The following is a 115343-nucleotide window of genomic DNA, read 5'->3' as shown; positions in this document are numbered from 1 at the left end:
GTGACGACGGACATCGCGACCTCATCGATGACGATATCGTACAACGATACTTTTATCGATCGGCGGTCGCAAGGGAGTCGCGATTAGTGCCGCACCGGCGCCGACACGAGCTCGAAGCTCAGCTCATACACGTCGTCCTGCGGTTCGGTGAGCCAGATCTCCGCGTGCGCGCCGGTCGTCGACACGAACTCCGAGCTCGGCAGCGACCCGCCGAACGGATTCGGGGGACCGGCACTCCAGCCGGCGGGAAGTGCCGCGGCGACATCCTCCACCAGCAGGTCGTAGTACCCTCGTTCCAGTTCCTTCTCGATCGGCATGGTGCACGACAATGTCGTGGTCGAATCGCCCTGCACCACCCAGCATCCGCGCGCCAGCGCCGGCTTCTCGCTCGACGTCCACATGCGAAGTCCCTGCTGCAGGATGACATCGCCGCTCTTGTAGCCGTTGAAACCGGTCTTCGATGCGGCGAGGTAGGTCGCAACGTCCGCCTGTATCCAGTTGAAGAGCGCCGCACGTCCTCTCGGCGTCAGCGTCTCGACATCGCCGCGGGTCACGTCGGCGTTGCTGGTGTCGGTTTCATCCGTGGTGACGTAGTTCCAGCTCGTCTCGACAGCCTTCTTCCCGGCAGCGATCACCATCGCCTTCAGCTTCTGCTTCCCCGCGACCATACCTCCCGCCGTGCTGGCGGTGGTCGGTATGTGGACACATTCCACCAGGCCTTCCTTGTCCGGAAAGCCGTAGTGCTCCGTGAGATAGGCCTCGAATCTCAAGATGTCGCGTTCGTAGGTGAGGAAGTTGTCGGCATCCGAGCCGGCATCTGGCTGATCGAAGATGTCGCTGAAATAGACCACCGGCCGCTTGTCGGTCGACGAACAGAAGTAGGAGATCGACCCGGGTGCGGACTTGTCGTCGCCGGCGATGACGGTCGATACCGCTCCGGCCTCCCAGTTGATGCCATAGCTGTACTGGCCGGGGTCGTCCGGGAAGAAATCCCAGGTGGCTGGCACAGCCATGACGCCGCAATTGGCCGCCGGATCGCCCTGCGGCTCGTCATAGGTGAATCCCTGCGACTTGAGATCGATGCAGATCTTGCCGCGGCCGGGCTTCATCCAGCCCAGCGTATCGCCGTTGTTGGGCAGCAGCGTGCGCCACTTGTTCTCGGTGAACGCGATGAGTGCGATGCGCGCACCGCTCTGCGGCGTGATCGGGCCGGCGGCGTCGTACGGTTCGTCGTACACCGTCTTGCAGGTGCCGGCGTCGACGGGATACCAGCCTTCCGTTGACCACCGGTAGCCGGTGATGAGCAGCTGAATCCGCTGGGCGTAGGCGACGTCGACCGTGAACTTGCCGTGATTGCAGATCTCGAGGGAGGCGCGCTGCGCGGCGAGCGTGGCGGGAAGGGCGAGGACGGTGCCAGTGGCGAGGAGGAGGCGGAATCGGTTCATGCGACTTCTCCAGACATCGAGTTCTCGCGTGCTGGCCACTCCACCTTTTCCCTCACTCAAGGTACCGATCGTAGATCGCTCGATATCCGAGGAGTTCAGCGAGCCGTCCGAAGGTAGCGCTGACGGCCAGCTGGAGCGGAATCGGCAACGTGGCATCGAACCCGCCGTGCTTCGTCAGCAACCGTATCGTCGCCGCGACCTGCAGCGGGTTCTTCGGCACGCCGTTCGTGCCGACCCGCCCCTCACCGGCGAGTCCGTTGATCGTGGCAAACGCACCGAGCACGTCATGCACCGCCTCGGGAGTCGTCGCGCCGAAATCGTTGGTGTGCCGAAAGACCATGATGCCCGACCCGGTATTCCATGGATGCAGGTGTGGCACGCCCGGCGGCATCACGATCGTCTCGCCCGGCTGGAGCGTCCGCACTTCCTTACCCAGGCGGTAGCTCGCGGTTCCCTGGACCACCTCAAATGTTTCTGTCCAGACCCGATGCACGTGCGCCGGGCCCCACGGTCCTGCGCCCTCGGGACAATGGACCTCGGTCACCCAGCCCCGGCCACCTGTTTCCCGGGCTCCCTTCAACACGACAAGCCGTGTCCCGGTGATTGGATCCGTGGTTTCGAAACCCTGGCAGATCATCCGTCAGAAAATAGAACATACGGCTCGCAAACGGTGACTACTACCAGTTGAACCAGTGGGAGACGTTGATCAGGAAGGTATTCTGAGCGGGCACGTCGAGGATGCTTCGCAAGTTGTCGAACGCGCTCCCAGTGCCCGGCGTGCTGGTGAAGTCCTGGCGCCCCTGGGTCCACACCGCGAAGAGGGTGGATCCGGGGTGGTATTCCCACCGCAGTACGACATTGGCATTGAGCTGTTTTGCGTTGACACCGCCGGGGTCGGTCGCCGGGGCGTACGGCTTGAACCGATCCGCGTACGCCGCCGCGCGCGGGTCGGCGAGTTCGCGCACGTCGGTATAGGCCCCCCAGCTCGCGAAGGGCTGCAGATACCCCTGGAGCGACAGCGTGGTTGAGAGGGTGTAATTGAGGCGCGCGGTGATCGCCACGGTCCGTTGATCGAGATGGGCGAAGGTAAAATGGGTGACGCCGGCCGAATCGACCGGGTTCGCCAGCCACTGCCGATCGTTCTGCGCGGTGGTGATTGCGCCACCAAGGCTCGCCGACAACCGGCTCGACGCATTGATCGTGAAGGTGGGCGTCACGCTGAATGAGTGGGATCGCCCCTCGTCGGCGCGCGACGTCGTGACCGTGACCTCGGGCACGACCGCGTTACGGCTGTCGCCGGTCACGTCCCACCAGGTCCCCAGCGAGCGGTCCTGTCGGAGCGCTGGTCCGCCGCGAGCGCAACGATCGCAGAAGGTGGTGCCCAGCCCATCGACCACGCCCCACGCACCCAGCGTCCACAGGTTGTGGAGCGTGAGATGCACGTTGGTATTCACGGCGCGGTCCGTGACGAGGCCCGCAGTGGTCGCCTGCCACCATGCGTTCCCGTTCCACACGACACTGCGATACCAGCTAGTGGGCCGGTTGAGCGTGAGGTTGAGCCACCCATATGCCTGCTGCTGATCGGCCTGGCGCAGGAATCCGACGTCGTTCACCTCGAATCCGGGCGAGCTGCGCATATAGATCATCTGGAAGCGGACCACGCCTCCAGTCTTGTCGAACGCGACCTGCTCGTCGTCACCGCTCAAGCTGGTTGCGGCGCTGTCCACCACGAGCGCGCCATCGGGGCGCTGGTAGTTGTGAATCGGGTCGCGTTCCGTTGCGGTAATCGCGGCCGGTGTCCCCTCGACCCGGCTCCAATGCACCGAGCCGTGCAACTGGTACTCCTTTCCCCAACGACTTCGCGCGTCGAGTCCGCCCGCGTACGCCGACCGATGGAGGTACGCGGCGGATGACGTGTCGAGGTCGCGATCGACCGCGGTGAACGTGAGGCCGATGCCGGTCTCGCCATTGCGGAAGTCCTGCGTGGCACGGAGCACCCCGTAACGGGCCGAAGGCTCAATGGCGAGTCCCGAGGAGCCGTCCACACGCTCGGTCGCTGATCCCAAAGCGCCGATCGCGAGGTGGCCCAGGCGCGCGACCAGCTTGCCGGCGCCCAGGATTCTGGTGGCGCCCGGCGACGTCGAGTCTCCGTTGATCTCCGCCAGCTGCGGTGCACGGCCGATGCGCCGCGAGTAGAACAATCCCTCGTGGAAACAGGAATAGAGCGCGCAGTTGATGTCGTACGAGAAGAGGCTCGCTCCCTCGACAAAGAACGGCCGCCGCTCGGCGAAAAACGTCTCGAATTGCGTGAGGTTCAACTCCGCCGGGTCGGCTTCCACCTGCCCGAAGTCCGGGTTCACCGTCGCGCTGAGCGTCACGTTGGATGCGAGTGCATAGTGGAGATCGGCACCCAGCGACGCCCCGGTCTCATGCCTCGACCCGGTGGCAGACGGCACCGTCACGTTCCTGGTCACCAGGTAAGGGACGAACTCGCCATGACGAGGCGGCGCCAGGCTATCGAGTCCCGTCACATCGCCGAACTGCGACGCGAGCCCCGGAATCTGAAGATTGCGGAACGGCCAGGTCATCCCCTCGCCCAATCGCTTGACCGACCGCCACAGGTAGATGCCGAACGTGTCGCTCGGCGCGTTGGGGTAGCGGATTTGCGACAGCGGGATCCGCACCTCGGCGGTCCACCCCAGCGAGTCAATGCGGGTCGCGACATCCCACACGCCGTCCCAGGCGTCATCGAACGACCCGCCGTCGTCGCGAAAGGTGAAGTCGAGCTTGACGCCCTTCGGATTGAAGTCGAACTCGTAGCCAGTGCGCCGGTCGCGGTACCCGTCCACCAGCACGCCCATGAGGTCCGATCGCGAGTCCTGGTCGCGCCGCGCCAGGGCGGCCTCAATGCTGTCCGGGTGCGGATCGTACGCGCGGAGGAACACGTACAGGTTGTTCGCGTCGTAGGCGACGCGCCCGGTGGTGCGAAACGTGGGGTCGGCGTTCGCCCTCGGCACCTCCTGGCGGAAACCCTCGATCAGCGGCGCCGCTCGCCACACCTCGTCGTCATCGCGGCCGTCAATGACGGGTGCCGTCAGGGCGCGCGTGGCCACGATGGTGGGCCGCGTTGCCCGACCCGACGTTGGCAGTGGGGACGGCGCGGCCGAGGTGGTGGCTTGGACCAGGAGCAGACCCAGGATCAGCATGCGTCATGATTCGTCGCTGAGCCGGAGGGGACAAGCCATCAAGGGATGACCCGGCCGTCTGCGGGGATCAACCCACGTGCACCAACGCCGCCCGCGCGTAGCTTTCCCCGCATGACGGCCACCACACCGATCTGGCGACGCTGGCTCATCCTCTGGGCATGGGGCTTTGCGGCGTTCACGGCGCTGGGCCTCATGTCTGCGATCCAGAACGGCGTGAACCTGCTGCGCGCGGGGCAGGGCGTGGATTGGGTCACGCTCACCGGCGATCGCCTGCTCGACAATTACGGCTACGCGGGCTTCGTGCCCGCCATCGTCCTCCTGGTGCGCCGCTTCCCCCTCGACCGGATACACTGGAAGAGCAGCGCGGTCATCCTGCTCGCCGCCACGTTCGTGTTCGTCATGCTCAAGTGCGAAGTCGTCGAACGAGTCGAAGCGCTGGTCTGGCCGCTGGGCGCGGGGTTCGCGTCGCACATTTTCGGCACGATGTACGACATGTGGGGCATTGTCGTCGTGGCCCAGGCGATCGAGTTCTACCGCCGGGCAATGGAGCGCGAGCGCCAGGCGGTGGAGCTGCGTGAGCGGCTGACCCACGCGCAACTCGAGGCGCTGCGCTCGCAGCTGCACCCGCATTTCCTCTTCAATACTCTGAACGGCGCCGCGACGCTCATGCACACCGATGTCCCGGCCGCCGACCGGATGCTCACCCAATTGTCGGACTTGCTCCGCGCCACACTCACGCCGGGCGGTCCGCAGGAGATCCCGCTCACCGACGAGCTGGACCTGCTGGAGCGCTACCTCGCGATCATGCGCATGCGCTTTCGCGACCGCCTCACCGCCGTGGTCGTGGTGGATCCTGCCGCGCGTCCCGGACTGGTGCCGCAATTCCTGTTGCAACCGCTGGTCGAAAATGCCCTGGAGCACGGCATCGAAGCGAAGCCGGGACCGGGCCGCGTCGAGGTGCGGGTCACTCGCGAGGACGACCGCCTGCGCATCACCATCACCGACGACGGCCCCGGACCCGACGGTGCAGCGCCGACCGCTGGCGGCATCGGCATGGCCAACACCCGCGCTCGGCTCGCTCAACTCTACGGCGACGAGGGGGAACTCACGCTCGCCGCCGCCGGCCCGGGCGGCGGTGCCCGCGTGACCGTGTCGCTGCCGGTGCGCGTCAGCGGGCCTGCCGCGTGACGCGCCGGGTGCTGGTCGCCGACGACGAACCACTGTCGCGCGACCGCATCCGCATCATGTTGGGCGCCGACGCCGGCTACCTCATTGTCGCCGAATGCGGCGACGGTCCCTCAGCGGTGGAAGGGATCCTCGCGCACCGGCCCGAGATCGTGTTCCTCGATATCCGGATGCCGGGACTCGACGGGCTGGAGGTGCTCGCGGCACTCGACGAGGTGGCGACTCCGCCCGCGGTGATCTTCGTGACCGCGCACGACGCGTATGCCGTGAAGGCGTTCAACGTGGGGGCGGTGGATTATCTCCTCAAGCCGTTCGACGCCGAGCGTTTTGCCGCCGCGCTGGCGCGCGCAGAGGTCAGGCTGCAGGGCGGAGGAGGTGCGGCACTCGAGCCCGCGCTCAAGGTGCTCCTGCAACAGGTCAAGGCCCGGCATCTTTATCCTGAACGGTTCCTGGTCCGCGCCGCCAAGCACCTCTACTTCGTCAAGGCCGCGGAGATCGAATGGCTTGACGGCGCCTCCAACTACGTGCGCCTCCACATCGGCGGGCGCGCCCATCTGGTGCGGGACACGCTGAAAGCGATCGCGTCGAAACTCCCGCCCGACCGATTCGTGCGCGTGCATCGCTCGGTCATCGTGAACGTGGACCGCATCCGGCGGCTCGAGCCGAGCGGCCACGGCGAGTACCTCATCATGCTGGAGGACGGAACCCGGCTGACCTCGAGCCGCGGTCACAGCAAGGAACTGCAGGCGCTGCTGCGGGAGTAGTGCCGGCTGTCGTGCGGGAACGGTGCGGGAGCGGTGCGGGAGATGTGCGGGAGGTAGGCAGATCTGCCGTTCGGGCTTGAAGCGTTGCCCGACTCTCCGTACCCTGCATCCATCACTCCAAAGGGGCTTTCAGTTGACGGTCGCGACGATGCTGGATCGGCAGTACGCGCCGGCGACGCCTGAGCCGACGGCGTGGCGAATCGGCATCGCGCTGCTTCGGGTGCACGTCGGCGCGACCTGGCTCTGGTACGCGTGGCCGAAGTTCGCGCGCAGCGAACGCTACCTCCCTCCATCGGGCTACATGATAAGCTTCGCCCAGGCGAGTGCCAGGAATGCCACGGGCGCAACGCGGGCCATTCTCGAGCACGTCATCCTGCCGCATGCGGCGGTGTGGGCGGAGCTTGCCCGGTTCGGCGAACTCTCCGCGGGCTTGCTCCTGCTGCTCGGTTTCCGGAGCCGCCTCGGCGGCGCGATCGGCCTGGCGGTCGCGCTCTGTTACGCACCGTTCAACTATGCGTTCCACGAATACCATGGCGGCCTGCTGACGCTTCCCGACAGCATGATGGCGGCGCTCTCCGCGGTGCACATTCTCGTGCCGAGCGGCAGAATGTTCGGCCTGGACGCAGTGCTCGCGCGACGCGGCGGGATGGCGAAGACGGCGCGGCCAATGGCCGGTCACGAAGCAGCGCAATGATCAAGTCGGGAACGACACCGTTCGCTTCACGATTCCACCACGACGATGTGCGCCTGAATCTTTCCATCGACCGCGCCTGAACCGAACTGCCGGGCAAGCGCTTGCTCGACGTAGTCGGTAGCCTCTCCAAGCCGCCCTCCCTGTCCTTCGATCTCGTTGCGAAGCGGGGTCCCCTGGCAGTAGCCGACCGCAGGGATGCGTGGGCTCTCAGCCAGGCTCCGAGCTGACACGGTATCAATCGCGACGCCACGATCGAAGCCGCCCTGCACCAGGTCGCGCTCAATCTCGGCCTTGTCGTGGTAGCCATGCGGTATCCGGGCCATGAATCGCGGGGGAGCATCCGGGAACAACGTCGCCAGAGCCTCCGTCGTGACGGCCGCGAAGTCATTCTCCTCGATTCGGTCCCACACGCTGAAGATGAGGCAGCCCCGCGGTCGAAGGACTCGGCGTGCCTCGCGAAACCCTGCAACGCGATCCGGGAAAAACATCACGCCGAACTGACAGAGGACGGTGTCAAAGGACGCTTCGGGGAAGGGGAGATGAAGTGCGTCTGCCTGGCGCCACTCGACCGGACGCGCTGTGCCGCGCTGCCGGGCTCGGTCGATCATTTCCGGGTTGAGATCGGTGGCGACGAGCGTGGTACTGGTCGGGAGCGTTGCTGCGAGAGCTCGGGTTAGAACGCCAGTGCCGGCGGCCAATTCGAGGATGGAGTTGTCTGATGTTCGAACAGCCCGGGTCGCCAGGTCATTGGCGTAGGATTGAAAGATGAGAGGGACGAGGTATTCGTCGTAAATTTCAGGAATGGACCCGGCGAATCTGGAGTCGTCGCGAGGACTTGTCATTGTGCCGTGATTCATTTGTGCTGACCCCGCTCCCATGAAATCGACTCGGGATCGCGACCGAGGACATCTACGGTGTCTCCGAGTGTCACGATGCGCAGGTGCGCGATACCCTCCATGGGGTGGCCGCTCTCTTCGGCGATCCGCATCCAGGTCGAACCCGTTACTGCCAGCAGAGGATAGCAATAACTCGCCCACTGGCCAGTCAGCAAGGGCACGTCGCTTCCAGTTTCAAGTTGCCACGGATGCTGGAATTCATTGAACGAGGTTACCGCGATTGGCTGGTTGAACACCAGCAGCAGGTCGTGCTTCATGCCGCCGGCCATGTGTGAGAAGAGCAATCGGAGGGACAAGCGCCCGTCAGTCAGCTGCAAATCGACGCCCGCACAGGGGGTCTCAACGTCCCGAACGACCGGCCAACGTGAATATGTCTCCATAGATACTTGCTCCGCGTGCCGCGTGGTTTAGTCGGCAGGTGCGCGTGTCAGGGCGTGCCCGGTGACTTCCCGGCGCACTCCAGCAGCTTGGCCGCGACCAGCTGTGGCTCGGGGACGAGCAACCGCACCGTCTGCCCTCCGCTGCTCAACTCCAGAGTCTGGATCATCGCACTGGTCAGAAATCGCACCACTCCGCTCGGGACGCTTGCGCGCGGTGTGAGCGTGAGATCCGTCGAGACGGGAAGGACCGTCGGCGCTCGATGCCGCGAAAGATTTCGCTTATGCGGCACGAACGCCCAGTCGCCTGGCCCGGCATAGAGGTGCCCGCCAACGGCGAATCGGCCCGATAGCATGAGGCTGCAGGCGACCCGACAACGGAACGGGCCGGGAGGGGGAGCGGGCACCAGAGCCGGATCTGCGTCGTACAAGCGGCGCATGAGTCGCCGCATCCGGCGCCTGGACGAGTGGGTCAAGAGGAATCCAAAGGCCAGCCCGCCCAAAGCCCCGGCAACGAGCGGCACGGCCACTCCGACGGTGCGGTAGGTCATGAAGACAAACAGTGCCGTCATCGGCACGCCCCAGAGAGCGGCCATCATGAGCACCGGCCGCCAGGCCGGACCCACAAATGGGCGTTCATAGACTTCGAAAGGCAGAAGTTCGTTCATTCCCTCATCCCGAAAGCGCGATCGCGGATGGCGCCGCGCCGAGATTATTTCCTGCGCGGCACTTTCGAGCGTCCTGATTTCTTCGCCGTCGCCTTCGGCTTCATGCCAGCGACGTACTCATAGCTCGCGGCGAAGTAGGGCTGCAGCTTCTTCGTATTGGCCAACAATGTGTCGGGAATGACCACGTACTCTGGCTGAACGACGCCGTAATGTGCAGCCAGCGACGTCTTGTACTTCTTGAGGAACGCTGCCCGCTCCTTTTCGGGTAGACGCAGCGCCACCGTGTTGTCCTTGTGCAATGCGCTGAACATATGTCCGTTGAGCGAGGTATAGGGAACGGTGTCGCCCTTTCGTTCGACGGCGGGATTCGTAGCGATGAGTCTGTCGTAACACGCTATCGCGCTGGATCGATCCATATACACCCTCGCCTGGTGAAGAGTTGCAGTGGGGAGGAACGGGCCGCTCAGGCTCGATACACCAGACTGATCACGACGCCGACCACGAGCCACTCGACAGTGTAGGCAACGGCTTGAGCTGTCGTCAACCGCCAGCCAATGTTGAGATTGACATGGTTGTGCAAGACAAACGAGCCCAGGGCATATACCGCGATGAGGAGACCGAACTGCAGCCCTGCGACAACGCCCGCGCCGACCGGATGAATCATGGCGAACAGTATCGCGAGTGCGATCATCGAGAGCAACATGCCCAGCATGCCGAGCGGCATGACCGACTTCATCGATTCCTGGGTGCGATACACAATACCGTATCGCGCGAACTCGGCCCGCATCGCCGGACTGGTGAAGATCGCGCCGCCCAGAATGAAGTACGCGACAAAGGCGGCGACGGCGGCTACAAGTACACGCGTGAGATTCATGGGCTACGACCTCCTGGTGAGAGCAGGCGCGGTGAGCGGACGGGGATGGCTACCGGCATCGAGCGCGGGACGGCACGAAGGCTCCGGTTCCCTTTGCATGAGATTAGAGACGAGCGGCGATCAGGACGAGCCAGGCCGTATTGTGTACAGTCCCGGATCCCGTGTATCTGCTGTAGATGTCGGTTAGTCCTCGATCGTAGCGTACCGATGCCGACAAACGGTGGAAGGTGACGCCCGCGCCGACGATCACGCCGAAGTCCAAAGGGTCCGGCTGGTCCTCGGATATACCCGCTTCACCGGTGGTGCAGGGAACGACGAAGACGGTACTGCCGTTCGCCGGACTGTTGATTGCCTTTGCTGAGCAGGTGGCGGTGATTCCGAATTCCGGGCCCGCGATGATGTAGGGACGTACCTCTCCGCTCGTCCGCGCCACATATCGCAGGAGAAGCGGCACTTCCACGTAGCCGACCCGATACTCGATCCTGACATCGGCTGGATAATCGAGACCCGAGCCCTTCCGCACGTACAGCAGCTCAGGCGCGAAGCTGAGCCTCCTGCCCATTGGGAAGTTGAATGCACCTCCAGCGGCGAGACCGCCCAGGGCGTGCTGGCAATCCTGGCAGCCGGTGCTGAACGACCAGTTCAACGACACCAATCCGGCGACGGCACTGACCGATATCTGACCGTTGAGGCGCGCGGCCGTCATGACGCAGAGTCCGATCAACCCGGCAATTCGTCGGATCATTGATTCCTCTTGGGAAGTGTGCGAGGCGCTACTCCCGCGCCTGGGTTGGTCGCTCGAACGTAGTCTGGCCCCCCAGCACATGTCCGGCCAACTGCCGCCACGCTTCATGGTCCCACGAGCCATTCGCCGCGCCGCTCGTCGAAGGAGCGACGAACACTCTCGTCCGGCCGATCAAAGCCGGCTGCATACCGAACGACACTTCGTCTACCCCGTAGAATTCCTTTGCTGCGCGCTTGCCATTGAAACAGAAGACACGTGGTTGATGGCGTTCGATCTTCGCGTGCAGAATCTCGCGACCGCTCAGGGCAAACGTGATCTCGTGGTCCCCGCCGAATTGGGCCTTGACCAGGTCGGTGAGACCGATGCCATAGTCGGGAAGGAGTCTGTATTCTGAAGGCTCAAGGCGGCGTGGTGTGAGGCCCACTTCAGCCAAGGTGCGCCAGAACTTGTTGCCGGGGCCGGCGTAGTAGTGCCCCACCAACGCTGATGCGCGCCCCGCAGCTGTCCCACACACAACGAGCCGAAGCCCATCCATGAAGAGATCGTCAAGCATCCCCACCTCAGTTGCAACGATTCGTTCGGCGGCGGTCCCAACGGCGGCTATTCCGGCTCGTGGGCGAAGGATTCGAGCGCGCCGCACCGCGTGCAGCGGTAAGTGACGACGCGATACCGCTCGCGGTCGCCGCCGCTGCCCTCAGTGAAGAAGTGCCCCGCCATGCCGCTGCGGGGGGTGCCCGAGACCCAGCGCACCTGATGCGGAGGATCGTGCTCGACCAGCATCCCGAGAGTGGAGGTGCCCTGACAGCGGTAGCAGGAGTGCGACTCAGCGATCATGTGTACACCCTCGATTCAGTGGAACAGGCGTAAGCCGCCGAACCCTCTGCGTTTCTGCGGCGGCGCGCCGTGGCCACCACCCGATTGCATCGAATCTATGCCTGCGGTGGCCGAGTGCCGCCCTCCGCAGCAAGCGCGTGTTAGGCCTCGGGTCCGCGTCCACGCCGTCGGGAGCGGGGACCTTCTCTTCGAATCACTCGACGAGATATCGCTTGCACGCGAGCGCGACGATCGTCATACAATTGCTCTAGAACGAGCAGAACCAATTCATAAGCGTCGAGTGCATCGTCGTGAGTAATCGATCGCGAATGACTGCCAGCGTTTCCGATCCACTTTGCCGCCAGCAAAAGGTCGCCGTTGATCCTGTCGGTGGCGCTGAATAGCTCCACGCGTCTATGCAGTGACATGGACCGACGCGGCGCGCCGGGCTTCAGTCGGTGGGTCTGAGGAACACGCCGAGCCGTAAGCAGAACTTCGACAGCAGCCCGAATGGCATTGACGCAGGCCTCAGGATCCGACCAATACAAGCTAAAGGATCTCTTCAGTCGCTCGACAATCGCGCTTGGTGTTCTGGCAGGCAACTGGACGATCTGTGGCACATCGGCGAAGAAGAGTGGGGTGTAGTATTCCTCGTAGTCGCCTTCTTCGCCGTGCGGCCCATAGCGGCGGTTGTCCTGAACGCGGTATTTCCCAGCGAGCGCGACGCGGCCATCACAATGTGCGCACTGGAGCAAGCATGAGAAGCGACCATCGATCCATTCTGGTTCGGACGCTTCATGATTCATTGAGGCAGCCGATTCACTCGTCTGGCCTGTGCAGAGTGATCCGCCGACAAGGCTGAGTCGAGCGCCGTTGCAGGCAGGGCAAAGCCACGGAAGCTTGCTCTCTCGCGTGAATTCGGTTTTCCAGTCACTCCGTTCCACGCCGTCTCTCCGTCGCTAGTGTCTAGATCGAGAACGGATGCCTAACGACCGGCGCTTCTGCGGCGGAGGCACCGAGGCACCGCACGATCGGATCGAATCTATGCCTGCGTTGGCCGAGCGCGACCCATCCGCAGCAACCGCGGGTTAGGCAGCCCTGGCCGACCGCACATTGCACTGCGCCATTTAGTTGTCAGTCCGGACATCACCGATTAGGGCTTGGATTGCCCGTTCGTCGTCTGCCAGCGTTGGCGGTGGGTTTGCGGCAAGCCATGCCTGTAACTCGGCCTCCGCCAACTCCACCTCGTCGCGCCTAAGGGCGTCGATCTCGTCACCGCTCATAACTGGCGAAGAGCGCGCGATAATCCGTGCCTCGGCGCGCTTGAGAATGCGTGCCCCTTCCAACTCCAGTTGCGCTAAGTGCAAGCGTGCTGCTTCCGCTCTTGTGAGGCCGCGCTTCCTGGCTGCAAGTTCGGCCTGGGCCTCATCCGCGTCTTGGGCGGCAACCCGCGCGCGTTCTTCGGGCGGTAGTGCCGCAAGCTTTCGCTCCCACGCTCGCTGCGCTGCTATAAACTCGGCCGTGACGCGTTCGCAGTCCTCAGCGGTCGGCTTCGTGTCCCAGCCGTCCATTGCTCGTTTGATCCGCGCCGCCAACTCCTCGTCTGTTGACAATCGGAATGAGTCGTCGTGCATCGGTTTCCAATCCACGGATGAAATGGTAAGGCGACGAGTTCTTCGACACCGACCCGGGCGGACGCCGTCCCTTGCGACTGCCTAACAGCGCGCTTCTGCGGCGAGGACAGGTGAGGCCGGCACATTCCCTAGATAAAGCATACATCGCGGCGGCCGACCTGTGTTAGCCTCGCCCGCAGCAAGCGCGTATTAGGTAGCCGACCCAACTCATGCTGACCCGAACTTCCTTTCGGGAACATCTCAACCAGCCTCATACTGAGTTTGTCGAGATCCGCTGTTCGGACAAACAGCTCGTACCCCGTCAAAGTACCGGCAGAGGACTCGTCCCAAGCTTCCCATGCGCGAAGGCGATCCTCCGATTCACGTGCGTCGACGAAATGGAAACGCACTCCGAGTGAAGAAAGTAGCTCCACAACTCGAAGGCGCTGGTTGGCCGACCACAATCCAAAATAGGTCGTGTCTTCAGATTCAGTATGCATCGTGAGGCTAACTAACGCCCTGCTCTTCCGCTGCGAGGGCAGGTGAGGCCGCCGCAGTCCGTAGGCAAAGCATGTATTGCGGCGGCCGAGCCGTCTTGGCCTCGCCAGCAGCAAGCGCGCGTTAGGTGGCAGCAGGGCTCCGAATATGTGAAAGCGAAATTATCGCGAGCGCGAGCGGCCGGCTGCTGCCTGTCTTCGATAAATGAATGAGTTCGTTTAGTCCGGACTGGCTTGTCAGGCGGAGGGCTTCATATTGACGAATCGGAAGCTCGCGATTGTTGTTGAAACGTCGGTCTGGACTTCCGTCCTTATTCACAAATCTCCACGTGCGCCCGACGACCTGTGAGTCCGACGGCGCACCCTCCGATTCGATAAAGCGCGTTGTTGACACTTCGGCCAGTATGTCTTGGTAGGCGATCGCACCAACCTGCCCGTCGTCGAAAACCAAGACCCGTTCTGGCATGAAGGCCAAGAGCTGCTGTCCCACCTTCAGCATGGGAATATCGACGTTCACACGAATCCCGGGAGGCAGACCGATCGTTGGCCGAATCACTGTCCGACGTATCGAGTCGGAAGCACCTGCGTGGTACCGCTTGTCATATACTGCCGCATGGCTCTCCACATGCCATGCGCGTTGGGCTTCCGCCAACGTCCCAAATGCATCGTGGATTCCCTGAAACCGAGATTCGGCGCCGTCGGCGAAGTCGTAGAAAAGCACGGTTGACTTCCGCAGCACGTCGCGTTGGTGCACGTACCACACTAGCCCAATGCAGACGGCGCTAGCAACGATGGTCTGCACTGGACGATCGCCAGCGCTTACCGACGAAGCGAGAATGACCAAGGAGGCTGCGGCAACCCATCCCGCGAATCGCGCGCGATGCTTCTTAGCGTTCATCTCGGCGAGGAGATCCGCAGCACTGGAATCGACCATGTGGGAAACGGGACCACTCTCGATGTCAATCATCGGCCCAAGTGTTGGATCCACAGAGTACGCGTGTCCGGTTTCTCGGACTGGCGAAGGCGTATTCGGTGACCTAGAATTGCCAAGACTCTGCCTGTAGTACAGTCCGCCCCGACCCATGTGCACATAGTTGCCGCGAGGGCCGGTTCCGAAGCGCAATCCTTTGATCCCAGCGGATACACCGACACCGGACTTCGAGAGATTGAAACGAAGAGGTCCCACTTTAATAGCTTTTCGAATATAGAAACCCACCGGGCCTCCTTCTCTGCCAGCTAAAGCCGTGCGCTTCTGCGGCGGAGGCGCTGAGGCCGCCGCTCCGTCGAATCGAATCTATGCCTGCGGTGGCCGAGCGCGACCCGTCCGCAGCAAGGGCGGATTAGACCGCCGTTCGCAGCCGATCCTCGTTCGCCGGAGACGACGATATCCAGCCGATGTACAACGGTATCACGGTCCGCACCGTGGTCGCCACAATCTGGTTCTCGCATACCTTGGCACCGAGCACTTCGCCGAAACGGCAGCAGTCATTCCAACTGCCCTCATCAGCCTGTCTGTTGAACGACTGAACGAGAAGGACCGCGAACTTGGCACGGAACCTATCGGCTTCGATGAGCGCTGATGCGGCCCGGTGCAGTAGCTGGTACCGCAGCTCAGATACGTCGTGACCGTCGATGTCCAGGTGACCCTGCAGCGCCGCGAGACGTTCCGGCTTTCGGGTACGCGGATTGGGGGTCCGCAACCAATCCTTGACGAGGGCGTCGAGCGACTCGCCAGCCTTGGCCTCAATCGCGACCGAGACCAAGTCGTCACCGCGACGCAAAAGCGCCCAAAGGTCGTTCTGAGATGAATGGCCGCCACCCGGAATTGCTACCTGATGCTCAGGAAGGCCCAAGACCAAATACGCTCCCGCCAAGTCGGAGTTGCCATCAATTGCGGCGGCGACCTCGGGCGGCAATCCGCGAGCGCTGCTACATGCTGCCTCCCAACACACGGCCATCTCGAGGGCCGACTTCTTCGGCTCCCATTGCGTTTCGGGATCTGCGAGCAAGCGCCGCCAGTCCGTCGGCCCGAAAGTCGGAACGTAGAGCCGCCGCACGAATCCCTCCGAGTGGAAAGCTAGCGATCTAACGGTTTGCGCTTCTGCGGCGAGGCCGAACCGCTTGGCATCGTCAGCAGCAAGCGCGGGTTAGCCAGCACAGCGTCGGAGGGAATCAGCGATCTCCTGGCCCGTTGACAGACCATAGTGCTGCTTCCGCAGTTCGTCCCGTTCCTGAGCCGTAGGGCTCAAGTCCTGCGTAGCGACCGCTTCCCTAACGATCCACTCCCACACGGGCGACTCTGTCGCGTTCCCTGCCCAGTAGGAGTGCGCACATTCGTCGATTATCACCGGAGACTGTCGTGCCTTATTGAGCCACGTCCAATCGCCTCGATGTCGAGGTGGATCACCGACGTCGACCTCGTAAAGGAAGTGATTCCCTTTGGAAGCAACGAAGCGCTTCGCCTCATCGACGGACTCGAACACGAACACTGCTGATTGTCGGGTGGGCCTATTAGCTGGCCGAAGCTCTTCGAATCGCTTCTCGATCGGCCCGCGGTCATCTTTCAGTGCCGCGGCGCTAAACACCGTGCTGGGTGGTACTGTGCCACCGATCTGCAACTGCTCGCCGTGAACTCTGTAGGCACGGGTCATTGGCGGCCTCCACGATGTGCTGGCTAATGACCTGCGCTTCTGCTCCCGGGCGAGTGGTGGCGCGGCGCAGTCCTTAGCCAAGAATCATATCCCATGCCGCGCCGACACGCTCTCGCCCGGCCAGCAGCAAGCGCGTGTTAGATGGCACCCTGCTTCGGCATCCCTTCGAGATACCGTCTTGTCAGTACATGATTCCGAATCCAGTTGGTCGTGAGCTCGATCAGTGTTTTCAAATCAGAAATGTCTTTGTCGACCCACCGGCGCTCGTAATGTGTTTCGTCATTGCCTAACCACGCCGCCATTCGCGCGCAATCCTTGATGTTCTGGTCGTCCACATAGGTCTGGATACACGGCCCAAGGAGGGTAGCCATGATCGTGTCGCGCTTGTCGGGATGTACGCTGATGCAGTAGTCCTTGACGAGAAACTCAAGCGACTTTCTGCATCCTGGGCCTGCGACCTGAGCGAGCTGATATTGCTCGGCTGCACTTGCCTGAACGAACACCTCCACGAATGTGGGAGAGACTTCCGCGATTTCCTTCGGAAATGTTGGGGATTGGATCGCCCGCGGCGCGAGGTAACGTAGCTGGAACTGGGGTTCAGTTCCCCGGTAGGACGGGACGTCTTCCCATTCATACGTAGCGATGAACAGCCTCTTGCAATCGATTGCTGGACACTGATAGATGATTGCTAGCTTCGGGCGGAGAGCTGAGAGTGGCTTAACTAATCTCCAATCGACCTCGTCCGGTGTAATCGCGTGATGACACTGCGGACACTTCGTCGGGTCACGATCTTTGCTCAATCGCCGCCCACTTACGTCTACGAATGTGAAAGCCACGTACCCTCCAAAGGTCGTGCCATCTAACGGCCTGCGCTTCTGCTGCGGTGCCTGCCGAGGCTGTCGCCATCCTTAGCAATGTTACCACATCGGCGCCAGCCGAGGCGCTTAGGAGGCGTCAGAAGCAAGCGCGGGTTAGGCTGTGGTTTCGCCTTCGATATCGGGTGCCACTTCGAAAGAAGCTTCGCTGCTTCTCTGTCAACGTACGCCCGACTTAAGCCATGCGTACTGACATAAGACTCAACCTCTTTGCCAGTCGCCTTCTGAAGAGCCAGCGCTTCGGCAGCTAAAGCGTCGATTCTCTCGATGACCTCGGTGTACACAGCGTCTTTATGCAGGACGCCTCGGTGTTGCCTCGAGATTCTATGCACCATCCAGTTTCGCTCTTCAAGAGCGGCGTTGAGCCTGACTGCACGAGCGTGCGGCACTACTCCAGCCTTATTGAGCTCCTTCAAGAGTACGCCCATCGGCTTACTCTCGGCGTTAGCGGTGAGGGCAGATCCCTTCGTCATTCCAATTCCCGGTTTCGGCTGGACACAAACTACGAGATATGTGGACAACGCCGTTTCGAGTTCCTGGCAATGCCAAACTGCCATTCCGATTCGGACAGCCATATCCTGCAGGCGTAACGCCTGCTCAAACACGTCCAAGGGTTCCTCCGCCAAATCGGCCTAACGATCTGCGCTTCTGCTGCGAGGCCAGATGAGGCCACCGCATTCCTCAGATAAAGCATACATCGCGGCGGCCGAGCCGTCTTGGCCTCGGCAGCAGCAAGCGCGGCTGCTTCTACCGCTCACCCCGAACGAGGGAACAGTCTCATGTACTGAAGTGCCGGCTCTCCCGAGAACTCGTCGGTGATACTGACAGGGGCATCTGAAATGAAGCGGCTGGCTATCCGCTTTGAGGCCTCGTTGGAGGTAGAAACAACGGCCTCAACGTAATACCTCTTCAATGACGTGCCGCGAAGCCCATTCTCCAATTCAGCAAGAGCGTCTGCAACAATGCGTGTGGCCAACCCTTGCTTGCGAAGTGACTCATGGACAGCGTATCCGATACTGAAGCAGGGCAAGTTGTTGAAAGGGTCTGCCTTTACGAACTGGACGATCCCAGCGGCCTGCCCGCCAGACATTGATACATACGTTAGGCGCAATTCCCCCATAGGGTGGTCTACGATGACCTTGAGGTGGTCAAAGATCTCACACGGCTCCAACTGGACGTCACCGCTGTCGATTGCCGGTTGGAGGGTGCGAAATGCATCCATCGGATCTGTCATCTGTGGCACGACGACTCCCAATGATAGAGAGGTGGACAGGCCCGGCCCCGCGCTTCTCCAGCGAGGCACATGGGGGGCACACCGCAGCAAACGCTGGTTAGGCGGCATCCTCCGGCCGAGCCCACGTTCCGGGCCCTGCACTGGTGTAGGCTGAGCACTCATCCTCCGGCACGACAAAGGTGACGCTGTAGCGCGCCCGTGTCACCGCAACGTAAAGATGCTCCGGTGAGCGAAGGGGCCCGGGGTCTCGGCTCAGGAGAAAGTCTCTCATGGGTTTGGTCGGAAAGACGAGAACGCGGTTGAAGGTATCCCCCTTTGCAACCCCGATGTTCATTGCAGGAAGGTCATGGGTTTCTGTCGCCTTCGTCTGCCGCAATGCGATATCTGGTGGATACGTGGCAAGATACCATTCGAGGTCCTTGTTGGAGACGAAGAATACCCCGTCGTGCCCTGAAGAAGTGGCGAGTCCAGAAGTGGCGGCTGGCAAGACCGGGAACACGCTATTGGCAAGCGTGCAAATCTCCGCGTGGCAACGATAGTTCGTGTTGCGCTCCTCAAGAGCGATGAGGCTGGAGCGCTCTTTGACCCAGTCCCAGAGTCCATGCCCACGGTACTTCTTGTTGAGTGGGCCGTGATTGGTAGTGATGATGGCTTGTCGCGGGTCGCCAACAACCACGACATTGATGGACGTACCAAAGAGTAGGTCCAGCACTTCCATGTCGTAGCCTGCGCAGTCCTGCACTTCGTCCAGGAAGACATGAGAATGGCAGCGTTCAAGCCGCCGTGCGACCAAACCATTCGTAAGGGTATTCAGATGTACTGCGCATTGTGCGACACGGTCTCGGTAGACATCGAGATTCCCATCTAGATAGCGCTCAACACTCTCGTTCCTTGCATAGCGCGGTGCCTCACCTGTGAAGTTCAGCCCCCGCACGGCAAAGGGGACTCCGGTAAGAGCGGCTTGATATGGCTTGATACATTCGTTGATCAAGAAGGAAAACCAGCCCATGACACGAATCTGCGGTGGAAGCGCACCAGCAGCAGCACGGAGATGAGTGTCGAGCCGGCGCTGGTTCTCGGCCGTAAAGGTCAGGAGAACGACGCGCCCGCCAGTCGCACCAAGTGCGCGCTGGATGACTTCCGTAGTCTTGCCAGCTCCCGCTGTGGCGAGAATTGCCTTGCGTTCAGGCAATCGCAGATGCGATGTAGGCGGGCATGACGAGCGATGCCTCGGCTGCGAAGATCGCCAGGGCGCCTTCAGTCTTGTTCTCGCTCATGTACTCCAATGCTTCCTCCTTGGTGCTGAAGTCGCACGAGAGTACCGCGTTGAGGTCACCCAAGCTGTTTGCGGCCACAATTGCAGGCTCGAGTGTCCTGAGCGCCGGATCGTCACAAGTGTGAAGCGTGATGTGCGTGTTCAGGTAGCCTTCAAATCGCCTTCCGACTTCACTGAGTGTCTTTCCATCGTTGTCAGTGATGACCCACACTCGTCGCTGGAGCGGGATTGCAAGCTCGAGGAAGCGCTTGTGGGACAACCCGACGCTAATGACGTCAATCCCATTCTCTAGGGGAAGCTTGCCGTGCTTGTCCAGATACGCCCGCTGCACGACCAGCTCGTCTGATGGGCCCTCTACGAGGAGTGCACCTGAAGCAAGGACGAGCCTAAGGGTGTCATAGCCCGGCAGTCTCCGGAAGAATTGCACCGTGCCATCCTCAAGGGCGTGCAAGCGGGTTGGGTGTGAGCCACCGAGACACACTAGGTGTTCTAGTCCGAGCTTGTTTGCGATGAAAGTACTGTGGGTTGAAGCGATCAGTTGCTTCGCACCCGCATTGTCTCCAATGCGACGCATCAACACGTTGAGCAATGCAAAGGAGAGATGCGCTTCAGGCTCCTCAATCAGCACCACGTTCGAGGTCGCTGCCCGTTGAACAAGTGCGAAGAGAATCTTGAGGACATTCTGCTCGCCCTTCCCGATGAGTGCAAACGGTATTTCATCGAGGTGGGCGACGATGCTCGTCTCCCACGTACTACGTTGGGAGAGATCAAGGGCCATCGTAAGTGCGCGGTCACTAACCCCTGAGCTGGTCGCTTGAAGCTTTTCGTTGATGGCTCGGACCGGCGCCTTTTCGCTGAACTGCTCCCTGAGACTTCGATATTCTCGCGACAGCTCCACGCGCTCGGCCGGGTCGAGGAATGCCTGCACTGCTTGTTGCAGGTGCTGATCGATGCCGGATTGGGCTCGAATGGCAGAAGCGTCAATTAGCGACACTCGCACAGGCACACTTCGCGAACCAATGGCATTGCCATTGAAGCCAAGCCAATCGACCGTATAGTACTCAGTCGGAGCCAGTCTGACTTCGCCTGGGCTTGCGACCAGCCGTGAGTACTCATCGATAAATGCAACCGACATCGAGGCACAAATGCGGATACCGCAGGCATCGGCGCCTCTCAGGTTGTTCATGCCGCGAAGGAATGCCGTGCTGTCGTCATCGGCAAACTCGACTTCGATGATCACCTCTGGTGGGGTCGCCTTCGGGTTTGTCTTGAGGGCGGCGACATAATCGGCGACCGCGCCGGAGTTGACGAGGTACGGCGAGAGCTCCTGGGCGAACGGGCGCCCATTTAGCCGACCGGTAAGCGCTAGGTTGACGGCTTCCAGTATGGTTGACTTCCCAGAGTCGTTCTTGCCTACCAAGATGTTCAAAGTGCTATCGAGCTCCAAGTCGAACTCGCGCAGCATCTTGAAGTTTCGGACCGACAGTCGCGTTATGGTGGCCATCGGCAACAATCCAAGGGTTGAGGTTGGGAAGGCCCTCGTCGGTCTAACGCCTTGCGCTTCTGCGGCCGAGGTGGCCCGTCCGCAGCAAGCGCGGGTTAGACCGCGTCATCCTCTGCTAAGCATCGGCACCGTATGCGACAAGATAGCGCTCACACCACTGGCGGCAGCCACGAGATTCCGTAGGACAAGCCGATTGCAGGCGCGACGACATCAAGCTGTGCAGTCAAGTCACGATAAGTGAAGCAGGACGAATCAGCGTCAAGGCGTCGCGTCGCGATTTCGTGCACGGTTTCAGTATGTGCGTAGAATACCACAGGCTTCGGTTTCGAGGTCATCGCCGCAAAACTCGGAGGGAACGTAACCGTTAGCCGCAATCGGCCCAATGGGCAATGAACTGCAATGCGACCGTAGTCTTCCTGCCACGCGTCGTTGACGAACGCAGCTTCAGCTTCGGGCAGAGTAAGAAAGAAGATGCCGTCAAAGGGAATGCGTACCAAGAAGCTTTCGGCCTTCGACTCGGGTGTTAACAGGCCATGTATAACCACGTGACCATGCACCGTATGGTCACTAAAGCCGAGATGCGCTTCATCGAGAGATATCAGTCGAGATGTCCCACCAAGCGCGGCAACCTCAGGATACCGGTGCCCTCGGCCTTCTCGGCTAACATCATCATAGAACGGGATTCGAAGATCTTGGACGACTTGAAGCGGCCGGACTCCAAGGAATTTGAGAATTTTGAGTCCCCTGCCTGCGTCGTCGAACGACCATTCAACTTCGTGTGCATCGACCTTAAGCGCGGCAAGCAGCTGGTATTCAGGGCTGTGCCCCGCATCGAGGGCGGCACCCTCGGCCTTTACAAGGGCATCCTGAGATTCGATGACTCGTAGCTCAGCTCTGGCGAGTCGTGGCTTCGTCAAACGGTACGAAAACCAGGAGCCCAACACCGCGCCGACCACGCTCCCACCCACGCCGATCAGGGCAGCAACTATGCTGATGTCCATTTCTTTCGTCCCGGAGACGGATTGGCGATTCTGTCTAGCGGTCTAACGACGCTGCGCTTCTGCTGCCGGGCGAGTGGCGGCGGCGCAATCCTTAGATAAATCATACATCGCGCCGCGCCGACACGCCTTCGCTCGGGCAGCAGCAAGCGCGTGTTAGGTAGCCCCGCGCGCAACGAGACTTGCTGCTTCAACCGCGTGCCTCAACCCTGCGAACGGAATGGCCTGTACCAATCCTTCCAAAGACGCGAGCGTGATCGAGGATTGACTGCGCTCGCGTTCGTCGAGCGTCCGGGTCGGCAGCACGAAGAACTGCCACTGATCCAGGTTTAGCGGATCGAGCGTTGCTTTGGACTTATGGAAGAGAAGTGCGAAGACATAGACGTGCGCGGTCCTAACGGGTTCAGTTCCAACGACGTTCGTCTCGGAGCTCCACTCTCTTGCCTTGCGGACGCTGAACTGGATCGTCGAATAGTCCTTTTGATGCCAACTCTGCAAGTACGCCGCGGACTTGACTTCGACCTGAACTCCTGCGGAAGTGCAGAGGTCGCAAGCGGCCCACTCGTCACGCACGCCAGCGGTAGAAACTCCGATGCCCTTGGCCACGATGTACTCAGCGAGGCGCCCGCGCGTAGCGTTGCTAACCAAGTCGGAGACCGACCATTGCCAGAAATCCAAAAGAATCGCGCCAATGTCGGCGCCTCCGGCGCGAAACGGTTCGCTTCCGTCACGTCGAACGGCCGGCAAACGATCCAAGTCACCCATCATCAACCTCCGCTGGGACCGCCTAACGTGCTGCGTTTCAGTTGCGGGGCCTCGGCTGGGGCGGCCCATCCATGTCGGGCCATCGTGGGCCGCCCCAGCATCGCTTGGCCCCGTCAACTGCAACGCTTGTTATGCCGCACTTTCGAAAAGCATCAAGTCAGGATCCTCAACTGCGAGATCTCCGACGCGAATGGTTCGGACAAAGTATTCCCGGATTGTATCTCGCTTCCGCTGCGCCCAAGAATCGAAGTAGTGTGGGGCGATGACGAAGTTCGAGCAGTGGTTGATGATTCGGCGCGATAACTCATACATCTGGTGGGCACCCCTCGTTGTGATGATCCGGTCTAGGTGAACGCGCGCCAGTGGAGCATCCTCTGGGAGATATGACAACACAGCAGCGATTCGCGTCTGGTCAACTGGAAGAACAGTCAGGCAGATTCTGACCACATCGCCTTCGTCGTTCGCGACGCCGTCGAGACTAATGAGGGCCGAAGCTGCGACAGTTGGACGCGATACCTCGAGGAGGCTGACATCATGGAGGAGGAAGGCCGTGTCCCCGGATGTGAGGGCCTGGTCAAACCTCAACTTGTAGAGGTTGGTTTCGAACGCGATCGCCATTCTCTCGGTAGCGTATTGCCCGGCGGGTGACAGCTTGCCTTTAGGGTCGATGCCGAGTTCTACTCGCTTCGCATACGCCGCGTGGAGAAGGGCGCCTGCCGCACACGTGGCATGAAGCTCAAACAACACTGCCCGATACGCGAGCAGAAAGAGTTGCGAAGAATCGTCCAGCGCAAGTGGCTGAGTCTCGATGGGAGCAAATAGTTCCCGATCATGGCTCTCGCAGAGGCCGGCGAATGTTGTTGCCTTGTTGCGACCAACTTTGGCGAAATCGATCAAAACGCCTTCGTCCATATTAAGTCGATGTGTCAGGGCAATGACGTGGCCAGAGTCCACCAGCAGGTCGAGGCACCGCGCATTCTGAACAGAATGCGCGCGGATTGCAGGGCGCTTGCACATTGGGCCTGGTGCGAAACACCTGGCGTAGCGAACGCCCCTTAACTTGAACAGGGGCTGGCGAAGGCTCCGCAAATGGTCATCGTCAACCGACATCCTGATCCACCTCTGTGCGGCCTAACGCCGTGCGCTTCTGCTGCCGGGCCTGGCCGCAGCGGTTCTCGTTCGATCTATGCGCTGCGGCCCAGGCGCTTGGCCAGGGCAGCAGCAAGCGCGGGTTAGGCAGCGGCATTACGACGTGTACATCTCCGACGGGAAACCGTGGTCTAAAGCGTTCGCCTGCGTGAGCAGTACGCGGCGGGCGCTATCCATCTTCGCCACCGCCATATCGGTGAACATAAACGTGTGACAGTCTTCCTTACCGCACCCACATGGTGTGATCTCGCCCGATTTCAGCAGCTCGTCAAAGAACGCACGGATGGCGACCAACTGCTGCACGATTTGATCAAGTGCGTTCCGTACCTTCGGATCGGCTATGCTGAACTTTGACGGTAACTGCTTGCCATCAGACGTCGTTCCCGCATTGATCGTTCTGATCGACTCTGCAATCGCGGTACGAAACTGTGGCAACGAACTCTCCATATGGAACGGCGTCCTAAAGGCCGGGCGATCAAGGCAGGCAAGCAGCAGATGGACAATCTCTGACGCAGACAATGGCAAGGACTCGGTGACGAAACGCCTGAGTTGTGACTGGTGGCGGCGAACCTCTTCCAACGAAAGGCCCTTTGATTGGCTTGTTGTGCTATCGTACTGATCGTGATGGGCAAGGCAAAGGAATACCAGGTTCTCGACGGCGTTGTTTGATGGATCATGATCCAGATGGGCGATCTGACCAGCCTTTTGCCCTTCATCGTGCTCAAGACCGTAGCACACACAGCACCGGCGTCTGGAGGTGACAAGAACGTCAGCCTGAATCTGTTTCGGAATTGCCGGCCGCTGCGACACAAAAAACTCCGGGTTGTCTGCTAACGACTCTGCGCTTCTGCTGCCGGGCGAGTGGCGGCGCGGCGCAGTCCTTCGCAAATCATCATGCCTCGCGCCGCGCCGACGCGCCCTCGCCCGGCCAGCAGCAAGCGCTTGTTAGCGAGCGCCGTTCCTGAGGTCATTCGGGCCCACGGCCGAGAACTCTTTCGAGGCCAGAAGAATCAAAATAATAAGCCGGAACAATCTTCTCCTTGGTGGGCGGTAGTGGGTTCCCCGGCGCAGCTAATGCTGCGTCGAGATCTGGGTTCTGTGTGTGGGGCTCGTCTAGGAACGCCCATAGAATGAAGAACCCGTCTCCGTCATCGGAGACCGCTAGTCCCACCTGCCTCCGAGTACCAAAGGTGTACTTAGATAGTCGTGTCAGCGTCTCGAGGTATTTCTCCTGTGGGATGTTGAGCTCGCGATCCCACGGAGCGAAGAGAAACCCGCAGTCTGTGTTGGGGACAGCGAAGTGGCTAGGATTCCGGAACTCCCCGGCCTTCACTGTCTCAACACAAAGCTTGAGTCGCTCCTTGAACGCGGCCAATGCGATCCTCGGAAGCAGCGCCAGTTCTTCGAGGATGTGATAGTGGGAGGTGTCACCTTCACCGCCTTTCCTGTAGGTTACTCTATCACCGAGGTTCTGCAGAATACCTGAGATGTCATAGTCCAAGTGTGACGGCAAGTACGACTCGAACGTTGCAGCATACCGCTCGTGCGGTGGGCCAGAAACGTCCGCTAGGAACTGCCCAACCAGCGCTTTCTCACCAACGTGCGACCCACGCACGACGTGCTTCAACGTGTTCTCACGAAACCTCCAATACTGAGACAAATCGTGCGGCGTGCGAAGCACTTGGCAAAGGCTGAGATAGTCACCAGCCTCAACGAAGTGTACGAATCCAGCGCGGCTGCTTCTGGCTCCTGCAGCCCCACGGAAATCGGGGGTACCCGGTGCCCGATAGATCACGACCGAGCTCGCCGCGCCCGCATCTGGGTTGCTGAGAATAGTGTCGTGGCCTCGATCATTCTGGACCACACGGCCCTCATGTTCCTGAAGGTACCGGTAGGTGTCAGCGATCTGACCAACGGCCTGACCCCGCACCTTCTTGCGAAACCATATTGCAAGAGCGTCGCTGCTCGCATCTGCAGAGACATGCCGGTCTTTGACTTGGAGGATCAGGGCCATGCCTCGAAGCAAGACCAGTACATCGGCAACCTCGATCTCACCGGCGGGGACACGTAGTTTACCCGAGGTCACCGAGAACTCACGCAGGAAGATATTCCCGGTCACTCCCCCAACTACCTCTTCCAGCAGTGTGCTAGACAACGTGTTCAATCATCTACTCCATAGTGTTGACGCTCGCTAACGACCCTGCGCTTCTGCTGCCGACCCCTGTCGTCCGGCCAGCAGCAAGAGCGTGTTATGCTCCCGCTGTACCAGCAATCTGCGTCAAGACCTCTGGCCGCCACACCCTCCCCACTTCGGAGTCGGCGAGCAATCGCCCGGAATAGATACCGAGAAAGGAAGTGACGCTTCCGCCGAGAACACGTGACCCGTCCCGCTTCGGAAAGCCGCCCCAAAACCTGAGGATGACCGGCGAACCAGACATCCCCTCACGCGTTGTGGCGTCCACCAAGAAGCAGGGCACGTTATCAACGTCGATCTCTGGCTCAGACGCGATGTGCCCGGTTTTCCATATTGGCCAAGCGTCGTGAGCCGTGAGCCCGAGCGGAAATCCGATAATGGAGACAGGCATCGCCACCCCGACGAGCACGTCAGCGCGCGCGAGCGCAAGATCCATTGGGTAATACGTCGCGACCGGATCCAGAGGAATCGGGACCATGACCACATCCACTTTCCGACCCTTCGGATGTTCAACCCAAAGGTGGTTCCCGGTCTCATCGAACAGCGGCACCTCGCGTACAACCCAACTTCCGATTCCTGCCTTGCTGTGGAAGACGACCTGAAGGTGATCCGGAACTGCCGCAGATTTTGCGAGCACCTTACCGGTGTCCGCGTGACGTCCGGTCACTACATGCGAGTTTGTCGCGAGATAATGCTGCGGCCCTATCGCGACGATAAACCCAGTCGCCTGACTCAACCTCGTGTCGCCGAACATCGGCCGTACGAGGAGGCTAATGCCGCTCAGCGGATCAAGATGGACCTCCCGTTCACCGGTCACGGACCCGCCCTAGTTGGTGAGCATAACGACGCTACGCTTCTGCTGCGGGGCGAGTGGCGGCGCGGTGCAGTCCTTAGCAAAGAATCATACTCCGCGCCGCGCCGACACGCTTTCGCTCGGCCAGCAGCAAGCGGGTGTTAGACAGCATCCCCAATCGACTGCGCAGCCAACTCTCTCACCTTGAACAGCTTGACCTCGGGGAACATCGCTACGGCGACGGCCTCCACTGCGCGGTAGTCGCTATCAATCTCCTCGATCGCCGCCGTCACGCTCTCGTAGATCGAGTCAGTCAAGTCCTTGAGCTGTGCCCATCGATGTGGGCCGACGAGCATCCGGAATTGCTCTGCGGTACCCTCCGTTTCCCCGGTTGCGCTCGCCAGCTGCGCCGCGATTTCCTGACCTTCAAGATGGACGCGGTTTCGGAATTCGATAGCCCATAGAATTGTCCGGTAGCGGCGACTATGGACTTGAAGTCGGTTAAGAAGGTTCGCTTCAGCCGAGTCGAAGATGAAGAGCAAGGCGTCCAGCTCCAAGGGCAGCTCGTCGCCGGCAACAAAGAACGGCTGCAGAGTAATATGCCGCAGCGGATGATCGGCGAAGTGCGAAAGGTGCTGGCGTGAAATGTTCATGAGTACAGTCCTCCGCGCGAGGAGGACGAACATGCAGCGTCGCAGCGCTTCGCCTCGGGCAACATGTTCTCGGGCTCGCTTGTCGGCCCGCTCAATGCGGAACGCGGCCCACGCCCCGAACGCTGTCCCGCTGCCGGCGCCGATCGCCCCGAGCCCTAGCTGCACCCACTCGTTCATCGCGTTGACCCGGAAAAAAAGGATCTGCTGTCTAACTAGTATCGGACCTCAGCAACCCACCCGGTCCGTCCGCCCACCGCGCCAGCAAGTCTACCTAATCCGTGAATGATGCGTCGATCCGCAGAAAATCCGCGGCGTCGGGCGGGCTCCGCACGCCCAACCCGCCCCGGTTGAGGACATGGGTATAGATCGTCGTGGTGCTGACGTCTCGATGACCCAGTAACTCCTGCACCGTACCGATGTCCGCCCCGCCTTCCAGCAGGTGCGTCGCGAACGAGTGCCGGAAGGTATGACACGTTGCGAACTTGTTGACGCCGCTGGCGCGTGCCGCGGCGGTGACGGCGCGCTGCACCGCCGACTCGTGCAGGTGATGACGATACCAGTCGCCGCCCCGGCGCTCGCGATGATGCGACCGCGCCGACAAACCCATTGCCAGGGCCAGCTCCGCCCGGCTGTCGGATATTTGCGCGTCAGCGCTCCAGGAAGTTCGACGTTGCCGCGCCCTGCGGCGAGATCGGTGTGATTTATCGCACGAATCCGGTCCAGATGCACTCGCAACGGCTCGACCGCCAGCACCGGCAAGACGGTAACCGGTCGTCTCGGCCGGTCCAGCGTCCGGATTCACACCACGCGCGGTGAAGGGTATACACCCTGCGGCGAGAATACATCGGTCGCAACCGGACTGCGAGTCGCCTTCCAATCCCCATCGCCATGGGGCATTGACACATTACACCAAAGGGTGTAACATATCCCCATGGATCAACTCTCGTCCGTCCTCACCGCCATCGCCCACCCCACTCGGCGCGCCATCATGGGGCGCCTGGCCCAGGGCCCCGCCGGCTTTCTCGATATCGCCGAGCCGTTCGACACCGCGCTCAACTCCGTGACCAAGCACCTCAAGCTCCTCGAGCGTGCCGGACTGATCGAGCGAAAGCGCCTCGGCCGCACCGTGAGCATTTCGCTTCGCGCCGAGCCGCTGCGCGAGGTCGCTGGATGGGTGCACGGCTATGAGAAGTTCTGGAACGAGCGTCTCGATCTTTTCGAAAAACATTTCACGCCACGCAAATCAACCAGGAGAAGGAAGTCATGAGCGAGCCCGCAAAGACAATCGAGGTCAAGGTCGAGCGCACCATTCCCGCCCCACCAAAGGAAGTGTTCGACGCGTGGCTCGATCCAGCGGTCGCCGGCACGCCATGGAGCATGTCGGAGAAGCTGATCCTCAATCCCGTCGTCGATGGACTCTTCTACTGGAAGACCTCCGCGACTCCGCACTTCGGCCGCTTCACTGAAGTCACCCGCGGCGAGCGCCTGCAACACACCTGGATGTCACCGAACACGGCGGGATTGGAATCGATGGTGACCGTGACCTTTGCCAAGGAAGGGAACGGGACGCGGATGACGCTGGTGCACACCGGCCTCCCGGCAACCGATCCGGGGCGCAGCCATGAGAAGGGATGGGGTTTCTTCGTTGGCGGTTTCGCCGATGCGTACGGGAAAGGAAAATGAAAGCGATTGCCTGTAGAGTGTCCTGAAAGCAGCCTCGCTCCGGCATGCGGCGCGGTGACTCGATTCACCTCGCCGCATCTGCTTCGCTGATCTGTTCCAGCAACCACGCATGCATCGCCGGATTCCCCGCAACCACCCCGCCGTGCTCTACTCGCGCAGGTGAACCATCAACACCTGTCACCACGCCACCTGCCTCGCGGATCAGCACCATCCCCGCCGCCTTGTCCCACGGCGCCAGCGTCAGCTCCCAGAATCCATCGAACTCTCCCGCCGCCACCGCGACGAGATCGAGCGCCGCAGAGCCCGCGCGCCTTACGCCACTCGTCGCAGCAACGATCCGCTCGAATTGCGGCAGATACGGGCCGAGATCGCCCGGCGTCTTGAACGGGAAGCCAGTGCCGATCAGGGCGAGCGACGGATCGGTGAGCTGCGACACCTTGAGCCTCGTCCCGCCGCTCCACGCGCCGCCGCCGCGCCACGCGGTGTAACGGCGATGGATCGGGACGTGCCACACCGTCCCCGCCACCGGTTCGCCGTCGATCACCGCGGCAATCGACACCGACCACCACGGATAGCCGTGCAGGAAGTTGGTCGTGCCGTCGAGCGGATCGACAACCCAGACGAGCCCCTGCATCTCGTTCGCGTCCGCCGATAGTTCCTCGCCGAGCACGCGGGAATCGGGCTCGGCCGCCAGCAGATCGTCGCGGATCAGCGCCTCTGCCGTGCGGTCGACGTTGGTGACGAAGTCGCGATGTCCCTTCACGACCCATGCGCCGGGATCTGGTCGAGGGACATTGAGGAGATATGAAGTGGCTGCGGCTGCAGCACGTTCGGCGAGTCGTGCAAGGCGGGCGGCGTCGGTCATATCTCTAAACTAGGGCGGGAATCGCTTCCGGACGCGGAGTACTCGCCACCGGCCACTCAGTATTCGTTCCCGGCCCGGGATGATCGGTCGCCGTCTCCGCTGTATTGGCCTCAAGGCTCGTTGTACCGGCCTGCTGGCTCGTTGTACCGGCAGTCATCCGCTGTCCGATCGTCAGCGTGCCGGTTGGTCTCGCGGGGAGGCGGACCGTATCGGTGGGCGTGCGCAGTGGTTTGATCGCCGTGTCGTGCGTATCTGTATTCATTACGCCAGGACCTGGCGGCGGACTCGGAGGATCGGATCGCGTGCACGGATGATTGGACGTCGTGCGCGGATGATTGGACGTCGTGCGCCGATGATTGACCGTCGTGCGCGGATGATCGGCCGTCGTACTTTCGGTCCCCACGAGCAGTCCATCTCCGTCGGTTCGCGGGCGATCAGTACCGACGAGCACTTCGACAGTACCCGAACGCGGGCCACGAGTATCGGGAGTCGGACGAACCGCATCGGCAGGCATCCGAACCCCGTCCCAAGCCGTCATATTTGTATCAGCCCGCAGGCGATCGGTACCGACCGCAAGGAGGGGAGATGCCACGTCCGGAATGGTTCGCTCGAACGATCCTCCCAGTCCGCGACGTCGCGGCCTCGCTCCGCTTCTTCGTCGACCGCCTCGGTTTCACGTCGCCCTGGTCGTTCGACGAAGACGGCAAGCCGTTCGTCGCTCAAGTCGACCGCGATGGCTGTTCGCTGATCCTGTCGAAGAGCTGGCCCGGCAAGGTCGGTCAGACCGTCGTCTTCATCTCGCTCAATACCGACCCACCGACCGCCGCCGCCGGGACCGCCGCACTCAACGCATTGCGCGCTGACCTGGAGGCGAACGGCGTCACCGTAAAGGATGGCGAATGGGGGTACCGTTTGCTCGTGGTGGACGACCCCGATGGCAACCAGCTCCTGTTCAATTACCCCAACGAAGAGCCGGCCGGACCGTAGGCTCCGCGGGCGCTCACCAGGCCTCGTAATCTGATTGCCCAGCCTCGCAGGGCCGGGTAACTTGCGCCCAATGCTCCGCGTGTTTTCTGGTATCCAGCCTTCCGGCGAAATCCACATTGGCAACTGGCTCGGCGCAATCCGGAACTGGGTAGCGCTGCAGGGCGAGTACGACTGCATCTATTGCATCGTCGACCAGCACGCCATCACGCAGACATACGCCGCCGCCACCCTCGCCGAGCGGACCCGGCAGATGGCGACCGGACTGATCGCCGCCGGCGTCGACCCGGAACGGTCGCCGATCTTCGTCCAGAGCCACGTCCCCGAGCACGCCACGCTGGCGTGGCTCCTGACCACGATCGCGCACGTCGGCGAGCTGGAACGGATGACCCAGTACAAGGACAAGGCGCAGCGGTTCGAGGCGATCCCCGCCGGCATCCTGACCTATCCAGTTCTCATGGCGGCCGACATCCTTCTCTACCGCGCCGAACGAGTCCCGGTGGGCGAAGACCAGGTGCAGCATCTCGAATTGACCCGCGAGATCGCCCGCCGGTGGAACCACATGTTTTCGCCCGGCGAGCCGTTCTTTCCCGAACCGGAACCGATCCTCTCGCCGGCACGACGGATCATCGGGCTCGACGGCCAGGCGAAGATGTCGAAGTCGCTGGGGAACACCATCGGGATTCTTGAATCACCGGAAGAGATCTGGCAGAAGCTCCGTCCCGCCATGACCGATCCGGCGCGGAAGACGAAGCAGGATCCCGGTACGCCCGAGATCTGCAACCTCTACGCGCTGCACAAGCATTTCTCGCCCGACACGACGGTGCAGGAAGTCGCGGTGAAGTGCCGCACCGCGGCGTGGGGATGCATCGATTGCAAGCGCGTTCTTGCCGATAACATGAGCAATACCCTCGCGCCGATTCGCGAGCGGGCGCGCGAATTGACCGCCGCACCCGGCGCGGTCGATCGCGTCCTGGCGTCGGGTCGTGACCAGGTGCGGGCGCGGGCGAAGGCAACCCTGACCGAAGTAAAGCGCCGCATGGGCTTTCTTCCGGAGGCCGGATGAACAACAGCTCGCCGATGCTGGCGCGCGTGCTCAAGGCGGCAGTCCTGCGCGGTGCATCGGATGTGCACGCCAAGGCTGGCGATGTCTTTCGCGCGAGGGTCGAGGGGGAACTGGTTCCGCTCACCAAGCAGCGGCTCACGCCGCAGCAGACGCGCGCACTCGCCGCGATGTTCGCCGGACTCGATCCAGAGGATGCGCGGCTCGAATCGATCCGCGACTTCGACTGCTCGTGGGGCGTCCCCGGTGTCGGACGGTTCCGGATCAACGTGCTGCGCCAGCGGTCGTCGTTCATGATGGTGCTCCGGGTGATTCCGTTCTCGGTTCCCACACCCGAGGGGCTTGGCCTTCCCGACGTCGTCACGCACCTCGCCGAAACCGAATCGGGAATGGTGCTGGTGACCGGTGCCGGCGGATCGGGGAAGACGTCGACGATCGCCGCGATGGTGCATCACATCAACCGCGGCCAGAAGCGGCACATCGTGACGCTCGAGGATCCGATCGAGTATCTCCATCGCGACCTGTCGAGTTCGATCTCGCAGCGCGAGATCGGCACCGACACCGACGATGTGGCGACCGGGCTGCAAGCCGCCCGCCGTCAGGATTCCGACGTGATCGTCCTGAGCGACCTGCGCGAGCCGATGGCGATCGATCGCGCCATTCGCGCCGCCGAATCGAGCGCCTTGGTGCTCGCTTCGATCACCGCATTCGACTCCGTCGCCGCCATTCAGCAGATGATCGCGACGCTCCTTCCCGAGGAGCGCGAAGTGGGGCGGACCCGTCTCGCCGAAGTGCTGCGCGGCGTGCTGGCGCAGCGGATGGTGACGAAGGGGAAGGGGGGCGGCCGCAAGGTAGTGATCGAGTGGTTCGAGATGACGCCGTCGATTCACGACGCCATCGCGGGCGGCGCCGATGCGCCGACATTGCGCCGGGCCGTCGAGAAGGCGGCGAAGGACGGCAAGGCGGAACTCTTCCCGCGCAGTGACGGCGCGCGAGAGCCGAGCTGATGTTCGACCGCAAGCACAACTGCATCGTCGTCGTCGGTGCCCAGTGGGGCGACGAGGGGAAGGGGAAGCTCGTCGACGTGCTCGCCGAGCAGGCCGATCTCGTCGTGCGCTATCAGGGGGGCGCCAACGCCGGACACACCGTCGTGGTCGGCGAACAGCAGGTGGTGCTCCACCAGATCCCGTCGGGGATCCTCCATCCGCAGGCGCGATGCGTCGTCGGGAACGGCGTCGTCCTCGACCCCGAGACGTTCTTCAACGAACTCGACCAGCTGGGATCGAAGGGGATCGACGTCACCGGTCGCCTCTTCATCTCCGATCGCGCGCACGTGGTGCTGCCGTACCACAAGCTCCTCGATCAGGCGAGCGAGAAGCAGCAGCAGATCGGCACCACCGGCCGCGGGATCGGGCCGGCGTACGAAGACAAGATCGGCCGCCGCGGCGTCCGCGTCACCGATCTCTGCCGCGACGCCGATGCGCGCGACTTTCTCACGCCGCGCGTCGAACGCGCCAACGCCCTGCTGCGCCTGATGGGCGCCGCCGCCGGCGCCGATCTCGATGCGCACGTCGAGCTCTTCAAGCGGCTCGGCAACAAGCTTCGCCCGCTCGCCACCGACACCGGCCTGCTGGTCCACAATGCGCTGCGCTCGTCGCAACGGGTCCTGCTCGAAGGGGCGCAGGGCGCGCTCCTCGACGTCGATCACGGGACCTATCCGTTCGTGACGTCGTCGAACACCACCGCCGGCGGTGCCGCCATCGGCGCGGGGATCGGCCCGACCGACATCGACGGCGTCCTCGGCGTGGTGAAGGCGTACACGACGCGGGTGGGGAACGGCCCGCTGCCCACAGAGGCGAGCGGCGACCTCGAATCGCGGCTCCGCGAACTCGGCGGAGAATTCGGCGCCACGACCGGCCGTCCGCGGCGTTGCGGGTGGTTCGACGCCACCGTGGTCCGCTATTCGGCGCGAGTCAACGGACTCACCGGCCTCGCGGTGACGAAGCTCGACGTGCTCGACACCTTCGCCGAGATTCCGGTGGGCGTGTCGTACCGGCTGGACGGATCGGAGTGCGCGGAAGTGCCGAGCGACGTGGAAGCGCTCGAGCGGGTGGAGCCGGTGTATGAGGTGCTTCCCGGATGGGAGCGACCGACGACGTCCGCGCGGCGGCTCGCCGACCTGCCTCCAGCCGCGCGCGCCTATCTCGATCGCCTCGAGGATCTCGCCGGGCAACCGATCCGCTACGTGAGCGTCGGCACCCGGCGCGATCAGATCATCGAAGTCTGAGCGTTACTGCGCCTGCAGGCGGGTGAAGTACGTCCCGATCCCGATGCTGTTGAGCCACACCGGATCGATCTCGTAATAGCGGCTCGGGATGAAGCGCCCCGTGGTCGGAAAGTACGGCGGCGGATTCACGCCACCGCAGGCATCGTACGTGTGCGCTTCAGCCCACCCATAGAACCCTGAGCCGTAGTAGGTCGCGTCGTCGACGCGTCCTTGCGCCAGGCCGCCGGTCACGCGGACGCAGCCGTTCACCGCCGAACCGCACTTCTGGTTGATCGCCGAGATATCCCAGTTGGAATTCGCAGTGCCCGGTTCCGCACTCGCGACCGGGAACGCCGTCGTGTAGTAGTTCCACGGCGACGAGACCCCTTCGCCGTACCAGTTGCCGTTGGTGGTCCCGCCGTCGCCTGCCGCGAGGAGGAACATGTTGTAGTTGGCGTCGTTGGTGTCGTCGAATCCGCCATAGACCTTGCTGTTGACCGCAAACGGCGTCTGCAGGTTGTTGTCCTCGATCACCACGTCCCTGGTCGCGATCGCGCCGAAGATGTCGCCGGTGGCGCTGCAGTTGGTCCCCGGAGGATTCTGGTACAGCAGGTCGTCGGCCATGACGATGTTGCCGGTGGCGAAGACCGAGACGCGGCCGCGGAGCTTGCCGCTGAGTGCCACGTCACCGTTGACGTAGATCACGCCCTTGAAGTTCGGGTTGGCGCCGAGAGGGATGAGGTACGAGGCGTCTCCGGTGCGGACAGCGGCGAGTGTGGAGAGCGCGCCGGACCGCCGCTTCTTCCACCAGCCGAAGTTGTTCGACGCGATCGGAAGGTTGGTGATCGTCGAATCCGGCGTCAGCGTGTCGTGCGTGATCCCGGTGAAGAGGTGCGGGTCGCCGCCGAGATAGCAGCGGCGCTGATCGGTCGAGCTGCTGAGCAGGGAGCGCACGGCGGTGCGCTGTGCCGAGCCGCCGCCGGTGGTGGCGCTGTAGACGCTGTCGGCGGTGAAGAACTGGCTGGTCCCGTTGATCGTGGTCACGCCGCCGCAGTTCCGCGAAATCATGTTGGGATCGTTCGCCTGCGTGGTGCCGGACGGCACCGACGGCCACTTGCGGCCGGTCGCGTAGGCGAGAACCGAATCGCTGGAATTGGCTGGAACCCAGACACGCATGAACCCTTCGTCCCAGTCGATGATACCGTTGCCGTTCACGTCGATGGTGACGAACTCGATGCGCAGGCCGGGGATCGTCGATCCGTTGGTGATCGAGGTGAGGTCGTAGTCTCCGCCGGCGGCGTCGGCGTCCTGCGCGTACTGCTGCATCAGCGCGATGCGGGCCGGAGTCGGCCACGGAATCGCGGTAACGCCGGTCTTGTAGCCGAGATCGAAGCGACCTGATCCGACGCCGGAAATCGAGCCGACGACGTTCACGGACGAGGTGAACAGGGTGCCGCTGCCCGCGCCGCACCCGGTCTGGAGATTGACGCTGGTGTTGGAGAAGAACGGTCCGTTGACCGATTCATCGCAGCCATACATCGCGCTGCCGCTCCACTTGTTGATCGCGACTGCGAACTTCGCCCACGACTCCTGGGTGAGGAGGAGCCGCCGCGCGGTGACCGCTCCGCGGACGTCGCTGATGATCGACAGCGCGCTGGCGAAGTTGCTGCCGTACTGGCCGGCGGTCGCCGCACCACCGGTGCGCCCGCCGGTGCGTCCCACGTAGAGCGAGAGGTTGATCCGCGGCTCGGCGTTGCCGAGGGCGTCGAGCACGGGGACATGCGACGCGAGCGTGGTATAGCCGGTCGGCGGCAGCAGCGAATCGAAGATCCCGCGATTGAGCGAATCGCGCACCATTTCGAGGCCGCCGTCCGCCGATGACTGGAGCAGCGCTTCCTTGGCGTTGTACCGCGTCGAGAGATCGGCGCCCGACGACAGGAGGACACCGCCGAGGGCGATGCCGGCGATGGCAATCGCGATGAGCATCGCCATGAAGAGCGCCGCGCCACGGCGATCCAGTGACACACTTCGCATGAGAGACCTCCAGCTCAAGGGGCGATCGATGCTGTCACGTTCAACACCGTGATCGTCGACTCCGACGGCGTGCAATCCTGGGCCGAGATGCCGTAGGTGTACGCGGTGCCGGGAACGTTGTCGGAGATCTCTTCGGTGTAGCTCGTCTGGGTGGGCACGCGCCGGACGACCGCCAGCGGATCCGACCAGCTGGTGGCGCCCTGCAGCTTGCGGTAGAGGATGTACTGCAGCACATCCTGCTCGCCGGCGTCCTGATCAATCGAGCGGTTCCAGCTGAGCCAGAGACGCCCGCTCCCCGCGACGGTATCGACCACGGTGAACGACGTCGGGGAGAACGGCGCGCGCCCGCAGACGGTCGGGATCGGGATCCCGTTGTTCGGCACCTGGATCGTGGTCTGGACGTCGCGGAAGCGCTGGTCGGTGCCGCTCTGGCCGTTGGTGAATCGCATGTTCAGCTCGACGGCGCGCACCGAATCGGGGCGGACGTAGGAGGCGCTGTCGGCGCGGGTGATCCCCGCGATGAGCGTCCGGCGTTCGAGCGGAAGGTTGGCGGCCGGTTCGACGATGAGCGTGTCGCCGGTGGTCAGCGTGCGCCGCTGCAGGTACATGAAGAACGGCTTGCCGTTGGGGTGCGGGAGGATGTTGCGCGCCACCAGTGTCGGCGTGCCGTTATTGACCCGCTGCCAGAGGATGTAGTCGTCGGTTCGTGCGGTCGACGAGTCCGGTGAGAAATAGAGGATGTATGTCTCGGCCGGCGACGGGTCACCGCTCGCCAGGGCGTACGTGGTCGGAGGATAGCTGTACGACGTGCCGGGAATCACCGACGAATTGGTGACATCCCACACGATCGTCTCGGCGTCGGGAGTTTCGGCGTTGAAGTACGCCGCCCAGCGCGTGTCGGCGGTGTCGCGTTCGATGTAATCAGTATTGAACGCCAGTGTGGCGCTGTCGCCGTAGACGAGGACCGGCTGATTGTTCGGGACGCCGGCGCCCATGGTGCGGACCACCCGTTCGGCGTCTTCGAGCGCGCCGCGGGCGTTCTGCAGCATGTCGTACCGCTGCTCGTTGGTCCCGAAGAAGGTCGACTGCGAGTGGAAGAGCGCGAACGCCGCGCCGCTCACCGCGACGGCCATCGTCATCGCGAGGAGGAGTTCGACCAGCGTGAATCCGGCGCGCCGCCGGACCGATCGGAAGGTGCGCATCACGGACTCGCCACGACGGAGGTGACCGACACGGTATCCCGAAGGCTCGGCTCGATGATGCGCACCGTGATGGTGGTGAGATCGCGGGCAGGATTCCCCGACTGGTCGCGGACCACGGTGGTGACCCGTCGCATGCGGGGATAATCCGGAAAGCCGGTGGTGTCGGCACCGGCGCCGGCGTTGTAGAGGCCAACGAGCGAGGTGTAACGCGGGTCGGCACGGATCAGCTGCATCCGGTCGGAGGCGATGCCGGCGGCGACCACGCGTACCGACGAGGTCCCGAGGGTCTTGCCGAAGACGGCGGCGAACCGCGCCACGCCGACGGCGAGGACGGTGAGGACCACGATCGCGACGAGGATCTCGACGATGGTGAAGCCGCGGCGATTCGCCATCAATTGGCTCGCTTCCAGGTGCCGGTCGAATAGGAATACCAGACGACACGGCCGGTGGCGCGTGCGATCGCGACCGCGCGGCAGTGAGTGCAGTTGGGATCGTATCCCGGGCCGTGGACGTAGACGGTGCCGCTGTGGTCGGCGGAGCCGTCGCGATGGAACGTCACCGTGGAGACCGGGGTGCCGTCGTCGGGTGACGGAATCGATGGCGCGGTGGACTGGCCGTAGGAGAATCCGTTGTCGAGCGGCACGACGCGGACCCGTTCGCCGGCATCGGCGCCGCCATTGTTGTTGGCGTCCTCGAGGATCTGCATCCGTCCGCTGTCGGGGAAGGTGATGACGGTGTTGGTCTGAAGCGACAGTGCCAGTCGCTGGGCAGTGGCGAGTTCAGCCATCGCCCCGCGCGCGGCGGCATCGGCCTGATACCGGCGCCAGTCGAGGCGGCTCAGCGCGATCGCGGAGAGGATGCCGATCATCACGATCACGATGACCATTTCGAGCAACGTGACACCGCGCCGCCCCGGGATTTCGCCCGGTCTCGCGGTTCGTACGGCTCGGTTCTTGATCATGACAGTCCCGCCCGGATAGGCAAGAAACACAATGGTTTGTTACGTTTTGGCGCACTGCGACAGACTTCCACCTTAGCCAGTATCGCCCGATGCCTGATGGATCTGTAATGGACAAACTGGTCTCCCTGGCCAAACGCCGGGGCTTCGTCTTTCAGTCCTCCGAGGTCTACGGCGGGCTCGGCTCGGTGTGGGATTACGGGCCGCTGGGAGTGGAACTCAAGCGGAACATCAAGGACCGCTGGTGGCACGCGATGGTTCGCGGCCGCGACGACATCGAAGGGCTCGATGCCGCGATCCTGATGCATCCGCGCGTGTGGGAAGCGTCGGGGCATGTGGCGGGGTTCTCCGACCCGCTGGTCGATTGCCGCACCTGCAAGGCGCGCTTCCGCGCCGACAAGCTCGCCGAAGCGCAGTGTCCCCAGAAGCCGAGCAAGGCGCCGGGCCAACACAGCGCGTGCCAGCTCACCGAGGCGCGGCAGTTCAACCTGATGTTCAAGACGTTCATGGGGCCGGTGGAGGAGACCGCCGCGACGATCTATCTCCGTCCCGAGACGGCTCAGGGGACATACGTCAACTACCTCAACGTGATGACCTCGTCACGGCAGACGGTTCCGTTCGGCATCGCGCAGATCGGCAAGGCGTTCCGCAACGAGATCACGCCGGGGAACTTCATCTTCCGCACTCGCGAGTTCGAGCAGATGGAGATGCAGTTCTTCGTCAAGCCGGGAACCGACGAGGAATGGTTCGAGCGGTGGCGCGTGATCCGGATGGCGTGGCACGAATCGCTGGGCTTGCAGCCATCACGGTTGCGCTGGCACCAGCACGGTCCGGGCGAACTGGCGCACTACGCCAAGGCGGCGTACGACATTGAATACGAGTTTCCCTTCGGATGGCAGGAGATCGAAGGGGTGCACAACCGCACCGACTTCGACCTGAAGCGACACCAGGAATATTCCGGGAAGAAGCTGGAGTATTTCGAGCAGGCGAGTGGTGAGCGCTACGTGCCGTACGTCGTCGAGACCGCCGCCGGTGCCGATCGCGTGACACTCACGGTGATGGCCGATGCCTATCGCGAAGAGACGGTCGAGGGTGAGATGCGCGTGGTGATGGGATTTGCGCCGCACGTCGCACCGGTGAAGGCCGCGGTCCTGCCGCTCGTCAAGAAGGACGGGATGCCGGAGCTCGCGATGGAGCTGTATCACGACCTGCACCACGATTTCTCCGCATACTACGACGATGCCGGAGCGATCGGGCGGAGATATCGCCGGCAGGATGAGATCGGGACGCCATGGTGCGTGACGATCGACGGCGAGACGGCAGCGAGTCGCAGCGTGACGATCCGCCACCGCGATTCGATGAGCCAGGATCGCGTGGGGCTCGACCAGGTGAAGGGGTGGCTTGCGGAACGGCTGGCAACCAGCGGCAGAGCGGGGAGTCGATGACCTTCGAGCGATCCACCACACTCGGCGCGGCCGAGATCATTGCGCGGGCCAAGAAATTCTTTGCCGAACGGGTGCCGCACAACGCTGCGTTTCCGGAACGCGAAGGGGCGACGTTCCTGATGCTGCGCGGCCAGGGCGGCGAGGAGATCTCGCTCGCGGTGATGAGCAGGGATGGCCGCAGTCACGTGCGGGCGTCGACGCTCCTCTTTGATCAGGCGGTCGATCGCTTTCTCTCGACATTGCCGGACGGCGCCGGGTCGACACCATGAGCGACACCCTCGTGGTGCGCGTGCGGGTGCTGGAGGAGTGGGACGAGATCGTGCTCCACGTCGAGCCGTCGACCCGGATCGGCGATCTCAAGCGGATGGCGCTCGATGCGGCGAAGGTGGTCCAGCCAGAAAGTGGTTACCTGATGAAGTTCCGCGGGGCGGAGTTGCCCGACGAGTCGCGAACCATTGGCGACGAGCGGATCCCGCCGGATGCGGGGCTGATCGTCCTTCGCCGCCGCCGATCACCGGTTCGCTGACGCGCGATGCGCGTCTTCACGTCGGCTGCCGCGCTGCAGCACGATCCCGGCTTCGGGCATCCCGAACGACCGATCCGGCTCGATACGGTGCTTGCAGCGCTGAACGGGCGCCCCGGAATCCAGCTCGTCGAAGCGTACCCGGCGCCACTCGAAGCACTGCACAGCTGTCACGATCCGGCATACCTCGATCGCGCCCGCACGCTCAGCACCGACGGCGGCGGTGAACTCGGTCCCGACACCATCCTCAATCCGTGGAGCTGGAACGCCGTCCTTGGCGCCACCGGCGCTGTGCTCGAAGCGCTCGATCATTCGCTGACCACCGGAGCGAACACCTTCGCGGCGATCCGTCCCCCCGGTCACCATGCGCTCCACAACCGCGCGATGGGATTCTGCGTGGTGAACCACGTCGTCGTCGCGGCGCACGCCGCCCGGCGCGCGGGACGGAGCCGGGTGCTGATCGTCGACTGGGACGTGCATCACGGCAACGGCACGCAGGCACTGGTCGAGAACGATCCTGACATTCGATTCATCTCGATGCATCAGTGGCCGTGGTATCCGGGGAGTGGCGCCATTGATGAACACGGCGTGGGGAATGTCTTCAACGTCCCGATGTCGGCGGGGTTGCCGGCGGCGACCTACGTCATTGCGCTCTGGCGCGCGATCGAACGCGCGACCACCGGCTGGAGGCCGGATCTGGTGCTGATCTCGGCCGGCTACGACGGGATGCGGGGTGATCCGCTCGGTGGGTTCACTCTCGAACCCGGCGATTTCGTGACCTGGACCGAGCGGCTGCGCGAGCGCTTCCCGGGGACGCCGATCGTGGGGGTGATGGAAGGCGGGTACGCGCCAGCCCGGCTCGCAGAGGGCGTGGTGGCGACGGTCACCGCGCTGTCGTGAGCGGTCGCTAGATTCACCTCATCTCCACCGCGAGAGCTCATGTCGCTGCGCCTCAGCACCGAAATCCTCACACTGCATACCCGGCATCCGTTCATCATCGCGCGCGGCGGCAATAGCGAATACCGCACCCTGATGGTGAAGATCACCGATGACGATGGCGTGGAGGGATGGGGCGAGGCTGCAGCGACGAAGTTCTACGGCGAGACACTCGAAACCGTCACCGCTGCGCTGGCGACCTACGCTCCACTGCTCGGCGACGATCCGTTCCTCCTCGATGCGATCGAGCGGCGCCTCGAACTGACGATGCGGCGGAATGCCGCCGCGCGCGTGGCGATCTCGACGGCGCTCCACGACCTCGTGGGAAAGCGGCTGGGAGTCCCGCTGTGGAAGTACTGGGGGCTCGACCGCGCGGCGGCGCCGAAATCGACCTTCACCATCGGGATCGACACGCCGGAGATGCTGCGGAAGAAGGTCGCGGAGGCGTCGGAGTATCCGATCCTCAAGGTGAAGCTCGGCAGCGATCACGACGTGGAGATTCTCGAGACGCTCCGGGGCGCAACCGATCGCGAGATTCGCGTCGATGCCAACTGCGGGTGGACCCCGGCGCACGCCGTGAAGATGCTCCCGGTCCTCGAGGAGTTTGGCGTCACCGTGCTGGAGCAGCCGGTGCAGCCGGAGGATCTCGACGGCTTCGCGCAGATCCGCCGCCACGCGAGGATTCCACTGATCGCCGACGAGAGTTGCGTGACCTCGGCCGACATCCCGCGGCTGGCGGGGCGCGTCGACGGGATCAACATCAAGCTGGCAAAATGTGGCTCGCTCCGCGAAGCGCTGCGGATGATCGCGATCGCGCGGTCGCTGCAGATGACGGTGATGGTCGGCTGCATGATCGAATCGTCGCTCGGCATCACCGCGGCGGCGCACTTCACGCCGCTGGTCGATATCGTCGATCTCGACGGCGGCGCGCTGCTGCGCGACGATCCGTTCGTGGGTGCCGCGATTCCGGGCGGCCAGGTCACGATCCCCGACGCGCCCGGTCTTGGTGTCGTGCGACGATGACCGACCGGTTCGCCCAGGTCGCGCTCCCGCTCCCGGTGCCCGACCCCTATGTGTACCGGATCCCGGCGTCCCTCACCGATCGCGCGCTCCCCGGAGCGCGCGTTGTCGTTCCGGTGCGTCGTCAGGAGTGGATCGGCATTGTCACCGCGGTCGATGTGGCACCTCCGCTCATGGCGGCGAAGGAGATCCTCGCCTGTCCGGACCCGACGCCGGCGCTCACCACCGAACTGCTGACGCTCTCGCATCAGATGGTGCGCTACTACGGCTCGCCCCTCGGCATGGTCCTTCGATCGATGCTGCCGAACGCGCTCTGGGGTCATTCGACGTTGATGCTCGCACTCGACGGGGGGGCGGCACGCGAGATCGGCGGGACGGCGGGACAGCTGATCGACTGGCTCGCGGCGAAGGATGGTCGCGCCACTGCAGCTGCCGCGGCGCGGGCGCTGCGGCGTCCGATCTGGGATGTGGTCGATCGGTTGCAGCGAGTCGGCCTGATCCGCGTCGAAGTGGTTCCTCCCGACGCCGGCGGTGGTGTGGTGACGACGCGGATCGCCGAGATGACCGGGACGCCGTTGTCGCTCAGCGAACGCGAGCAGCGGTTCCGGAAGGCGCCGATGCAGCTGGCGGTGTATCGCGCGCTGGAAGAGCGCGGGGGTCGATTCCCGGTGCGCGAGCTTCTCGCCATCGCCGACGCGAGCGACGGCCCGCTCAAGGCGCTCGAACGCGCCGGACTGGTCGCGATCACCGACGTGGAGGCGGCGCGCGATCCATTCGCCGGTGAACCGCCGCCTGCGCCGGCGCGGGAACTGACGGCGGATCAGTCGGCCGCACTCACTGCACTCGAGGCGGTGCCGGCTGGAGAGTCGGCGCTCCTCTTCGGCGTGACCGGCTCGGGGAAGACGCAGGTGTACCTCGAGCGAATCAAGGCGGCGCGCGCACGGGGCGAGGGCGCGATCGTCCTGGTCCCCGAGATCGCCCTCACGCCGCAGACGGTTGGGCGCGTCCGGGCGATCTTCCCGGGTGAAGTCGCCGTCCTGCACAGCGGCCTGACCGACGGCGAGCGCGCCGACGCGTGGCGTACCGTACGTCGTGGTGAGCGACCGATCGTGGTAGGGGCGCGGTCGGCGATCTTCGCCCCGGTGGAGCGGCTCGGCGTGATCGTCCTCGACGAAGAGCACGAATCGAGCTACAAGAACAGCGAGACGCCGCGATACCACGCGCGCGAGGTCGCGGCAATGCGCGCGCGCCTCGCCGGGGCGACGCTCATCCTCGGCACCGCGACGCCGTCACTCGAAAGCTGGACTCGCGCAAGCTCCCGCGACCGGGTGATCCGCCTGCCGCGGCGGATCGAGGCTCGGCCGATGCCTCCGGTGGAGCTGGTGGACCTTCGACACGAGCTGCAGGCGGAGGGGGTCACCGGATTGCCCTGGACGGCAGCGCTCGATGTCGCGGTGAATGCCACGCTGGCCGCGGGTAATCAGGTGCTCCTCCTCCTCAATCGGCGGGGATGGGCGGCTTTCGTTCAGTGCACCGCCTGCGGCACGGTGGTGCAGTGTCCCAACTGCAGCATCTCGCTGACGGTGCACAAGCACCCCGATCGCCTGCGCTGCCACTACTGCGATTATCACGCGGCGATCCCCACGCGGTGCGCCGCGTGCAATGGGGAGACGACCCGATCGATCGGCGCGGGGACGCAGCAGTTGGAGCGACTGATGGCGGAGCGGTTCCCGACGGCACGCGTGGCGAGGATGGATCTCGACACCACGGCGACACGGTGGGCGCATCACCGGATCCTCGAGCAGGTCGGGTCGGGGGAGATCGACCTGCTCCTCGGCACACAGATGATCGCGAAGGGAATCGACTTCCCGAACGTCACCCTTGTCGGCGTGGTCGACGCGGATACATCGCTCCACCTTCCGGATTTTCGCGCGGCAGAGCGGACCTTCCAGCTCGTGGCGCAGGTTGCCGGGCGTGCGGGGCGCGGGCCGAAGGGAGGACGGGTCCTGGTGCAGACGCGGCAGCCGGAGCATCCCGCGCTCGTTGCCGCGTCGCAGCACGACGCCGAAGGATTTCTCGACCTCGAGCGCGAGATCCGCCGGGCACCGCCGTATCCTCCCCACGTCTCGCTGATCCATCTCGTGGCGAGCGGCACCGATCAGCAGGCGGTGCAGGAGCGTGCCGCGTCACTCGCCGAGTGGTGCGAGCGAATCATCGCGCGTGCCGCGTTGCCGGTGGTCGTCGTGGGGCCGGCGCCCGCGCCGATCGAGCGGATCAAGGATCGGTGGCGGGTGCATCTCCTCCTCAAGGGTCCGCAGAGTGCGCTGAGCCGCTGGATTCGCGGCGCGGCGCCCCGGCTGGCGGTGCCGCGCGGCGGTGTGCGAATCTCCGTCGATCGTGATCCGGTGTCGTTGATGTAGCGTGCAACAGATGTGCGGCGCGCCAAGCGCGAGGTCGTCACCCGAGCAATCACTGATGGTGTGGTTCATTCACTCGCGTGACGAGGTAACCAATGGAACAAGGGCGTCAGACGACACACCCGTTGCGTGCGACGATCGGTGCGGTGTTGCTCCTCGCGGCATGGCAGGGCGCTGCGTCGGCGCAGGTGGCTGCATCAGGCTTGCACGGACGTATCTGGGGTGGCGCTGTGGGTCGTTATGTGTTGACGGACAATGAAGCGTTTGCTTCGCCGGGATTCGGCACGGTGTCGCTGCAGGTGGCCGGGTCAGCTCCCGGCTTCGGCGCCGACGCCGAACTGCGGATGAACCGCTGGATCGGCCTCGATGGGGCGATCGGATACAGTTCGCTCAAGGTGCAATTCACCACCACCGCAGCAGCCGGCACCGTCGACACCGATCACGTGACGGTGGTGCCGCTGCTGCTCTCGCTCAACCTGCATCTGGTCCACGCCGATGCGGTCGACATCTGGGTCGGACCGCAGATCGGGTACGTGATCTATCCGCACGATTTGAGCTTCGCGTCGAGCGCCGGAACGTTCTCCTACACGCCGAAGAACGTATTCAGCGCCAAGGGCTTTGTCGTCGGTTCCGACATACGGCTCAGCAAGTCAGTCGCATTGAATCTCGGGTTCCGCTGGCAGAATGCAGATGGAGACAGCGGTGGTCACCTGACGATCGATCCGACTTTCGTCACGATCGGGCTGGCCACGCATTTTTAGCGGCTATTTCGCAGACGCAGTGAGCGACATTCCGACGTAGATCGTCCGCCCGGCGGCCGGCTCGAAGACGCGGCCGCCGGCGCCGTCCGTGGTAACCGACCCGACATACCGACGATCGAACAGATTGAGCGCGGCGATGTAGGGCGTGGCACGGAGTCCGTCGAGGGTCCCATGCCAGCTGAGCCTGGCGCCGGTGACGCCGGCGCCCCAACTCGCGACGTTAATGGTGTTGTCGTCATCGGCGAACATCGACGAGGTGAAACCCTGGTCAACGTCGATTGCGAAGCCATGGCCGATCGATCCGCGGATCCCGATCCGGCCGACGCCCTGCGGAATCCCCGCGACGCGGTTGCCGTCGAGGGTATCGACCGATGTCGGATTGACGACGCGGTATTCACCGAATCGATCGTCGGTGACGGTCCACGTGCCGACAAGCGCTAGCCGCGGTAGTACCTGCCAGGTGAGCGATCCTTCGATGCCGCGCGTGTGCGTACTCCCGGCGTTGGTGAAGTAGGTGCGTCCACCAACCTCGTTGAACGGGACGATCGCATCATTGGTGGTGGTGTGGTACGCGGCAAGCTCGTAGCTCAACGCTGACGCTGCGCCGCGCACTCCAACCTCGACATTGACGCTCCGCTCCGGATTGAGGTCGGGATTGAACCCGCCGGCGCCACTTGGCTGGTTGGCGAGCTCGGTTGTGGTGGGCGTGGTGAAGATCGTGGCGATATCGGTCCAGGCCGTGAGATGGGGCGAGACGCTGAAGGCGATTCCGCCGTCGCCGCTGGTCGCCTGCATCGTGCGGGAGCCGCTGGCGTCGCCGTCGGTCAGGAAATGGTCGCCGACGGAGAAGTGATTGATGTCGCGCCGCACGCCGGCCCGCGCCGTGAGGCGGGCGGTGAGCGGTATCGATCCCTGTGCGAAGACCGCGCCTTCGGCAACGCGTTCGGTCTGATCGAGAATCAGGGTGTCGGTCGCCACACCACCAACGGACCTGCGATTGGTGCGGTTATCGCGCAGCGATTGCGCGTCGAATCCGCCGGTGAGCGACAGCGTGCCGAGATCGACCGTGGCGCTGGCGCGCGCGCCGCCGAGGAGTCGCCCGATCCCGACATACGTCCCCTCGTTTGCTGCGGCGGGCGCCGGGGGCGGCGTGGCCAGGGGATTGTTCAGATTGCGGGTCAGCCCGAAAATGGTGGCGTCGAGATGGAGATGTGACGCATCGTGGTGGATGCCGAACGCAAGCTGCGTCTGCGTGATCGACTTGTCGGCGCCGCGGCGGATGTTCGCCGCCGATGCGGAATCGGGATTGAGGGCGAGCTCAGTGGCGGTGAGCGCGCCGGGATTCTGTGCCCGCGGATCGTCGGCGGAACTCAGGCGCACGGTCACCGTGGTCCTCGGCGACGCGGCCCAGTCGAGCCCGAAATTGAGCCGCTTCTGTTCGGCAGCACTCTGCTGGCGCGATCCATCGGTCGAGAACCTCGACAGCGACAGCGTCGCGCCGACGGGCCCGGTGCGTCCGCCGGCGGTGAGCTCTTCCTTCGACGTGCCGAACGTTCCCCCTTCACCCGCAGCCGTGATCACCCACGGAACGCCTGGCGCCGCCGTTGTGGTGAACGAAATGACCCCGCCGCCGGCGTTGCCGTACAGCGCGGACGCTCCGCTGCGCATCACCTCGACGCGTGACACGATGCCGAGATCGAGGTTGTTGAGCTGGGTCTGGCCGTCGGGAAGTGTCTGCGGTACCCCGTCGATGAGGACCTTCACGCCACGCAGCCCGAAATTGGAGCGGGCGCCGAATCCGCGGATCGCAACCCGTTCGTCGACCGAGTAGTTCCAGCGATTCTCGGCGACCACGCCGGGGACAAAGGCGAGGGTCTCGTCGAGCCCGGTCCCGATTCGCCCACGCCGAACGCTCGCGGAGTCGATCACCGTGACTGCGGCGCCGAGCGAGGAGAGGGGCGCCGCTTGGCGAGTGACGGTCACCTCGAGCGACGGCATCGTCCGGGCGGAATCGGGATTCTGCGCGACCAGTGGCGCCGCGATCAGCGAGAGTGCAAGGGGAAACGATGTGGCGGAGAGTCGCATCGGCGGGAAACGTGGAGGGGGTACGCCGGGATGGCAATCGGTCGGCTTTGCCGCTGCACCGAGGCGCCCTACCTTTCCGCCCAGATGGCCTGGCTCCCCGATGTCACTCGACCTCCGTATGCTACCGCGCCGATCGCGACGTTCGTCGCGGCGCCGGGCGACGGCGTCCTCCCGGACGGATTCTTCTCGACGTCGAACCTGCCGACCTACGTTCGCCTCGAGAGCGGGTGGCAGGCGCCGATCCGGCCGCGGATGGATTGCGCAATCGTCCGGCGGGGAGAGGTGCTCGACACGGTCGAGATGCGGAAGATCCGCAGCGGCGACCTCGTCCTCACCGCACTTGATGAGCATGGCGGCGAAGGTGTCGTCGTCTCGACCGATGGATTTCTGGGCGAAACCCATGGCGCCAACGAATTCCAGTTCATGGGGACGCAGGTGTCGCGCGAGCGGCCGGTCAACTACGACGACCTCGCGGCGCGCGTGCAGGAAGAGAAGGATCGCGGCGGCTACCTGATCTGGATCACGGGACCGGCGCTGGTGCACGCGCGGGCGCGCAACGACTTCGAATGGCTGATCGCGAACGGGTACGTGCAGGCGGTGCTGGCAGGGAACGCCGTCGCCGTGCACGACATCGAGGCGGCGATCTTCGGCACGACGCTTGGCATGGACAACAGCGGGCGTCCGACGCAAGGCGGGCACGGACTCCACATGCGCGCGATCAACGCGGTCCGCCGGGCCGGTTCGATCCGCGCAGCTGTGGACTCGGGGTTGATCAAGTCGGGGATCATGCACGCGATCGTGACACGAGACATCCCGTTCGTGCTGGCAGGATCGATTCGCGACGACGGACCGCTCCCCGAGGTGATCAGCGACTCGCTGCAGGCGCAGGACGCGATGCGCGAACACACGATCAAGGCGACCGGTGCCGTCTTCATCGCGACGGCACTGCACGCGATCGCGGTGGGGAACATGCTCCCCGCCTTCCATACTCACACCGACGACGGCCAGCCGACGCCGCTGATGACGATCTGCGTCGACCAGACGGAGTTCGTGGTCAACAAGCTGCGCGACCGCGGCACCCATCAGGCGTACGGTGTCGTTACCAACGCCCAGGATTTCATGCACATCCTCCGAATGTCGCTCGAACGATGCTGACGCAGGAACCGCGTGGTCCCGGGGAGGGACCGAACTGGGAGCGCCTCGCCGCGTGGCTCAATGAGCAACTCCCCGCCGGCGAAGTCGACGGTGTGTGGGTCTTCCGTGTACTGCGCCGCGATCGCAAGGAATTCGGCACCGCAGTGATTTCCCGCGTCGACGGCGAGCGGCGCCGGATCTACACCGCCACCTACACGGCGACGATCAAGGGGAAACAGCGCGGCGGCTTCGAGACGCAGCTGCACGAGGTCGGCAGCGGGCCGATCGAAGCGCTGCAGGAGCTGCTGGCGCTCGTCCCGGTGCGCGCCGATGACGAGGAACCGCCGGTGCCGGTCCAGCTGGTGCTGTGGTTCCCGCCGCCGGTCGAGGTTGTCGCGACCGATGGTTGACGCCGGCGACGCTTCGCAGAAGCTGGTGGAACGGTTCCACCGATGGCTCCGCGACCGTCACCTCCCGATCACTCGACCGCGCGACCTGGTGGCTGGCGCGCTCTTCGCCGGCGGGGAGCATCTCTCCGTCGACGGCGTCGCCCGGCGCCTTCGCGACAGCGGCACCCACGTCGGCACCGCGACGATCTACCGATCGATCGACCTCCTGCTCGAGAGCGGTCTGGTGCGCGCCCACGATTTCGGCGAAGGATTCAAGCGGTACGAAGCGCTGCTCGATCCGGGACCATCCGGCCACCTGATCTGCTCGCGCTGCGGGCGGATCGCGAAGTTCTCGACGGAGCGCTTCGAACGAATCCTTCCGATCGTCGCTGACGAAGCGGGGTTCCAGCACCAGGCGCACCGCGTCGAAATCCGCGGCCTCTGCCAGGTCTGCCGCGAAGCCGACGCCGGTGCCCTCGCCCGCGCAGGACGCACGTCGTGACCGATGCTGTGGCTGGGCCGCTCGTCGCCTTTGCCGGCGGCCTCGTGTCGTTCCTCTCGCCGTGCGTGCTGCCGCTGGTGCCGAGCTACATCGGCTTCCTGAGCGGGATGACGCTCGATGAAATGAGCGGGAACCGCCATCGCGCCGTTGCCCACTCGCTCCTCTTTGTCGCCGGATTCTCGCTGATCTTCATCGCCCTGGGCGCCGGTGCCACGGCGCTCGGCGCGAGCCTGCGCTTCCACAAGATCGCGCTCGCGCGCGCCGGCGGGATCATCGTCATCGCGTTCGGCCTCTACACCATCGGTGTGTTGCGGGTGTCGTGGTTCGATCGCGAGCGGCGAATCCACCTTGAAGACAAGCCGGTCGGATTTCTCGGGTCGGCACTCGTCGGGATGGCGTTCGCCGCGGGGTGGACCCCATGCATCGGCCCGGTGCTTGGCGGGATTCTCGTCCTCGCCGGCACCAGCGGCAACGTGATGCACGGCGTGGTGCTGCTCACGGCGTATTCCGCGGGGCTTGCGTTGCCGTTCGTGCTTGCGGCTGCGGCACTCGACCGCTTCCGTGAGGCGTTTCTTCGCTTCCGCCGCTGGATGCCGTGGATTCAGCGGGTGAGCGGCGCAGTCCTGATTGCGGTGGGCATACTGCTCGTCACCGGCGACTTCACCAGGCTGGCAAGCTGGCTGCAAGGGCTGACGCCGGAATTCATTCGACAGCTGCTGTAACTCACGCCTCTTCCAGGCTCGCTTCCAGTTCCTGGCGCATCAGCAACTCGACGTACCGCCCGCCGCGTGCGACCAGCTCATCATGCGTTCCCCGCTCGACGATGTCGCCGCCATCGAGCACGAGGATCTGCTCGGCATTCCGCACCGCAGAGAAGCGGTGCGACACGATCAACCGGGTGCGGCTCGACGTCGCCGCCTCGAGTTCGCGAAGGATCGCCGTTTCCGTCGCCGCGTCGACGGCGCTCAATGCGTCGTCGAGGACCAGAATGTCGGGATCGCGCACCAGGGCACGGGCAATCGCCGCACGCTGCCGCTGGCCGCCTGAGAGGTTGATCCCGCGTTCGCCGAGGAGGGTGTCCCACCCGGCAGGCAGATCGGGGAGCGCGTCGCTCAGCCGCGAGACCACCGCCGCTCGATCGAGCCGGCCATCATCCGCGGTGCCGAGGAGGACGTTGTCGCGCACCGTCTCGGAGAAGAGGAAAGTCTCCTGCGGCACCATGCCGATGGCGCGATGCAGGTCGGCGACGCGCAGTTGCCGGATATCGATCCCGTCGACGGTGATCCGCCCGCGCTCCGGATCGTAGGTTCGCACCAGGAGATCGATCAGCGTCGATTTCCCCGAACCGGTTGCGCCCACGATGCCGAGCAATTCCCCCGCGGCGATGTCGAAGCTCACGCCCTGCAGCACCCATGGCGCGTGCTCACCGGCGGGATAGCGGAACCACACGTCTGTGAAGGTCACGCGGCGCCCGCCGATGGCGGCGGGCAGCTCGATCGGGTGTGCGGGATCGGTAATATCGGGCGTCACTCCAAAGAGGGCGTCGATCCGGTCGGCCGAGGCATCGCCTCGTTGCAGCAGCGATACCGCCCAGCCCAGCGCGATCATCGGCCAGACCAGCGTCGCCAGGTAGACGCCGAACGCGACGAACTCGCCGACGGTGATCCGGCCGGCGATCACGCTGCGGCCACCGAGAACAAGGGTGATCACGGCGCCGGAGCCGCCGAGGAACGAGAGGAGCGGGTTGAAGATCCCCTGGGCGCGGGCGAGCGACATGTTGCGCTCCTGGTATCCGCGGTCGAGGGCGTGGAAGCGCTCTGTTTCGGCGCCCTCCTGTGCATAGGCGCGAACCACTCGCAAGCCGGCGAGGTGCTCTTGTACGAACGAGGAGATGTCTCCGAACTGGTCCTGCACGCCGAGGGCGCGCCGATGCACTTCGGCGCCGAGGATGGTCATGACCAGCGGCAGGCCGAGGGTCGGGAGGAGCGCCCAGAGGGTAAGCGACGGCGAGATCGCCGCCATCATCGGGACGATCATGATGGTGCGCGCGGTGGTATCGACGAGATACATCACCGCCGGGCCGGCGACCATGCGCAGGGCGAGGAGATCGTTGGTCGACCGCGCCATGAGATCGCCGACCGGGTGCCGCTGGAAGAAGGTCGCCGAGAGGGACGTCAGGTGCTGGAAGAGGTCGTCGCGGAGGTCGGTCTCGACGCGGCGCGATGCGCCATTGAGCAGGTAGCGCATGCCAAAGCGGAGGACGCCGCCGCCGAGCGCGAGGATCGCGACCCACATGGCCGCGCGCTCGTCGGCACTCCAGTTCCGGGCGATCAACGCGTCGATCCCGTGCTGCATGAACCGCGGCACGAAGGTCGCCAGCAGATTCGATCCGATCATGCACGCAAAGCCCAGCGCATACGCCTTCGCGTAGCGCCGGAAATACTTCCGCAGTCGCCGCAGTGCTCGCATCGCGCACAATGTAGCGGCGGCCCGGTGATCCTTCACGCAGGAGTACGACGATGACTCGAACGATGATGCTTTCGCTGGTGGCGCTGATCGGCCTTGGGGCATGCGGCAAGCCCAAATCGACCACGGTCGCCGTCGGGGACTCGGTCCCGTCGACGCTCCCGCCACCCCCGGCCCCGGCCGCCGCACCGCTCGGCGACACCGCGCGCTCGGCAACGCCGCCCGACACGGTCTATGTCCCCCAGGCGGTACCGGTGCCGGTCGAGCTTCATCGGCGCCGCCCGCCGCCGCCGCGTCACGACCAGCCGATCCCGATCACGGTTCAGCAGGCCCCGGCCCCGGCCCCGGCGCCGGCAGCCGAACCGGAACCGCTACCGCAGGGCGACGCGCAACGCCCCGGCGCGCTGGTGCTGCCGCGCGGAACGGCGATCGGTGCGACGACGATCGATTCGATTCATTCGAGGTTCAATCAGCCGGGCGATGTCGTCCACGTGCGTGTCGAACACGATATCGTTGCGAACGGCGAGACGGTCATTCCGGCGGGGTCGGTCATGTCGCTCGAAATCACCGACATCGCCCGGGCACCGGAACGCGGCGAGAAGGGGACACTCGAACTGCGGGCGCGCAGCGTCGAGATTCGCGGCGAGCGCTATCCGATCGCCGCGCACGCGACCGACTACCAGTACGAGATGAAGGCGCGCGGCGTGGGGACGAGTGAGGTGGCGAAGACCGGCGCCGGAGCGGCGATCGGTGCAATCGTCGGTCACATCATCGGCGGGAAAACCGGCACGGTGGTTGGTGCGGTCGGTGGCGGCGCGGCGGGAGCGGCAGTGGCCGCCAAGACAGCTGACAGGGACATCATCGTTCACGCCGGTTCGGAGATGACGCTGGTGCTCGGTCAGGATTTCAGCAGGAGCTAGAGATGTTGCTGGCGATGCCGTGGGGCTGCCGCTGCGCACGCTAGCCGGCTGCCTGTCGCGCCGTTGCGATCCCAACAGGGGTGCCCCCGCCGGACGCGTGCTCCGGGCACCCCACGGCAGCGCGGCGGGCGGCGCTCGCAGCCCACGGCATCGCCTGCAAATTGTCGCTAGTACCCCGCGGGCTTCCCGCCGCCGCGGGGATCGCTGACCCCTTGCCATCCTTGCGACGTGCGGATGATCGCCTGGACGTCGCCACCGCCCTTCATCCGGACGGTGTGTCCCATTGCCTTGAGTGAGTCGACCAGCGCCGCGGTGAAGCCACCGTTGTCCAGGTCGATTTCGTCGGGCAATCCCTGATGATGCGTCCGTGGCGCGGCGACGGCGTCGGGGAGCGACATCGCATGATCGATCACGTTGCTGATCACGTGATACACCTGGGTGATGATCGTTGGCCCGCCCGGAGTTCCCACGACCATGTACAGCTTGTTCGACTTGTCGAGGACGATCGACGGCGTCATCGCCGAGAGCATCCGCTTCCCGGGCTTGATCGCATTGATCTCGCCCTGGACGAGGCCGAACATGTTGGGCTTGCCCGGGACCGTGGCGAAGTCGTCCATTTCGTCATTCATCAGGAAGCCGGCGCCGGTCACCAGGACCGCTGAACCGTACGAATCGTTGAGGGTGGTCGTCGTTGATACAGCGTCCCCGTCGCCGTCGACCACCGAGTAGTGCGTCGTGCTGGGGCCATCCTTGATCGACGGATCGAACGGTGGCGTCGGCGTGGCGTGGTTGACGTCGATCGATTCGCGCAGCTTGGTGGCGTACGCCTTCGATTCCATCGTCGGCAGCATCGGCAGCTTCTCGAAGTCCGGATCGCCGAGATAGCGATTGCGGTCGGTGAAGGCGCGGCGCATGGCCTCCGCTTCGCGATGAACCAGCGCCGTCGAGCCGAACGGCGGCAGCGGGCCGAATCCCTCCATGATGTTGAGGATCAACGCGAGCGTGGCGCCACCGGAGGAAGACGGCGGCATCGAGTAGATGGTGTAGCCACGGTACGTCGCCTTCACCGGATCGCGCCACTTCGGCTGGTACGCCGCCAGGTCGGCTTCGGTGATGATCCCGCCGTCGCGCTGCATCTCGTCGGCGATCGCCTTCGCCACCGGTCCCTTGTAGAAGCCGTCGCGGCCGTGATCGCGGATCGCTTCGAGGGTGCGCGCAAGATCGGGCTGCTTCAGCAGCGCGCCAGGTGCCGGCGGCTTGCCGTCGATCGAGTACTGGGCGAGCGCCGCCGGCGAGTACTGCGTGAAGCGCCGGGCGGCGCTGGCGATCGAGCGGGCGTGGAAGGAGTCGACGACGAAGCCGTCGCGCGCGAGTTGAATCGCCGGATCGATGACCCGGGCGAGCGGGAGGTGACCGAATCGCTTCTGCGCCTCCAGCATCCCGGCCACCGAGCCGGGAACTCCCGAGGCCAGCGCTCCCGAGATACTCTTGCCGGGGATCGCCTTGCCGGTCGAATCGAGATACATGTTGCGCGTTGCTGCCGCCGGCGCGGTTTCCCGATAGTCGAGCGCGTAGGTCCTGCCGTCCTTCATCCGGATCATCATGAAGCCGCCCCCGCCGATGTTGCCGGCTTCGGGGTGCGTGACCTCGAGCGCAAAGCCGGTGGCGACCGCCGCGTCGACGGCGTTGCCTCCTGCCTTGAGGATGTCGCGACCGACTTCACTCGCGATGGCGCTCCCGGAAGCGACCATGCCGTGGGCACCGGTCGCGACGCGTGCCTTGCCGGCGTACCGCCAGGTGGGCGAGACGTTGACCGACGGCGCCCCCTGTGCCGGCGCGACCGATGCGACGCCGGTGATCATGGCGGTAGTGAAGGTGGCAATTCGGCAAGTGCGGGAGAACGGCATCGGGTCCCTCACGACGGCGGAATGGGGTGGAGAAGAATAGCAGCGGAGCCGAGGCGGCGGCCTATATTGCTTCGATTCGCACCGCTCACGCTCACCCGGGCGCCATGACTGCATCGAGCGAACCGCTCCGCGCCACCGAGCGCCGGAATCCACGGTCGGCGGAGATCGATACCGCCGACCCATTGCAGCTGGTCGACCTCTTCGTCGCAGAGGATTCGACGGTGGCGCCGGCCGTCGGACGCGCTCGCGAGGCAATCGCCACGGCCATCGGCCTGGTCGAGGGCGCATTCCGTCGCGGCGGCAGGCTCTTCTATGTCGGGGCCGGCACGTCGGGGCGCCTCGGCGTCCTCGATGCCTCGGAGTGCCCGCCGACCTTCGGCACGCCACCGGAGATGGTGCAGGGGATCATCGCCGGCGGTCCTGCCGCATTGGTGCGATCGATCGAGGGGGCGGAAGATCGCGCGGAGGATGGCGCGGCCGCGATCACCGAACAGAAGCTCTCCGACCGCGATGTGGTCGTCGGAATCGCGGCAAGCGGTACCACGCCGTTCGTGCACGGGGCACTGATCGCCGCGCATGCGATCGGTGCGCGCACCATCTTCTTCACCTGCGCCGAACCTCCCGCAACGATGCGCGACACTGTCGATCAGGTGATCCACGTCGACGTCGGCGCCGAGGTGATCACCGGATCGACGCGTCTCAAGGCGGGGACGGCGACCAAGCTGGTGCTCAACATGCTCACCACCGGCGCGCTGGTCCGGATCGGCAAGACGTACGGCAATCTGATGGTCGATCTTCAGGCGACCAACGCCAAGCTGCGCGACCGCGGCGAACGGATCGTGATGGAGGTGCTGCAGGTGACGCGCGACGTCGCGCGCGACGCAATTGCGCGCGCGGATGGCAACGTGCGCACGGCGATCGTGATGTTGCACGAAAAGGTCGATGCCGCCACCGCGGCCGCGCGACTCGATGGCGTCGACCGCCGCCTTCGCGCCATCGTCGGCACGCCGCCCACCGGAGGCGACAGATGACCGAAGCACCGATGCTCCTGGTCGGGTTGATGTCAGGGACATCGCTCGACGGAATGGACGCGGCGGTGGTCCGGGTGCGCGGACCGACGCGACTCGAACTGGTCGGCTTTGCGCACCGGCCGTACAGCCCCGCCGAACGCGGCCGGATCGAGGCGGTCCTCGCCGGCGCCAGCGTGGCGGAGACCGCGCGACTCCACACCGCGCTCGCGGATTGGGCTGTCGATGCGGTCGAGGTGGCGCTCGAACTCTCGCACGTGCGTGCCGACGCGATTGCCGCGATCGCATTTCCCGGCCAGACGATCTGGCATGAGCCGCCGATTGTCAGCTGGCAACTAGGTGAGCCCGCCGTGCTCGCCGAGCGATTCGGAGTCAAGGTGATCCACAACTTCCGCTCCCGCGATGTGGCGGCTGGGGGTCAAGGCGCGCCGCTGGTCCCCGTCGCGGATGCGCTCTGCTTCGGTGCGGCCGATCATCCGAGGATCCTCCTCAACCTCGGCGGAATGGCGAATGTGACGTGGGTGCGGCGCCGCGCCGATCTCGATGCCGTCGTCGCGGGCGACACGGGGCCCGGCATGGCGATCATCGACGGAGTGGCGCGGCTGGTGAATCCGTCACTGTCGTTCGACGACGACGGCGCGCTGGCCGACCAGGGGACGATCGACGAAACTGTGCTCACCGAGCTGTTGCAGGCGCCGTTTTTCGCGGGGCCGCCGCCGCGGAGCACCGGGCGCGAATTCTTTGGCCAGCGCTACGCCGCCGAACTGCATCGCCGCGTCCCCGGTCCCGATGGTGTTCGCACCGCCGTGGCGCTCACCGTCGAAAGTGTGGTGCGCTTCTGTGAGGCGCATCTCCCCGAGGCGCCCGAAGTGGTGGCCGCAGGCGGCGGGACGCAGCACCCCGTGCTCATGCGCACGCTTGCCACGCAACTGGCGGCGCGCGGGATGGAGCTCACGCGCTTCGACGATCTCTTCTTTCCGTCACAGGCAAAGGAAGCCGCGGCGTTCGCCCTGCTGGGGTGGCTGACGCTGCACGGGCAACCGGGCAACGTGCCGGGCGCCACCGGCGCCAACGGTCCGCGAGTGCTGGGATCGATCACGCCGCCGTGACGGCGCGCGACGGTACGCGGTTAGCGGCGGAGGAAGAGGGCGATGGCGATCAACGCCATGACGACGGCGAGCGCCGCCAGGGCGACACCGGTGGGCGATCCGCGCCGCAGCGCCGGCGCCGGCGCCGCGGTGGGGCGGGCGACCGCGGGCATCGCAGCGGTTGGTTGCAGCGCCGGCCGTTCGGCCGACGTCTTGAGTTCATGATATCCCGGTTCGTCGCTGGCGGTCTCGGGCAGGGCATCGCCCTCGAACCGCACGGCCACGACGGTGATGTTGTCGGGACCGCCGCGTTCGTTCGCCAGCGAGACGAGGCGGTGGCAGATCGTGGAGAGGTCGGGTTCCTCGGCGACGGCGCGGGCAAGGTCGTCGCGGCGCACCAGGTTCGACAATCCGTCGCTGCAGATGATCAGGACATCGCCCCGCTGGAGCGGCTGCCAGCTGAGATCGACCTTGATGAGCGCGTCGGGCCCGAGCGCCTGCAGGATGATGTTGCGCCGCTCGCTCGCTTCCGCCTGTTCTTCGGTGAGCTCTCCGACATCGACGAGCCGCTGGGTCAGCGACTGGTCCCGGGTCAGTTGCCGCGCTTCGCCGCCGCGCACGAGATAGCCGCGCGAATCGCCGATCTGCGCCAGATAGAGGCGGTCGCGCCAGAGGCCGGCGACAGTCGCCGTGGTCCCCATGCCCCGGACTTCGGGGTGCTCGCGCGCATAATTGTGGATCTGGAGATTGGCGAGCTCGACCGCTTCCTTGAGCCGGTGTGCGAAACGGTCTTCGGTAAGCTGCTTGTCGCTGCGCCAGGTGTCGATCAGGTAGCGATGGATGTTGGTCGCCGCCATCTCGCTGGCAACCTCACCGGCGGCCGCGCCGCCCATTCCGTCGGCCACGAGATAGAGGGCGCCGCGTTCGCCGACGTCGCCGCCGGCCGGCCGCGATTCGCGCACCGCTGCCGTGGCACCGAGATCCGCAATGAGGAAGGTGTCCTCGTTGTGGTCCCTGGTCCGACCGCGATCGGTGAGCGCGAAATACGAGGCGCGAACGTGCGGCGTGGCGTCTCTCCGGTTCAGGGCGTCATTGCGGAAAGCGGGAAGATAGGAACCACGCCGGAAGGCGGCAACCCGAATGGACTGTAAGTGACGCCATTCAAGAAGCTTACGTGCGCTGTCGTGCTGCTGACATCGGTGACCGGGAGCGCCTGCGCGCAGCAGTCCGATTCGCTCCCGCCGGTGCCGCCGGTCCACGGGGCGCTCCGCGTGGTGGTCGCCTACCCGCAGCCGAATACGGCGCTTGATGTCGGCGATTCGATCTTCCTCTTCGGCACTTCCGGCAACGGCGATGCGACGGTCACCGTAGCCGGGCAGCCGGCGCATGTGGCGCCAAACGGGGCGTGGCTTGCGTGGGTGGCGATCCCCGCTGACTCCGCGTTCACGCTGCGAATCACGGCGCGGGCCGGGCATGATTCCGCGACATCGTCGCTGCGACTGCTGCGCGCAGGATGGGTGCGAGAGGTCGGTGCCTGGGTCGACCCGCACTCCCTGTCGCCGACCGGTGACATCGCCATGCCGCCCGACGAGCCGCTGCCGTTGACGGTGCGTGCCGCCCCCGGTGCCGAGGTGCGGCTCCGGACCTCAACCGGGACGGTGATCCGCTTCGCGTCGGATTCCATCGCCGATCCGGTGCGCGAAGGGGTGCGCGCATTCGATCACGACGATCGCAATTTCGTTCGTCCGGTGCACGACGATCGCTACGTCGCGACCGTTCGCGGCTCGCTGAATCCGGCGCGGAACGGCGAGCTTGCCCCCGGCGCTCACGTCGCGACGACGGGTCAGCCCCCCGAACTCGAGATCATCCTGGCCGGCGACACCACGCGTCTGCGCTGGCCGATCAGCGTCACCCGCACCAGTACCGGTCCCCTCGCGGTGCTGCTGTCGAACGACACCAGCGCCGAGCGGATCACGATTGGTCGAGCGTATCCGGGCGGCACCTATACCTGGTTCTTTCCGTCCGGCACCAGGACTCGGCTGGACATGTGGACCGGCGATCAGGCGAGGCTCCGACTGTCACGTCAGTCCGTCGCCTGGGTTCCGCTGAGCGAGGTGCATCTCGCGCGTGCGGTGGACGACGCCCGGTCTGCCATCGTCGGCTCCCCCATTCTCGCGACAACGGCGTACGGCGCGACGCTGCGCATCCCGCTGACTCGTGCGGTGCCGTCGCAGGTCGAGGAAACCGATCGGGGCATCGTGATCCATCTCTTTGACGCCGTGTCGAACACCAACTGGATCCGGTACGGCGCGCATCAGCGGTTCGTCTCGCTGGTGACGCCGCGCCAGGAATCGGCCGACCGAGTGGCACTGGAGATCTCCTTCGACCGCCCGCTGTGGGGATGGCGAAGCCGTATCGACGGCACGGACCTGATCTACGACTTCCGCGCACCGCCGCCGATCGATTCACTCCATCCGCTCGCGGGACGCCGGATCGTCATCGACCCGGGGCATCCGCCCAACGGCGCGTGCGGCCCGACCGGACTCTGTGAGCCGGAAGCGAATCTCTCCGTCGCGCTCGTGGTGCGCGATGAGCTCGCTGCCGCCGGCGCCGACGTGCGCCTGACACGCATCGATAATCGTCCGGTGTCACTCGGTGCGCGAGTCGCCTTCGCCGATTCGATCGATGCCGACCTCCTGGTGTCGATCCATCAGAACGCACTTCCCGACGGGCTCAACCCGTTCACCAACAACGGCACCAGCACCTATTTCAATCATCCGCAGTCACTGGCGCTCGCGCGCGACGTTCAACAGCGCCTTGTCACCCATCTTGCACTTCCCGATCTCGCGGTCACTCGCGGCGATCTCGCGCTGGTCCGGCCGACGTGGTACCCCGCGATTCTCACCGAAGGGCTCTTTCTGATGTTCCCCGACCAGGAGAATGCCTTGCGGACGGCGCAGGGGCGGCGCGCATACGCGGCGGGGATCGTCGAGGGAATCACCGATTACCTGCAGGAGATGGCCCGTCGGCCGGAAAAGGTTCAAGAGCGGTAAGATCGGTCAGGCCAGTGCGCGGCGCCGCTGGTAGATTGAGACGATGGGATCGCGCTCCGCCGGCTGGTTGCTCGCCGCTCTCGTTGCCGTCCCGGTGATCGGTGCAGCGGGGCAGTCGACCGCACAACGAGCCGATATCGAGGCCTTCCGGGATTCCCTCGCCGCGGTCAACGACTCCGTCTCGCTCCTCGCCGCCGAAAAGCGGTTGATTTCCCGCGCCAGCCACGAGCTGCGCGACAGCGCCACGGCGCACCTGCGCCTTGGGTTCATCGCGCTGCGACTGGGCGACCTCGCCGGGCACAAGCACTACGAGGACGCCGCATCCGAATTCCAGTGGGCCGTCGACCTGCAGGCGAAATGGCCGTACGGATGGTTCGGTCTCGGCCTCGCCGAGCTCGGCGTCGGCGATTCGCCGATCCCGATCCTGCGCGGGCTGCAGAACGCACTGGGTCGCGACGCGTTGACCCGGTCCGCGGCGGATTTCGCCAGGAGCGCCGAAGTGGACCCGGCCTTCGTGCGTGGATTGGTGGAGCTGACCAATACGGCGCTGCGGCAACGGATCAATGTCCGGATGGGCGTCGCGCTCGATGCATTGCGCCACGCGGCCGCGACGCCGGCGAGTCACAACCCCGAGGTGCTCCTCGCCAGGGCGCGCATCGAACGTGAAGTCGGTTCCCCCGATTCCGCCATTGCTGCCGCCGACGAGCTCGTGGCGCTGCATCCGCAGGACGCCGTTGCGCTGCTCGAACAGGCACGGGCCCGTTTCCGACTCGGCCGCCGCGATGGCGGAGATCCCTGGTACCACGGCCTCGGCATCGCCGATCCGGCCACGGCGGCGCTGTATCGCAGCGATATGCAGTTCGTTCTTCCCGACAGCACGCTCAAGACGTTCGACGCCGACGCCGATCCGGCACGCGTGACGCTGTTGCGCCGTTTCTGGGACCTCCGCGATCGCGACGAACTGCGTCTCCCCGGCGAGCGACTGGTCGAGCACTACCGCCGGCTCGACTATGCCCGGCGGAACTACCGCGTCGCGTCGACGCACCGGCACTACGATATCATCGAACGATACCGCCCGGCTGTGGTCGATTTCGACGACCGCGGCGTGATCTACATCCGGCAGGGGACGCCCGACGATCGTGCCTCGCTCGAACTTCCCGGCGTGGCATTCAACGAATCATGGGTGTATCACCGGGCAACTGGCGATCTTCTCTTCCACTTCGTGGCCGAGGAGGGGGTCACCGATTTTCGCCTGGTCGAGAGCGCGCTTGACCTGGTCGGATATGCCAACGCGATCCGATTGGAGAACTCCGGCGACCTGCATGGTGAAGGGCTTCCGATCCAGCCGCGTGTCGGCGCGCGGCAGGTGAGGATCTCGCAGGACAGCGCCGGAAAACTTCGGCAGCGCGCCAGCGATGCGGCGCTTTCGCAACTCGCCGAACAGATCGTCCGGTCGCGGTTGAATCTCGATCCGATCTATCCGCGGATGCTCGGCGCCGGCCGGGGAAGTGCGTCGGGGATCGAGGCCGAAGAGCGCAATATCGGACAGCGAAGCATCAGGATCGGCACCACCACCGATGACTGGCCGCATCGCTACGCCGCGGCGCTGCCAGTTGCGGCGCAGGTGCTCGCCGTGGGAGGCGACTCGGCCTCACCGATGGTTCAGGTGGCGTTCGCCCTGCCGTCGGAGGCGGTTCGCGGGCTTCACGGCGATTCGGTGGCACCGCTGCGGGTGCGAGCGGCGATTCTCGGCCGCGACGGCACGGTGGCGGCGACCGCCGATACCACTGTCGGTGCGGTCGACGCTCTCGCCACCGACCGGTGGGGGGAACGGGTGGGAGTCATCTCGTTGGCCGTTCCCCGCGGTCACTACACTGTTCGCGTTGGGTTCGAGGTCGGGCGGGCCGGGGTGATCAGCGATCGGGATACCATCGACGTTTCGTCGGCACGCGACACGGCGCTGTCGCTGTCGGATTTTGCCGTCGGCGCGCGGAGCGTTCCGGTGTGGCGCAGCGGGGTCCAGGGTGATACCATCTGGATCAGTCCGTCGGCGGAATTCCGCGCCACGGAGCCGCTGCAGCTGTATTTCGAAGTGAACGGAGTTCCTCGCGGCGCGTCCTACCGTTACGAACTCTCGGTGACGCGACCCGGCAACCGGTCGATCGTGAGCCGGGTGCTGGGCTTGTTCGGGAAGGGACGTGCCGCCTTCCACGTGACCACCACCCAGCGCAGCACCGGGTCGACTGCCGTGATCCATCAGGAGATCGGCCTCGGCAAGCAGAAGCCGGGGAGATACCTTCTGGAAGTGACCGTGTCGTCCGGCGGTCACGAAAGGACGAGCCGACGTCAGGAATTCGTGCTGGTGCCATAGCGTTCCCCGGGCGCGCCGCCAGCGTGGCGGCCTTCGTGCTGGTGCTGGCATCGCTCGCCGCTCCGTTGCGCGGACAGACGCCCTCGGAGCGCACCGTGGTGCGCCAGTGGCGCGACTCCCTCTCCCGCAGCACCGACACTACTGCGCTCCTCGCCATCGAGGCGGCCCAGGTCGACTCCGCTCGCGCCGATCGGGACAATCCGATGCGGCACCTCCGGCTGGGATTCCTGTCGCTCCGTCTGACCGACCTCACGACCGGTGCCTCGCATGCCAACGACGCCGCCGGTGAATTCCAGTGGGCGACCGAACTGAAGCCCGAATGGCCGTATGCCTGGTACGGCCTCGGCAAGGCAGAGCTGATCTCGAGCGACCGGATCTCGGATGCGCTGAAAGGCTTTCTTCTTTCCCTGGGCCATGATGCCTACCGCACGCCGGCACGGCATTTCAGCCGGAGCGCGGAAGTCGATTCGATGTTCACCGAAGGGCTGCTCGACGTGGGCAACGAAGCGCTGCGGCAGGGAATTCCGGCGCATCTCGCCGTCGCGCTCGAGGCGCTCCGTGACGTTGGCGCCGCGCCGATTGCGCGGAACCCCGACATCCTGCTGCTGCGGGGTCGCGTCGAGCGGGAAGCCGGTGATGTCGATTCTGCCGTCGCGGAATTCGGTGCGCTGACCGACGAGGGCAGCACGCGAGGGCTGGGACTGCTCGAACTCGCACGGACGGAGCTCGCAGCCGGAAGAATCTCCGGTGTGCAGCCGTGGTACGCCGGCCTCGCGTCGGCCGACAGCGCGACGCTTCGCATGTATCGCTTCGACCTGTCGCTGGTTCTTTCCGATTCGATGCTCCATCTCTTCGACGCGTCGAAGCCGGCGGCCCGCGCGTCGCTGATGCGCACCTTCTGGGATTCGCGCGACCCGGATGCGGTCAACGCCGGTGCCGAGCGGCTGCGCGAGCACTACCGTCGGCTCGACTATTCGCATCGCCATTTCGGAATGGTTTCGGGGCGCTACGACTCGCTCCGGGTCTTCGATCCCACCGACTCCCGCTTCGATGATCGCGGCCGCATCTATGTCCGACACGGCGAGCCCGACGATCGTGCCACCCTCTCGATGATCGGACTGCCACCCAACGAGAGCTGGGTGTACCGGCGGCCGAGTGGCGACCTGCTCTTTCACTTCGCGAAGCCCGACAGCGCGCAAGGATGGCGGATGTACGAGAGCCTCCTCGACATCGCAGGGCTCGGTGCCGCTGCGCAGCATACCGGGCAGGGGAACGTCCGTGCGCGGCTGGAGGGCGGCGGCGTGATGGAAACCTACGGCGCGGCGTGGACGGCACAGGCCGCACGCGAGTTGCTCTACTCGCGGGAAAACTTGTCGCCGACGTACGGCCAGATGTTGTCGGCTGGCGCGTCGGGCGCCCATGCCTCGCAGGTCGCCGAACGATCCGAGGGACGCAAGAGTATCCGCGTCGGATTGCAGACCGACAGCTGGAAGATGCGATACGAATTGCCGCTCACCGCGACGGTGGATGTCCTGGCGGTGGGGTCGGTTGGCTCGACGCCGGAATTGCAGGTCGTCTTCGCGATCCCCGGCACGTCGCTGTACGCGCCGCCGTCGACCGGGCGCGTCGTCTATCCGGTCCGGACGCGGGTGGCGGTGAAGAACGCCGCGGGTGAATTGATCGTCGCCGTCGACACCACGCGGAACTTCGTCGCACCGCGGCAGATTCCCGAGGGCGAAGACCTCCTCGGTCGCCTGCCGATCAGCGTTCCGCCGGGCGACTATACGGTTCGTGTCTCGGTCGAGACCCCCGGCCGCGGCGTCATCGCGGCACCGCATCAAGTGCACGTTGCGGCGCTCTCCACGCCATCGGTGACGCTCTCCGATCTCGCCCTCGGTTCGCGGAGCGTTCCGCTGCCGTGGGCCACCGGTGCCGCGGACACGGCATGGATCAATCCGCTCCGTACCTTCCGGATCTCGGAACCGGTGGAGCTCTTCTTCGAAGTCGGCGGCGTCGCCCGAGGCGGCGGATACCATGCGGAATACCGCGTCTTCCGATCCGGCCACAAGGATGCGGTGCTCGATCTCGGCTTTGAGGGGATTGCGACCGAGGTTCCCAACCGGGTGCATCGCGAGCTCGATATCGGTCGCCTCGGGACCGGGAACTATGTCCTCGAGGTCACTGTCATGGCTCCGTCGGGTGGGAGCGCGGTCCGCCGGCGCGCGTTCACGGTGACCAAGTGATTCGCAGCCACCCGATGGCCGTCGCGATCGTGATCGGGGCGCTGCACGGCGCCGCTGCACAGTCTTCCGCGGATCCGGCCGTCCTCGATCGATTCCGGGATTCGCTGCGTGCGATCGACAACACCGCTGCAATCATCGCCATCGAAGATCGGCTGTCGACCGAGATGCGCCAGCGCTCACGGCACGATGCCGCACAACTCCGCCTCGGCTTTGCGCAGTTGCGACAGGGCGAGCTGGAACAGCGCCGGATCGACTTCACCATCGCGGATGCGACGTTCGCGGCGGTGACTTCCGCCCATCGCGACTGGGCCGCCGGGTGGCTCGGACGCGGCCTGGCACAACTCAACCTCATCGACAATCAGCCAGTCACTGCCGGGAGCGTCGCGCGAATTCTGCACCGCAACCAGGCGAGCGATATCGCTGCGAAGTTCGAGCGGAGCAGCTCCGTCGCGGGCGGTGATCCGGAGCCGTTGCTGACCCTTGCAACCATCGCCGTTGCCAACGCGCATCCGATAGAGCTGCAAGCTGCACTGGCGGCGCTGCGCCACGGTGCCCCGTACATCGACGCGGCCAACGCCGTCGTCGCGCTCGATCGCGTACGCCTCGAACGGCTCGCCGGGAGTCCGGACTCGGCCCGGTGGTTCGCCGTTGCGCTGCTGCGGCGACAGCCGCGCGATCCCGCAACGCTGCTGGAGATGGCGCGGAGCGACTTTGCCATCGGCGACGACGCCGGCGCCGAGGACTGGTTCGATGGCCTGGCCGCCGCGGACAGCGCCGTCGTGCGACTTTATCGTGACGATCTCGTCGCGCTCCTCCCCGATTCGATCGCGCGACGCTTCGACCAGGACGACGCCACCGCGCGCGTGGCACTGCTGCAACGCTTCCTGGGATTTGACGACGCGGGAGAACAGCGATCGGTTGCCGCCCGGCTCCGCGAACACTATCACCGCCTCGATCATGCGCGCCTGGCGTTCGTCCGTCCGACACCGCACTACGTCGCCGACATCGCCGTCGACACCAATCCGATCGGGCCCGCGTTTGATGACCGGGGGGTCGTCTGGATCCTGCACGGACCGCCCGACGAGCACACCTGGTTCAACCAGGTCGGCGTGCCGCCGAACGAGACCTGGCACTACGCCGCCGCTGCGACCGGCGGTGACCTGCTCTTCAACTTTGTGCGGACCGATGACTCGACCGGCTTCCACCGCGTCTCGAGCGTCTTCGATATCCTGGCATTGAGCACGCCGCTTCGCGCCACGGGACACGGCGACGTGAAGGGGATGGCCGCGCGGGGCGAAGCGGTCGAAACCTATGGTGCGAGCTGGACGGCGCAGACTGCGCAGGAGATGCTCTATTCGCGTGAGAACACCAGCGCGACCTACGGCAAAATGCTGTCGCAGGGGAAACGCGGTGCGCTGGCCCTGCAACGGCAGGAGCGGGCCCAGGGCGACAGCAGCATCGCCAGCGGTGAGAGCCACGCGGTGGATTATGAGCTTCCGCTTGACGCGACGGTCAACGCGATTGCCGTGGGCGTCGACGCCGCGGGACCGCTGCTGCAGATCGCCTTCGCGATTCCGGGCACGTCGCTGTACGCGCCACCTGCCGCCGGTCCGGTGGTGTACCCGGTGCATATCAGGGCATCGGTGCGGCGGCAGGGAAGCAATGCCGTCATCGCCACGGTGGATACGCTGCGTCGCTTCGTTGCGGCGCAACCGATCGCGGACGAGCGCTTCCTCGTCGGCCGCGTGCCGATGCATCTCCCTCCGGGTGAGTATACCGTGCGGGTGGAAGTCGAGACGCCGGGCCGTGGCATGATCGCGCCGGTGCAGCCGGTCCGTGTCGCCGCAACAGGCGCACTGCGGCTCGACCTGTCGGATCTTGCGCTCGGCTCCCGCAGCGTGCCGCTGCCATGGACCACCGCTCGCGGCGACACCGTGTGGGTCAACCCGTTGAGTTCATTTCATCGCTCCGAACCGATGCAACTCTACTGCGAAGTCGGCGGCGTACCGGCGGGATCGCAGTACCACGCCGTACTGAGCATCTACCACGATCGCCAGAGTACGCCGGCGCTTCGGCTCGCCTTCGCTCCGACCGCGGCTGCAACTCCCGACCCGGTCCAGCGCGATGTCGATATCAGCGGACTCAAGCCGGGGACCTACCGGCTCGAGATCGTCGTGACCGCCGGCGGCAACGCCCGCGTGGCCCGCGACCGAACATTCACAGTGGTGAAGTAGCCGCCGCACCAGCGATGATCACCGGGCGTGGATTGGCAGCATTCGGTGTGTCGCTGGCGCTCGCCGGCAACGCGGCAGTAGCGCCGGCGCAGACTCCGCCGCAACGGGCAGCGCTGCAGGTGTTCCGCGATTCGCTCCAGCTGACCTACGACACCACCACCCTGCACGATCGCGAAGCGCGGATGATTGTCGTCGCCCGCGCTGATCGCGACGATGCGCTCCTGCATCTCCGCCTCGGTTTCCTCGCGCTGCGCATCGACGACCTGAGCGGCAACCAGCATCGCGTCGACGACGCCGAGAGCGAATTCCAGTGGGCGACCGAGTTGCAACCGGGATGGCCGTACCCGTGGTTCGGGCTGGGACTCGCCCTCGCCCGAGCGCCGAACCGCGCCTCCGGCTTCGCCGGCGGTCTCTGGACGATGTTCAAGGTCGATCGCGATTCGCGCGCGGCCCAAGCCTTCGCACACACGATTCGCGCCGATCCCTCCTTCGTCGATGGGGTGCAGGCGTTCGTGGAGACGGCGCTCGAAGCGCGGCTCGATGCGCCGGTCGACGCCGCGCTCAGCGCGTTGCGCCTCCTGCAGCGATCGCCGCTCGGATGGGATCCGACCCTGCTGCTCGATCGCGGCCGCCTCGAACGGATGGTCGGGAACCCCGATTCGGCGCGACTGGCGTTTCAGCGGGCGCGGATGGTGTCGCCCGACCCCGCGATGGCGGATCTCGAACTGGCGCGGACGCTGCCGCTCACCGCAGACACACTCCCCACCGAGCCCGGTCAGGCCCCGCCGTTCGCCCTGGCGTACTACGCCGCCGCGGCAAGTGACGACCCGGAAGTTGTTGCCGGATACCGCCGAGACCTGCAGCCGATCGCAAGCGATACCGCACTGCGGCAGTTCGATGGCTTGCACGGTGCCGATCGCGCGACGTGGCTGCGGACGTTCTGGACCGCGCGCGCCGCCTCCGATCTGCGCACGGCGGATGCCCGTCTCGCCGAACATTTTCGCCGCCGGGATTACGCGGAGCGGCACTTCCGGCTGCCGCCGTTCCACCGCGTCTATCGCTGGGGGATCGAGGTCTACCAGAGTCACGACCCGGAGCTCGATGATCGCGGCATTGTCTGGATCCGCCACGGCGTCCCCACGACGCGGATCGTCTGGCCGGTGTCGCAACCGCGGCAGTTCGCTCCGCCGCCGCCGTCGATCTTTCGTCCCGCCGTGCGGGTCGCTTCGCTGATCATCGACCCCACCGTTGGCGACGAGCCGAGCTTTGGCAACGAGACGTGGAGATACCGGCAGCCCGACGGCGATCTGGTGCTCCACTTCGCCGCCGACGAGCAACCCGACGACTATCGATTGATCGAAGGCGTGATGCAGTTGAATGTCGGAGTCGATGCGCTCGCCGAGCACGAGCGCGACCTGCCCGGGCTCGCGGAACTGCTCAACTCCGGACCGGTGACGCGCGGCATTCTCGCGGAGCGGGATCGCGTGGCCGGAAAGAGGAACATCTCGCTGGCAACGACCACGACGTCGTGGCCGCGCCGATATCCGGTGACCCTCGGCGGGCGCGCCGAGTGGCTCGCTGCGGGAAGGCGCGACTCGATGGCGTTGGTCCACATCGTCTACGCCATCGACGCCGCCATGCTGCGTCGCGTCGCCGGCGTGAGGTCGTCCGATGCGATCCCGGTGACATTGCGCGCGGTCTTCGTCGATCGCTCCGGCCGGCCGGTCGCGTCACTCGACACGGTCGAGGTACTGCACACGCCGCCGGCACCGGCACCTTCGTCGCTCGTTGCCTCGCGCGCTGAGCTCCCGGTCCCGCCCGGAGCGTATCGTATGCGGCTCAATATCGAAGCGAGCCGGCAGGTCGGCGTGGTCTTTCCGCTCGACTCGCTCGACGTTCCCGCTGTGCGCGACACCTCACTCGGGGTCTCATCGGTGCTCCTGGGCATTCCCGGTCGCGTCCTCCCGTGGATCGACGCGCCGGGAGACACGGCATGGCTGTCGCCCGACAATGTCTACCCGCGGGGCGAGACGATGTCGGTCTTCTTTCAACTGTACGGACTCAGGCCTCGGACGCCGTACACTGTTCGTCTCGGCCTGCTGCGCCAGCGGTCTTTTCTCTCCCGGCTATTCGGATCAGGGACTGAATCGGTGGTCCTGCGGGAGGAGCTCCAGTTTCCCGGGAGCACCGCGGATATCCGCCGGGCGATCGCCCTGCAGGGGGTGCCAGCGGGTCGGTATCAGCTGGAGCTGACGGTGGAAGGGAATGGGACGCGGGTGGAGCGTCGGCGCGGGGTCGTTGTGGAAAACTCGCCGAAATAGTAGATTTGTGATGTGGTTTCTCGCGGAGCCGATGGCTGCTGGCCTTTCCACCGCATTGCCGGGTACCAGCCCATTCCCTACCTTGGAACTCCCTACGCGGTCCATCGTTCAACATTGAGCAATTGAAGGGTCACGCATCATGAGCACCGCTGCCTCGCGAGGCGCAGTCGACCTGTCGCCGAATGCGATCACCGTCCTCGAAAAGCGCTATCTCATCAAGGACGACGCGGGGCTCCCTGCCGAACGTCCCGAGGATCTCTTCTGGCGCGTCGCGACCACCGTCGCCGCGCCCGACGCCAAGTACGGCGCTTCGCAAGGTGCGGTCACCGAACTGGCCAGCGCGTTCTACGACCTCATGGCGCAGCGCCTCTTCATGCCGAATTCGCCGACGCTGATGAACGCCGGCCGGCCGCTCGGCCAGCTCTCTGCGTGCTTCGTCCTCCCGGTCGACGACACCCTCTCCAATGGCGAGAGCGGGATCTACGACACGCTGCGGTCGATGGCGCTGGTCCATCAGTCCGGCGGCGGCACCGGCTTTTCCTTCTCGCGCCTCCGGGCCCGCAATGACATCGTCCGCTCGACCATGGGCGTTGCGTCGGGACCGGTGTCGTTCATGTCGCTCTACGATTCCTCGACCGACGTCGTCAAGCAGGGCGGGACGCGGCGCGGCGCCAACATGGGCATTCTCCGCGTCGATCACCCCGACATCCTCGACTTCATCGAGTGCAAGAGCGACACGACCAAGATCACCAACTTCAACATCTCGGTCGCGATCACCGACGCCTTCATGGAGGCGCTCGCCAACGACGAGGAGTACGACCTGGTCGATCCGCGCACCGCGCAGGTCACCGGCAAGCTCGGCGCCTCGATGATCTGGGAGAAGATCATTCACGGCGCGTGGAAGACCGGCGAACCAGGCGTCTTCTTCATTGACCGCGCCAATCACTACAACCCGGTTCCCCATCTCGGCTCGTACGAAGCGACCAATCCGTGCGGCGAGCAACCGCTGCTGCCATATGACGTCTGCAACCTCGGATCGATCAACCTCGGCGCGTTCGTCACCGAACAGAGCGACATCGACTGGGAACGGCTCCGCCGGGTGGTGCAACTCACCACGCACTTCCTCGAGAACGTGATCGACGCCAACCACTACCCGTTGCCCGAGATCACGTCGCTGGCGCAGCGGATCCGGCGCATCGGACTTGGCGTGATGGGGCTTGCCGATCTCTTCGTCCGCATCGGAGTGCCGTACGATTCCGAGGACGCCGTCACCCTCGGCCGCGAAATTCAGCGCTTCGTCGACGACGAGGCGAAGCACGAATCGGAGCGCCTTGCCACGCTGCGCGGCGTCTTCCCCGAATGGGAGCAGAGCATCTGGGGACCTGACGCCACCTGCGCTCGCGACGCCCAGGGCAACCGCATCCGGCCGATGCGGAAGCTGCGGAACTGCAACGTGACCACCGTGGCGCCGACCGGCACGATCTCGATCATCGCAACCTGCTCGTCGGGGATCGAGCCGCTCTTCGCCGTCGCGTTCATGCGCAATCAGGCCGGGGTCCTGATGCCCGACGTGAACGACGACTTCGTGGCGATCGCGAAGCGCGAAGGATGGTACAGCGCCGAACTGGTGCGCCGCATCGCCGAGCAGGGGCACATCAACTTCGACGAAATCCCGGCGCGGTGGCAGCGGGTCTTCGTGACCGCCAACCAGATCGCGCCCGAGTGGCACATACGGATGCAGGCGGCGTTCCAGGCATACAACGACTCGGCCATCTCCAAGACATGCAACTTCGCCAACGACGCCACCGAGGAGTACGTCGAGCAGATCTACCGTCTCGCCTACGAGCTCGGCTGCAAGGGCGTCACGGTATACCGGGACGGGTCGCGCGACATGCAGGTGCTGTCGACCGGTTCGACGGCGAAGAAGGTGCACGAGCAGGCGACGACCAGCGGCAAGTCCGAAGCGCGCGGCGACCTCGTCATGGCGACCGGAGAGTTCCCGGCGAGCTCGCCGGAGTTCAGCGCCCGCGCCGCGGCAGCCGACCAGGCAGCCCACGCCGTGGAGCTCGAAGCGGAAGTGGTGCAGCTCAAGCAGCTGGTCCACGAACTCGAGAGCGAGAATCTCCAGCGCCGGCAGAAGCGGTCGCGCCCCGAACTCCTTCGCGGGTCGACTCGCCGCGTCTCCACGCCGCTCGGTGATCTCTACGTCACGATCACCGAGGACGACAAGGGTCAGCCGTTCGAAGTCTTCATGTCGCTCGGCAAGGCCGGCGGCGCGCTGATGGCCGATGTGGAGGCGATCGGCCGGCTGATTTCACTCGCGCTGCGCTCCGGCATTCCGCTCGCCGCGATTCATCGTCAGCTGCGGGGAATCTCGTCCGACCGCGCCATCGGGCTCGGGCCGAGCAAGGTGATGTCGGTACCGGATGCGGTCGGCATCGCGCTCGAGAAGTACGCCGCCGACAAGCAGGGAGTGCAGCAGGAACTCCTCAGCACGCGCGGGGTGCAGCCGGTCGATGCGATTTCGTCGAGTGATGTCCCCACCCCGCCCGCTGCGATCATCAGTGACGGCGGCGAGCAGATGATCCTCGGCGGCACGCACGAGACCCTCGCCGGCGCGTGCCCTGATTGTGGATCGCAGCTCGAATACGCAGAGGGGTGCGCCAAGTGCCACGTCTGCGGCTTCTCGGAGTGTGGTTGATCGAAGGAGCATTCAGTCGCAGGTTCGTTCGGCACGAAAGGGATCCCGACTCGCGGAGGGGTCCCTTTCGTCGTTTGAGGACCCCGCCGATGCGGTTCGCCCACCTCTGCGATACCATTGATGCATCCGACCCACCATCGAGCGACGACATGCCGTTTCCCTTCGACATCGACGATCTGCTGGCCTACACCGACTGGGAACGTGCCCAATGGCACGGCTGGTTTCAGGCGAACGGTGCCCCCACGCTGGCGACTGGCCTCGGCGCGCACAACACCGGGCGGATCCATACCGTCGGCGAATTGATCCGGCACATCTTTTCGGCCGAATTGCGGTACGTGCAGCGGTCGCTGCGGCAAGAGCTTACCGATACGTCAACCATTCCGGCCGACGATCCGGCGACACTGTTCGCCTTCGGCGATCGAAGCCGGGCTGCGCTCCGGCAGCTGCTCGCCACCTTTCCCGATGCCGATTGGACCGCGCCGCGCGAGATGACCCTTGGTTCGGCCACTCGAATCATGACCCCCCGCAAGTTCGTCCTGCAGTCGGTCACCCACGAGATCCGCCACTGGGCCCAGATCGCGGCATTCCTGCGTCAGGCCGGCCATCAGCCCGGCCACCGCGATCTGATTGCCAGCCCGCTCTTCGGTCCGGCGCCGGTGTAGCGACGCTTCACAGCGCCGGGCGGCGCTGTGCAGGCCCTCCCCGGCACGGGTCCCGATACCTTGACGTTCGACAATACGCAACGATCTTCTATTGTCGAGTGTCATAGTATGTAGGACACTCGCTCGAACCGCGCCCGGCCTGAAGGAGTCACCATGCTGCGTCCTGCTCATCGCATCCTCCGCCGCCTGCGGGCGCTCTTTCGCGGCGCCGACGTCGACCGCGAGCTGAGCGACGAGATCCGGCTGCATGTCGAGCTGGAAGCCGATGAACTGGTGCGAAGCCGGGGAGTGAGCCCCGAAGAAGCGCGGCGGCTGGCGCTCCTCGCCTTTGGGGGTGTCGAACGGTATCGTGATGAGCACCGCGATGCCCGCGGGATCCGCTGGATCGATCAGCGGCTCCAGGACATCCGCTATGCCATTCGCGGATTGAAGAATCGTCCGGGGTTCACCTTCGCCGTGGTTCTCACCCTCGCGCTTGGCATCGGCGCCAACGCCGCGATGTTCTCGATCGTCGACCGACTGCTGTTCCGCGCCCCGCCGATGATGCGGCATCCCGCGCTGGCGCACCGCGTCGTGGTGTCAACCACGCTCCGCGGCGAAGAGAACATCGGGACGTACATCCCGTACGCGCGCTTCCTCGACATCACGCAGCAGACGCACTCGTTCTCGCACACCGCGCTCTTCACGGAAGTGCCGCTCGCGGTCGGCTCGGCTGCCGAGGCGCGCGAGATGCAGATCGGCGTGGTGACACCGGGATTCTTCGGGTTCTTTGACGCGCAGCCGGTGGTCGGCCGGTACTTCACTGACGCCGAGAACGCGCCGCCGCAGGGGAGCCCGGTCGTCGTGCTCGGGTACGGGTTCTGGGAATCGCAGTTCGGCGCGGCGCACAACGTGATCGGCCAGCAGCTGCAGATCGGCGCGACCACCTACACCGTGATCGGCGTGGCGCCGCGCGGTTTCACGGGATTGTAGAGCAACACGCCGCCGGTGGCGTTCATCCCCGCTGCGGTGCGGGGCGGCGAAACGCAGCGCCGAGGCAACCTCGGCGAATCGTGGTGGACGACCTATCACTGGACCTGGGCGCAGATGATCGTTGAGCGAAAGCCCGGCGTCGCGGTGGCGCAGGCCGACGCCGACCTGTCGCAGGCATTCGTGCACAGCTATCAGAAGCAGATGACCGCTGATCACCCCAATGCGAACCCTGCGAACGACAAGCCGCGCGCATGGGCGGCATCGATCCTGACCGAGCGAGGGCCGCAGGAGTCCGACCTCGCCAAGGTGGCCACCTGGCTTGGCGGCGTCGCGCTGATCGTCTGGCTCATCGCGTGCGCGAATGTCGCCAACCTGATGCTCGCCCGGGCATTGCAGCGCCGCCGCGAGATCGCCGTGCGGCTGGCCCTTGGCGTGAGCCGCAGCCGGCTGGCCGCGCAGTTGCTCACCGAGAGCACCCTCCTTGCGATGCTCGGTGGCGTGAGCGGCATCGCCATCGCGCAGTGGGGCGGCGCGTTCCTCCGCTCCCAATTCCTGTCGAAGACCGCGACCGCCGCGGTGGTCACCGATCCGCGCACGCTGCTCTATGCCGGTCTCGCGGCACTGGTCGCGGGACTTCTCACGGGACTTGCGCCGTTGCTGCAGTCCCGGCACATGGATCTCAACCGCGACCTCAAGTCCGGCGCGCGCGAAGGGAGTTACCAGCGATCGGGAATCCGTGGCGCACTGCTGGTCGTGCAGGCCACGCTCTCCGTTGTGCTGCTGGTCGGCGCGGGACTCTTCGTCCGTTCATTGCGACACGTCAAGGCGGTCCCCCTCGGCTATGAGCCGGAGCACGTCCTGCTGGTCGCCACGAACCTGCGTGGCACGCCACTCGACAGCGCGCACAGCAAGGCGATGATCGACCAGCTCTACGCGGTTGCGACCGGAGTGCCCGGGGTGGTGACGGCATCGCGCCAGCTCACGATGCCGTTCGAGAGCATGTGGAGCCTGGGACTCTCCGTGGCCGGGATCGATTCGGTCGACAAGCTCGGTCAGTTCGATCTCGACGCCGTGTCGCCAACGTATTTCAGCACGATGGGGACCCGGATCCTGCAGGGGCGCGGGATCTCCCGGCAGGACGCCGCCGGCGCCCCGGGAGCGATGGTGGTGAGCCAGGCGATGGCCGCGAAACTCTGGCCGCACGGCAATCCGATTGGCCAGTGCGTGCACGTCAATGTCAACACGGCTCCGTGCACCTACGTTGTCGGCGTCGCCGAGAACATCAAGGAGCAACAGCTCGGCGATGATCCGTCGCTGTTCTATTACCTCTCGTCAGAGCAGTTCCACCCCAATCAGGGCGGACTCTTCGTCCAGGTCCGGGGTGATGCCGACCGGATGAAGGAAACGCTGCGGCAGGCATTGCAGCGATACATGCCGGGAACGGCGTACGTCACGGTCACGCCGGTTCGCGATTTCATCAGCGAGCAGACGCAGTCGTGGAGCCTTGGCGCGTCGATGTTTGTCGTCTTCGGCGGACTTGCGCTGCTGCTGGCGGCCATCGGCCTCTACAGCGTGCTCGCGTTCAATGTCAGCCAGCGGCTCCATGAGATCGGCGTGCGCGTGGCTCTTGGGGCACAGGGGCATGACATCGTCGGCCATGTCGTGACCGGAGGGGTCAGGCTCGCGCTGGCCGGCGTGGCGCTGGGCCTCGGCGTCGCGATCGCAGGGAGCCACTGGATTCAGCCGCTGCTCTTCGACGAGTCGCCGCGCGACCCGGCCATTCTCGTGGCAGTCGCGGCGGTGCTGCTGATGGTTTCGGTGCTCGCCAGCGTGATTCCTGCACGCCGGGCGATGCGAGTCGATCCGATCCGTGCGTTGCGGGCCGAGTAGCGGACGCGCCACTGGGCAAGCCGAGACGACGCAATCATCGGCCGATCTTGATTCGCCCGGGTGACGCGTTCACTATTCGCCTTCGATGATCCGGATTCCAGCGCCCCTTCGCCGAATCGCAGCCGTACTCATGGCTGTGATCGTCGCCGCGAGTCCCGTGACCGAACTGGCGCACGCGCGGGTCATGGCGGGCGGCGCGGCGGCATGCAGCACGATGGCGATGGGACACGGCATGCCGGCGTCGATGCCGCACGCGCCGTCGCACCAGCACCAGGCCAACTGCTGCGAATTCTGTCCGTCGGGATGTGTTGCGGTGGCGCTTCCGGCAGCCTTGCACTCGATCGTCGCCCTTCACGCCACACGCCACGCAGCCGAAACCGGGTCCGACCTCGGCGTAACTCCCGGCCGCCCGCGCTACCTCCTTCCGTTCTCGATCGCACCTCCGTCGTTCTCCGCCTGAGCCGGCTCCGGCGATGCCGGGGCGTCATTTCCCGTCATCACTGCTCACGGAGGCAAGGTGTCCATTCGTTCATTGGCGTTGGTGTTGTGCGTGATCCCCACGGCACTCATCGCACAGGTTCCAGTCCACCCCGACACGGTCCGTCACGATACGACAACCGCGACGGATACCCTGACACGCACACCGGTGAAATTCCAGGCGATCACCGTAACATCGGCCGCGGCGCCGCCCCAGGCGCCGATCAGCATCACGCGCATCACCCCGGCGGTGATCGCGGCGACACCAGCGACCTCGCCGTGGGATCTGCTGCGGCAGACCGCGGGGATCGAGGTACATGAGCAGGGGCAGGGGCCAGGCTTCGCGTCCGACGCATCGATTCGCGGCTTCTCCTCGGATCACTCGACCGATATCGCGCTCTGGATCGACGGCGTCCCGGTCAACGAACCGGTGAACGGACACGCCGAGGGATACAACGACTGGAGCCTGCTGATGCCGCAGGCGGTGCAGAGCATGGAAGTGCTCAAGGGACCGACCAGTGCCGTCTACGGCAATTTTGCCATGGCGGGCGTGGTCAATGTCCTGACGCGCGAGCGGATGAGCGGTGAGGAGTTCGCGATCGACGGCGGTGCCAACGGCCGCGCAGATGGAACCTTCTTCACCGGGATCGACAAGCCGAACACCGGACTCGTGCTCGGAATCCGTGGGATGCGCGACGGCGGATGGCGTCCCAACAGCGAGCAGCATCTCGGCCAATTCTATGGACGGCTCGTGCAGCAGGTCTCGTCGTCGGCGACGCTCGACGTGGGAACCCAGCTCTACGGCGCTGGCTGGGATTCGCCGGGATTCCTGAGTGCCGATCAATTCGCCGCCGGCGACGTTGATCATGTCTCCGATCCGACCGACGGTGGATTCAAGCGTCACGCGCTCGAGCGGGCGTCGCTTCGCATGGTGCTCAATCCCAATCTCGCGTGGCGCACCACGACGTATGCGACCCAGGGGAACTGGAACTTCTTCCTTACCGTCCCGCCCGAGCCGGGAGAAGGGGAGGGATCGGGAAGCCAGACGCAGGAGGTCGATTTCCGCCACGGCTGGGGCGCCACCAGCGCGCTCACCTGGGTCAAGGAGCGGATCCAGGTCACGCTCGGCGGTGAAGGTCGCGCCGACTACGCCGACTATCAGCGCTGGTTCACCACGCAGCGCGCGCGCGATTCGTCCGACGCACTGATCGACGCACGACAGCTCTCCGGTGCGCTCTTCCTGCAGTCGAGTCTCGACCTGAGCCGGCACGTCCGCTTCACCGTCGGCGGCCGCTACGACGATGTGGGCACGAAGTCCACGCCCGCCGGAGATACCGCCGCCTCCGCATCGCACGGCGTCTTCTCGCCCAAGCTCGGTGCGTTGCTGCACCTGCCCAAGGTTGGCGACGTGTACGCCAATGCTTCGCGCGGATTCCGCAGCACCGACGGGGTCATCGGGGATCCGACGCTGCCGTTCATCACCGAGTGGGCGTATGAAACCGGCATGCACATCAACGCCGGACATGTGACCGGCGGCGCGGCGCTCTTCCGCACGGATGTGAGCAACGAACAGAGCTTTGATCCGATCCTCCTCACCAGCACCAACGGGGGCCGGAGCCGGCGGCAGGGTGTCGAACTCACGCTGGCCGCGCCGCTCGGCCAGTACGCGCGGATGACCGGCGACTGGACCATTACCAACGCGAAATACCTGGATCAGGTGACGCCGGATGGTGAAGCGCTCAGCAACACGACCGTGGCGAATACCGCCAAGTACGTCGGCGACGTTGCGATTGAATTCGGAGCGGTGACGGCGCTCTGGTCAGTCCGCGCCTCGACCAACGTGGTGGGTCCGTACACTCCATTCGATGAGACCGGCGTCGAGCTGCCGGCCTACGCGCTTTTCCATCTCTCGGGCCGGCTGATCGTCGGCAGCAGAACAACGTTGCGTCTCGGGGTGCGGAATATCCTCAACAAGGAGTACCCCGAGCTGCGCGCCGGCGGATTTGTATCGCCGGGGCAGCCGCGATCGATCTACGGCGGCGTCAGCTACATCATGTAGTCGGCGCGGCGGTCGGCGCGGACGGGAATCCGCGCCGACCGGCGGCGGTGGCAGCGGTTGGTTGAGCGTCGGTAGATTTCGACTTCTACCTCCCCTCCGATCGTGCTGGAGCTGACAATGTCGCGTCGCGCGCTGCTAATTGCTCTCGTTCTCGCCGTCCCGAACTCCCTCGCCGCGCAAGGGATGACTTTCGACACCTCGTTTGCCCCGGGCGCCAATTACAACAAGGCGGCGTTCCGCTTCTGGTATCCCGGCGGCGCCGAGAAGATCCGCTCCATCGTGGTGCTGGTCCCCGGGTCGAACGGCGACGGCCGGGGCGACGTTGCAGACACGACCTGGCAGCGCTTCGCGCAGGAGCATCATGCGGCGCTCATCGGTGTGCAGCTCACCGACAAGCCGCACGATCAGGGGTTCATCGAAGAGTACGTGAATGTGTCGAGGGGGAGTGGCGACGCGTTCCTGCACGCGCTCGATCTGTTCGCGTCGATGTCGCGCCACGCCGAGGTGTCGAGTGCGCCACTGCTCCTCTGGGGGATGTCGGCGGGCGGCGAGTTCAATTACGAATTCGCCGTGTGGCATCCGGAGCGGGTCGCCGCGTTCATCGTGAACAAGGGGAACATCTACTACACGGCGCTCACGCCGCGCGCGACACGCAACGTTCCGGCGATCCTCTTCGTCGGCGGGAAGGACCTCGCCTTCCGGATCGAGACGGTCACCGGACTCTTCGCGGTCAATCGTCGCGGTGCTGCGCTCTGGGCGCTTGCCAATGAGCCGGGAGCCGGGCACATCGTGGGACGATCGCGCGATCTCGCGGTGGTCTTCTTTGACGATGTGCTCAGGCTCCGTCTCCCCGAATCGACCGACACCCTTCTCCCGATCGCGCCCGGGTCCGGTTTTCTCGGCGATCCCTCCGACGACTCCTACCGTCCGGCGAGCGGTCCGGCCCCGCAGACGCCCACCGCCTGGCTTCCGACCGAGCGGGTGGCCAAGGCCTGGCGCGCGATGATGACCGACCAGCCGTTCACTCCGTGAAACGGTCTCGGGGGTGATTCCGGAGCGCTGACGCTCCACGCTGCAACCGTCACGGCGTCTCAGGTGTCCTACCAAGGTTGGCCGTAGCGTCCGGCGGAGTCACGCCACTCGCCGCGCCCCTGTCCCATCCCGATGGCGGGCCCATGGAATCGTTGCTGAGCGACTTCAGGTACGCCGCGCGCCGGCTGCGGCACGCCCCGGCGTTCACGCTGATCGTCGTCCTGACGCTGGCCCTCGGCATCGGCGCCAACTCGGCAATCTTCAGCGTGGTCAACACCGTCCTCCTCGTCCCGATGCCATATCGCGATCCGGCACGGCTCGTGACGATCTATCACAAGTATCCCACCCTCAAGCTCGAGGCACCGGTCTCGGCACCGGGGTTCCGGGACTACCGGGATCGGACCCGGTCGTTCAGCGGCGTTGGCGTCGAGGCGGGGTGGAGCGTCAATCTCACCGGCGTCGGCGACCCGCAGCGGCTGATCGGGGGGCGCACCACCGGCCTCTTCTTTCCGACCCTCGGAATATCTCCCGCGATGGGACGAACGATCACCGTCGATGACGACCAGGCGGGGCACGAGCACGTCATTGTGCTCAGCAACGGACTCTGGCTTCGCGATTTCGGCGGGCGAAGCGATGTCGTCGGGAAACCGGTGCAGCTCAACGGCGTCGCCTATCAGGTGATCGGCGTGATGCCGAGGGGATTTGTCGACCCCTTCAATCCGCGAGTCGAAGTCTGGACGCCGGCCGCGATTGATCCGGCCCAATTCGTTCCCGGCAACTACACGAGCGAGTACCTGAATCTCGTTGCGCGGTTGAAGCCTGGCGTGACACTCGATGCGGCGAGTCGCGAGATGGCGGCCTTCGCGACGCAGTTGAAGAAGGACAATCCTTCGAACTTCTCGCCGGACTGGACCCTTGAAGTCCGCACCATGAACGATGTGCAGACCGGCGCCATCCGTCCCGCGTTGCTGATTCTCCTGGGCGCGGTCGGCTTCGTCCTGCTCATCGCGTGCGGCAACGTCGCCAACCTGATGCTGGCACGCGCCGCGAGCCGGCAGCGCGAGATTGCGGTGCGCGCTGCCCTCGGCGCGACGCGATGGGACCTCGTGCGGCAATTGCTCGCCGAAAGCCTGCTGCTGTCGCTGTCCGGCGGCGTGCTCGGCCTTGCGATCGCCTACGGCAGCGTCAAGGCGCTGGTCGCGTCCAATCCGAGCAAGCTCCCCCGCGCGGGTGATCTCGCAATCGATTCCCATGTGGTGCTGTTCACGCTGGCGATCGCCATTCTCACCGGCGTGCTCTTCGGTCTGGTGCCGGCGCTCCAGGCATGGCGCGCCGACCTGCAACCATCGCTCAAGGACGGTGGCCGAGGCGGGACCGCCGACCGTGCGGGCCAGCGACTCCGTCGCGCGCTGGTGATCGCCCAGATTGCGCTTGCCCTGATGCTCCTCGCCGGCGGCGGGCTGCTGATCCGGAGCTTCCAGCGACTCGCAGATGTGTCGCCGGGATTCGTCCCCGATCATCTCCTCACCTTCGGCATCGGGCTTCCGCCTGCGAGATACGGCAACGACACGGTGCGAACCGCGTTCTGGTCCGCGCTGGCGACGCGGCTGGAACAGGTTCCCGGTGTGGTGGCGGCGGGAGAGACCACGGTCGTGCCGTTTGGCGGGAACTGGTCGACTGGCTCGTTCAACGTCGAGGGGTACACGCCGCCGAAGGGCGCCAATGGTCCGTGGGGAGACATCCGGACGGTGTCGCCCGACTTCTTTGCTGCGATGAAGATCCCGCGCCACGCCGGCCGCGTCTTCACAGCGCACGACGACGGTCACGCCATCGCGGTTGCGGTCGTCGATGATCAATTCGTCAAGCGGTTCTATCCTCCCGGGACCGATCCGATCGGAAGGCGGTTCTACTTCGGCAACAGCACCCCCGATTCGACGACGCAATACATCAGCATCATCGGTGTCGTGGGGCATGCCGCACACGAGGGACTCGACGCCGATCCGCGCATCCAGGTCTATCTCAGTGTGCTGCAGCCTGCCGCGAACAGCGGCGGCATTGCGCGGATGGACGTGGTCGTGCGCACCACCGGCGATCCGCTCGCCGCGACCGGTGCGCTGCGCACCGCACTCGCCGATCTCGATCGCGACCTCCCGATGGCCCGCGTCACCACGCTCGACGACCTCGTGTCCGCATCGATGGGGCAGCGGCGGTTGTCGATGGTTCTCCTCGCGGTCTTCGCCGGCCTCGCGCTTCTCCTGGCATCGCTCGGCATCTACGGCGTGATGTCATTCGCCGTGGCACAGCGGACCCGCGAGTTCGGGCTCCGGGTGGCGCTCGGTGCCAGCCGCGAAAACGTCATCGGACTGGTGCTGTATCAGGGAGTCGTGCTGGCGGCAGTCGGCACGGTGATCGGCCTCGCAGGGGCGCTGGGACTCACGCGTCTCATCACCTCGCAACTCTACGGCGTGGGGGCGAACGACCCCGGCACCTTTGCAGTGGTCACGCTCCTCCTTCTCGCGGTCGCCCTTGCTGCCTCGGTGATCCCGGCCTGGCGCGCGACGAGGATCGACCCGCTGGTGGCGCTCCGCGATGAATGAAGAGTGTCCGGATTCGGGACGGCCAGTTTCACCTTCGCACATGAGCGGTGACATCGACTTGCACGGACGAGCGCCAAGTCGTGAATCGATAATGAGTTGCGGCAGGAGCGGCGCGGCATCCGGCTTGCCTTGGTCACCTCGTGGGAATTCGCCGTGCTTGCCACTGACCTGAGGATTTCGCGTGGACGTCGCTCGACCGCCCAAGAAGAAGACCGCTCGCAACGTGGCCATCGGCCTCGGCGTCGTTGCCGTGATCGTGGTGACGATCCTGTTGAGCCGCCTGCAGAAGGCCGCCCCCACCGTCGACGGGTCGATCACGATCCAGGACTCGGTGCGGCGTGGTGACATGGTCATCGAGGTGCGCGGCCCGGGAACGCTCAAGCCGGAGCAGATCCAGTTCGTCACCGCACAGTCGAACGCGCGGGTCGACCAATTGCTGGTCCAGGCAGGGCAGACGGTGACTGCGGGGCAACCGTTGATCAACATGTCGAGCCCCGACGTCGACATCCAGGCGATGCAGGCCGATCAGGCGATCGCGTCGGCGCAATCGAGCCTGATCCAGTTGCGCACCGACCTGCAGAGCAACCGTCTCACCCAGCAGGGCGCGGTGGCGACGGCGAACACGCAATACGTGACTGCGACCCAGGACGCGGCGGCGGCGGATTCGCTTGCCAAGCGCCAGTTGATCGCGCAGTTCGACGTCAACACCAAGCATGCCGCCGCCGCTGAAGCGACGGCGAAGCTGCAGATTGAGAAGGACCGGCTCAAGCTGATCTCGGAAAGCGTCGATTCACAGCTTGTGGTTGCCGCGTCCAACATCTCGCGCCTCAAGGCAGTCGCCGACTTCTACCACCAGAAGCAGAAGTCGCTGTCGGTGCGCGCACCGGCCGAGGGCGTGGTACAGGGCCTGACGCTGCAGCAAGGTCAGTTCGTCACCGACGGCACCACGCTGCTCGAGGTGGTCCAGCCCGGAAAGCTCAAGGCGGTGCTGCAGATTCCGGAATCGAACTCGAAGGATGTGGTGATCGGACAACCCGCGGTGATTGACACGCGCAGCAACGGGCTCATCAAGGGACATGTGGCTCGCAAGGATCCCTCGGCGGTCGCCGGGACAGTCACGATCGACGTCGCGCTCGACGGCGCGCTTCCCCCGGGGGCGGTGCCCGACCTGAGCGTCGACGGGACGATCCAGGTCGACAAGCTGCACGACGTGCTCTACACCGGGCGTCCGGGGTACGGTGCCCCGACCGGTCCGGTTGGATTGTTCAAGGTTGTCGAGAATGGGCATGCCGCCGTCCGGGTGCAGGTCCTTCTCGGCAAGAGTTCGGTGACGTCGGTGGAAGTGGTGAAGGGGCTCAATGCCGGCGACAGGGTGATTCTCTCGGACATGTCGCAATGGGATGGTGTGGACCGCGTTCGACTCAAGCAATAGGAGCAGACCAATGACCGCCGTGGGTGAACCGCTGATCAGGCTGCAGGGGATCAAGAAGGTTTTCTACACCGACGAAGTCGAGACGCATGCCCTCTCCGACGTGCATCTCGAAATCGGACAGGGTGAGTACATCGCGATCGCCGGCCCGTCAGGGTGCGGCAAGACGACGCTGCTGTCGATTCTCGGCCTCCTCGACACGCCGAGCGATGGCGGGTACGTGCTCGACGGACGGCCCGTCGCGGGGCTCGATGCGTCGGAGCGGGCGCGGGTCCGCAACCGGCAGATCGGGTTCATCTTCCAGGCGTTCAACCTGATCGGCGATCTCACGGTGTACGAGAACGTCGAACTGCCGCTGACCTACCGCGGCATGAGTTCCAACGAGCGGAAGGAGCGGGTCCACGCCGCGCTCGAGCGCGTCGGCATGGCCCACCGTGTGCGCCACTTCCCGGCACAGCTTTCCGGCGGTCAACAGCAACGCGTCGCCGTCGCCCGCGCAGTCGCCGGTGATCCGGCGATCCTTCTCGCCGACGAACCGACCGGTAACCTCGATTCGGTCAACGGCGAAGCGGTGATGGATCTGCTGCGCGAGCTGCACCGCAACGGCGCGACGATCTGCATGGTGACGCACGACCCGCGCTACGAAGAGCACGCCGATCGGTCGATCCACCTCTTCGACGGGCGGGTGCTCGACGAACAGACGGCGGCGGCGCAGCACCTCCCCTGAAGGATTCGGTCGCGCTGCGTGGCCGCGAACGCCGCGCAGCGCGACAGCAGTTGATTGACGCCACCCGGGCCTGAGAGGACGTCTTTCGTGCAACGCTGGTGGCAGGACTTCCGCTACGCAATCCGCGCCCTGGTCAGAACGCCGCTCTTCACCGTCGGTGTGGTCGGCACGCTGGCGCTCGGCATCGGGATCAACGCGACGATGTTCAGCGTGGTCGACACGCTCTTCTTCCGTCCCCCGGACGGCGTCGGACATCCGCACGACCTGGTTCGCGTCTACTATCATCATCACGGCAATTCGTTGCGCAGTGCCGGGTTCGGCGACTGGACCGGCGCATCGACCAGCCTGCCGGCATTCCACGATCTTCGTGATCATGCCGGCGGATTCGCTGCCGTCGCCGCCACGCGGTCGGCATCGATGGGGCTCGGCCGCGGGTCGAGTGCGACGCAGGTCAACGCGCAGGCGGTGTCGTATCAGTACTTCCCGATGCTCGAGCTGCATCCCGCGCTCGGTCGTTTCTTTGATTCGACGGATGATCGCGTCGGCGGCCCGACCGTTGCCGTCTTGTCGTACGCCTTCTGGCAGAGCCATTTCGGCGGCGACCAATCGGTGATCGGGCGCCAACTCCCGATCGGCAAGTCGAGCTATACGGTGATCGGTGTAGCACCGAAAGGGTTCCGAGGCATCGATCTCAGCCCCGACGATCTCTACCTTCCGATCGCAGTGACTACCAACGGCGATATTGCGCCGCCGGACGCGGTGAATGCCCGTGGCTGGACGTGGCTGAGCCTGGTGGCACGGGTCCGCCCCGGCGAACCGGTGCAGGCCGCTGCCGCCGCAGCGACACGTGCGGCGCGAGCAGGGATCCGCAACGATCACGGACGCGACACGACGGTCAATGTGGTGCTGGCACCAATCCAGTCGGCACGCGGCCCTCAGGCGTCGAGCGATGCCAAGGTCGGCGCCTGGGTGCAGGGCGTGGCGCTGATCGTCCTGTTGATTGCATGCGCCAACGTTGCCAACCTGATGCTCGCGCGCGGCGTCGGCCGGCGGCGTGAGCTCGCGGTGCGCGCGTCGCTCGGCGCTGGACGCGGTGGCCTGGTGAGGGCGCTGCTGGCGGAGAGCGTGGTGCTCGCAGTCGCCGGAGCCGTCGCCGCGTTGCTCCTCGCTGACTGGTTCGGCAACGCGGTGCGCACGTGGCTCCTGCCCACTTTTCCGCCCGGCGCACCGCTGGTTTCCGCGACGGTCATCGTGCTCACCTGCCTCACGCTTGGGGTCGCCGTTCTCTGTATTGGTCTCGTCCCGGCGATCCAGGCGAGTCGAGCGGATGTGGTCTCCGGTCTGCGCAGCGGCGGCCACGGCGCGACGGTGTCCGGCCGCCGCACGCGCGAGGCACTCCTCGCAGTGCAGATCGCACTGACGCTGGCGCTGCTGGTCGGCGCGGGACTCTTCGTCCAGTCGTTCCGGCGCGCGCAGCAGCTCGATCTCGGATTCGACACCGATCATCTGGTCAGCATCTACGTCGGCTTTGGCGCGGCGGGGATTCCGACCGCCGACGCGAACGCAACCTATCTGCGCATTGCCGACCGGCTCCGCCGCCTGCCGGGGGTGGCCAACACGGCGGCCACGATGGGATCGCCGTTCGAGTGGTCCTATGCCACTGATCTCCGGGCGGAAGGTGTCGACAGTATCACCACGCCTTCGAGCGGGGGCCCCTATTTCGAGGCGGTGACGCCGACGTATCTCGCCACCATGGGGACCCGCATTGTCAGCGGGCGCGACTTCACCGCGAGCGACGTGGCTGGTGCGCCGCAGGTCGCAATCGTCGGCAATTCCTTCGCCCGGCGGGTCTGGCCCGGCAAGTCTCCACTGGGGCGCTGCCTCTATGTGGGAGACTCGACGGCGACCTGTTCCCGGGTAGTCGGCGTTGCCGCCGATGCGGTGCGCGGCAGTGTGACCGAGACCGAGAGCATGATCTATTATCTCTCCTTTGCACAGATCGACGCGCCGCAGATGAAGCTCGGCGCCACGATCAATCAAGTCTTCGTCCGGACCCGCGGTGCGGCCGACGCGATGATTCCAGCGATTCGCCGGGAGGTGAACTCGATTGGCGATCTCCCGTACGCGACGATCATCCCGATGTCGAATGAAGTGAACCCCGGGCTGTCGTCGTGGCGGCTCGGTGCATCGGCGTTCGGCGCGTTTGCGTTGCTCGCACTGCTGATCGCGGCGACCGGAATCTTCGCCGTCCTCTCCTATACCGTGACGCAGCGTACCAAGGAGGTCGGGATCCGCGTGGCGCTGGGCGCGCAGGCGGCCGACGTGGTGCGCCTGGTGGTCGGGCAGGCGATCCGCGCCGCGGTCGCCGGGCTGGTGGCCGGCGGTATCGCGTCGTTCCTCCTGGGGCGGGCAGTGGCCCACCTGCTCTTCCAGGTCGCGCCGGCCGATCCCGCTGTATTGACCGTTACTATAGCGGCACTCCTGGCGGTGGCGGCGATGGCTGCGTTCGTGCCGGCTCGTCGTGCGGCAGGGGTCGACCCCATGGTCGCGCTCCGAAATGATTAAGATGCTGCTCGGCAGCACCTGAATCTCACCACGGAACTTCCATGATCGTCCTGCGCAACATCGAAAAGAGCTATCCCCTCGCCGGGGGACGGAGTTATGTCCTGCGGCAGATCAACCTCGACATCCGGCAAGGTGAGTTCGTCACCATCATGGGACCGTCGGGGGCGGGGAAGTCGACGCTGCTCGCCGTGATGGGCATGCTCGACGGCCAGTGGACCGGCGAATACACGCTGCACGATCATCCGGTGCACCGGCTCGATGCCAAGAAACGGGTCGCGCTGCACAAGCAATACGTCGGATTCGTCTTCCAGCAGTATCACCTGCTCGACGATCTCACCGTCGCCGAAAATCTCGACATTCCGCTGTCGTATCGCGACATCCGCAAGGCCGAGCGCCAGGCGGTCGTTGCCGACACGCTCGATCGCTTCGGGATCGTCGCCAAGAAGGATCTCTATCCCACGCAACTGTCGGGCGGCCAGCAGCAGCTCGTCGCCGTCGCTCGCGCGGTGATTCACAAGCCGTCGCTGCTGCTCGCCGACGAACCGACCGGAAACCTCCATTCGGCGCAGGGTCGCGAGATCATGGAATTGTTCACCGCGCTCAACAAGGCGGGAACGACGATCATCCAGGTCACCCATTCGGAGACCAACGCGACGTACGGCAACCGGATCATCAATCTGAAGGACGGGTGGGTGGTGTGATCGACGCGGTCCGGCTCGACATCCGCTACGCAGTGCGATCGCTGCGGCAGGCGCCGGTCTTCACGGCGGTGGCTGTCGTGACGCTGGCGCTGGGGATCGGGTCGACGACCACGCTCTTTACCGTGGTCGACCGCGTGCTGTTGCGGCCGCTGCCGTACGCCGATCCATCGCACATTGCGTCGATCTCGGAAGGCGATCACGGCATCGATCGCCGGGTGGTGGCATCGCCGAACCTCGACCGGTGGCGCAGTGCGGCGAAGAGCGTTGACCAGATTGCCGTCTACACCGGAAGCTCGATGGCCCTCACCGGCGTCGGCGATCCGGCGCAGCTGGACGGAGCGCGCGTCTCGGCCAACTTCTTCCATCTTCTGGGAGTCGATCCGGCGGTCGGCCACCTCTTTCGCGCCGGCGACGATGCTCCCGGTGCTCTGTCACAGGTGGTGTTGAGCTACCAGCTCTGGCAGGACCGGTTTGGAAAGGATTCAGCGATCGTCGGCCGGCAGATCGCGCTCGGCGGAACGGAATACACCGTGATCGGCGTGCTGCAGCGCGGAGCCGGTTTTCCCGCAAAGGCCCAGATCTGGACGCCGCTCGTCGTTCCGGCCAACCTGCCGAGCGGAGTGACCTTCTTCTATTCGGTGATTGCCCGCCCACACGCCGGTGCATCGTTCGCCCGGGTTGCCGCCGAACTCTCATCGCTGGTGCGACAGAACGACGCGACGCGTCCAGCCGGGAGCCGAGGGGCAATGGTCATCGTCGAACCGTTGCACGATCGTCTCTTCGGTGCGATCCGCACGCCGCTCCTGCTACTCCTTGGTGCCGTCACCTGCCTCCTCCTGATCGCCTGCGCCAACGTCGCCAACCTCCTGCTGGCGCGGAGTGTGTCGCGCCGCAGGGAGATCGCCGTCCGCGTGGCGCTGGGTGCCGGGCGGTGGCGGATCGGCCAGCAGTTGATGATCGAGAGCATCCTCATCGCCCTCGTTGGCGCCGGCGTCGGGATGTTGATCCCGATCTGGGCGGTTGGCATCTTCGCGCGCGTGAGCCCGCAGAGTATCGCCGGAATCACCGACTTGTCGGTGAACGTTCAGGTGCTGGCGTTCTCGATTGCGGTTGGTGTACTCACGGGCGTGGTGTTCGGCGTGTTGCCGGCGTGGGGCGCCGTTCGTCAGGGTCGCCTCGATGGCCTGCATGAGGGCGGTAGCCGCACCGCGGGATCGCTCGATCGGCGGCGGGTGCGCCGCGCGCTGGTGATCATCGAACTGGCAACGGCACTCGTGCTGCTCACCGGGGCGGGCCTGATGACTCGCTCTCTCGTCAACGTGATGGCCGTTGACCTCGGCTTCAGGCCGGAACATCTCTCGGCCGTGACAATCAACCCGCCGGGGACGCGATATCCGACCGATGCCGCGCGCAGCGCCTTCTTCGACGCGCTGATCGCGCGGGTTCGCGCGATTCCCGGCGTCGACGTCGCGGCTGGTGCCAACGTCGTACCGCCCGGCGGTCTCGCGATGACGATGCCGTTGAAGAACATCGGCGGCGTTCCCGACGACAGCACCCGGATCGCCGTCAGCACGGTCGGGCGCGACTACCCTCGTGCGGTCGGTTTCGAGTTGATTGCAGGGCGCCTTTTTTCGGATGACGATGTGCGTGGAACCGCAGTCGCTGTCGTGGTCACTCGATCGACGGCGCGACTCCTCGCCCCACACGGCAGCGTGATTGGTCGCACCGTGCCGCCGTCGATGGCGACCGACGACCAGCCCGGCGTCGTGGTCGGCGTGGTCAAGGATGTGTCGCAGGTTGGCGCGGAGACGGCGCCGCTTCCGCAACTGTTCGTCGCGCGCGAGCAGGTTGGTGGCGGCGATGGCGTCGTCGTCATCCGGTCGACTCTTGATCCCGGCCAGCTCGAGCGGACGGTCCGGCGCGCGACCGTGTCGATCGATCCGCTCCTCCCGGTGGCGTCGTTCCAGCAGATCGACGTGACAATGGCGGGCCTGGTTGCACCCCGCCGCTTCGATCTTCTCGTGCTTGGAGTGTTCGCAGGGCTGGCGCTGCTCATCGCGGCGATCGGTCTGTACGGGGCGATGTCGTATCAGGTCACCCAGCGGATCCGGGAGATGGGGATCCGGATGGCGCTGGGTGCGAGTGGCGGGGCGGTGCAGCGGATGATCATGGCGCAGGGGCTTGGCCTTGTGGGCGCCGGGTGTGCCGTTGGCCTCGTCATCTCGCTGGCGCTGACCCGGGTGATGCAGAGTCTGTTGTTCGGCGTCGGTGCGCGGGACGCGACGACGTTCGCCGTCGCTTCAGGCGTCCTTGCGGTCGTTGCGGGCGTTGCTTGCTACATCCCGGCGCGCCGCGTGACCGTCGTCGATCCGATGCTCGCGTTGCGGAACGACTAGATGAATTCCGCCCGACAACTCCATGTTGTCATTCGCTCCCTGCGCCGGAGTAAGGTGTATACCCTCACCGCGGTGCTCACCCTCGCGCTCGGCATCGCGCTGGTGACTGCCGCGTTCTCATTGATCGACGCCGTGCTCCTCAAGCCGCTTCCGTTTGCCGCGCCCGACCGTGTGGTCGAACTGTCGCAGCAGGATGCGCAGGGACGTGGGACCGGGGTGTCGTATCCCAATTTTCTCGACTGGGAGCAGCAGGCCCGCGGTGGTGCGTTCCGGGAATTCGGCTATGCACGCGGCCGAGGATCGACGATTCTGATCAAGGGTGAGCGCCATCCTGTCCTCGGGTCAGCGGTCAGCGACAATTTCTTCCGCGCTCTGCAGCCGAAACTCCTCGCCGGGCGCCTCTTCTCTCCCGACGAGGCGCAACGCGGCGTGCGGGATGTGGTACTCTCGTACCAGCTCTGGCGCGACCAGTTCGGCGCCGACCCGCGAGTGCTCGGATCGACGGTCACCCTCGGTGACGGTGATTTCCTGGTGATCGGCATTCTCGCATCGGGGCCGGTCTTTCCGGACTGGACCGTGAGCGGATTCTACATTCCGATCGCGACGATCCTGGCCAGCGATCGCGTGCTCTCCGCGCGTGACTTCCACGCCGACAGCCGGGTCATTGCGCGACTCGCCCCGGGAATCACGGTGGCGAGGGCCGGAACCGAACTTGACGCGATCACGAAACGGCTGAGCGTTGCCTACCCGGCGGAAGACGGTCAGTGGGTTGCCGCCGGCGTACGGACGTTGCGCGATTCGCTGATCGGCGACGCCCAATCACAATTGGTAATCCTCGCCACGGCGATGATGCTCGTCCTGCTGATCGCCTGGGTCAACCTGACCAACCTCGCGCTGGTGCGCGGCAGCGGCCGGATTCGCGAGATGGCGATCCGCACCTCCCTTGGCGCCTCGCGAATCCAGATCGTTCGGCAGCTGCTGCTGGAGCAACTCCTCCTGGCGCTTGCGGCAGCGGTGATCGGAGCTGTCGCCGCAACGTGGGTGGTTGGCCTGCTGCGCGGCTTTGCTGGCGGAGCGCCCGGGTCGGATACGGTGCATATCGACGGGACGGCGCTGGGCTTCGCGGCCGGGGTGGCGATCGTGTCGGCGCTGGTGATCGGTGCGCTGCCGGCGATTCGGGCGGCGCGCCTCTCCCTCACGGAACCGTTGCGTGAAGGTGGCGGTAGCGGGTTCAGCACCCGCCAGCAGCGAATCCGGAGCGCGCTCGTCGCCGGCGAAATCGCGCTGGCGCTGATGTTGGTGATCAGCGCCGGCCTGCTGGTGAAGAGTTTCTGGGCACTGAGTCATGTCGATCCCGGCTTCAACACGCATGGCCTGGTCGCGATCGACCTCTCCCCGCCGGGACCGCGATACGCAGAAGCGGCGCAGGCCGGCGCCTTTTATACCAGCGTGCTCGCGGCAGTGCAGGCCGTTCCCGGCGTCGAGCGCGCCGCGCTCACCAATCACATGCCGCTCAACGGCGCCGCACTTCCGACCAGCGTGGGGATTCCCGGCCGCGTCGCCGATTCCAGTCGCGACCCGCAGGTCCTCTTCCGGACGCTGTCGCCGGAATACATCACAACGCTCGCGATTCCGGTCGTGCAGGGACGCAACTTCGCTGCACCCGACCTCGCCGGTGGCAACGCGGTGCTGATCAACCAGACCTTCGCGAAGAGCTTCTTTCCCGGTGTCGATCCGCTGGGCCGAGCGGTGATGCTGCACAAGTCGGCGCAGGGATATCCCGATTACGGCGAGCCACTCCCGGGGGTCGTCGTCGGCGTGATCGGCGACGTGCACCACTTCGGCCTGCAACAGCCGCCGGTGCCGGAGATCTACATCCCGTACACGAGGAATCCGTGGGCGCACATGGTCGTCGTGGCACGGGCGAACGGCAATCCATCGGCGCTGGTTCCGGGAATCCGGCGGGCGATCCTGGGAGTCGATCCGGCGACCGTCGTGACCGGCGGCGTCTTCGGCGGATTCGAGGTGATCGACGCGATTCGTGACGGTGATCTCTCCGGCCAGCGGTTCAACATGCTGTTGCTGGGCGGGTTCGCGCTCTGTGCGCTGCTGCTCTCGGCGGTGGGGATCTATGGACTGATGGCGTATGCCGTTGCTCAGCGGAAGCGTGAACTCGGGATCCGGATGGCCCTCGGCGCGCGCGGGCCCGATGTGGTGCGATTGATCGTCGGCAACGGCGGCCGGCTGATCGCAGTCGGCGTCGTCGTCGGTCTCGCCGGTGCCTTTGCCCTCACCCGTCTGATCGCCTCTCTCCTCTTCGGCGTGAGTGCGACCGATCTTCCCACCTTCGGGATCACGGCCCTTGTCCTCGCCGCGGTCGGATTCATGGCGTGCTATCTCCCGGCACGGCGGGCGGGCCGCATCGATCCGGTGATCGCGCTCAGGGAATAACGAGATCCCGGCGGTCGCGCCGACCGTCGCCCTTATCTTCTGCCGATGACCACTCTCGCCCGCCTTCTCGTTGCCGACGACGATCGCGATGTGCTCGAAGCGCTCAAGCTGCTGCTCAAGAGCGAGGGCTTTGCCGTCGACACCGCAATGTCGCCGGCCGGGGTGATCAGCGCCGCGGGCAGCCATGATTACGACGCCGTGCTGATGGACATGAATTACACGCGCGACACGACCGGCGGGACGGAGGGACTCGACCTGCTCCAGCGACTGCAGCAGATCGACGGGACGCTGCCGGTGATCGTGATGACGGCGTGGGGAAGCATTGACGGTGCGGTCGCGGCATTGCGCCGCGGCGCGCGCGATTACATCGAAAAACCGTTCGACAACAACCGCCTGCTCCACACCCTCCAGACCCAGATCGAACTCGGCCGCGCGATCCGCCGAGGCCAGCGACTCGAAAGTGAGAATCAGGCGCTGCGACCGTCGGGCGCCCCGGCGCTGATCGCCGAGTCGGAGGCGATGCAGCCTGTGCTGCGCCTGATGGAGCGGATCGGACCGTCGGATGCCAACGCACTGATCACCGGCGAGCACGGCACGGGCAAGGAAGTCGTCGCGGGCTGGCTGCACGCCGCCTCGCCGCGGGCAGTCCGCCCGATGGTGACAGTGAACCTGGGGGGCCTCGCCGAAGGGGTGTTCGAGAGCGAACTCTTCGGCCACACCAAGGGCGCGTTCACCGACGCCAAGAGCGAGCGCGTCGGGCGCTTCGAACTGGCGGACGGGAGCTCGCTCTTTCTCGACGAGATCGCCAACCTCTCCCTCGCGCAACAGGCGAAACTGTTGCGGGTGCTCCAGACCGGTGAGTTCGAGCGAGTCGGCGCCTCGCGGACCCGGCGCGTCGATGTCCGGATCATTGCCGCGACCAACGTCGATCTCCGCGCCGAAGTGGCGGCAGGGCGATTCCGCGAAGATCTCTTCTTCCGCCTGAACACCGTCGAAATCGATCTGCCGCCGCTGCGCGACCGCCGCGACGACATCCCGATTCTCGCGCGTCATTTCCTGCAGCAGTTCGCGGCCAGGTATCGCCGTCCGGTCACCGGATTCGCCGCCGATGCCATGCGATCACTGCTCGAATACCGCTGGCCGGGGAACATCCGCGAACTGGCGCACGCCGTGGAGCGCGCGACGCTCCTCGCCCACGATGATTTGGTCCGCGCAGCCGACCTGTCCCTCGCGCCGGTGGTGGCGGCGACGCCAGAGATCGACCAGATGAGCCTGGAGGACGTGGAACGGCTGCTGATCATCAAGGCACTTGAGCGGTACGCCGGCAACGTGTCCCTCGCGGCGCAGACCCTCGGCCTCTCGCGCAGCGCCCTGTACCGGAGACTGCAGCGGTACGGCCTGTAACCTCCGGCGCCGTACCTTTCTCTCATGCCGTCCTCTCACGAGCGTCAGGTCACGCTCCTCGCCTTCGGGGCTGGCGTGCCGTCGCTGGCCGTCGCAATGGTGTTGCTGTGGACCGGCGATTTCGCGCCGCGGACCCAATGGACGATCACCTTCGTGCTGGTGCTCTGCTCGCTTGGCTTTGCCCTGGCGCTCCGCGAGCGGGTGATCCGGCCGCTGCAGACGCTCTCCAACATGCTTGCCGCAATTCGCGAGCAGGACTATTCGCTTCGGGCGCGTCGATCGTCGCCCGAAGACGCCCTCGGCCTCGCGATGCTCGAACTCAACGCATTGATGAACGAACTGCGCGAGCGCCGGCTCGGGGCCCTGGAAGCGACCGCATTGCTGCGGCGCGTGATGGCGGAAATCGACGTCGCAGTTCTTGCCTTCGACGACGTCGGCGCCCTCCGCCTCATCAACCCCGGCGGCGAGCGACTCCTGGGGCAGCCGGCGGAGCGGCTCCTCGGCCGCCGCGCCGACGAACTGGGACTGGCGACCTGCCTGGAAGGGGAGGCGCCGCGCCTGGTGGAGCTCGAGCTCGCCGGCACGCACGGCCGGTGGGAGATGCGTCGCGGCGGATTCCGTCAGAGCGGGCGGCCGCATCAGTTCGTGCTCCTCGCCGATGTAAGCCGCGCGCTGCGACAGGAAGAGCGTCTCGCGTGGCAGCGATTGATCCGCGTCCTCGGCCACGAGATCAACAACTCATTGACGCCGATTCGATCGATCGCCGATCGATTGCGGGACTTGCTCGGGCGGGCCGATCCCGACGAGACCCTTCGCGCCGATCTCGGACATGGTCTCGGCGTCATCGCGTCGCGATCGGAAGGGCTGACGCGATTCCTCGCGTCGTACACCCGCCTCGCACGACTGCCGCCGCCGCGATTCGGCGCCGTCGACGTCGCCGCCTGGGTGCAACGCACCGTGCGACTGGAGACCAGGATGGTGGTGGCGATCATTCCCGGCCCCGACGTCACGCTGCAGGCCGACGGCGACCAGCTCGACCAGCTGCTGATCAATCTGATCGCCAATGCGGTGGACGCAGCGGCGGTGACTCACGGCGGCGTTCGGGTGTCATGGTCGATGCACGAGGAGGCCTTCGATCTGGTGGTGGAAGACGACGGACCCGGGCTTCCGGAATCGGCGAATCTCTTTGTTCCGTTCTTCACCACCAAACCGGGAGGGACCGGGATCGGCCTGGTGCTCTCGCGGCAGATCGCGGAGGGTCACGGGGGACAGCTGATTCTGGCGAATCGTGCCGACGGGCACGGCTGCCGAGCCACCTTGACGATGGTGCGGCGGCCGGCGCCCTGAATGCTGGACGCCGCGCGCGCGACGCGATTCACCTTTCGGACGATCCTGCGTACTTCTCTCTAGCATGCGCGTACTCATCGTGGAAGACGATCCCGCCCTGGCGGATCTGCTGCGGCGGACCCTGCGCGAAGCCGCGATGGCGGTCGACATCGCGCACCGCGGCGAGGAGGGCCTTACCGCACTCGCGATCAACGACTACGACCTTGCCATCCTCGACGTGTCGCTTCCCGACATCGACGGCTTCGAGGTGTGCCGGCGGCATCGCGAGCGAGGGGCCAGGACACCGATCCTGATGCTGACGGCACGGACCGGCCTCGATGACCGGGTTCGCGGCCTTGACGCCGGTGCCGACGATTACCTTTCCAAACCGTTCGCGATCGAGGAACTGCTGGCGCGGTTGCGGGCGCTGGCGCGGCGGCCGGCGGCGGCACTCGATGTCGTGCTGTCCTTTGCCGATCTCGAACTCGACACCCGGACGCTCACCGCGCGCCGCGGTGGCACCCACATCCGGCTGACGGCGCGCGAGTACGCACTGCTGGAGTATCTGATGCGCAACCCAGAGCGGGTCGTCAGTCGGACCCAGATTCTCGAACATGTCTGGGACGACAACTTCGACCCGGTAGCCAACGCTGTTGACGTCCTGGTGGGACGGTTGCGCCGCCGGATTCATTCCGACGGGCAGGAACCGCTGATCCACACGGTACGCTCCCGCGGCTACGTCCTCTCGCTCGCCGAACCTGCTGATGGCGCTTAGCCGGCTGCGGCTGCGGCTTGCCCGCGGCTTTGCAGTGGCGCTCTTTGTCGGTTTCGTGGCGCTCGATGGCGCGTCCTACTGGTACGTCACCATCACCAACGGGCACGACTTCAACGAGCGCCTCAAGGACGCCGCGGCCTCCTTCCATCACGCCATTCGCCGCCAAGGGTCCGGCATCGCGATCGATACCAACGTCTTCGCTGGCGTCCAGCAGGCAATGGTCGATTTCTCGCCGTCGACCGTCGCCTTCGTGGTCTACGATTCAACCGGCCAGCGCATCGCGACCGGCGGCAACGAGCGAATGGTGCGGCTGATACCGCCGCTCCCGTCGATTCCCGACGTCGATGACATCGACCGGATTCCGCTTTCGAACGGTCTGCATCTCCGCTACACCACCGACACGGTGCTCGGCACCTTTGTGGTGGCCGGTGCCACGACTGACCGGCTCCGTCGCAATCAGACGCGCTTCGTCGCACGGATGCTGCTGATGGCGCCGCTGGCGCTCGTCCTGGCATTGGTGATCGGGTATCTGCTGTCGCGCTACGCCCTGGCGCCGATCGATGCCCTCGGCCGGGCCACCGCCGCGATCTCGCCCGGCGCGCTCGCTGGACGTCTTCCGGTCAGCTCGCCGCCCGACGAGCTCGATCGCCTCGCCGGCCGGTTCAACGACCTGCTCGACCGGATTCAGGCGCTCCAGGATCGTTCGCATCGATTCGTTCGCGAAGTGGCGCATCAGATTCGCACCCCGCTCACCCTCGTCCTTGGCGAAGCCGATCTCGGGTTGGAGCGCGAACGGAGCGCGGAGGAATACGCCCGCGCGTTGCGACGAGTCCATGCGGCGGCCGGGCAGATGACCCACCGGGTGCAGGATCTTCTGCTGCTGGCGCGAATGGAAGCCGGCGAGCGGCCGCCGCTGCGCGACACTGTCGAACTCGATGCGCTCGCACTCGAGGCGACCGATCTGTTTCGCGCGCGTGCGCGAGCCCTCGGGCAGCATCTGCAGCTCGACGACATCGTTCCCTGTGAACTCACCGGTGACGCGGCGCTGCTGCGCGAGGGACTCCTCGAGTTGCTTGAGAACGCCTGCCGTCACGGCGAACCGGGGCCGCCGGTCGCACTCGGCGTGCGGGCGGACAACGGCAACGTCTTCCTCGAGGTGCGGAACACCGGCGAGCCGATTCCCTTCGAGTCCCGCCACGCGGTGCCTCGCACCGACGACGACGGGCGTGTGGGAGGCCTTGGGCTGTCGATCATGCAATGGATCGCGAAAGTTCACGGCGGCGAACTCGTCATCACGCGGCGCGAACGGGAAAACATCGTGGCGCTGCGCCTGCCCGCTCACCCGATGGCGGCGCCGGCACCGGCGGTCACCTGACGGCGACGTCGCAGCCGATGACCGTGCTGGTGATCGACGACGAAACGCCGATTCGCCGCGTGGTACGCAACGCCTTTCCCGAACCCGCGCGCGTTGTCGAAGCCGAGACCGGTTCGGCCGGAATCGATGCGGCAGCGGCCCAGCGCCCCGATCTGATCATCCTTGACCTCGGCCTCCCCGACATGCCGGGAATCGATGTCTGCATCGAGCTCCGCCGCTGGTCGTCCGTTCCGTTGCTCGTCCTCTCGGCGCGGCATGCCGACGATGAAAAGGTGCGCCTGCTCGACGCCGGTGCCGACGACTATCTCACCAAGCCGTTCAGCACGTCCGAGCTGCAGGCCCGCGCCCGCGCGCTGTTGCGCCGCTCGGCGATGCTGTCGGCGCCCGACGGTGAGCCGATCGTGATCGGCGATCTCACTCTCGATCTCGCCTCCCGGAGCCTGCGACGAAGCGGCGAGGCGCTGCGGCTCACGCCGATCGAGTGGGACCTCCTGGTGGTCCTGATGCGCAACGCAGGCCGCACGCTGACGCACCAGTTCCTCTTTGGTGAAGTGTGGCGTGGCCGGCAATTTGGCGACGCGCAGCAATATCTGCGCGTCTACGTGGCGCATCTGCGCCGCAAGATCGAACTCGACTCGATCCGTCCACGCTACATCATCACCGAGCCCGGCGTCGGCTACCGGTTTGCCACGGCAGCCGAGGCATCGACGGCGACCGCGTGATGCGCCGCGCCTGGATGCAATGGGTGATCTGGGGCATTGCCCTCGGTGTCGCGACGATCGCGATGCTGGCGTTTCGCGGCCGCCTCGACAAGGCGCATGTCACGCTCATCTATCTGCTGCTGATCCTGCTCGGTACCGTGAGCGGAGGGCGGCTGCTCGGCTTTTCCCTCGCAGCGGTCGCGTTCCTCCTCTTCAACTGGTTCTTCCTCGTCCCGTACGGGACGCTGCGCGTCAACGATCCGCTCGACTGGCTCGTTCTCGCCGCCTTTCTCCTGGTCAGCGGCGTCGCAGCGGAGATGCTCCACCGGCTCAAGCGCGAAGCGGAACTCGCACGCCAGCGCGCCGCCGAGGTCAATCAATTTGCCGTGCTCGGCGCAGAAGCGCTCAATGTTGCCCGGCCGGAGGAGGCGATCGACGCGGTGGCCGAGGTGATCCGGACGACGCTTCACCTGACCCGTTGCCGCATTCACGCCGATCGCAGCGACGCGGATGGACCGACCGCCGACCCGCTGGTGACGTGGGTGCGCGAACATGGCGGAGCGGCCCAGGTACAGGCCGACGGCACCACGCACGTGACCGACGGACTTGATGAGCTTTCGGGCGGAGCAGGGGCGATCGCCTGGTATCTCCCGCTCCGCGTCCGCGATCGTACCGTGGGTGTTCTCGAGTTGCGGCACGACACCGGCGTCGAGCTCGGCGCGCACGAACGTCGATTTCTTCGCGCGCTGAGTTACTACGCCGCCCTGGGGATCGAACGCGCGCGACTCGCGACGGAGGCACGCGATGCCGACGCACTCCGCGAGGCCGATCGGCTCAAGAACGCGCTGCTCGCGTCGGTGTCGCACGATCTGCGCACGCCGCTCACGACGATCAAGGCGCTCGCGCACGACATGGGGACGCGCGACGACCGCGCCGTCATGATCGAGGAAGAAGCGGACCGCCTCAACCGACTCGTCGCCGACCTCCTCGACCTCTCTCGACTGCAGGGCGGCGCCATCCCGCTCCACATCGCCCTCAACGCCGTCGACGACCTGATCGGCGCGCTGATGCAGCGAGTTGCGGGGATTCTCGGCACACGTACCCTCGAGGTCGAGTTCCAGGACGATAGCACGCTGCTGGTCGGTCGGTTCGATCTGGTGCACGCGCTCCGGATCCTGGTCAACCTGATCGAGAACGCGCACAAATACTCGCCGCCGTCGGACCCGGTCGTGCTGCGCATCAGCCGCGACGCCGATATGCTGCGTTTCGCCGTGATCGATCGTGGCCCCGGGATTCCCCTGCGCGAGCGCGAGCGGATCTTCGAGCCGTTCTATCGCCCGGCGGGCGCCATCCCCGATAGCGGCAGCGCGGGCCTCGGCCTCTCGATCGCCAGGCAACTGGCGGAGTTGCAGGGCGGCACACTGACCATCGGATCAACGGGCCCGTCGGCGTCCGGCGCGACGTTCGAGCTCACCCTTCCCGCTGCCGACCTCCCGGTCGGTGTGATCGGATCTTAGCGATCTCTTAACGCTGTTCTCCCCCTTGTCGCATGCGTCCTTCACGGGCGGATGCGTAGCGTGCATGCCGTGACGAACAGCGTTGTTGACGGCAGGCATCGATGATCGACCTGATCTATCTCGCTGGTACCATCGGCTTCTTCGTGGCGATGCTCTGGTATGTCCGCGCCTGCGCGGCACTGGGGCGGTCGCGCGAGTCGAAGGGGGAGCGGCCGTGAGCGCCGAGGCCGTTATCGGCGCTGTGATCACGGTTGCCCTCGTCGGCTACCTCGTCTACACCATGCTGCGGCCGGAACGGTTCTGAGATGACCGCCAACGGCTGGCTCCAGATCTGCTTTTTCTCCGCCTGCATCCTGTTGATCACCCGGCCACTCGGCGTCTACCTGGTACGGGTATTCGACGGGCGCGTGCGTTGGCTCGCGCCGATTGAACGATTGATCTACCAGATCTGCGGCGTCGATCCGGCGGAGGATCAGCATTGGACGGCGTATGCGGGCGCGCTGCTCCTCCTCTCGCTGGCGTCGATGATCCTGACCTATCTGGTCCTGCGGTTGCAGCGCGTGCTGCCGCTCAACCCGCAACACTTCACCGCTGTGCCTGCGCGCCAGTCGTTCGAAACCGCGGCGTCATTCACGACCAACACCGACTGGCAGTCGTACGCCGGCGAGGGCGTGATGTCGTACTTCTCGCAGATGACACAGCTCGCCTTTCACAACTTCGCGTCGGCGGCGGTCGGGATGGCGTGCGCGGTAGGGCTGGTGCGCGGGATCGCCCGTCAGAGTGCAGGAAGGATCGGCAACTTCTGGGTCGACCTCGTTCGCGCGACACTGTACGTCCTGATCCCGCTGGCCCTGGTCGTGGCATTGATCTTCGTGCAGCAGGGGGCGATCCAGAACTTCTCGCACTACATCGGCGTGACCACGCTGGAAGGGGCGCGTCAGATCATTGCGATGGGGCCCGTGGCGAGCCAGGAGGCGATCAAGCAGCTCGGGACCAACGGCGGCGGCTTCTTCAACGCCAACGCCTCCCATCCGTTCGAGAACCCGACACCGTGGTCGAACCTCTGGCAGATGCTCGCCATCTTCGCGATTCCGTCGGCGCTGACATACTACCTCGGTCGCGTGGTGAAGAACCAGCGGCACGGGTGGGCGATCTGGGGCGCAATGTTCACAGTGTTCGCCGCCGGCGTCACGACCGCATACCGGGCCGAGGCGCGGGGCAACCCGATGCACATCGCGCGCGGGATCGATGGGATCACGACCGCGATCTCGCCCGGCGGCAACATGGAAGGGAAGGAAGTCCGCTTCGGGATCGCGAACTCGGCGCTCTATGCCACTGTCACTACGGCGGCTTCGTGCGGCGCGGTGAATGCGATGCTCGATTCCTTCACGCCACTCGGCGGCCTGGTGCCGATGGCGAACATGCAGCTTGGCGAGGTGATCTTCGGCGGCGTCGGTGCCGGATTGTACGGCATCCTGATGATGGTCGTACTGACGGTATTCATCGCCGGGCTGATGGTCGGCCGGACGCCGGAGTATCTCGGCAAGAAGATCCAGGCGCGCGAAATCCAGATGGCGATGCTGTACGTTCTGGTCTTCCCGGCGGCGATCCTGACCATGACCGCGATCTCGGTCGTGGCCCCGCCCGGGCTCGCCGGTCTCGCCAACGCCGGACCCCACGGCCTGTCGGAAATCCTCTACGCCTTCACCTCGGCGGCAGGGAACAACGGCAGCGCCTTCGCCGGACTCACCGGCGGGACCTACTACTACAACACGATGCTCGGCCTCACCATGCTGATCGGCCGGTTCGCGATGCTGGTGCCGATGCTCGCGCTTGGAGGCTTTCTCGCAGAGCAGAAGGCCGCGCCCGCATCAGCCGGCACCTTTCCCGTCACCACGCCGCTCTTTGTCGTGCTCCTCATCGGCGTGATCGTGATCGTCGGCGCGCTCACCTTCTTTCCGGCGCTCTCGCTCGGACCGATCGTCGAGCATCTGTTGATGGCGAAGGGCGTGGTGTTCTAGCATGGCCGTCGCCACGCGACCGCTCTTCGATTCGCCGATCGTGCGCCGAGCCATGCGCGATGCCGTCGGCAAGCTCACACCGCGCCACATGATACGGAATCCGGTGATGTTCGTCGTGTTGATCGGCAGCATCGTCACCACCGCGATCCTGGTGCGCGACGTCGCCGGCGGCCGTGGCCACACCGGATTCACCGTGCAGATCGCGATCTGGCTCTGGTTCACCGTGCTCTTTGCCAACTTTGCCGAGGCGATGGCGGAGGGTCGCGGCAAGGCGCAAGCCGATGCATTGCGGAAGAGCCGGCGTGAGACCCAGGCGAAACGGCTTGCCGACCCCCTGCGCCACGATCGGTTCACCGCCGTCTCCGCCAGCCAGCTGCGCGCAGGCGACGTCGTCGTCTGCCATCCCGGCGACCTGATTCCCGGCGATGGCGAAGTGATCGAGGGAGTCGCATCGGTGGACGAATCAGCGATCACCGGCGAGTCGGCGCCGGTGGTGCGTGAATCGGGCGGCGACCGGTCGGCAGTGACCGGCGGGACGAAGGTGCTGTCCGATTTCCTGGTCATTCGCATCACCGCGAACCCCGGCGAAACCTTTCTCGACCGGATGATCGCGCTGGTGGAGGGCGCCAGGCGTCAGAAGACGCCGAACGAAATCGCGCTGACGATCCTCCTCTCCGGATTGACGATCATCTTCCTGCTGGCGGTCGTGACGCTGCAGCCGTTCGCGGTCCATTCCGGTGGCGCGGTCGCGATTCCCGTCCTGATCTCGCTCCTCGTCTGCCTCATCCCGACCACGATCGGCGGCCTCCTCTCGGCGATCGGGATCGCCGGGATGGATCGGATGATCCAGCAGAACGTCATCGCCACCAGCGGCCGCGCTGTGGAAGCAGCGGGGGACGTCAACACGCTCCTCCTCGACAAGACCGGCACGATCACCCTCGGCAACAGGCAGGCGGTCGAATTCCGGCCGGTGCAGGGGATCACGCGCGAACAGCTCGCCGATCGGGCACAACTCGCGTCGCTTCCCGACGAGACGCCCGAAGGACGAAGCATCGTGGTCCTTGCCAAGGAAGCGTTCCACCTCCGCGGCCGCCCTGTTGGCGAGACGGCGAATCACCAACCGATGACCTTCGTCCCGTTCTCGGCGTCGACGCGGATGAGCGGCGTCGACATGGGGGCGGTGCAGCTTCGCAAGGGTGCAGGTGACGCCATCACCCGCTGGGTCCAGGACGGTGGCGGAACGGTGCCGGTAGAGATGGTCGGAATCGTCGAGCAGATCGCACGCGAAGGAGGGACGCCACTGGTCGTCGCCGAGCGAAGCGACGGTTCTGCGCGAATGCTCGGCGTCGTCTATCTCAAGGACATCGTCAAGGGCGGGATGCGCGAGCGGTTCGACCGGCTGCGAGCGATGGGGATCCGCACCGTGATGATCACCGGCGACAATCCGCTCACCGCCGCAGCGATCGCGCAGGAAGCCGGCGTCGATGATTTTCTCGCCGAGGCACGGCCGGAAGACAAGCTGGCGCTGATCCGACGCGAACAGCTGGGGGGCCGCCTCGTTGCGATGACCGGCGACGGTACCAACGACGCGCCGGCGCTGGCACAGGCCGATGTCGGCGTCGCGATGAACACCGGCACCCAGGCGGCGCGCGAAGCCGGCAACATGGTCGATCTCGATTCGAATCCGACCAAGCTCATCGAGATCGTCGAGATCGGAAAGCAACTGCTGATGACCCGCGGATCGCTGACGACCTTTTCGATCGCGAACGACGTGGCGAAGTACTTTGCCATCATCCCGGCAATGTTCGCGGCGACCTATCCGGTATTGAATACCCTGAACGTCATGCGGCTGCATTCGCCGGAGTCGGCGATCCTCGCCAGCGTGATCTTCAACGCGCTGATCATCGTGGCGCTGATTCCGCTGGCGCTTCGCGGCGTCCGCTATCGCCCCACCGGCGCCGCGGCGATCCTCCGCCGCAATCTCTGGATCTACGGTGTTGGCGGCATCCTCGTGCCGTTCGCCGGCATCAAGATCCTCGACGTCGTCCTCGTCTCGCTCAGGCTGGTCTGAGATGATGCGCCAGCTTCGTCCCGCGATCGTGATGACACTGGTGCTCTGCATCCTCACCGGCGTGGTCTATCCCGGCGTCGTGACCGGACTCGCCCAGCTGGTCTTTCCGCGCCAGGCGAACGGGTCACTCGTTGTCGTCAACGGGCGCGTGGTGGGAAGTGCGCTGATCGGCCAGGCGTTCACCCGGCCGGAGTACTTCCATCCGCGGCCGTCGGCGGCGGGAAATGGCTATGACGCCACTGCGTCGGGTGGCACCAACAAGGGACCGACCGACCGAAAGCTCGCCGATACGCTGATTGCCGGTGCGGTCGCGACGGCGGTGAGGGATGACGGCGCCGTGCGCGGGAAGATCCCGGCCGACATGGTCACCAGTTCCGGATCCGGCCTCGATCCCGACATCTCGCCTGCCAATGCCTATCTGCAGGTTGCTCGCGTTGCCCGGGCGCGCGGCATCGACAGCACGGCGGTTCGCGCGCTCGTTGATCGGCACGTCATCGGGCGGCAGTTCGGATTCTTCGGCGAGCCGCGCGTCAATGTCCTTCTCCTCAACGTCGCGCTCGACGGCATGATGCGGCCGATCGGGACGCGCCCATGAGGTCGACGCGGCTCAACTTGGCACGCTGGTGAAGTTCTGATGGCGCCGCCTCCTCGACCCTCGCCCGGCGAAATGTCATTCGCCGATCTCGTCCAGGCCCGCGAGCGCGGCAAGCTCAAGCTCTACATCGGTTCCGCCGCCGGCACCGGCAAGACCTTCCGGATGCTCACCGAAGCGCACCAGCTTCGCGCTCGCGGCGTCGATGTCGTGATCGGTTACGTCGAAACGCACGGCCGTGTCGAGACCACAGCACAGCTGCGCGACCTTGAGGTGATTCCGCGGCGCCGGATCGAGTATCGCGGCGTGACCCTCGAGGAGATGGATGTCGCCGCAATTCTGGCGCGGCGCCCGCAGGTCGCGATCGTCGACGAGCTGGCCCACAGCAATGTCCCCGGCGCCGGACGCGCGAAGCGATGGGAAGATGTTGTGGTCCTCCTCGACGAGGGGATCAGCGTCATCTCCGCGCTCAATGTGCAGCATCTCGAATCGCTCAACGACGTCCTGCAGAAGACGCTCGGTGTCACCGTTCGCGAAACCGTCCCCGACTGGGTGGTCTCTCTCGCCGACCAGGTCATCAACCTCGACATCTCGGCCGAAGACCTCCGCCAACGGCTCCTCGACGGGAAGATCTACACTCCCGACAAGGTCGCCACCGCGCTGACGTCGTTCTTCACCGAAGAGAACCTCGCCACGCTGCGTGAACTCGCGCTTCGCGAGGTCGCGAGTTCGGTCGATCGCACCCGCGACGCCATCACCAGCGGCGCGGTCGCGTCGCCGGCCGGCAAACGGAGCGACCGGAGTGCCGTCGACCGGATCCTCGTCGCGATGTCGAGTCATCCGAAGTACACCACGATCCTGCTGCGGAAGGGAAGCCGCATCGCGGGCCGCCTCAACCGCGACTGGTATTGCGTCCATGTGCAGACGCCGGAGGAGAGTGCCGCGCGCATCGACGCCGTGGTACAGCGCAAGCTGGTCGAGAACATCCAGCGCGCGCAGGGGATGGGCGCCGAAGTGGTGAAGCTCGAGTCGGCCGACGTCGCCGGCTCGATCCTCGCCTTTGCCCGCGAACGCGGCGTGACCCTCATCGTTGCGGGACAGTCACGCAGCAGCTGGTGGCATCATCTTACCCGGCGGTCGATCGTCGAGCAGCTGACGCGCAACGCGCAGGGGCTCGACGTGCTGGTCGTGTCCCTGGCGAATGCGCGGGCCGAGCCGTGAGAATCTCGCAGCGCCTCTTCCTCGCGGTCGTTCCGGCGATCATCGGGGTGTTCACCGTTGCGGGCCTCGCCTACTGGGGGCACTACCATCGCGCCGCGCCGGAGTGGGTTGTCGTGGCCGCCGCGGTCTCCGCGCTCGGATCGCTCGCCCTCGCGTGGCAGAACACGCGGTACGTCACTCGCCGCATCGAACGCTTGGCCGGGGCGCGCGCCCGCGGGGACGGGAGAATGACGCCGCTCGGCGTGGTGCGGACCGCGGCGTTGCCGGCGACTGGCGCCACACCGGATGAACTCGATTCCATCGAGGACGTCGTCGATCACCTGAGCAGCGCGGTCACCATGGCGGAAGCGGGGGTGCGCGAGCGTGAACGCCGTGCCGCCGAGCAGGTGCAGGAGCATGCGGTCCTGATTGACGAGAGCGTGGCAGCGATCCGGCGCCAACTCGACGACGCTCGCGTCGCGCTGCACATCCTCCTCGAACAGCATTTCGGACCGCTGAACGACAATCAGGATGAGATGCTCGAAGCGGCGCGCGCCGGCACTGCTGCGGCCGAGACCGAGCTGGCACGGTTGCAGGAGATCGCACTCCTCGACCGTGGTGCGCTCACAGTGCGCCGCGATCGCCTGCGCGTCGGCGACCTGCTGCAGAGCCTCCGTCCCCAGCTCGAGGCCGACGCCCGGAAGGGTGGCGTCTCACTCACGATCGAGTCGGCGCCGGGGCTGCCGCGGATCATCGGCGATCGGATCCGGCTGCAGCAGGCGCTCGACCTCCTCCTGCGACACGTGGTCCGCCATGCCGTCCCCGGATCGGCGATGACGATTGGTACGGGCGCGGCGCGCGGTAGCGTCAGGATCGAGCTGCGGCGCGCGGCGCCGCCGACGCTCGACGCCGACGTGGCGCTCGCCCGGCGGATCATCGAGGCGCATCGCGGCTCCATCGACGTCGCAGCCGACGGAACCACGATCGCCTTCCCGATCGCCTCGTCGTGACCGGCCGCACCCGGTTCACGCCTATCCGCCGGGATGCTTAGATTTGGGCTTTCCCGGAATTCCAGGAGCCGAAATGCCCGACGCCCCGCTGACATCGATCTCCCCCGACCGCGCCGCCGCCGAGCTCAAGAAGCTGTCTGCTGCCTTCAAGGCCGGCGAGCTCAAGCAGAACGAATACGAGCACAAGTTCGCCCGGATGATCGGCGAACTGCGCGATCGCCGCATCTCCGGGAGCCGCGCCGAGATCATGGCCGCGCTGGAGCCGCTGCGTCGCGAAGGCGTGGTCACTCCCGCCGAATGGGATCGGTTTGTCTCGCAGCTCGGCCTCGCCTGACGCGAGCACTCCCATGACAGTCGCGGTGCGCCGGTCCACTCCCACCGTGATGGTGGGCGGGGTGGCCGTCGGCTCTTCCCACCCGGTGGTGGTGCAGTCGATGACCAACACCGATACCGCGGACGTCGACGCGACGATTGCGCAGGTCGCACTCCTCGCCCGTGCCGGGAGCGAACTGGTTCGCGTCACCGTCAACAATGACGCGGCCGCGGCCGCCGTCCCCGCGATTGTCGATGGTGTCCGCGCGCTCGATATCACCGTTCCGATCGTCGGCGACTTCCACTACAACGGTCATCTCCTCCTCACCCGCTACCCGGCGTGCGCCGCGGCATTGGCGAAGTACCGCATCAATCCGGGAAACGTCGGCGGCAAGCGCCACGATGAGCATTTCCGCACCATCATCGGCGTCGCGGTCGAGTACGGCAAGCCGGTGCGGATTGGCGTCAACTGGGGCTCACTCGATCAGGCGCTGCTCACGTCGATGATGGATGCCAACGCCAACGCTGCCGCTCCGCGTGCCGCGCGCGACGTGATGATCGATGCGATGCTCGAATCCGCGCTGCAATCCGCCGAGCTGGCGGAGAATGCCGGGATGCCCCACGACCGGATCGTGATCAGCGCCAAGGTGTCGAAGGTGCAGGATCTGGTCGATGTGTACCGTCTCCTCGCCGCGCGGTGCGACTATCCGCTGCATCTCGGTCTCACCGAAGCCGGAATGGGCGCCAAGGGAATCGTCGCCAGCACCGCCGGTCTCGCGATCCTGCTTCAGGAAGGGATCGGCGACACGATCCGCGTCTCGCTGACGCCCGAACCGGGCGGCGATCGCAGCGAGGAAGTCCGCGTCGCGCAGCAGGTGCTCCAGTCACTTGGTCTGCGCCACTTCGCCCCCGAAGTCACATCCTGTCCCGGCTGCGGACGGACCACGAGCACCTTCTTCCAGAGCATGGCGCAGGAAATCCAGCAGCACCTGCGGCAGCGGATGCCGGAGTGGCGCGTCGATCGCCCCGGCGTCGAAACGCTGCAGGTCGCCGTCATGGGGTGCGTCGTGAACGGTCCGGGCGAATCGAAGCACGCCAACATCGGGATCTCGCTGCCAGGGACGTTCGAGGATCCGGTTGCACCGGTCTTCGTCGACGGCAAGCTCGCCACGACGTTGCGCGGCGACCGGATCGTCGCGGAATTCCTCGCGATCCTCGAGGAGTACGTGCAGCGGCGCTACGTACCGGCACACCACGGATGATCGGGTCGTCGCTCGACGCGACGCTGCGCCACGCGCCGTTCGCCGCGCTGCCGATCCTGTTCGTGGCCGGCCTTGCCACCTCGCTGACGCCGTGCATCTATCCGATGATCCCGATCACCGCCGGTGTGCTCGGAGGGGCCGGCGCCGCCGGGCGCTCGCGGCGGCGCACCTGGGCGATCACGATCGTCTATGTGCTCGGCCTCGCACTGGTGTACGCGTCCCTCGGCCTCGTCGCGGGACTGAGCGGCTCGCTCTTCGGCACGATCTCGGCCAATCGCTGGGCGAATCTCGTCTTCGCCAACCTGCTGTTGCTTGCCGCGCTTGCGATGTTCGACGTCATTCCGATCCAGGCTCCCGCCCGAGTGCTCGGCTGGGCGTCGCGTCTCGGCGCCGACTCGCTCGGCGGCGCGTTCCTGATGGGCGCCACCTCCGGGCTGGTCGCGGCGCCGTGCGGAGCCCCCGCATTTGCCGCCGTCCTCGGCTGGGTCGCGCAGACGCAGAGCGCGATCTGGGGATTCATCTGCCTCTTCGTCTTCTCGCTCGGGCTCACTGCGGTGCTGGTCGTCGTCGGGTTGGTGTCGGGCACCGTGGCGACGCTGCCGAGAAGCGGTCGGTGGATGCTCTGGATCAAGCGAGGGGCCGCAGTCGTTATGGTGATCATGGCTGAGTACTATTTCATCAAGGCGGGACAGGCGTGGTAGCAGAACACGGAGGAACGATGATCACGAACACAATGCGCCGATCGATCGGCGCCACGATGGTATTCGCGGCCGCGATGCTGATTCCCGGCGCGACGCTCGCGGCCCAGGGGCCGGACGTCGGACAACCGGCACCGGTCGTCTCGGTCGCCGACCTGAACGGCAAGCCGGTCCGCATCGCGCTCACCAGCGGCAAGCAGGCGGCGGTCGTGGAGTTCTGGGCGACGTGGTGCGAGCTCTGCAAGGCGCTGTTGCCGAGCATGAAGGCGGCGGCGCAGAAGTACGGCGACCGCGTCGATTTCTATGGCGTCAACGTCACCGTCAACGATCCGAAGGCGCACGTCGTGCGGTACGTCGCACAGAATCATCCGCCGTTCGTGCCGCTCTACGACGATCACGGCACGGCGGTCCGGGCGTTCGGCGCACTGGCGACATCGTACGTCGTCATCATCGACAGGCACGGCAAGGTTGCGTACACCGGCGACGGCGCTGATCAGGATATCCCGGCACTCCTCGGAAAGGTGCTGGCGAAGTGAGCTGGCGAGCCGTTGCGCTCGCGATGCTCTGTAGCGCGGCACCGCTTGCGGCACAGGATTCCGGCGCGGTCCACCTGCGGCTCAGCGTCGAGCAGGGAGTGCACGCCGGCCGCCAGGCGCCGCCGATCGTCATTCCGTACGCCACGCGGGACAGCGCGGGACCGGCGAGCCAGCCATTCGATCTGTCCAAGGAACTTGGTCACGTTGTTGTCGTCGTGTTCTATCCGGGTGACGCGGCCCCTGGCGCGGCCGACGATTGGCGCGCGATTCTGTCGCACGAAGGGGCGCTTGCCGTCACGCCGGACATGGTCCTGGTCGGGATTTCCGCCGACCCATTGCCGGTTCAGGTTCGATTTGCGGCGGACTTGGCGTTACCGTTCAAGCTTCTCAGTGACAAGAACTGGTCGGTCACCCGGCGCTACGGCGCCCTGCGTGGAAAGGCGGCGCGACCGATGCTGATCGTCGTGGGCCGGGACGGACAGGTCCGGTATGTCGATGACCAATTTGCGCCGCGTGACGCCGCGACGTGGACCCGTGTCGATGCCGCGATCCGCGCGGCGCGCGGCGCGCAATGAGCTGGATGCGGTCGCGAAGTCTTGCGGCGGTATGGGTCGCCATCGCAACGGTGCGAGCGGCCGGCGCGCAGGCGCCGCGTGATGCGCATTGGTCGTTCGAAGGCAACCACGGTCGCTACTGCATTTCGTACCTCGTCGACCCGGCGCTGGTCGCGAAACTGTTGCCGTCGGACGCCAAGCCTGCCCCCGCCGGCACTGGCGCCGGCCTGCATCCCTTTCTGACGCGAACAGTCCAGGACGAGCCGCGCTTCGCGCAATGGATCCCGGCGGCGATCTGCGTTGCCCGCTACGATCGGGTCACCGCCGACGGGAAGGTGCTGGCGCAGGGCAAGAAGGATCACCCCCTCATCATTGTGACCAACGCGGTGGCCGTGCAGTCGCCGCGGGGGATCCCGGAAGCGACCGACCTCCTCCTCGATGTCATGAGCGACCAGCGCTCGCTCCAGCGCGCCGGCGACGACGTCGGACTTGAGATGGGCGGGATCACGGTGACCTCGCGCATCCGGATCGAGGGGGATGACCCCGACGTCGCGATGGAGGTCGACGGTGCCATCGTCCACTGGTCGGGGCACGCCACCGGGGAGCCGAGTGTCGGAACGACACATTCGATGTCCTTCGGATACGCGGCGAGACGCTCGGCGTCACTCATGATACGTGAGGAGTGGACCCCGGAAACGAGCCGTTTGATGGTCGGGGCACTCCAGATCTCGGGACGAAATACCCTCGCAAAAGCGCTCGGCGCCTCGCCTGTACGGGCAGTCGGCCCGGAAGAAGTCGGCGGGACGACCACCTGGACGTTCCATATACAAACAAAGCGGTAGTTGCTGGTCAGTCTGAGCATGGACATTGCTCAATACGGGCCTGCCCCAGTGGGACTTCGCCGTGACTGCGATCGAAAGGCGAGGGTTTTCCGCCGGTGGCAATTGTCTCGCAAGGTATTGTAGCTCAGCTGGTTACGGCCCCTTTCTGGGCCATGAAATCGCGTCGCGCCATGCGGGTGCGGCTCGGGAATGCGTTGAGTCGTGGCGCGAGTCAGAACGACGCACAGTTTGCAGCATGTTGGGGATGTTTTCAGCACGATCGTGGCACCATTTCACTCATCAGGGGGAGCAGGAATGTTGAAGGTCTACCGTAACGTCTTTGTGTCAGGTGTCCTTGCCCTGGGCCTCGCGGCCTGCGGCGACAAGGTCACCGTGACGCAGCCCACCACGCCGCCTCCGGGCGTCACCTCGGTTCAGGTGACTCCGCAGAACGCGTCGGTCGGGATCGGCCAGACGATCCAGCTGGCAGCGACCGTGGTCGCTGACTCCGGGATCTCGACCGGCCTCAACTGGGCCAGCAGCACCAACGGCATTGCCACCGTCGATCAGACCGGTAAGGTGACCGGTATCGCCGTCGGCACCACCACCGTCACGGCGACGTCGGTGATCAACCCGGCCCGCAGCGCTGCGGTCCAGATCACCGTCACCAACTCGTCGACCTTCAACGTCACCCCGCCGACTTTGAACCTCGCGCCGGGCCAGACGTCGAACCTGTCGGTCACGATGACTCCGGCTGTCGGCCAGGTTGTGTCGACTCCGATCGCCACGTCGCTCTCGACGACGATCGCCACCGCCGGCACCTGCTCGGCTGTGACCGGTAACGCTTCGAGCTGCCCGATCACCGGCGTCTCGCAGGGCACCGCGGTCGTCACGGTTGTCGACTCGATCGGCGGCGTGGCCTTCACGCAGACCGTCACGATCAACGTCGGCGCAGCTGCTTCGATCTCGATCGGACAGATCGCCGCTGGCGCCACTGCCGGCAACGGTAACTGCACGGGCGTCGTTGGCGCGCCGGTCATCCTGACCGACGTGAACTGCCAGATCGACGTCACGCTGAATCTCACGGCTGGAATCCAGCCGCTCGATTCGCTCAACGTCTACATGCAGCATGGAACTGTCGCCGCGGGCCAGCCGGTCTTCCAGGGCCGCGCGACTCCGACCTGTGCCGCTTCGGCCGCGCCGTGCGCCTTCTTCAAGCGCGCTGCGCAGCAGATCTACGGTGCCAGCATTCCGTCGTCGGGTCCGATCACGCTGTCGATCAACACGGCGAACTTCACCAAGAACGTGACCAAGGGCACCGCGACCGTTGACTGGTTCAACGGGGCAGGCGCGCTGATCACGCAGATCTTCCCGCACGGCATCGTCGGCGGGGCGGTCTTCAACTGCCAGATCGGTGCGAATGATCCGAGCTGCGCGGTTGTCAACACGATGGTCCTGAACAACGCTGATGGCTGGGCTGCCGACATCACGAAGTGCGGCGGTACCATCAACGGCAGCACCGTCTGCCCCGCGGCAGATCCGGTCGCCGGCAAGGGTGGCTTTGCCATCGACAGCGCCGGTGCCGGTTCGAACGTTGGCAAGACGTACTGGGGTGGCCCGGGCGTGACCGGTGAAGTCACCGCTCAGCTCTACGCCGTTGTCTACAACGACAACCCGAGCGCCGCTCCTGGTTCGTCGAACAACCGTTGCAACAATCAGCTCGGCGATGGCAGCGGCTGCATTTCGACCGTCAACTGGACGCTCGGCAGCACTGCGGTCTCGTTCGGCCACTGCGACTTCACGACGCAGAGCGCCACCACGAGCCCGGCGACGCCGGTGTTCAAGCAGGTCTTCGGTTCGACTGGTGCAGACGTGACCAACGACTGCAGCGGTCACCAGAACGTGCTCAGCCGCCGGGATAACATCCTGGTGCAGTCGGGCGCGCTCGATGCGCAGTCGAACAACTTCGCAACCAACACGCTTATCCCGAACATCGTCGTGCCGAACGCCACGCCTGACTCGCTCCGTCTTGACTGGGCCGGTCCGGATGACGTCCAGCGCCCGTCGGGCGAAGGTTGGGAGTTCCAGCACTGGGTGAACGCCAACTGGCAGTTCAACCACTTCGGTACCGAAGTGGATGACGGCGGCGTCGGCCCGGCTCCTGCGACCTGGACCGCGTTCGTTGGCCCGAACTTCACGACGGTGATCCACACCGGCGCGGACCTGGCCGAAACCAACACCAACACCACTGATGGCTACACTGCGCGCGCCTCGGCAGCTGACCGCCTTGGCAACAGCAGCACGTCGGCGGTGACCACCGCGTTCGGCGTCGACAAGACCGCGCCGATGCTTCGCTACAGCACCACGACCGCTCCGTCGTCGTACGCCTCGATCTACGTTGGTGGCGGCGCGGCGACTGTCCTCGACTCGACGACGTACAACGCCTTCCAGGGCCTGTACGGCGCCAACGTCGTCACCGCCGGCCAGCAGGATCTCTTCCTGGCGGCTGCGGCTGGCACGAACGACTCGGTCCGCGTCGAATCGACCGATAACCGTTCGGGCGTTTACCGTGGCATCGAAATGGTGAATGATTTCGCCCAGGGTGGCGCGACTGGTGCTACGACCACGCCGCTCAGCGTGAACTTCACCATCAACGATTTCCCGAACACCACCATCGGCTTCCTCCCGTCGACGATTGACGGATGGCTGCCGCTGCACGCCGAAGGAGTCACCGCTGGTTTGACGACTCCGGGCTACTACACCACGACCGCATATGTGGTCGACAAGGCCGGTAACGCCTCGGGCTGCCCGGACACCCGTGCAACTGATGGCGCCAACGGTGGAGCATGCACCGCGGCTGCGGCCAGCAGCACCAACCTCTTCGCGCGTCGCACGCTGGCGCTCGATCCGGGTCAGCCGCAGGTCACTGGTGTGAGCCCGAACAACAGCTACGTCGGCAACAGCCCGGCGATCTTCACTCTCGGGTCGCAGAATGACCTCGAAGTGATCGACGCCAAGCTGCGCCTGCTCTACCCGAACCTGACCATCGGTGATGGCGCCGGCACCATTCCGGCCGCTGGCGCTGGCGGTCTCGTCTGGACCTACGCCCTCTCGGGTACGTTCATGACCGGTACGGCAGCTGGATCGCACATCAGCTCGGGTCCGGCGGCTGGCGTCACTGGCGCCTTCGGGTTCTTCGACCCGATCGCCAAGCGGTTCGACAACAGCATCATCAATCCGTCGGTCACGCCGCTGACGCTCGACCTGTTCACCACCAACGTGCAGGAGACCTGCACTGGTACCACCGGCACGGCGACCGGCCCGACCACCGCGACTGATTGCGGCGGCGGCTCGGCTCAGTTCGTCGGCGACCCGATTCCGACCGACGCCGGTGGTTTCGCACTCCAGATTCCGAGCAATGTCGGGGTCCAGGTGCGCGACGTCTTCGGTTCGTGGATCTTCAACACCGTTGCCAGCCCCGTGACTGGTGTCTCGAACGAGTTCGTCTCGCCGATCCTCTCGGCGACCGTGACTCCGCCGGTCACCACCTACGGCGTCTCATACACCACCGGTGGCGCGCTCTCGAGCTGCCCCGCAGGTGGTGCGGTCCAGCCGGCCGGGTCGTCGACCTGCGTCACTGGCTCGAACAGCATCAACTTCCGTGCGGACAACAACCTGACCTCCGGCAGCACGAAGGTATTCCGTGCGACCGAAGCACTCAGCCGCTCGCTGCCGATTTTCGGACGCGTCGACCTCTTCGGGTTGAACGCGCAGCAGCAGTGGGTCTTCATCGCACGGATCGTCGTGCCGAACCCGGTCGCGGTGAGTGCATCGTGCCCGGCAGCAACCCCGTCGTCGACTGGCGTCGTGGGCTGCGACAACGGCCTCGAGCGGTACTGGCTGTACACCTTCGCGGGTGTGCCGGCAGGCTTCACCGAATACCGCGCCATCGGCGTCGACAGCCATGGTTCGGGCCTCGCTTCGACGATTCATAACTGATCGCCGAACGAAGCACAGCTTCACACCAGCGGCCCCGGGAAACCGGGGCCGTCTGGTTTTAATGGAGGCTGGTTCGGGGTGACGGTGCCGATCACGCGTAGGGCAAAACAGGAGAGCGGACCTGGTCCTCAGGTCCGCTCGCTTGTTGTTGCGTCGTCTTACCCGCGGTTCAGCTCAATAGCACGTCGCGTTGATGTTGATCGATGGCGAGCGAAAGTCGAATGGATAGGTCACGTGTACCGTTTCCTGCAACCGCAACTGGACGCCGGATTTCGTGTCGGTCCAGTCATCTGGAGTGAGCGCGAGGTGCTGCATTTTCGCCGCCGCCGCGCTGTCGACCACCAGCTGGCGGAGCGGCCCGGAGGTGCTGTCACTCCGCTCCCAGTGGTACTGGATTGTCCCGCTGATCCCCTGAACGACGAGCGAAGCTTCGACATGGGGATTGACTGGGCAGTTGGGTCGTGCGCTGGTGGCGTTTCGAACCGTGGCCATCATGTTGGACACGTCGAGCACTTCGCCGTCCCGCCGCGGACGAGGTGTCAGCGGCTTGGCGTCACGGGTCGGAGTGTTGCTGCAGCCAAGGGCCATGACCATGCCGATTGGAGCGGCGACGTTGACCAGACGCACGGGTTCCTCCGCGGCGGGGCCGCGACGCAGTGGGGAGTGGACCGAGAGCGGAAGAATCTATCGACGAACCGCGCCGCTCAGTACCCGGAGCGACCCATCGCCTTGAAGGTCAGGAC

General features: G+C 65.4%; 99 protein-coding genes (2 of these 99 cut by a window edge). 61 read left to right on the top strand and 38 right to left on the bottom strand.

Going from position 1 to position 115343, the window contains the following annotated elements:
• The 4 genes from VGM20_03345 to VGM20_03330 form a co-directional block, all read right to left on the bottom strand.
• On the bottom strand, positions 1–14 hold the beginning of the coding sequence (locus VGM20_03345; protein ID HEY4099896.1) for an AbrB/MazE/SpoVT family DNA-binding domain-containing protein. Its footprint begins 193 nt before the window's first position; only the first 14 of its 207 coding nucleotides appear in the window; it begins with the start codon at positions 12–14; its stop codon lies off the left edge, out of view.
• Between the two features lie 69 nt (positions 15–83).
• The gene (locus VGM20_03340; protein HEY4099895.1) at positions 84–1445 is read right to left on the bottom strand and encodes a DUF1036 domain-containing protein; all 1362 of its coding nucleotides are present in this window, start codon (positions 1443–1445) and stop codon (positions 84–86) included.
• Between the two features lie 52 nt (positions 1446–1497).
• Positions 1498–2082, bottom strand: coding sequence for a cupin domain-containing protein (locus VGM20_03335; GenBank protein HEY4099894.1), 585 nt, complete (start codon positions 2080–2082; stop codon positions 1498–1500).
• A 40-nt stretch (positions 2083–2122) separates the two neighbouring features.
• Entirely contained in the window at positions 2123–4651 is a 2529-nt protein-coding gene (locus tag VGM20_03330; protein HEY4099893.1) for a DUF5916 domain-containing protein, read from the bottom strand.
• A 111-nt stretch (positions 4652–4762) separates the two neighbouring features.
• On the opposite strand from VGM20_03330, the gene VGM20_03325 reads away from it, so the two are divergent.
• The 3 genes from VGM20_03325 (at position 4763) to VGM20_03315 (ending at position 7294) form a co-directional block, all read left to right on the top strand.
• Positions 4763–5839, top strand: a complete 1077-nt coding sequence (locus VGM20_03325) for a histidine kinase (GenBank protein HEY4099892.1) — start codon at positions 4763–4765, stop codon at positions 5837–5839.
• Positions 5836–6600 carry a LytTR family DNA-binding domain-containing protein gene (locus VGM20_03320; protein HEY4099891.1) on the top strand — a complete coding sequence of 255 codons (765 nt, stop codon included), beginning with the start codon at positions 5836–5838 and terminating at the stop codon, positions 6598–6600. Before VGM20_03325 ends, VGM20_03320 begins: the two co-directional genes overlap by 4 nt.
• A 148-nt stretch (positions 6601–6748) precedes the next feature.
• Positions 6749–7294 (top strand): TQO small subunit DoxD, encoded by a 546-nt coding sequence (locus VGM20_03315; GenBank protein ID HEY4099890.1) that lies wholly within the window; start codon positions 6749–6751, stop codon positions 7292–7294.
• A gap of 26 nt (positions 7295–7320) precedes the next feature.
• Here VGM20_03315 and VGM20_03310 read toward each other — a convergent pair whose 3' ends face one another.
• From VGM20_03310 to VGM20_03200, 23 genes are all read right to left on the bottom strand, one after another.
• Complete coding sequence (locus tag VGM20_03310) at positions 7321–8151, bottom strand: class I SAM-dependent methyltransferase (protein HEY4099889.1); 831 nt, start codon at positions 8149–8151, stop codon at positions 7321–7323.
• Positions 8148–8459, bottom strand: a complete 312-nt coding sequence (locus VGM20_03305; protein HEY4099888.1) for a hypothetical protein — start codon at positions 8457–8459, stop codon at positions 8148–8150. Before VGM20_03305 ends, VGM20_03310 begins: the two co-directional genes overlap by 4 nt.
• 158 nt (positions 8460–8617) lie before the next feature.
• A complete protein-coding gene (locus VGM20_03300) occupies positions 8618–9235 on the bottom strand; it encodes a hypothetical protein (GenBank protein ID HEY4099887.1) in 618 nt (205 codons plus the stop codon).
• A 44-nt stretch (positions 9236–9279) separates the two neighbouring features.
• Positions 9280–9651 (bottom strand): hypothetical protein, encoded by a 372-nt coding sequence (locus tag VGM20_03295; protein HEY4099886.1) that lies wholly within the window; start codon positions 9649–9651, stop codon positions 9280–9282.
• 47 nt (positions 9652–9698) lie between these two features.
• Positions 9699–10109 carry a hypothetical protein gene (locus VGM20_03290; protein HEY4099885.1) on the bottom strand — a complete coding sequence of 137 codons (411 nt, stop codon included), beginning with the start codon at positions 10107–10109 and terminating at the stop codon, positions 9699–9701.
• A gap of 103 nt (positions 10110–10212) precedes the next feature.
• Positions 10213–10854 carry a porin family protein gene (locus VGM20_03285; GenBank protein HEY4099884.1) on the bottom strand — a complete coding sequence of 214 codons (642 nt, stop codon included), beginning with the start codon at positions 10852–10854 and terminating at the stop codon, positions 10213–10215.
• A gap of 28 nt (positions 10855–10882) precedes the next feature.
• Complete coding sequence (locus VGM20_03280; GenBank protein ID HEY4099883.1) at positions 10883–11407, bottom strand: mismatch-specific DNA-glycosylase; 525 nt, start codon at positions 11405–11407, stop codon at positions 10883–10885.
• A 47-nt stretch (positions 11408–11454) separates the two neighbouring features.
• Positions 11455–11634, bottom strand: coding sequence for a hypothetical protein (locus VGM20_03275; protein HEY4099882.1), 180 nt, complete (start codon positions 11632–11634; stop codon positions 11455–11457).
• Positions 11635–12794: 1160 nt separating this feature from the next.
• Positions 12795–13301 carry a hypothetical protein gene (locus VGM20_03270; protein HEY4099881.1) on the bottom strand — a complete coding sequence of 169 codons (507 nt, stop codon included), beginning with the start codon at positions 13299–13301 and terminating at the stop codon, positions 12795–12797.
• Between the two features lie 600 nt (positions 13302–13901).
• Entirely contained in the window at positions 13902–14744 is an 843-nt protein-coding gene (locus tag VGM20_03265; GenBank protein HEY4099880.1) for a hypothetical protein, read from the bottom strand.
• Positions 14745–15117: 373 nt separating this feature from the next.
• Positions 15118–15834 (bottom strand): hypothetical protein, encoded by a 717-nt coding sequence (locus VGM20_03260; GenBank protein HEY4099879.1) that lies wholly within the window; start codon positions 15832–15834, stop codon positions 15118–15120.
• A gap of 731 nt (positions 15835–16565) precedes the next feature.
• On the bottom strand, positions 16566–16931 hold the full coding sequence (locus VGM20_03255) for a hypothetical protein (GenBank protein HEY4099878.1): 366 nt from the start codon (positions 16929–16931) through the stop codon (positions 16566–16568).
• Between the two features lie 1126 nt (positions 16932–18057).
• On the bottom strand, positions 18058–18537 hold the full coding sequence (locus VGM20_03250) for a GNAT family protein (GenBank protein ID HEY4099877.1): 480 nt from the start codon (positions 18535–18537) through the stop codon (positions 18058–18060).
• Positions 18538–18634: 97 nt separating this feature from the next.
• Complete coding sequence (locus tag VGM20_03245) at positions 18635–19729, bottom strand: UvrD-helicase domain-containing protein (protein HEY4099876.1); 1095 nt, start codon at positions 19727–19729, stop codon at positions 18635–18637.
• Positions 19722–21317 carry an AAA family ATPase gene (locus tag VGM20_03240; GenBank protein HEY4099875.1) on the bottom strand — a complete coding sequence of 532 codons (1596 nt, stop codon included), beginning with the start codon at positions 21315–21317 and terminating at the stop codon, positions 19722–19724. The genes VGM20_03245 and VGM20_03240 overlap by 8 nt, the downstream gene beginning before the upstream one ends.
• A gap of 149 nt (positions 21318–21466) precedes the next feature.
• Positions 21467–22318: a hypothetical protein gene (locus VGM20_03235; protein ID HEY4099874.1), complete on the bottom strand. Its 852-nt coding sequence runs from the start codon at positions 22316–22318 to the stop codon at positions 21467–21469.
• Between the two features lie 153 nt (positions 22319–22471).
• Positions 22472–23080, bottom strand: coding sequence for a hypothetical protein (locus VGM20_03230; GenBank protein ID HEY4099873.1), 609 nt, complete (start codon positions 23078–23080; stop codon positions 22472–22474).
• A 129-nt stretch (positions 23081–23209) separates the two neighbouring features.
• On the bottom strand, positions 23210–24097 hold the full coding sequence (locus tag VGM20_03225) for a hypothetical protein (protein HEY4099872.1): 888 nt from the start codon (positions 24095–24097) through the stop codon (positions 23210–23212).
• A gap of 228 nt (positions 24098–24325) precedes the next feature.
• Complete coding sequence (locus VGM20_03220) at positions 24326–25039, bottom strand: hypothetical protein (GenBank protein HEY4099871.1); 714 nt, start codon at positions 25037–25039, stop codon at positions 24326–24328.
• Between the two features lie 157 nt (positions 25040–25196).
• On the bottom strand, positions 25197–26393 hold the full coding sequence (locus tag VGM20_03215) for a hypothetical protein (GenBank protein ID HEY4099870.1): 1197 nt from the start codon (positions 26391–26393) through the stop codon (positions 25197–25199).
• A gap of 85 nt (positions 26394–26478) precedes the next feature.
• Entirely contained in the window at positions 26479–27240 is a 762-nt protein-coding gene (locus tag VGM20_03210) for a trypsin-like peptidase domain-containing protein (GenBank protein ID HEY4099869.1), read from the bottom strand.
• A gap of 137 nt (positions 27241–27377) precedes the next feature.
• A complete protein-coding gene (locus VGM20_03205) occupies positions 27378–28046 on the bottom strand; it encodes a hypothetical protein (protein ID HEY4099868.1) in 669 nt (222 codons plus the stop codon).
• A 94-nt stretch (positions 28047–28140) separates the two neighbouring features.
• On the bottom strand, positions 28141–28476 hold the full coding sequence (locus VGM20_03200; GenBank protein HEY4099867.1) for a tyrosine-type recombinase/integrase: 336 nt from the start codon (positions 28474–28476) through the stop codon (positions 28141–28143).
• A gap of 324 nt (positions 28477–28800) precedes the next feature.
• Between VGM20_03200 and VGM20_03195 the strand changes: the two genes are divergently transcribed.
• Together VGM20_03195 and VGM20_03190 are read left to right on the top strand one after the other, a co-directional pair.
• Positions 28801–29136, top strand: a complete 336-nt coding sequence (locus tag VGM20_03195; GenBank protein ID HEY4099866.1) for a metalloregulator ArsR/SmtB family transcription factor — start codon at positions 28801–28803, stop codon at positions 29134–29136.
• A complete protein-coding gene (locus VGM20_03190; protein ID HEY4099865.1) occupies positions 29133–29552 on the top strand; it encodes an SRPBCC domain-containing protein in 420 nt (139 codons plus the stop codon). Before VGM20_03195 ends, VGM20_03190 begins: the two co-directional genes overlap by 4 nt.
• Positions 29553–29616: 64 nt before the next feature.
• Here the strand turns inward: VGM20_03190 and VGM20_03185 are convergent, their stop codons facing one another.
• A complete protein-coding gene (locus VGM20_03185) occupies positions 29617–30417 on the bottom strand; it encodes an inositol monophosphatase family protein (GenBank protein HEY4099864.1) in 801 nt (266 codons plus the stop codon).
• A 585-nt stretch (positions 30418–31002) separates the two neighbouring features.
• Here VGM20_03185 and VGM20_03180 point away from each other — a divergent pair.
• The 4 genes from VGM20_03180 to VGM20_03165 all read left to right on the top strand — a co-directional run bounded on the left by VGM20_03180 (position 31003) and on the right by VGM20_03165 (position 34751).
• The gene (locus tag VGM20_03180; protein ID HEY4099863.1) at positions 31003–31404 is read left to right on the top strand and encodes a VOC family protein; all 402 of its coding nucleotides are present in this window, start codon (positions 31003–31005) and stop codon (positions 31402–31404) included.
• Positions 31405–31474: 70 nt separating this feature from the next.
• Entirely contained in the window at positions 31475–32467 is a 993-nt protein-coding gene (gene trpS, locus VGM20_03175) for a tryptophan--tRNA ligase (GenBank protein HEY4099862.1), read from the top strand.
• On the top strand, positions 32464–33471 hold the full coding sequence (locus VGM20_03170; GenBank protein HEY4099861.1) for an ATPase, T2SS/T4P/T4SS family: 1008 nt from the start codon (positions 32464–32466) through the stop codon (positions 33469–33471). Before trpS ends, VGM20_03170 begins: the two co-directional genes overlap by 4 nt.
• Complete coding sequence (locus tag VGM20_03165; protein HEY4099860.1) at positions 33471–34751, top strand: adenylosuccinate synthase; 1281 nt, start codon at positions 33471–33473, stop codon at positions 34749–34751. The genes VGM20_03170 and VGM20_03165 overlap by 1 nt, the downstream gene beginning before the upstream one ends.
• Before the next feature lie 3 nt (positions 34752–34754).
• On the opposite strand, the gene VGM20_03160 is transcribed toward VGM20_03165, so the two are convergent.
• From VGM20_03160 to VGM20_03145, 4 genes are read right to left on the bottom strand one after another with little or no spacing between them, the layout of a single operon-like run.
• Positions 34755–36764 carry a hypothetical protein gene (locus tag VGM20_03160; protein ID HEY4099859.1) on the bottom strand — a complete coding sequence of 670 codons (2010 nt, stop codon included), beginning with the start codon at positions 36762–36764 and terminating at the stop codon, positions 34755–34757.
• A 14-nt stretch (positions 36765–36778) separates the two neighbouring features.
• The gene (locus tag VGM20_03155; GenBank protein HEY4099858.1) at positions 36779–37966 is read right to left on the bottom strand and encodes a prepilin-type N-terminal cleavage/methylation domain-containing protein; all 1188 of its coding nucleotides are present in this window, start codon (positions 37964–37966) and stop codon (positions 36779–36781) included.
• A complete protein-coding gene (locus VGM20_03150) occupies positions 37966–38358 on the bottom strand; it encodes a prepilin-type N-terminal cleavage/methylation domain-containing protein (GenBank protein HEY4099857.1) in 393 nt (130 codons plus the stop codon). The genes VGM20_03155 and VGM20_03150 overlap by 1 nt, the downstream gene beginning before the upstream one ends.
• The gene (locus VGM20_03145) at positions 38358–38927 is read right to left on the bottom strand and encodes a prepilin-type N-terminal cleavage/methylation domain-containing protein (protein HEY4099856.1); all 570 of its coding nucleotides are present in this window, start codon (positions 38925–38927) and stop codon (positions 38358–38360) included. The genes VGM20_03150 and VGM20_03145 overlap by 1 nt, the downstream gene beginning before the upstream one ends.
• Before the next feature lie 107 nt (positions 38928–39034).
• Here VGM20_03145 and VGM20_03140 point away from each other — a divergent pair, with 107 nt between their 5' ends.
• From VGM20_03140 to VGM20_03110, 7 genes are all read left to right on the top strand, one after another.
• A complete protein-coding gene (locus VGM20_03140) occupies positions 39035–40369 on the top strand; it encodes a glycine--tRNA ligase (protein ID HEY4099855.1) in 1335 nt (444 codons plus the stop codon).
• The gene (locus VGM20_03135; protein ID HEY4099854.1) at positions 40366–40638 is read left to right on the top strand and encodes a hypothetical protein; all 273 of its coding nucleotides are present in this window, start codon (positions 40366–40368) and stop codon (positions 40636–40638) included. Before VGM20_03140 ends, VGM20_03135 begins: the two co-directional genes overlap by 4 nt.
• Positions 40635–40895, top strand: coding sequence for a hypothetical protein (locus tag VGM20_03130; GenBank protein HEY4099853.1), 261 nt, complete (start codon positions 40635–40637; stop codon positions 40893–40895). Before VGM20_03135 ends, VGM20_03130 begins: the two co-directional genes overlap by 4 nt.
• A gap of 6 nt (positions 40896–40901) precedes the next feature.
• The gene (locus tag VGM20_03125; protein HEY4099852.1) at positions 40902–41792 is read left to right on the top strand and encodes a histone deacetylase; all 891 of its coding nucleotides are present in this window, start codon (positions 40902–40904) and stop codon (positions 41790–41792) included.
• Between the two features lie 39 nt (positions 41793–41831).
• Positions 41832–42851 (top strand): dipeptide epimerase, encoded by a 1020-nt coding sequence (locus VGM20_03120; protein ID HEY4099851.1) that lies wholly within the window; start codon positions 41832–41834, stop codon positions 42849–42851.
• Entirely contained in the window at positions 42848–45268 is a 2421-nt protein-coding gene (gene priA / locus VGM20_03115) for a primosomal protein N' (GenBank protein ID HEY4099850.1), read from the top strand. Before VGM20_03120 ends, priA begins: the two co-directional genes overlap by 4 nt.
• 92 nt (positions 45269–45360) lie before the next feature.
• Positions 45361–46026: a hypothetical protein gene (locus VGM20_03110; GenBank protein ID HEY4099849.1), complete on the top strand. Its 666-nt coding sequence runs from the start codon at positions 45361–45363 to the stop codon at positions 46024–46026.
• Positions 46027–46029: 3 nt separating this feature from the next.
• Here VGM20_03110 and VGM20_03105 read toward each other — a convergent pair whose 3' ends face one another.
• Complete coding sequence (locus VGM20_03105; protein HEY4099848.1) at positions 46030–48111, bottom strand: TonB-dependent receptor; 2082 nt, start codon at positions 48109–48111, stop codon at positions 46030–46032.
• A gap of 84 nt (positions 48112–48195) precedes the next feature.
• Between VGM20_03105 and VGM20_03100 the strand changes: the two genes are divergently transcribed.
• From VGM20_03100 to VGM20_03085, 4 genes are read left to right on the top strand one after another with little or no spacing between them, the layout of a single operon-like run.
• The gene (locus VGM20_03100) at positions 48196–49266 is read left to right on the top strand and encodes a hypothetical protein (protein ID HEY4099847.1); all 1071 of its coding nucleotides are present in this window, start codon (positions 48196–48198) and stop codon (positions 49264–49266) included.
• Positions 49260–49655, top strand: coding sequence for a hypothetical protein (locus VGM20_03095; protein ID HEY4099846.1), 396 nt, complete (start codon positions 49260–49262; stop codon positions 49653–49655). Before VGM20_03100 ends, VGM20_03095 begins: the two co-directional genes overlap by 7 nt.
• Positions 49648–50136 (top strand): Fur family transcriptional regulator, encoded by a 489-nt coding sequence (locus tag VGM20_03090; GenBank protein HEY4099845.1) that lies wholly within the window; start codon positions 49648–49650, stop codon positions 50134–50136. Before VGM20_03095 ends, VGM20_03090 begins: the two co-directional genes overlap by 8 nt.
• The gene (locus tag VGM20_03085; GenBank protein HEY4099844.1) at positions 50133–50858 is read left to right on the top strand and encodes a cytochrome c biogenesis protein CcdA; all 726 of its coding nucleotides are present in this window, start codon (positions 50133–50135) and stop codon (positions 50856–50858) included. The genes VGM20_03090 and VGM20_03085 overlap by 4 nt, the downstream gene beginning before the upstream one ends.
• 1 nt (position 50859) lies before the next feature.
• Here VGM20_03085 and VGM20_03080 read toward each other — a convergent pair whose 3' ends face one another.
• Positions 50860–52605: an ABC transporter ATP-binding protein gene (locus VGM20_03080; GenBank protein ID HEY4099843.1), complete on the bottom strand. Its 1746-nt coding sequence runs from the start codon at positions 52603–52605 to the stop codon at positions 50860–50862.
• Positions 52606–52655: 50 nt separating this feature from the next.
• Here VGM20_03080 and VGM20_03075 point away from each other — a divergent pair, with 50 nt between their 5' ends.
• Complete coding sequence (locus VGM20_03075; protein HEY4099842.1) at positions 52656–53522, top strand: hypothetical protein; 867 nt, start codon at positions 52656–52658, stop codon at positions 53520–53522.
• A gap of 167 nt (positions 53523–53689) precedes the next feature.
• Here VGM20_03075 and ggt read toward each other — a convergent pair whose 3' ends face one another.
• Complete coding sequence (ggt, locus tag VGM20_03070; protein HEY4099841.1) at positions 53690–55384, bottom strand: gamma-glutamyltransferase; 1695 nt, start codon at positions 55382–55384, stop codon at positions 53690–53692.
• A gap of 149 nt (positions 55385–55533) precedes the next feature.
• Here ggt and murQ point away from each other — a divergent pair, with 149 nt between their 5' ends.
• Both murQ and VGM20_03060 read left to right on the top strand, forming a co-directional pair.
• Positions 55534–56460 carry an N-acetylmuramic acid 6-phosphate etherase gene (murQ, locus tag VGM20_03065; protein ID HEY4099840.1) on the top strand — a complete coding sequence of 309 codons (927 nt, stop codon included), beginning with the start codon at positions 55534–55536 and terminating at the stop codon, positions 56458–56460.
• Positions 56457–57566 (top strand): anhydro-N-acetylmuramic acid kinase, encoded by a 1110-nt coding sequence (locus VGM20_03060; GenBank protein HEY4099839.1) that lies wholly within the window; start codon positions 56457–56459, stop codon positions 57564–57566. Before murQ ends, VGM20_03060 begins: the two co-directional genes overlap by 4 nt.
• 20 nt (positions 57567–57586) lie before the next feature.
• Here the strand turns inward: VGM20_03060 and VGM20_03055 are convergent, their stop codons facing one another.
• Entirely contained in the window at positions 57587–58507 is a 921-nt protein-coding gene (locus tag VGM20_03055; protein HEY4099838.1) for a protein phosphatase 2C domain-containing protein, read from the bottom strand.
• Positions 58508–58696: 189 nt separating this feature from the next.
• Here VGM20_03055 and VGM20_03050 point away from each other — a divergent pair, with 189 nt between their 5' ends.
• From VGM20_03050 to VGM20_02865, 38 genes are all read left to right on the top strand, one after another.
• Positions 58697–60598, top strand: a complete 1902-nt coding sequence (locus VGM20_03050) for an N-acetylmuramoyl-L-alanine amidase (protein ID HEY4099837.1) — start codon at positions 58697–58699, stop codon at positions 60596–60598.
• A gap of 43 nt (positions 60599–60641) precedes the next feature.
• Positions 60642–62969: a tetratricopeptide repeat protein gene (locus tag VGM20_03045; protein ID HEY4099836.1), complete on the top strand. Its 2328-nt coding sequence runs from the start codon at positions 60642–60644 to the stop codon at positions 62967–62969.
• 23 nt (positions 62970–62992) lie between these two features.
• Positions 62993–65212 carry a GWxTD domain-containing protein gene (locus VGM20_03040; GenBank protein HEY4099835.1) on the top strand — a complete coding sequence of 740 codons (2220 nt, stop codon included), beginning with the start codon at positions 62993–62995 and terminating at the stop codon, positions 65210–65212.
• Between the two features lie 14 nt (positions 65213–65226).
• Positions 65227–67446 (top strand): hypothetical protein, encoded by a 2220-nt coding sequence (locus VGM20_03035; GenBank protein ID HEY4099834.1) that lies wholly within the window; start codon positions 65227–65229, stop codon positions 67444–67446.
• 14 nt (positions 67447–67460) lie between these two features.
• On the top strand, positions 67461–69767 hold the full coding sequence (locus tag VGM20_03030) for a hypothetical protein (protein ID HEY4099833.1): 2307 nt from the start codon (positions 67461–67463) through the stop codon (positions 69765–69767).
• A gap of 139 nt (positions 69768–69906) precedes the next feature.
• Entirely contained in the window at positions 69907–72468 is a 2562-nt protein-coding gene (locus tag VGM20_03025) for a vitamin B12-dependent ribonucleotide reductase (GenBank protein ID HEY4099832.1), read from the top strand.
• Between the two features lie 89 nt (positions 72469–72557).
• Entirely contained in the window at positions 72558–73130 is a 573-nt protein-coding gene (locus VGM20_03020) for a DinB family protein (protein HEY4099831.1), read from the top strand.
• A 153-nt stretch (positions 73131–73283) separates the two neighbouring features.
• A complete protein-coding gene (locus tag VGM20_03015) occupies positions 73284–74102 on the top strand; it encodes an ABC transporter permease (GenBank protein HEY4099830.1) in 819 nt (272 codons plus the stop codon).
• Between the two features lie 15 nt (positions 74103–74117).
• Positions 74118–75992 (top strand): FtsX-like permease family protein, encoded by a 1875-nt coding sequence (locus tag VGM20_03010; GenBank protein ID HEY4099829.1) that lies wholly within the window; start codon positions 74118–74120, stop codon positions 75990–75992.
• Between the two features lie 130 nt (positions 75993–76122).
• Positions 76123–76452: a hypothetical protein gene (locus VGM20_03005; protein ID HEY4099828.1), complete on the top strand. Its 330-nt coding sequence runs from the start codon at positions 76123–76125 to the stop codon at positions 76450–76452.
• A gap of 57 nt (positions 76453–76509) precedes the next feature.
• Positions 76510–78528 (top strand): TonB-dependent receptor, encoded by a 2019-nt coding sequence (locus VGM20_03000; protein ID HEY4099827.1) that lies wholly within the window; start codon positions 76510–76512, stop codon positions 78526–78528.
• Between the two features lie 117 nt (positions 78529–78645).
• On the top strand, positions 78646–79560 hold the full coding sequence (locus tag VGM20_02995; protein HEY4099826.1) for a hypothetical protein: 915 nt from the start codon (positions 78646–78648) through the stop codon (positions 79558–79560).
• A gap of 143 nt (positions 79561–79703) precedes the next feature.
• Positions 79704–82157, top strand: coding sequence for an ABC transporter permease (locus tag VGM20_02990; GenBank protein ID HEY4099825.1), 2454 nt, complete (start codon positions 79704–79706; stop codon positions 82155–82157).
• Between the two features lie 181 nt (positions 82158–82338).
• The gene (locus VGM20_02985; GenBank protein HEY4099824.1) at positions 82339–83589 is read left to right on the top strand and encodes an efflux RND transporter periplasmic adaptor subunit; all 1251 of its coding nucleotides are present in this window, start codon (positions 82339–82341) and stop codon (positions 83587–83589) included.
• A gap of 10 nt (positions 83590–83599) precedes the next feature.
• A complete protein-coding gene (locus tag VGM20_02980; GenBank protein ID HEY4099823.1) occupies positions 83600–84313 on the top strand; it encodes an ABC transporter ATP-binding protein in 714 nt (237 codons plus the stop codon).
• Positions 84314–84400: 87 nt separating this feature from the next.
• On the top strand, positions 84401–86878 hold the full coding sequence (locus tag VGM20_02975) for an ADOP family duplicated permease (GenBank protein ID HEY4099822.1): 2478 nt from the start codon (positions 84401–84403) through the stop codon (positions 86876–86878).
• A 41-nt stretch (positions 86879–86919) separates the two neighbouring features.
• The gene (locus tag VGM20_02970) at positions 86920–87579 is read left to right on the top strand and encodes an ABC transporter ATP-binding protein (GenBank protein HEY4099821.1); all 660 of its coding nucleotides are present in this window, start codon (positions 86920–86922) and stop codon (positions 87577–87579) included.
• Positions 87576–89975 carry an ABC transporter permease gene (locus VGM20_02965; GenBank protein ID HEY4099820.1) on the top strand — a complete coding sequence of 800 codons (2400 nt, stop codon included), beginning with the start codon at positions 87576–87578 and terminating at the stop codon, positions 89973–89975. Before VGM20_02970 ends, VGM20_02965 begins: the two co-directional genes overlap by 4 nt.
• Positions 89976–92426 (top strand): ABC transporter permease, encoded by a 2451-nt coding sequence (locus VGM20_02960; protein ID HEY4099819.1) that lies wholly within the window; start codon positions 89976–89978, stop codon positions 92424–92426.
• A 45-nt stretch (positions 92427–92471) separates the two neighbouring features.
• On the top strand, positions 92472–93830 hold the full coding sequence (locus VGM20_02955; protein HEY4099818.1) for a sigma-54 dependent transcriptional regulator: 1359 nt from the start codon (positions 92472–92474) through the stop codon (positions 93828–93830).
• A 24-nt stretch (positions 93831–93854) separates the two neighbouring features.
• Complete coding sequence (locus VGM20_02950; protein ID HEY4099817.1) at positions 93855–95177, top strand: ATP-binding protein; 1323 nt, start codon at positions 93855–93857, stop codon at positions 95175–95177.
• Positions 95178–95241: 64 nt separating this feature from the next.
• Positions 95242–95931, top strand: coding sequence for a response regulator transcription factor (locus tag VGM20_02945; GenBank protein ID HEY4099816.1), 690 nt, complete (start codon positions 95242–95244; stop codon positions 95929–95931).
• A complete protein-coding gene (locus VGM20_02940; GenBank protein ID HEY4099815.1) occupies positions 95921–97306 on the top strand; it encodes a HAMP domain-containing sensor histidine kinase in 1386 nt (461 codons plus the stop codon). Before VGM20_02945 ends, VGM20_02940 begins: the two co-directional genes overlap by 11 nt.
• Before the next feature lie 17 nt (positions 97307–97323).
• Complete coding sequence (locus VGM20_02935) at positions 97324–98028, top strand: response regulator (GenBank protein HEY4099814.1); 705 nt, start codon at positions 97324–97326, stop codon at positions 98026–98028.
• Positions 98028–99524, top strand: coding sequence for an ATP-binding protein (locus tag VGM20_02930; protein HEY4099813.1), 1497 nt, complete (start codon positions 98028–98030; stop codon positions 99522–99524). Before VGM20_02935 ends, VGM20_02930 begins: the two co-directional genes overlap by 1 nt.
• A 214-nt stretch (positions 99525–99738) precedes the next feature.
• Positions 99739–99828 carry a K(+)-transporting ATPase subunit F gene (kdpF, locus tag VGM20_02925; protein ID HEY4099812.1) on the top strand — a complete coding sequence of 30 codons (90 nt, stop codon included), beginning with the start codon at positions 99739–99741 and terminating at the stop codon, positions 99826–99828.
• A gap of 1 nt (position 99829) precedes the next feature.
• A complete protein-coding gene (kdpA, locus tag VGM20_02920) occupies positions 99830–101545 on the top strand; it encodes a potassium-transporting ATPase subunit KdpA (GenBank protein ID HEY4099811.1) in 1716 nt (571 codons plus the stop codon).
• 1 nt (position 101546) lies between these two features.
• Positions 101547–103616 (top strand): potassium-transporting ATPase subunit KdpB, encoded by a 2070-nt coding sequence (kdpB, locus tag VGM20_02915; GenBank protein ID HEY4099810.1) that lies wholly within the window; start codon positions 101547–101549, stop codon positions 103614–103616.
• A gap of 4 nt (positions 103617–103620) precedes the next feature.
• Complete coding sequence (kdpC, locus tag VGM20_02910) at positions 103621–104211, top strand: potassium-transporting ATPase subunit KdpC (GenBank protein ID HEY4099809.1); 591 nt, start codon at positions 103621–103623, stop codon at positions 104209–104211.
• A 39-nt stretch (positions 104212–104250) separates the two neighbouring features.
• Positions 104251–105429 (top strand): universal stress protein, encoded by a 1179-nt coding sequence (locus VGM20_02905; GenBank protein ID HEY4099808.1) that lies wholly within the window; start codon positions 104251–104253, stop codon positions 105427–105429.
• Positions 105426–106418: a hypothetical protein gene (locus tag VGM20_02900; GenBank protein HEY4099807.1), complete on the top strand. Its 993-nt coding sequence runs from the start codon at positions 105426–105428 to the stop codon at positions 106416–106418. The genes VGM20_02905 and VGM20_02900 overlap by 4 nt, the downstream gene beginning before the upstream one ends.
• Before the next feature lie 73 nt (positions 106419–106491).
• Positions 106492–106752, top strand: a complete 261-nt coding sequence (locus VGM20_02895; GenBank protein HEY4099806.1) for a hypothetical protein — start codon at positions 106492–106494, stop codon at positions 106750–106752.
• Between the two features lie 13 nt (positions 106753–106765).
• Positions 106766–107992: a flavodoxin-dependent (E)-4-hydroxy-3-methylbut-2-enyl-diphosphate synthase gene (gene ispG / locus VGM20_02890; GenBank protein HEY4099805.1), complete on the top strand. Its 1227-nt coding sequence runs from the start codon at positions 106766–106768 to the stop codon at positions 107990–107992.
• Entirely contained in the window at positions 107989–108693 is a 705-nt protein-coding gene (locus tag VGM20_02885) for a cytochrome c biogenesis protein CcdA (GenBank protein HEY4099804.1), read from the top strand. Before ispG ends, VGM20_02885 begins: the two co-directional genes overlap by 4 nt.
• A gap of 17 nt (positions 108694–108710) precedes the next feature.
• Positions 108711–109226, top strand: a complete 516-nt coding sequence (locus tag VGM20_02880; GenBank protein ID HEY4099803.1) for a TlpA disulfide reductase family protein — start codon at positions 108711–108713, stop codon at positions 109224–109226.
• Positions 109223–109801 (top strand): redoxin domain-containing protein, encoded by a 579-nt coding sequence (locus VGM20_02875; GenBank protein ID HEY4099802.1) that lies wholly within the window; start codon positions 109223–109225, stop codon positions 109799–109801. The genes VGM20_02880 and VGM20_02875 overlap by 4 nt, the downstream gene beginning before the upstream one ends.
• Positions 109798–110622, top strand: coding sequence for a hypothetical protein (locus VGM20_02870; protein ID HEY4099801.1), 825 nt, complete (start codon positions 109798–109800; stop codon positions 110620–110622). Before VGM20_02875 ends, VGM20_02870 begins: the two co-directional genes overlap by 4 nt.
• A 294-nt stretch (positions 110623–110916) precedes the next feature.
• A complete protein-coding gene (locus VGM20_02865) occupies positions 110917–114600 on the top strand; it encodes an Ig-like domain-containing protein (protein ID HEY4099800.1) in 3684 nt (1227 codons plus the stop codon).
• A 174-nt stretch (positions 114601–114774) separates the two neighbouring features.
• On the opposite strand, the gene VGM20_02860 is transcribed toward VGM20_02865, so the two are convergent.
• Together VGM20_02860 and VGM20_02855 are read right to left on the bottom strand one after the other, a co-directional pair.
• The gene (locus VGM20_02860; protein HEY4099799.1) at positions 114775–115227 is read right to left on the bottom strand and encodes a hypothetical protein; all 453 of its coding nucleotides are present in this window, start codon (positions 115225–115227) and stop codon (positions 114775–114777) included.
• A gap of 77 nt (positions 115228–115304) precedes the next feature.
• Positions 115305–115343 carry the final stretch of a glucose-6-phosphate isomerase gene (locus VGM20_02855; protein ID HEY4099798.1) on the bottom strand. The gene runs 1305 nt beyond the window's last position, so 39 of the gene's 1344 nt are visible here — the last part of the coding sequence; its start codon lies beyond the right edge, outside the window; the stop codon is at positions 115305–115307.

The sequence above is a fragment of the Gemmatimonadales bacterium genome, from assembly GCA_036500345.1.
Taxonomy (GTDB): domain Bacteria; phylum Gemmatimonadota; class Gemmatimonadetes; order Gemmatimonadales; family GWC2-71-9; genus Palsa-1233.
This window is presented reverse-complemented; position numbering and strand designations above follow the sequence as displayed.

Coding starts and splice junctions, on each gene's coding strand:
- VGM20_03340 (HEY4099895.1), bottom strand. CDS start 1,445: ATGAACCGATTCCGCCTCCTCCTCGCCACTGGCACCGTCCTCGCCCTT.
- VGM20_03335 (HEY4099894.1), bottom strand. CDS start 2,082: ATGATCTGCCAGGGTTTCGAAACCACGGATCCAATCACCGGGACACGG.
- VGM20_03330 (HEY4099893.1), bottom strand. CDS start 4,651: ATGCTGATCCTGGGTCTGCTCCTGGTCCAAGCCACCACCTCGGCCGCG.
- VGM20_03325 (HEY4099892.1), top strand. CDS start 4,763: ATGACGGCCACCACACCGATCTGGCGACGCTGGCTCATCCTCTGGGCA.
- VGM20_03315 (HEY4099890.1), top strand. CDS start 6,749: ATGCTGGATCGGCAGTACGCGCCGGCGACGCCTGAGCCGACGGCGTGG.
- VGM20_03310 (HEY4099889.1), bottom strand. CDS start 8,151: ATGAATCACGGCACAATGACAAGTCCTCGCGACGACTCCAGATTCGCC.
- VGM20_03305 (HEY4099888.1), bottom strand. CDS start 8,459: ATGGCCGGCGGCATGAAGCACGACCTGCTGCTGGTGTTCAACCAGCCA.
- VGM20_03300 (HEY4099887.1), bottom strand. CDS start 9,235: ATGAACGAACTTCTGCCTTTCGAAGTCTATGAACGCCCATTTGTGGGT.
- VGM20_03295 (HEY4099886.1), bottom strand. CDS start 9,651: ATGGATCGATCCAGCGCGATAGCGTGTTACGACAGACTCATCGCTACG.
- VGM20_03290 (HEY4099885.1), bottom strand. CDS start 10,109: ATGAATCTCACGCGTGTACTTGTAGCCGCCGTCGCCGCCTTTGTCGCG.
- VGM20_03285 (HEY4099884.1), bottom strand. CDS start 10,854: ATGATCCGACGAATTGCCGGGTTGATCGGACTCTGCGTCATGACGGCC.
- VGM20_03280 (HEY4099883.1), bottom strand. CDS start 11,407: ATGCTTGACGATCTCTTCATGGATGGGCTTCGGCTCGTTGTGTGTGGG.
- VGM20_03275 (HEY4099882.1), bottom strand. CDS start 11,634: ATGCTGGTCGAGCACGATCCTCCGCATCAGGTGCGCTGGGTCTCGGGC.
- VGM20_03270 (HEY4099881.1), bottom strand. CDS start 13,301: ATGCACGACGACTCATTCCGATTGTCAACAGACGAGGAGTTGGCGGCG.
- VGM20_03265 (HEY4099880.1), bottom strand. CDS start 14,744: ATGATTGACATCGAGAGTGGTCCCGTTTCCCACATGGTCGATTCCAGT.
- VGM20_03250 (HEY4099877.1), bottom strand. CDS start 18,537: ATGACAGATCCGATGGATGCATTTCGCACCCTCCAACCGGCAATCGAC.
- VGM20_03240 (HEY4099875.1), bottom strand. CDS start 21,317: ATGGCCACCATAACGCGACTGTCGGTCCGAAACTTCAAGATGCTGCGC.
- VGM20_03235 (HEY4099874.1), bottom strand. CDS start 22,318: ATGGACATCAGCATAGTTGCTGCCCTGATCGGCGTGGGTGGGAGCGTG.
- VGM20_03230 (HEY4099873.1), bottom strand. CDS start 23,080: ATGGGTGACTTGGATCGTTTGCCGGCCGTTCGACGTGACGGAAGCGAA.
- VGM20_03225 (HEY4099872.1), bottom strand. CDS start 24,097: ATGTGCAAGCGCCCTGCAATCCGCGCGCATTCTGTTCAGAATGCGCGG.
- VGM20_03205 (HEY4099868.1), bottom strand. CDS start 28,046: ATGAACGAGTGGGTGCAGCTAGGGCTCGGGGCGATCGGCGCCGGCAGC.
- VGM20_03200 (HEY4099867.1), bottom strand. CDS start 28,476: ATGGGTTTGTCGGCGCGGTCGCATCATCGCGAGCGCCGGGGCGGCGAC.
- VGM20_03195 (HEY4099866.1), top strand. CDS start 28,801: ATGGATCAACTCTCGTCCGTCCTCACCGCCATCGCCCACCCCACTCGG.
- VGM20_03190 (HEY4099865.1), top strand. CDS start 29,133: ATGAGCGAGCCCGCAAAGACAATCGAGGTCAAGGTCGAGCGCACCATT.
- VGM20_03185 (HEY4099864.1), bottom strand. CDS start 30,417: ATGACCGACGCCGCCCGCCTTGCACGACTCGCCGAACGTGCTGCAGCC.
- VGM20_03180 (HEY4099863.1), top strand. CDS start 31,003: ATGCCACGTCCGGAATGGTTCGCTCGAACGATCCTCCCAGTCCGCGAC.
- trpS (HEY4099862.1), top strand. CDS start 31,475: ATGCTCCGCGTGTTTTCTGGTATCCAGCCTTCCGGCGAAATCCACATT.
- VGM20_03170 (HEY4099861.1), top strand. CDS start 32,464: ATGAACAACAGCTCGCCGATGCTGGCGCGCGTGCTCAAGGCGGCAGTC.
- VGM20_03165 (HEY4099860.1), top strand. CDS start 33,471: ATGTTCGACCGCAAGCACAACTGCATCGTCGTCGTCGGTGCCCAGTGG.
- VGM20_03160 (HEY4099859.1), bottom strand. CDS start 36,764: ATGCGAAGTGTGTCACTGGATCGCCGTGGCGCGGCGCTCTTCATGGCG.
- VGM20_03155 (HEY4099858.1), bottom strand. CDS start 37,966: ATGCGCACCTTCCGATCGGTCCGGCGGCGCGCCGGATTCACGCTGGTC.
- VGM20_03150 (HEY4099857.1), bottom strand. CDS start 38,358: ATGGCGAATCGCCGCGGCTTCACCATCGTCGAGATCCTCGTCGCGATC.
- VGM20_03145 (HEY4099856.1), bottom strand. CDS start 38,927: ATGATCAAGAACCGAGCCGTACGAACCGCGAGACCGGGCGAAATCCCG.
- VGM20_03140 (HEY4099855.1), top strand. CDS start 39,035: ATGGACAAACTGGTCTCCCTGGCCAAACGCCGGGGCTTCGTCTTTCAG.
- VGM20_03135 (HEY4099854.1), top strand. CDS start 40,366: ATGACCTTCGAGCGATCCACCACACTCGGCGCGGCCGAGATCATTGCG.
- VGM20_03130 (HEY4099853.1), top strand. CDS start 40,635: ATGAGCGACACCCTCGTGGTGCGCGTGCGGGTGCTGGAGGAGTGGGAC.
- VGM20_03125 (HEY4099852.1), top strand. CDS start 40,902: ATGCGCGTCTTCACGTCGGCTGCCGCGCTGCAGCACGATCCCGGCTTC.
- VGM20_03120 (HEY4099851.1), top strand. CDS start 41,832: ATGTCGCTGCGCCTCAGCACCGAAATCCTCACACTGCATACCCGGCAT.
- priA (HEY4099850.1), top strand. CDS start 42,848: ATGACCGACCGGTTCGCCCAGGTCGCGCTCCCGCTCCCGGTGCCCGAC.
- VGM20_03110 (HEY4099849.1), top strand. CDS start 45,361: ATGGAACAAGGGCGTCAGACGACACACCCGTTGCGTGCGACGATCGGT.
- VGM20_03105 (HEY4099848.1), bottom strand. CDS start 48,111: ATGCGACTCTCCGCCACATCGTTTCCCCTTGCACTCTCGCTGATCGCG.
- VGM20_03100 (HEY4099847.1), top strand. CDS start 48,196: ATGGCCTGGCTCCCCGATGTCACTCGACCTCCGTATGCTACCGCGCCG.
- VGM20_03095 (HEY4099846.1), top strand. CDS start 49,260: ATGCTGACGCAGGAACCGCGTGGTCCCGGGGAGGGACCGAACTGGGAG.
- VGM20_03090 (HEY4099845.1), top strand. CDS start 49,648: ATGGTTGACGCCGGCGACGCTTCGCAGAAGCTGGTGGAACGGTTCCAC.
- VGM20_03080 (HEY4099843.1), bottom strand. CDS start 52,605: ATGCGAGCACTGCGGCGACTGCGGAAGTATTTCCGGCGCTACGCGAAG.
- VGM20_03075 (HEY4099842.1), top strand. CDS start 52,656: ATGACTCGAACGATGATGCTTTCGCTGGTGGCGCTGATCGGCCTTGGG.
- ggt (HEY4099841.1), bottom strand. CDS start 55,384: ATGATCACCGGCGTCGCATCGGTCGCGCCGGCACAGGGGGCGCCGTCG.
- murQ (HEY4099840.1), top strand. CDS start 55,534: ATGACTGCATCGAGCGAACCGCTCCGCGCCACCGAGCGCCGGAATCCA.
- VGM20_03060 (HEY4099839.1), top strand. CDS start 56,457: ATGACCGAAGCACCGATGCTCCTGGTCGGGTTGATGTCAGGGACATCG.
- VGM20_03045 (HEY4099836.1), top strand. CDS start 60,642: ATGGGATCGCGCTCCGCCGGCTGGTTGCTCGCCGCTCTCGTTGCCGTC.
- VGM20_03035 (HEY4099834.1), top strand. CDS start 65,227: ATGGCCGTCGCGATCGTGATCGGGGCGCTGCACGGCGCCGCTGCACAG.
- VGM20_03030 (HEY4099833.1), top strand. CDS start 67,461: ATGATCACCGGGCGTGGATTGGCAGCATTCGGTGTGTCGCTGGCGCTC.
- VGM20_03025 (HEY4099832.1), top strand. CDS start 69,907: ATGAGCACCGCTGCCTCGCGAGGCGCAGTCGACCTGTCGCCGAATGCG.
- VGM20_03020 (HEY4099831.1), top strand. CDS start 72,558: ATGCGGTTCGCCCACCTCTGCGATACCATTGATGCATCCGACCCACCA.
- VGM20_03015 (HEY4099830.1), top strand. CDS start 73,284: ATGCTGCGTCCTGCTCATCGCATCCTCCGCCGCCTGCGGGCGCTCTTT.
- VGM20_03005 (HEY4099828.1), top strand. CDS start 76,123: ATGGCTGTGATCGTCGCCGCGAGTCCCGTGACCGAACTGGCGCACGCG.
- VGM20_02995 (HEY4099826.1), top strand. CDS start 78,646: ATGTCGCGTCGCGCGCTGCTAATTGCTCTCGTTCTCGCCGTCCCGAAC.
- VGM20_02990 (HEY4099825.1), top strand. CDS start 79,704: ATGGAATCGTTGCTGAGCGACTTCAGGTACGCCGCGCGCCGGCTGCGG.
- VGM20_02980 (HEY4099823.1), top strand. CDS start 83,600: ATGACCGCCGTGGGTGAACCGCTGATCAGGCTGCAGGGGATCAAGAAG.
- VGM20_02970 (HEY4099821.1), top strand. CDS start 86,920: ATGATCGTCCTGCGCAACATCGAAAAGAGCTATCCCCTCGCCGGGGGA.
- VGM20_02960 (HEY4099819.1), top strand. CDS start 89,976: ATGAATTCCGCCCGACAACTCCATGTTGTCATTCGCTCCCTGCGCCGG.
- VGM20_02955 (HEY4099818.1), top strand. CDS start 92,472: ATGACCACTCTCGCCCGCCTTCTCGTTGCCGACGACGATCGCGATGTG.
- VGM20_02950 (HEY4099817.1), top strand. CDS start 93,855: ATGCCGTCCTCTCACGAGCGTCAGGTCACGCTCCTCGCCTTCGGGGCT.
- VGM20_02945 (HEY4099816.1), top strand. CDS start 95,242: ATGCGCGTACTCATCGTGGAAGACGATCCCGCCCTGGCGGATCTGCTG.
- VGM20_02940 (HEY4099815.1), top strand. CDS start 95,921: ATGGCGCTTAGCCGGCTGCGGCTGCGGCTTGCCCGCGGCTTTGCAGTG.
- VGM20_02935 (HEY4099814.1), top strand. CDS start 97,324: ATGACCGTGCTGGTGATCGACGACGAAACGCCGATTCGCCGCGTGGTA.
- VGM20_02930 (HEY4099813.1), top strand. CDS start 98,028: ATGCGCCGCGCCTGGATGCAATGGGTGATCTGGGGCATTGCCCTCGGT.
- kdpA (HEY4099811.1), top strand. CDS start 99,830: ATGACCGCCAACGGCTGGCTCCAGATCTGCTTTTTCTCCGCCTGCATC.
- kdpB (HEY4099810.1), top strand. CDS start 101,547: ATGGCCGTCGCCACGCGACCGCTCTTCGATTCGCCGATCGTGCGCCGA.
- kdpC (HEY4099809.1), top strand. CDS start 103,621: ATGCGCCAGCTTCGTCCCGCGATCGTGATGACACTGGTGCTCTGCATC.
- VGM20_02905 (HEY4099808.1), top strand. CDS start 104,251: ATGGCGCCGCCTCCTCGACCCTCGCCCGGCGAAATGTCATTCGCCGAT.
- VGM20_02895 (HEY4099806.1), top strand. CDS start 106,492: ATGCCCGACGCCCCGCTGACATCGATCTCCCCCGACCGCGCCGCCGCC.
- ispG (HEY4099805.1), top strand. CDS start 106,766: ATGACAGTCGCGGTGCGCCGGTCCACTCCCACCGTGATGGTGGGCGGG.
- VGM20_02885 (HEY4099804.1), top strand. CDS start 107,989: ATGATCGGGTCGTCGCTCGACGCGACGCTGCGCCACGCGCCGTTCGCC.
- VGM20_02880 (HEY4099803.1), top strand. CDS start 108,711: ATGATCACGAACACAATGCGCCGATCGATCGGCGCCACGATGGTATTC.
- VGM20_02870 (HEY4099801.1), top strand. CDS start 109,798: ATGAGCTGGATGCGGTCGCGAAGTCTTGCGGCGGTATGGGTCGCCATC.
- VGM20_02865 (HEY4099800.1), top strand. CDS start 110,917: ATGTTGAAGGTCTACCGTAACGTCTTTGTGTCAGGTGTCCTTGCCCTG.